We start from the raw sequence: 112,689 nt of genomic DNA on the forward strand, positions 1-112,689 counted from the left end.
CCGGCGGGACCATGCCCGGATAGACCGAGGGGAAGCCGCCGCCGACATCGACGATGTCTACGAACACACCGGCGCGGCTGATCGAGCGCCCGACCTGGGCCATGGCGGCCTGGTAGGCGCTGGGTCGCATGCATTGCGAGCCGACGTGGAAGCTGACGCCCATCAGACCGTCGGTGACCGCGCGACGCGTGGCCAGCAACAGGGCCGGGGCCTGGTCCGGCGTGACGCCGAACTTGCCCGACAGCGTATAGGCGGCCCCGTCGGTGGCGACGGCCATGCGCACGATCAGGTTCAGGTCCGTCGCAGCGCCGGTGGCGTCGAGGATCTTCAGCAGCTCATCGTGGCTGTCGAGCGCAAAGGTCCGCACACCCAGTTCGAAATAGGCGCGGGTGATGGCATTGCGGCTCTTGACCGGATGCATGAAGGCCAGACGCGCGTCGGGGCTGACCGAACGCACCAGTTCGATCTCGGCGAGCGAGGCGACGTCGAATGAATTAACGCCTTCCGCAACGAGGGTCTCGATGACCCACAGCGACGGATTCGCCTTCACTGCATAGAAGACGTCGGCTTTCAGATTGTCCTGGAACCAGCGCGCCGCTACGGAAACCGAACGCGGCCGCACAAGGGCGACTGGACGCTCGGGGGACCGCTCACGGACCAGGTCCAGGGGAAATGGATACGTGCGCAATTCACGTAAACCCCTGTAATTGTTAAACCCAGCCGGCGTTAGCAGCGCAAGATCAGACCACGGGGTCCGCCGGAAAGGGCGATGTAAGGTCGTGAGGCCGGAATGTAAAGCGGCGATTTTGTGTTGCCGCCCCGGACTCGGCCCGTCTGCCTGCTGATAGAACTCTCCGCCCACCGGGGCGTTCCCACTGACTGGGGGCGCCGGAAAGCGGGCGGCGGGACAGGGGATCGCGATGAATCGTTGGCTGTTTATCTGGAGGCGCACGACGCGTGAACTGTGGTTCCGCGCCGGTCTCTATGCGGTGTTCGGTGTGGTGGCCGCCCTGGCCGCCGTCGTGGCGGCCCCGCTGGTCCCGACCGCAATGGCCGACCGCTTCGGCGGCGAGTCGGTCGAACAGGTCCTGACCATCCTGGCGTCCAGCCTGCTGGCCGTGGCGACCTTCTCGCTCGGGGCGATGGTGACGGCCTATACGGCCGTGTCCAGTGCGGCCACGCCGCGGGTGGCGTCGCTGGTCACCGGGGATGAGGCGACGCAGAAGTCATTGGCCACCTTCGTCGGGGCCTTCCTCTACGCCATCGTCGGGGTCACGGCGATCAACGCCCACTACTATGCGGCAGCCGGTCGGGCGGTGCTGTTTCTGATCAGTCTGGCTGTCGTCGGCCTGGTCGCCTTCCGCCTGCTGGCCTGGATCAACCGGCTGTCCCGTCTGGCCCGGCTGGGTCATATGATCGAGCTGGTCGAGGATCGCGCCACCCGGGCGCTGGTCGAGGCCGCCGCCCGTCCGAACCTGGGGGGGCGGGCCGGGAGCCTGGGCCCCGGCGCGCTGGTCGTGACCAGTCCGCGGACCGGCTATGTCCAGAATGTGGACCCGGACCATCTGCAGCGGGCCGCCGGGGCCGCCGACACCCATGTCGAGGTCATCGCCGTGCCCGGTACCTTCGTGCGGCGAGGCGAGGCCCTGTGCCGTCTGGACCTGACCGCAGCGGATGGGGCGGTGCAGGACAGTTTCTGCGCCGCCTTCACCCTGGGGCGGTCACGCTCATTCGACCAGGACCCCCGGTTTGCCCTCACCGTGCTGGGGGAGATCGCCGGCAAGGCCCTGTCGCCGGGGGTCAATGACCCCGGAACCGCCGTCGAAATCGCGACCGCCGGGGTTCGCCTGCTGGATGCCTGGTGCCAGGCGCGGGACGAGGCCCCCGAGGCCCCGGAGGTGACACACGACCGTCTGCGCGCCGCGCCGCTTCCCGAGGCCGAGATGCTGGACGACGTTTTCGGTCCCCTGATCCGCTACGGGGCCGGCGATCTGCGAGTGGCTATCGTGCTGCAGCAGGCCCTGGGGTCGCTGGGAGCCGAGCGGGGGCCCCTGGGGCGCGCCGCCGCCCGGTTGGGCAAGGAGGCCCTGAAACGGTCGGTCGCGGCCATGGCCTCCGCGCCGGATCGGGCGCGGCTCAGGACTATCATTTCCTGACTTCGATGCGTCACACTGGACGAAATCGACGGCGGCGTGTCATTAAGACTTGCCGAAGCGCGTTCCGCGCGTCATGCGGCCCAGCCCTGCAACCGCCGTCAGCGAGTCCATGAGCTCATCCGCCGCCGCCGTCGCTTCCGTGCGCGATGTGTCAAAGACCTTCGGTTCTCGCAAGGCGCTCGACGGCGTGTCCGTTGAGGTCGCCGCCGGGGAAATGGTCGCCCTGATCGGTCCTTCAGGATCGGGCAAGTCGACGCTGCTGCGGTCGATCACCGGCCTTCAGAGCATCGATCCCGGCAAGGGCACGATCGAGGTGTTCGGCGAGACGGTCCAGAAGAACGGCCGCATCACCGGTCGCGTCCGCGCCGCGCGCGGCAAGCTGGGCATGATCTTCCAGCAGTTCAACCTGGTCGGCCGACTGTCCCTGTTCTCCAACGTCATGCTCGGTGCCCTTGGCCGGCTGCCGGTCTGGCGCGGCCTGTTCGGCCTGTGGCCGGCGCACGACAAGGACCGGGCCATGGCGGCCCTGCACCGCGTCGGGGTTTCCGACTATGCCGGACAGCGGGCCAATACCCTGTCGGGTGGCCAGCAGCAGCGCGGGGCCATCGCCCGGGCGATCGTCCAGGGGGCCCAGGCCATCCTCGCCGATGAGCCGGTCGCCTCCCTCGATCCGGTTTCCGCCCGCAAGGTCATGGAACTGCTGGTCGAGCTGAACAAGCGTGACGGGATGGGCGTGATCGTCACCCTGCACCAGGTCGACTATGCCATCCGCTATTGCGATCGGGTCATCGCCCTTCAGGCGGGCAAGATTGTCTACGATGGCCCGACGACCGGCCTCGACACCAACCGTCTTATCGACATCTACGGTCCCGAGTTCGAGGACGCGTTCTGGGAAGCCAAGGCATGACCCGCACCCTGTTCACCCGCCGTCTGGCCGCTGTCGCCGGTGTCGCTGTCCTTGCCCTGGGTCTCGGCTCATGCGGCAAGGGTGAGGACACGGCGGGCGGTACGCCGACGGAAATCACCTTCTCGATCCTGTCGGCCGAGGGCCAGGCTTCGTCGGGGCCGCTGTGGCAGCCGCTGCTCGACGATATGTCCAAGGCCATCGGCGTGCCGGTGAAGCCCTTCTTCGCCGGGAACTACAATGTGCTGATCGAGGCGATGCGCTTCAACCAGACCCAGGTGGCCTGGTTTTCGGCCAAACCGGCCCTGGAAGCGGTCGACCGGGCCCAGGGCGAGGTCATCGCCCGTATCGTTGATCCGGAAGGTCGTGACAGCTACCGCTCGACCCTGATCGTCAAAAAGGGCTCTGGCATTACGCTGGACAAGGTTCTGGCCTGCGGCAAGGTCTATGATTTCGGCATCGGTGACGCCCAGTCGACCTCGGGCACGCTTGCGCCGATGACCTTCCTGTTCAATCCGCGCGGCATCGCGCCCGGCCAGTGCTTCAAGACCATGCGGTCGGCCAGCCACCAGGCCAACGCCTTTGCCGTCGCCACCGGCGTCGTCGACGTCGCGACCTCGAACACGGTCAACACCGTCTTCATGATGCGGGAAAATCCGCATCTGGCCAGCCAGTTGGAAGACATCTGGACCTCGCCCCCGATCCCGGAGTCCGGGATCGTGATCCGCGAGGATCTGGACCCTGTACTGAAGGAGAAGATCCGCAGCTTCTTCCTGACCTATGGCCAGGGTGACGGTGCCGAGGCCGAGCGCCAGCGCCAGGTTCTTGCCAGCCTGAACTATTCGATGTTCCGCGCGGCCGACGACGGCTACCTCGACCCCGTCCGGGAAATGGTCGCCGACCAGCAGCTGTCCGAGGCCCGCGCCAAGGGCGACCAGGCGGCCGTGGCCGCCGCCGAGCGCGCCCTGGCCGCCCTGCGCGCCAAGCGTGAGGTCCAGCCTTGAGCGAGACACCGAAAACGGCCCTCGCGTCCGGAGCCCTGCCGACCGTGGTGGCGGGCGGAATTCCGCGGCCGCCGGCCAAGTCGCTGTCGGCCTGGCTGCTGGACCTGCTGCTGTGGGGCGGTATCGCCGTCGTGCTGATGATCAGTTTCGACAAGGTCGATATGGTCAATCTGCCGAAATTGATCACCAACCAGGAAAGCATCCGCACCTACGGCCGGGAGCTGTTGCGGCCTGACTTCACCAATTGGCGGCATCTGGTCGGCCTGATGTGGCTGACCGTGCAGATCGCCCTGTGGGGCACGTTCATCGCCGTGTTTATCGCCGTCCCCCTGGGGCTGGCCGCGGCACGCAACATCGCCCCGGCCTGGGTCGTCTGGCCGGTCCGGCGCGTGATGGACCTGTTGCGCTCCATCCCCGACCTGGTCATCGCCACCCTGTTCATCGTCGCCGTCGGCCTCGGTCCGCTTGCGGGTGTGCTGGCCCTGGCGCTCAATACGGGCGGTGTGCTGGCCAAGCTGTTTTCGGAGGCCGTGGAGTCGATCGACAAGGGTCCGGTCGAGGGCGTGCGCGCCACCGGGGCCACCCCGCTGCTCGAAATCGTCTGGGGGGTAATTCCCCAGGTCGCGCCGCTGTGGACCTCGTTTGCCCTCTACCGGTTCGAATCCAACAGCCGCGCGGCGACGGTTCTGGGCCTGATCGGGGCCGGGGGTATCGGCCAGCTGCTGTTCGAGGACATCCAGGGCTTCAACTATAATGAGGTCTCGGCGATCGCGATCGTGATCGTCGTGGCGGTGACCCTGATCGACACCCTGTCGCAGATCATGCGCAAACGCTTGCTCTGACTGTCACAAAGGCGCGCGCTGACCGTCATATATGTCTGATCTAAGCGGGTCAGAAACGCCGTGTTCGGAGAATAGATCATGACTTCCAAACTTCTTGCGGCCGTCTCGGCTGTCGCCCTGTTGGCCGTTGCCGGCTGTGGCAATGGTGGCGGTGGCGGCGACGGAGCCCGCGCCGGTATCTGGGCCGCCGGCTCATCGACCGTCTTCCCGTTCGCCACCCGCGTGGCCGAGAATTTCGCCCGGGCCTCGGGCGGGGCCGCTCCCCGTGTCGAGTCGCTGGGCACCGGCGGCGGCATCCAGGCCTTCTGTCAGGGCGTCGGCCCCAGCACGCCGGATATCGCCAATGCCTCGCGGCCGATGAAGGCCTCGGAATATGCGATGTGCCAGCAGAACGGTGTCACCGACATCGTCGAGCTGAAGATCGGCTTCGACGGCATCGTCATCGCCACCGCGCGCGACGGCAATGGCTTCAACTTCCAGCTCAAGGACCTGTACCAGGGCCTGGCCAAGGAAGTGCCCGGCGGTGACGGCTTCGTCGCCAACCCGGCCACGACCTGGAATATGGTCAACTCCAGCCTGCCCAACCAGCGCATCCAGGTCTATGGCCCGCCGCCGACCTCGGGCACGCGCGACGCCTTCCTGGAGCTGGGCATGGCCCCCGGCGCGGCCTTGATCCCGGCGCTCGCCGCGGTCAAGACCGCCGACAAGGACCGGTTCGAGACCCTGGCCCATACGCTGCGCGAGGACGGTGCCTGGATCGACGCCGGCGAGAACGACAATGCGATCGTCCAGACCCTGTCGCGCACCCCGGGTTCGCTGGGTGTGTTCGGCTTCTCCTTCCTGGAGCAGAACATGGACACGGTGAAGGCCGAGACCATCGACGGCATCGCCCCGAGCGCCGAGACCATCGCCGACGGCACCTATCCGCTGGCCCGCAGCCTCTACATCTACGTCAAGAAGGCCCATATCGGCGTGACCCCGGGCCTGCAGCAGTTCGTGCAGGAATTCATGTCCGAGGCGGCCGCCGGCCGTGGCGGCTATCTGCAGGACCGTGGCCTTGTGCCTCTGCCGGTCGAGCAACTGGTCGCACAACGGGCCGCCGCGACGGCCATGACGCCGATGACGGCACCGGCGAAATAGCGCCGCACGGGTTGGCTCTCCGTGGCCTTGCGGGCATGATCTCCGCCGTACCCAAGGTGGAATCATGCTCGCAGTCACCCTGTTCATCCTGAGTCTCGGCCAGACCTCCCCGGAGGCGGAGGCGGCGGCGCGGTCCGCGCCGCGCTGGAGCGTGCGGCCCCGGGTCGAGCCCTCGTCCAGGCTCGTCCGCAGCGGCCTCGAGACCGCGTCGGCCACCATCCGCTGCCGGGCCCTTCCGGACGGTCGCGTCGAGGACTGCCGGATCACCGCCGAGGCACCGTCGGGCTCGGGTCTCGGCCGGCAATTGATCGAGGCCGCGCGGGAGGCGCGCATCGATCCGGACAGCCTGGAGCCGGGGGACGGCGCCTGGGTGTCGTTCTCCGCCCGCTTCCTGCTGGACTAGGCCGCGACCTTGCGGCGGAGTCGGGCGATCCGCCTCAGGCGCCGCCAGAAGCGGCCGCGCTCGGGCTCCGGGTAGGGCTGCAGATTCTCGACGAACTGTTCGGCCGAGGCGCGCCAGCTGAATTTCTCGGCATAGGCCCGCACCGCGGCGCGATCACATTTCAGGGCTTCAAGGCAGGCGGTCCGCAGGTCGGCGTCGATCGCGCCGGCTCCGGACCCGGGAATGATGTCGATCGGGCCATGGGCCGGATAGGCGGCGACCGGGGTCCCGGTCGCCATGGCCTCGAGGATCACCAGGCCGAAGGTGTCGGTCCAGCTGGGGAAGACGAAGACGTCGGCGTCGCGGAAGCAGCGCGCGAGTTCCTCGCCGAACCGTGCCCCGAGGAATTTGGCCTCCGGATAGCGGGCGGCCAGATCGGCCCGGGCCGGCCCGTCGCCGACGACGATCTTGGTGCCGGGCAGGTCAGTCTCGAGGAAGGCCTCGATATTCTTCTCGACGGCCACCCGGCCGACATTGAGGAAGAAGGGGCGGGGCCAGTCCTTGCCGCCCATCTCGTCATAGATGCGCGGCAGGTCCGGATTGAACTGTTCGGTGTCGACGCCCCGTGACCAGGGCGAGACGTTCCGGAAGCCGTGTTCGACCAGCTCGTCGCGCAGGGTCGGGGTTGCCACCATCAGCCGTCCGGACGGCTTGTGGAACCATTTCATATAGGCGTAGCCGACCTGGACCGGGATCGGGAACCGGGCCGAGACATATTCCGGGAATTTGGTGTGATAGCTGGTGGTGAACGGCAGCTTCCACTCCACGCAGATGCGCCGCGTGGCGATGCCGATGGGGCCCTCGGTGGCGATGTGGACGGCCTCGGGCTCGAAGGCGCGCAGGCGCTCGCGAATCTCTTCTTCGGCACCGAGCGCCAGCCGGATTTCCGGATAGGTCGGGCAGGGAATGGTCTTGAACTGGTCAGGGCGAATGACCTCGACCTCATGACCCATGGCGCGGCACTCGGCCACGGTCCGGGTCAGGGTGCGGACGACGCCATTGACCTGGGGTTCCCAGGCGTCGGTTGCCAGAACAATGCGCATGGACGGACGGAGAGCTTTCACCATCATCGAGAAGCCAAGCCTTAGCCGCTCCTGATGACGAAGGCGAGACTTCAGAACCGGGATCGCGTCGATCAGGTCCGGCGCGGGAAGCCGCCGGCCCGGCTGAGCGCCGACGGCGCGGGCCTGCCGAGCCTGTCGCCCATCCAGCGGGCGGTCGTGATCAGGGCGTCCAGATCATAGCCGGTGGTGAATCCGGCCCGCTCCAGCATGTAGACGAGGTCTTCCGTGGCGATATTGCCGGTCGCCCCCGGCGCGAACGGGCAGCCGCCGATGCCGCCGGCCGAGGCGTCGAGCACATCGACGCCAGCCTCGACCCCGGCATAGGCATTGGCCAGGCCGGTGTTGCGGGTGTCATGGAAATGCAGTCGCAGCCGGGCCTCCGGTGCCGCCTTGCGGGCAGCCTCGACCACCCGGGTGACGGCCCAGGGATCGCCGGCCCCGATGGTGTCGGCCAGGGCGATTTCGCCGACCCCGAGGGCGGCGATCCGACCGACCAGGCTGGTGACCTGATCGACGGAAACCTCGCCGTCGAACGGGCAGCCCCAGACGCAGGAAATCGTCGCGGACAGGGCGGGGGCAGCGGCGGCCCGACCGGCCGCATTGTGGCGTCGACCGATGATCTCGCCGAGCATGGTCACCTGGTCGTCCACTGACAGGCCCTGGTTCTTCAGGCCGAATCCGTCGGTCGCGGACAGGGAGACATTGACCTCGTCCACGCGGGTTTCCAGCGCCCGGTCATAGCCGCGCCCGTTCAGCACCAGGCCGATGCGGCTATGGCCCGGGTTGGGCGTGAGCAGGGTCATGACCGCTTCGGCCCCCGCCATCTGCGGCACATATTTCGGATGAACGAAGGAGACGGCCTCGATCCGCCGGGCCCCGGCGGCTTCAAGTCTCTGCACGAACTCAGCCCGCACGGCAGGCTCGAATACGGTGGGCTCATTCTGCAGGCCGTCGCGGGGCCCGACCTCGACGATGGTGATATGGCGACGGCTCAACGGCGGCCTCCGTCGGTGTCCGCCGCGCCGGGCGGCGCATAGACGGTCAGGCTGACGTCGTCGCCGCTGGAATAATTGTGCCCCGTGACGATACCGACCGCCCGGCCGGTCACACCAAGCCGCGCGCTGGACTGGTGGAAGGCGTCGGCGTCATGCGCCTCGACGATGGCCGGACGACCCTCGGCCAGGGCCCGGGCCGCGCCTTCGGCATCGGTCAATTCGGTATTTCGGCCCGTCAGGAAGACGAAGCTGGGCTCATGGAAGCCGGTGATGGCGACCGGGCCGGCGATCCGGCCCTGGCGCGGGTGGAGATCGGCCTGTTCGAGGGTGGCCTCCAGTCGGGGCGCGATAGCCAGCGGCCGCAGCTGGCGCAGGGTTCCCGCCAGGGCCGCATGGGCGAACACACCGAGCAGGACCGAGGCGATAATCGCCGATGTCGTGGCGCGATTCAGCAGCAGGAAGGCCCCGATCGCCGCCGCCCCGGCGGTGAAGACGATGGTCAGGGTCGCCCAGGTCTGGGCGGTCGAGGTGCCAAACTCGGTCAGGCCGTACAGGGTGATGCCGATGATCAGGGTCCCGGCGAGGACCGTCAGCACCGCCCCCGTGCGCCGCGAGATCACGCCGATCGGCCGGGTCAGGGCCGCCGCGGCCAGCAGGGCGATGGCCCCGAAGGTGGGCAGGGTATAGTGCCAGAGCTTGGTCGGGGCTGCCTCGAAGATCAGCCAGGCCGGGACCAGCCAGCAGACCATGAAGCGCACGGCCGGTTCCGAGCGCCGCTGCCAGGCGGTCGACAGGGCCGCCGGCAGCATCAGGGTGGCGGGGAAGAACAGCAGGGGGGCGAGGAGCAGATACATGCCCGGGAAACCGCCGTGGCTCTCCTGGGCCCCGGTTAGTTTGGGGGCCAGGTCGCCGCCGATCGCCTCACGCCAGAAGCCTCCGTCGGTGGCGATGGTGATGGCGATGGCCCAGGGGCCGACGATCAGGGCCACCAGGGGCAGGCCCCAGCCCCAGCCGAGGCGGCGCATCCACGACAGGTCACGATCCCAGACGGACAGGGCGATCATCGCCGGAATGACCACGATCAGGCCGATCGGCCCCTTGATCAGGATCGACAGTCCCAGTCCCAGCCAGAACAGGAGTTTATGCAGTCTCAACGGGGGCTGATCGGCCCGCGCCGCCATATAGATCCGGGCCAGGGCCGCCATGGACAGGGTGATCGCGCCGCACAGCATGGCGTCGGTCTTGGCGATTCCCGCCTCGCTGGACAGCAGGAAGGTGGCGCCCAGCAGGATGCCGCCGAGGAAGCCGGCGCGTCGCCCGAACAGGGCCGCCCCGGCCCAGGCGCAGGCGGCTGCGGCCAGCATCGCCCCCAGGAGGGAGGGCAGGCGATAGGGGGCGATGTCGCGATTCTCGACGCGGGAGGTGGCCGCCACGGCCATGGCCTGCATCCAGTAGATGCCGACGGGCTTCTTCCAGCGCGATTCGTCCTGGAAGCGGATGTCGACATAGTCGCCGCTCTCCAGCATCTGCGACGTCGCCTGGGCGTAGCGGCTTTCGTCGCGGTCCAACGGAGGCAGCAGCAGCAGACCCGGCAGGCCGGCGACGAGGGTCAGCAGGGCGGCCAACAGGGGGCCGCGCCAGCCGGCGATATAGTGATCCAGGTTCGGGCGCGTCATGGGGTCATTCCTACCACGCCGTTTCGCGGGACGTCAGCCATCGTGACCCACCCGATCTGCGGTGACGCCTGTGTCCGCTTGTGGCTCCCGCCCGGCGGCAAACTCGGCTATTGAGCGACGATGACAAGCACGGATGCCCCTGAAATCTCCGTCGTCGTGCCGGTGCATGACGAAGCTGGTGCCGCCGGTCCGCTGGCGCGAGAAATCGCCGCCGCCTTCGCCGGTCGCGCCTATGAGATGATTTTCGTCGATGACGCCAGCCGCGACTCCACCCTGGCGGAGCTTCAGGGCCTGATGGCCGAACTGCCCGCCCTGCGGGTCCTCGGACATACCCGGAACGCGGGTCAGAGCCGGGCTGTGCGGACCGGTGTACTGGCGGCGCGGGGGGCGATCATCGTGACCCTCGACGGCGACGGCCAGAATCCCCCGGCAGACGCGCCGAGACTGGTCGACGCCCTGATCGCCGCCCCGGCCTCCGTGGGTCTGGTCGGCGGCCGACGCGCCAAACGTCAGGATTCCGCAGCCAAGCGCCAGGCCTCGCTCTGGGCCAACCGTATTCGCAAGAAGCTGCTTCAGGACGACGCCGACGACACCGGCTGCGGTCTGAAGGCCTTCCGGCGCGAGATCTTTCTGCGGCTTCCCTATTTCGATCACATCCATCGTTACCTGCCGGCGCTGATGATCCGTGAGGGTTTCGAGAACCGCTATCTGGACGTCGATCACCGGCACCGGGAGACCGGTCAGTCGAAATATACCAACTGGGGACGGCTGATGGCCTCGGTCTCGGACCTGATGGGCGTGATGTGGCTCAAGTCCCGCTCGCGGCAGCCCGGTGCGGTTCGTGAGGTTGGCGTCAGCTGAGTCGGTCACTCGCCTGCCGGGCGAAGTGACGTAGCCGTATGGAGCGAACGGGGGTATTCGTCGTTAACAAGCGCGACCGTTCCATCGGTCGCCTGTCGAGGATCGAACCATGCTGATCGCCCTGCCCCTGCTGCTGATACCCGTCGTCATCTATAATATCGTCGTCCTGTCCGGAATGATGGGGAGCAACGGCGCGCTTCAGGCGGACGCCGTTCTGCGCGACCCGATCTTCTCGATCCCGATGGCTTCGGGTGCGAACTGGGACGTCGGCGTCGGCGATCTGATCCTGTTTATGGCGCTGATCCTGCTGTTCTTCGAACTGCTGAAATCGACGTCGAGCCAGAAGGTGGCGATCGTCAATCACGCCCTGTCGATGATTCTGTTCGTCGCCTGCCTGGTCGAGTTCCTGCTGATGAAGGGGTTCGCGACCTCGACCTTCTTCCTGATCGTGGTGATGGTCATGCTGGACGTTCTGGCCGGGTTCATCGTCACCATCATCGCAGCCCGCAAGGACCTCGATTTCGGCGGCGGCTGAGGCCGGTGGTGCCGCCTAGCTGAAGGCGGTGAAGATCAGGGCGACGACCGTGACGTCGAACAGGCGGGCGGTGAAGCTGAGAACCGTGGACATGGCGGGCGATCCGGAAAGCGGGACAGGACCCCTTGCACAGCAAGGACCGTGCCGCCGGATATCGCCGCGTCAGACCTCGGTGCGCTTGCCCTTGCCGGCCCCGGGGCGCCGCTCGTTTGGTCCGGAATATTCGGTGCCCAGATAGGTGGAGCGGGCCGCGCCGAGCACCGGCGGGCCGCCTTTCAACCCCTTGCGCTGACCGGTCTGGCCGATCATCTGGGCCGCGAAGGCGGCCGCGCCGGGGTCAGCGGCCGGCCTGGGGGCAGGTCTTGCCGGGCTGTCGTCGGTGGTGGTGGCGTGATCGGCGGCCTCGCCCAGCGGCACCAGATCGCGCGAGGTCGAGCCGGCGCGGCGTTCGTTCGCGCGCCGGTCGCGATCGCGGCGATCCTGCCCCTCGACCGGGCCGACCGGGCGCACGCCGTCGGTCATTTTCCGGCCTTTTCGCCGGCCAGCCGGTCGATCTGGGCCTTCATCTCATCCATCTGCCGGCGCATTTCGGTGAGCGGATCCCGCGGCGACTGATCGGCGGCGGGCTCGGGGGTCTTGTCGGGCCGGGCGGCGGGATTGCCGGAGGCGAAACCGGGCCACATGGTCATGGCCTTTTCGAACAGGGCCATGTTGCGCTTGACCGCCTCGTCCATCAGTCCGGCCCCGGGGGCGGCCCCGAAGGTTCGGCTGAACTGGCTGCGCAGCTCCTCCTGCTGGCGGGAGAAGGAATCCAGCGACATTTCCAGATAGCTGGGCAGGACGCCCTGCATCTGGCCGCCATAGAAGCCGATCAGCTGGCGCAGGAACTGGACGGGCAACAGGGCCTCGCCGCGGCTCTCTTCCTCGAAGATGATCTGGGTCAGGATCTGACGGGTCAGATCGTCGTTGCTCTTGGCGTCATAGACGACGAAATCCGTGCCCTCGCGGACCATGACCGCCAGATCTTCAAGCGTGACATAGGCGCTGGTGGCGGTGTTGTAGAGCCGCCGGTTGGCGTACTTCTTGATGATGACGGTGTCGCCGTCCTTGCCTTTTTCGCTTCCCGACTTTTTCTCGACCACGCGTCGCACCCGCTCTTGTTGCAATGCCGCACTATCCCGCAGGGCGAAGGCGGACGCCAGCCCCCTTGCCGTGACCCGTCCGGGTCAGCCGGCAGGGGCCAGAACCACGCCCACCAGGACGGCAGACCAGTGGGCCGCGGCCCCGGCGACGACGAAACCGTGCCAGATGGCGCGGCGGAATTTCACCCGCGGGCTGATGAAGACGAAGACCCCGGCGGTGTAGATCAGACCGCCGATGACCAGCAGGGCCAGGGCTGCCGGATGGACAGTGTCCATCAAGGGCTTCAGCGCCAGCACGGCCAGCCAGCCGAACAGGGCGTAGACCACGCTCCAGAAGCCGTCAGACAGGCGCGGGGCGATGAGTTTGGCGAAGACCCCGGCGAAGGCGACCAGCCAGACCACGAGGGTGAAGCCCAGCGCCCAGGCCCCTTCGAACCTCTGGGTGGTGAAGGGCGTATAGCTGCCGGCGATCATCAGGAAGATGGCCGCCTCGTCCAGCCGTCGCAGCACCGGCCGGGCGGCACAGGGCCGGGCCTGGTTGTAGACGGTCGAGGCCGTCAGCATGGCGATCAGGCACAGGGCGTAGATGGCCGTGGAGACCGAGGTGCCGACGCCGGCATAGAGGGCGGCGAGGACGGCGAGAACGACGCCGCCGGCCGCGGCCAGGCCCAGACCGACGATGTGGACCCACAGGTCGGCGAGGCGTTCGCCCCGGGTCTGATAGTGTTCGATCATGTCGAGCGCGTCCGGGGTGCAGAGCCGGGTCGCGAGCTTTTTCAGTGTCATCCGCATGGTTTTCTAACCGGGTCGGTGTCCCTGTTGTTCCAGACCATCATGCGCAAACAGGATGACTATCCGCTGAACGGCGCTGACGCGACGTGACGAAGGGCGGCGAATGCGGCAGAAACGCCACGCAACATTTTCGTCCCGGAGTTCCCCATGTCTGACGCCCGCATCGATGTCGTGATCGTTTCCGCCGCCCGCACGCCGGTCGGCTCGTTTCTGGGGGCGCTGTCGAGCCTGCCGGCGTCGAAGCTGGGCGAGATCGCCATCCGCGGGGCGCTGGATCAGGCCGGGGTCGCCCCGGCCGATGTCGATGAGGTGATCCTGGGCCATGTCCTGCAGGCCGCCGCGGGACAGGGCCCGGCCCGTCAGGCCTCGATGGGGGCGGACATTCCGATGGAAACCCCGGCCTGGAGCCTGAACCAGATCTGCGGTTCCGGCCTGCGGGCGGTGGCCCTGGCCTATCAGCAGATCGCCCTGGGCGATGCGCGGATCGTGGTCGCCGGTGGCCAGGAGAGCATGAGCCAGGCCCCGCACGCGGCCAATCTGCGCAATGGTCAGAAGATGGGCGACCTGGCCTTTACCGACACGATGATCAAGGACGGGCTGTGGGACGCCTTCAACGGCTATCACATGGGTCAGACGGCCGAGAATGTCGCGACGCAAAACAACATTACCCGCGAGGCGCAGGACGCCTTTGCCGTCGGGTCGCAGAACAAGGCCGAGGCGGCCCAGAAGGCGGGGCGGTTCGCCGACGAGATCGTTCCGGTCACCATTGCCGGGCGCAAGGGTGACGTCGTCGTCGACCAGGACGAATATGTCCGCCACGGCGCGACCCTGGAGGCCATGGCCAAGCTGCGCCCGGCCTTTTCCCGGGAAGGGTCGGTCACCGCGGCCAACGCCTCGGGCCTGAACGACGGGGCCGCGGCCCTGGTGTTGATGAGCGCCGATGAGGCGAAGGCCCGGGGGCTGGAGCCCCTGGCGCGGATCGTGTCCTGGGCCACGGCCGGGGTCGATCCGGCGATCATGGGCACCGGGCCGATCCCGGCCTCGCGCAAGGCGCTGGAGAAGGCCGGCTGGACCGTCGCTGATCTGGATCTGATCGAATCCAACGAGGCGTTCGCGGCCCAGAGCCTGTGCGTCAAGCGCGAGCTGGGGTTCGATCCGGCCAAGGTCAACGTCAATGGCGGGGCCATCGCCATCGGCCATCCGATCGGTGCGTCCGGTGCGCGGATCCTGACCACCCTGTTGCACGAGATGAAGCGGCGTGACGCGAAGAAGGGTCTGGCGACCCTGTGCATCGGCGGCGGCATGGGCGTGGCCCTGTGCGTGGAGCGCAGCTGATCCTGTCCAGGGGGCGGCGCTGAAGGGAGCCCCAGTCCCGGTCCTGCAGCCGGCCCCGCTTCGCGAATTGGGCGGAAGGGGCTAAGGCGACGCGATGACGACAGACATTCTCTACGGCCGCCCCCCGCTGGTGTTCGATCCTCCCGGTACCGCGACCCAGGTCTCGCCGCTGATTCCCGGATCGACGGCGCTGGAAGACCTCGAACCCGGCTCGCTGGACACGGCTATGCTCTATGCCCCGCCGGGGGTGCTGGAGCGGCGCTATCTGCTGGCCCAAACCCTGCGGGCGCTGAAGGTCGGCGGGCGGCTGGACGTGATGGCGGCCAAGGACAAGGGCGGCTCGCGGCTGAACAAGGAGCTGAAGGCCTTCGGCGTCGCGGTGGCCGAGAGTTCCAAGGCGCATCACCGCCGCTGCGTGGTGACCCGGCCCGAAACCCTGACCGGAATCGACGCGGCCATCGCGGCGGGCGCGCCGCGTCAGGTCGAGGGACTGGAGGCCTGGTCACAGCCGGGCATCTTCGCCTGGGACCGGGTCGATGCGGGTACGGCCCTGCTGGCGGAACATCTGCCGCCGATGAAGGGTACGGGCGTGGACCTGGGCTGTGGTTACGGGGCCCTGGCGACGGTGGTGCTGCGCTCCGGGGCCGTGACGGCCCTGAGACTGGTCGATCTGGACCGCCGCGCGATCGCGGCGGCGCGGAAGAATGTCACCGATCCGCGCGTGACCTTCGACTGGATCGATGCCCGCAATCTCGAGGCGGCCGGAGATCTGGACTTCGTGGTCAGCAATCCGCCCTTCCATGACGGCGGCGCCGAGGACAAGCGGCTCGGCCAGGCCTTCATCCAGAAGGCCGCCGCCCTGCTGCACAAGGGCGGGGTGGCCTGGATCGTCGCCAACCGGCACCTGCCCTATGAGGCCGAGCTGAACACCGCCTTCAAACGGGTGACGATGGTCGCCGACCGGGGTGGCTACAAGCTGTTCGAGGCGGTGAAGTGAGCTCCATTCCGATGTCGTCATCCTTCGGCGAGCGCAGCGAGACCGGAGGACCCAGCGGTGCCGAAGGCGATTTGCTCACGCACGCTGGCCCTACCGATCACGTCCGCGACAGGTTCCCGCTCTCGCGGGCCGCTGGGTCCTCCGGTCTTCACCGCTTTGCGGCTCGCCGAAGGATGACGACGTGAGTGGGGGGGTGAAAACATCCCGCGTCGACAAGCTGCTGGGCGGGATGGGCTATGGCTCGCGCAGCGAGATGGCGCGGCTGGGCAAGGCCGGGGGCATCACCCTGGACGGGGTCGATCTGGTCGATGTGTCAAAACGCATTCCGGTGACCCGTGACCTGCCGCAGCGGATGATGATCGACGGACGTCCGGTCGATCCGCCGCCCGGAGTGGTGCTGCTGCTGAACAAGCCGCTGGGCATGACCTGCTCGCGCAAGGAGGAGGGGGCGCTGGTCTATGACGTGCTGCCGTCGCGCTGGCGACATCGTGACCCGGCCATCTCGACCATCGGACGGCTGGACAAACAGACCTCGGGTCTGCTGCTGCTGACCGACGACGGTGACCTGCTGCACCGGGTGATCTCGCCGCGTCGCCATGTGGCCAAGGTCTATCTCGCGACCCTGGCGCGGCCGCTGGCCGGGACCGAACAGGCCCTGTTCGCGGCCGGGGGGCTGGTGCTGGAGGGCGAGGACAAGCCGCTGGCCCCGGCCGAGCTGGAGGTGTTGTCGCCGACCGAGGCGCGGCTGACGGTGACCGAGGGCCGCTATCATATGGTGCGGCGCATGTTCGCCGCCGCCGGCAACCACGTCGAGGCCCTGCATCGCGAACGCCTGGGCGGCCTGACCCTGCCGGACGACCTGGCTCCCGGCGAGTGGCGGCTGCTGGACGAGGCGGAAGTCGAGCAGATCTTCGCCTGACTGGACGATAGCCATCTAGATGGCTATTCTGGCGACATGAGCACCTATACCGTTGCCCAGGCCCGGGACAATCTGTCCAAGCTGATCGCCGCTGCCGAGCGGGGCGAGGACGTGCGGATCGCGCGAAACGGTCAGCCCGCCGTGCGTCTGATCAGTGATGCCCCGAAAGGGGTCGTCATCGACGTGGCCGAGTTGAAGCGGCGGCGGGTGATGCCCAAGGCCGGACCGACCGATATCCTCGAAATTCTGGACGAAATGCGCCGGGACCGGCCGTGGTGAACGCCTATCTCGATGCCAGCGTCCTCTATTCCATCCTGATCGCTGACGCCCATTCCGATCGGGTGAGGGACTGGCTGGTCGAAGAGCCGGTCCTGACCGTCAGCCTGTGGACCCTGACCGAAACCTCATCGGCCCTGTCGTACGCCCAGAGGACCGGCCGGATTACACCGGGCGAACGCCGTCGCGCTGAGGTCGAAATGGACCGGCTATTCAGTCCGGCGCGGCCGGACGCGGTGATCGGTCCTGATGATTTCCTACAGGCGCGCCGCCTGCTTGAACGTCATGCTGCCCTGCGTGCGCCCGATGCCCTGCACCTGGCCATCGTCGAGCGGGAAGTCTGGGCCCTGGCTACCCTGGACCGCCGCCTGGCCGAGGCGGCGGTGGATCAGGGTGTCACGCTGGCTCTGCCATGACCCTCGTGAAGATCTGCGGCCTGATCACGCCCGAAACCCTCGACGCTGCGCTGGACGGCGGTGCGGCCTTTGTCGGGGCGGTGGTCTATCCGAAGAGTCCGCGCCATCTGGAGCCCCTGCACGCGGCGACCCTGTTCGGCCAGGCCCGGGGGCGGGCGAAGGTGGTGGCGGTGACGGTGGATGCCGATGACGCCCGGCTGACCGAGATCGCCCTGATCCTGAAGCCTGACCTGATCCAGCTGCACGGGCGCGAGACGCCGGAGCGGGCGGTGCGGGTGCGCGAACTGACCGGAGCCGGGATCATCCGCGCCCTGGCGGTGTCGACGGCCGCCGACATCGAAGCGGCGGCGGCTTGGGCACCGGTGGTCGATCACCTGATGTTTGACGCCCGGCCGCCGGCGGATGCGACCCTGCCCGGCGGGGTCGGGGCCAGTTTTGACTGGTCGCTGCTGGCCGGTCGGTCGTTCCCCAGGCCCTGGTTCCTGGCCGGCGGGCTGACCCCGGACAATGTGGCGCAGGCTGTAGCGGTAACCGGGGCCCCGATGGTCGATGTGTCCTCTGGTGTGGAAAGCGCGCCCGGTGTTAAGGACACCGTCCGGATCGCGGCCTTTCTCAGGGCGGTGTGACGCCCCATTTCCGACGCCTCCCCGCGAGAGAAACGCCTGTGAACGCCATCCTGCCCAACGCCTATGCCCTGCCTGACGCCGAGGGGCGGTTCGGTCCCTACGGGGGCCGGTTCGTCGCCGAGACCCTGATGCCCCTGGTCCATGAACTGACCGCGGCCTATGCGGCGGCCCAGGCCGACCCCAGCTTCCAGGCCGAGCTGGATGATTTCCTGACCCACTATGTGGGCCGGCCCAGTCCGCTGTATCTGGCTGAACGGCTGAGCGCCCACTACGGGGCGGCCGACATCTGGTTCAAGCGCGACGAGCTGAATCACACCGGTGCGCACAAGATCAACAACTGTATGGGCCAGATCCTGCTGGCCATGCGGATGGGCAAGACGCGGATCATCGCCGAGACCGGGGCCGGTCAGCACGGGGTGGCCACGGCCACTGTCTGTGCCCGCTTCGGCCTGAAATGCGTGGTCTATATGGGGGCGACCGACGTGCAGCGTCAGTCGCCGAACGTCTTCCGCATGAAGTTGCTGGGGGCCGAGGTGGTGCCGGTGACCAGTGGCCGGGCAACGCTGAAGGACGCGATGAACGAGGCGATGCGCGACTGGGTCACCAATGTCGACGACACCTACTATCTGATCGGCACGGCGGCGGGGCCGCACCCCTATCCGGCCATGGTGCGCGACTTCCAGTCGGTGATCGGCAAGGAGACCAAGGTCCAGATGCAGGCGCGGCGCGGCAAGCTGCCGGACGCCTGTGTCGCAGCCATTGGCGGCGGGTCGAACGCCATCGGCCTGTTCCACCCCTTCATCGACGACGCCTCCGTGCGGCTGATCGGGGTCGAGGCGGCCGGGCGCGGTCTGGACGGACCCGACCATGCGGCCTCGCTGCAGGGCGGCCGCCCGGGGGTGCTGCACGGTAACCGCACCTATCTGCTGCAGGACGCCGACGGCCAGATCCTGGAGGGCCATTCGATCTCGGCCGGGCTGGACTATCCAGGTATCGGGCCGGAACACGCCTGGCTGAAGGATATCGGCCGCGCCGAATATCGCGCCGCCACCGACGTCGAGGCGCTGGAAGCCTTCCAGCTGTGCTCGAAGCTGGAAGGAATCATTCCGGCGCTGGAGCCCAGCCACGCCCTGGCCCGGATCGGCGAGATCGCCGCCGAGGTCGGCAAGGGTGGCGATGTGGTGTTGAACATGTGCGGGCGCGGCGACAAGGACATCTTTGCAGTGGCCGAACATCTGGGCGTCGAGCTCTAGGGCTCCGGGAATCCGAACATGAAAACCCTCATCGCATTGACGGCCGTCGTCTCGCTCGGTCTGACCGGCCCGGTTCTGGCCCAGAGCCAGGGCGAACCGGCGGCGGAGACGCCGATCCTCGCCGGAGCCACGGCGGCTCCCGATTGCGGCAATCTGTACAGCCTGACCGGCAAGGCCTTCTGTGTCAGCGCTCCCCTGGCGAGTGTCGGCGCGCTGGCTGACGCCTATGTGGCCCATTTTGAAGGTCAGGGCTGGCTGGGCGCGGGCGGTGACAGCAATCGTGTGGTGCTGGTCAAGCGGCGCGAGAGCGGCGGCTGCGACGGGATCCAGATGATCGCCTTCTATGACACCACCCGTCCGGCCGGCCCCACGGCGACCGGCTATCTGGGCTTTGCCACCATCCCCGGGGATGTGTGCGCCGCCGCCGCCGTGCCGGCCTCGCAATGACCACGGCTCGTATCGACGCCCGTTTCGCGGCGCTGAAGGCCGAGGGCCGGGCCGGGTTCGTGGCCTATGTGATGGCCGGTGACCCCTCGCGCGGGGAGTCGCTGGAGATTCTGCGCGGCCTGCCCGCCGCCGGGGCCGACATCATCGAACTGGGCTTTCCGTTCAGTGATCCTATGGCCGAGGGGCCACCGATCCAGCGCGCGGCGATCCGCGGGCTGAAGGCCGGGCTGACCCTGAAGGGGACGCTGGACCTGGCCCGCGATTTCCGCGCCGGCGATGCCGACACGCCGCTGATCCTGATGGGCTATCTGAATCCGATCGAGAGCTACGGCTATGCGGCCTTCGCCCGCGACGCGGCGGCCAGCGGCGTCGACGGCCTGATCGTGGTCGACTGCCCGCCGGAAGAGGCCGATCCGCTGTCGGATGCGCTGGACGCCCATGCAGTGTCCCTGATCCGGCTGGCGACCCCGACCTCGGACGATGCGCGGTTGAAGCTTATCGCCCGGCGCACCTCGGGCTTTGTCTATTACGTGTCCGTGGCCGGGGTGACCGGGGTCAAGGAGGCCCAAACCCTGTCGGTGGCACCCGCCGTCGCGCGGGTGCGCAAGGCTTCGGGCCTGCCGGTGGCCGTGGGCTTCGGTGTGCGTACGCCCGAGCGGGCCGCCGAGATCGCCCGCGTCGCCGATGCGGTGGTGGTCGGCTCGGTGCTGGTCGACGAGGTGGCCGCGGCCCTGGAGTCCGGAGAGTCGCCCCGCGAGCGGGTTCTGGCGCGGGTCAAGGCGCTCGGCGATGCGGTCAGGGCTGCACGCGCGACGGAAACCGTCTAGAGACAGGTCCATGGCCGACAAGAACACTCCTCCGATCAAGACCCCGCCCGAACGCCGTGGCGGCTGGCTGTCGCGCTTCGCCCCCGGCGTGCGCAAGATCGTCAGCCGGCGCGACACGCCCGACGGCCTGTGGGTCAAGGACCCCGACACCGACGAGATGCTGTACCGCCCGGACCTGGAGACCGCCCTGTGGGTGACCCCGACCGGCCGCCATATGCGGATCGGTGCCTCCAAGCGGCTGGGCTACACCTTCGACGGGGGCGACTACGAGAAGATCGACAGCCCCGAGGTCGAGGAAGACCCGCTGAAATTCAGCGACGGCAAGCCGTATCGCGAACGGTTGGCCGCGGCGCGCAAGGCCGTCGGCACGCGCGACGTGATGTCGATCGGCTATGGCGAGATCGACGGCACCCCGGCCGTGGCCATCGTGCAGGATTTCGCCTTCATGGGCGGGTCGCTGGGCATGGCCGCCGGTGAGGGTTTCATCGCCGCCGCCCGGGCCGCCGTCGAGCGCAATGTGCCGATGGTCTGTTTCACCGCCGCCGGCGGGGCCCGGATGCAGGAGGGCGCGCTGAGCCTGATGCAGATGGCCCGGACCACCCTGGCGGTGCAGGAGTTGAAGACGGCGCAATTGCCGTTCGTCGTGGTCCTGACCGATCCGACCACGGGCGGGGTCACGGCCAGCTATGCGATGCTGGGTGACGTACATCTGGCCGAGCCGGGGGCCCTGATCGGCTTCGCCGGTCCGCGCGTGATCGAGGCCACCATCCGCGAGAAACTGCCGCCGGGCTTCCAGCGCGCCGAATATCTGCAGGAAAAGGGCATGGTCGACCGCGTGGTCACCCGCGCCGACCTGCCGAAGACCCTGGGCCAGGTCCTGTCGATGCTGATGGGCGGCAAGCGCCGGGCCGCCTAGGCCGGGCCCATGGATCCGATCTCGGCCCGTTTGCTGGCCCGACATCCCCAGAAGATCGACCTGTCTCTGGACCGGATGCGGGCCCTGTGCGCCGCCCTGGGCGACCCCCAGGATACCCTGCCGCCGGTGATCCATGTGGCCGGGACCAACGGCAAGGGCTCGACAGCCGCCTTCCTGCGGGCCATGGCCGAGGCGGCCGGGTTGCGTGTCCATGTCTACAGCTCGCCGCATCTGGTGCGGTTCAACGAACGCATCCGTCTGGCCGGGATCCTGATCGATGACGCGACGCTGAATGCGGCGCTGGATCGGGTCGAGGCGGTCGGAGACGCGCACGGTATCGGGGCCACGGTGTTCGAGGCGACCACGGCCGCGGCCTTTGTCGCCATGGCTGAAAGCCCCGCCGACCTGGCCATCATCGAGGTCGGCCTGGGCGGGTCGCTGGACGCCACCAATGTCATTGACCGGCCGCTGCTGAGTGTGATCACCCCGATCGCCCTCGACCATGCCGAATTCCTCGGCACCGACCTGGTGGGCATTGCCGGGGAGAAGGCCGGAATTCTGAAGCCCGGGGCGCGGGGGCTGGTGGCGCGCCAGTCGGAAGCGGTGATGGCTGTGATCGCGGCGCGGGCGGCGGCGGTGCATGCGCCGTTGACCGTGATGGGCAGTGATTTCGATGCCTGGGGCGATCGCGGCGGCCTGTCCTGGCAGGACGAGGAGCGGTTTATGGACCTGCCGGCCCCGGCCCTGGCCGGGCCGCACCAGTTCGATAATGCCGGACTGGCCGTGGCCGTAGCGCTGGAGCTGGACCTGCCCGAGGCGGCCATCGCCCGGGGCCTGGAGACCGTGACCTGGCCGGCGCGGATGCAGCGGGTGACGGCCGGACCCTATGGCGAGACGGCGCAGTCGGCCGACGCCGAACTGTGGCTGGACGGGGGGCACAATCCCCACGCGGCGCACGCCCTGGCCGAGACCCTGGAGGCGCGGCAGGCGCGGGCCCCGCGACCGCTGGCCCTGATCGTCGGCATGCTGGCCAACAAGGATTCGGGGGGCTTCTTCGAGGCGCTGAAGGGCAGTGGTGCGGCCGTGTTCACCGTCAGTTTCGACGGGGCGGCGGCCGATCCCGAGGCCCTGGCGGCGGTGGCCCGTGGCCATGGCCTGGGGGCCCAGCCGGCGGGCTCGGTCAGCGGGGCGCTGGACCTGGCGTTGCGACTGGGGGCCGGTCGGGTGGTGATCTGCGGCTCGCTGTACCTCGCGGGCGAGGTGCTGGGGGCAAGCCGCGAGACCTGGCCATTGTGAGTGGGCCTATCGCGCTTCGCGCTACTTGAGGCCTGACGTTGGGCCTACCGCCCTTCGGGCTACTTGAGGCCGTTGTAGTCTGTGCGCGGCACTTCAGGCCCGGCGGCCCCTCCGCGCGGGAGGGGCCCTGGGAAATCAGGCAGTGATGCCGGCTTCTGCCAGCCATTCGACGATCTTGCCCTTGGGCATGGCACCGACCTTCATTGAAGCCATCTGGCCGTCGCGGAACAGCATCAGGGTGGGGATGCCCTTCACGCCCAGCTTGGACGGGATCATCGGCGAGTCGTCGATATTGACCTTGGCGATCACGATCTTGCCGGACAGTTCGTCGGCGATCTGTTCCAGCGCCGGGCCGATCTGTTTGCAGGGACCGCACCATTCAGCCCAGAAATCGACCAGGACGGGGACCGACGACTTGAGAACGTCGGTGTCGAAACTGGCGTCGGTGACCTTGACGGTGGCCATGGTGTCTACTCCTGGGGCGCTGCCGGCATCGGGCCGGACGGGCGCGGGGGTTGGGGCGTGATCGAAACGATCGAGTGTTGCCGCAGATGTGGGGCGATTCCCGCCGAATTCAACGTCAACCGGCCAAAGCCCTGTCCATCAACGGTCCGGGCACAGGCATCAGCTGTGGTCCGTCGGTCCAGACCAGGGCCGCCTCGACGGCGCGGTCCGGGTACAGACGTTTCAGTACGGCGACATAGACGGCCAGCTGCAGCACATAGGCAGGGTCGGCGTTCTCGATCCGGTCAGGGGCCGGCCGGTTGGTCTTGTAGTCGACCACCAGCACCCGTTCGGGGGTGATGACCAGTCGGTCGATGCGGCCGGAGATGCTGACCCCCGGCGGCAGGCCGGGGGCCCAGCCGGTCAGGGCCGCCTCGGCCCGGGAGCCGGGCCCGAACACCGGGGCGAAACGGGTGTCGGTCAGCACGCTGAAGGCGGCGTCGATCATGTCCGCGCGTTGGACAGCGTCGAGGTCGGGCTCGCGGGCCAGCATGCGCACGGCGGCGTCGGGCCGGGCGGCGGCCTCGATCTCGGGCAGACGCTCCAGCAGCCGGTGGATCAGGTCGCCACGGCGGAAGCGGCCGAGCGCCGCGCCCGGACCGGCGGCGGTGGCCAGGGGCGAGGGGGCGGGGATGCGCACGCTCTCGTCCATGCGCGAAGGCGAGGCATAGCGGGCGGCGGCCTCGGCCGGGGGACGGGTCAGGGCCCAGGCGGGGACCGCGCCGACGGTGGCACCGGCCGCGGTCCGGGGCGGCAGGATTTGCGGATCGACACCGTAGCGCAGGGTGCCGTCGTCCAGTTCGCGCACCCGGCCGACCTCGGCCAGGCGATCGAAGGTCTCGGTGACGATCGCCCACCAGCTGCCGGCCTCGGGGCCGAGGGTGCCGGCGCGGCCCATGATCACCAGCCGGTCACGGGCCCGGGTCAGGGCCACATAGAGCAGGCGCAAGGTCTCGTCGTCGGCGCGTTTGGCCCGGGCATCGCGGGCGGCGGTCGAGGCCGGGCAGTCGTCGCCCGACTTGCCCGGACACATCAGCCAGGCCCCGGTCTCCTCGCCGTCGTCGTCGACCGCAGGCATCAGCGACGGGCCCTGGGGTTTGGCCTTTGCGGTGGTGTCGGGAAGGATGACGATCGGGGCCTCCAGCCCCTTGGCCCCGTGCACGGTCATGACCCGGACCTCGTCGCGGGCCCCTTCCAGCTCGCGCTTGACCTCGACGTCGGCGGCCTCGAGCAGGGCCACGGCGGTCTCGAGGTCGACACCGCCGCGGTCCTCGGCCGACAGGACCTGGGCCAGGGTCTCGTCGATGGCCTCCTCGGCCTCATGCCCCAGCCGGGCCAGGATGCGGGCGCGGCCCGACAGGCCGGTGTCGTCGACGCGGTTGAGCAGGGTCGAGAAGAAGGCGAAGGGATCGCGGTCGCGGGCGTCCAGCGCCGCCCGCAGCAGGTCGCGGGCCCGGGTCCATGACGGATGTTCGCCGGCGCGGGCGCACAGTTCGCGCCACAGGCCAGCGCGTTTCTCGCGCCCGGCCAGGGCGTAGAGGCTGTCATCCGGGCCGAAGTCCGGCACGTCGCAGAACGGACTGCGCAATATGCCGGCGAGGCTGAGATCGTCGTCCGGGAACAGGGCGAACCGGGCCAGGGCGATCAGGTCGTCGAAGACGATATGGCTGGACAGTTTCAGCCGGTCGGCTCCGGCCACGGGCACGCCTGCGGTCTTCAGGGCCCGGATGATCTCCTCGAAGGTGGCATCACGCCGCCGCACCAGCACGAGGAAGTCGCCGTAGCCGCAGGGCCGCAGGGCCCCGGTCTTGCGGTCGTGGACAGCGGACCCGGCCTGGACCTGGGCGCGGATGTCCCGGGCCAGGCGGGTGGCCAGTTGTTTGCGGCCACTGACGCCGCTCTCCTGATCGACCGGATCGTCCCACGCATCGCGCTCACCGGCCTTTTCGTCAGAAAACAGGGGGATCAGATCGACCGTGCCCTGATGATCGACGCGGGTGGCGACGTGGGGGGGGATGGCGGCGACATCCTCGCCGACCAGGGCGGCCTGGCGGTCGAAATCATCGAACAGCTGATCGACGAAGCTGAGGACTTCGGGGGTGGAGCGCCAGGATTTGGCCAGTTCGACAGCCTCGAATTCCCCGCCGCTGCCACGCACCAGGGCGTCATAGACCTGGGACTCGCGTCGCAGCCGTTCGGGCCGGGCCCCCTGGAAGGAATAGATCGATTGTTTCTCATCGCCGACGGCGAAGACGGTGCGGCCGCCGGGATCGCCGGCAAAGAACTCGCCGGTCAGGGCACGGACGATGGCCCACTGGTCGGGGGCCGTGTCCTGGGCCTCGTCGATCAGGACGTGGGCGATGCCGCCGTCCAGCTTGTACAGAACCCAGGCGGCGGTCGATCGTTCGGTCAGCAGGTCGACCGTGCGGGCCACCAGATCGGAGAAGTCGAGCGCGCCGCGGGCGGCCTTGGCGTTTTCGTAAAAGGCGGCGTGGGCCCGGGCCAGGGTCAGCAATTTGACCGTGTCGTCGGCGATCTTCGCTTTGCGCAGGCTGTCGCGGGCGGACAGGTATTTGAGCTGCAGGGTGGTCAGATAATCGGCTGCCGCGGGCGGGGCCGATCTGGTGGCCATCCTGGCGCGCGGTTCGCCCTTGTCGGTCAGGAAGACGTCGGCGATTCCGGTGAAGCTCCAGTGGGGCGGGGCCGCTGCCCGCATGGCATCGGCGCGCTTTTGATCGTTGGTCGAGCCCGTGGCCATGGCTTCAGCCATGCGTCGCCATCCGGCCGGGTCGAGCCCGGCGAGGAAGTCGGCCTCGATCCGGTCCGGGGAGGAGTCCGGGTCGGCCCCGGTCAGGGTGTGGGGCCCGGGCAGCTGCCCGGCCTCGACCCCGTCGACATAGGCCAGCAGCCTGGCCCGGTCGGACTCGATCATCGCCAACAGGGACTGGAACCCGTCCCAGTGCAGTTCGACGGCGAAATGGCTGTAGGCTTGACCCACCTGCCCGTCCGGATTGCCAAAGGCGTGCCGGGCCAGGTCCTCGCGGGCCTCGCGCGACAGGGCCAGGGCGGCCTCGTTTTCCAGCACGGTGAAACGGGGCGAGACCCCGGCCTCGAGCGGGAAGCGCCGCAGCAGTTTTTCGCAGAAGGCGTGGATGGTCTGGATCTTCAGCCCGCCGGGGGTTTCCAGGGCGCGGGCGAACATGCGCCGGGCCGAGGACAGGTCGGCCGCGGTCAGGCCGGACGGGTCACGCCCGTCCAGCTGGGACAGCGAGTCCGACAGGGCCGCGTCGTCCATTACCGCCCATCGGCCCAGGGTCTCGAACAGACGGGCCTGCATCTCGGCGGCGGCGGCCTTGGTATAGGTGACGCACAGGATTTCGCCGGGCGTGGCCCCGCCCAGCAGCAGCCGGGCCACGCGGTTGACCAGGGTGGTGGTCTTGCCCGATCCGGCATTGGCGGTGACGAAGACCGAGCGACCGGGGTCGGCGGCGCGGGCCTGATAGTCGATTCCGGCGGGGACCGTCATTCGCCGTCCTCCGCATCGTCGCCGATGACGTGCCATTCCCAGACCCGGGCCAGGTGGTCGTAGTTGCCGCCGAAATTGCCCATGAACTGGGGCGCGGCCCAGCTGACATAGGGGGTGGATTCCCGGTCGAACCGGGCCACGCGGCGCTGCAGCCCCTCAAGGGCGGCGCGGGCCATATCGGCGGCCTCCATTCCTGACGCGCGCACCGCGACCTCGCCGGGCTTGCGACGGCCGACGACGCGGACATAGGTCAGTTCCTCGGGATCGACCGGGCCGTTGGTGTCGGTGAAGCCGCCATCGGCCAGGATGGCGGCGGTCAGGGTCAGCTGGGGAGCGAAGCCGGTCTTGACCTGTTTGGCCGAGGGGGCGGCCCCGGTCTTGAAGTCGATCACAGCCGCGCCGGCGGAGCCCAGTTCGATCCGGTCGGCATAGGCCTTCAGCGTGAAACGGCCGCCGGGGGCGTCGAAGCCGGACTCGCCCTTCTGTTCGATCAGCAGGGTGATGCCCCGGGCGCGTCGGTCCTGTTCGAAGCTCGTCAGCCAGCGGGCGCTGTTGCGGGCAAGGGGGGCTTCGCGGGCCATGGCCGCGTCCTCGAAGCCGTGGTCCTTCAACTCCGCCATCAGCAGATCACAGAGCCGCTCTTCGGCATCGTCGGGCAGGGTGTCGGGGAAGGCCGCGGTCATCCGCTCGATCGCCTTGTGCACGGCATTGCCGCGCGCCATCGCCTCGGCCTCCGCCCCGGGGCGCTCCAGCTTGTCCAGCCCCAGCACCCAGCCGGCATAGACGGCATAGGGGTCGCGGACCCAGCGTTCGATCCGGGTGACATACAGACTGCGCGGACGGCGCTCGACCGGCGGGCGCGGTTCGGGGCGGCGGGCATAGCGCGGCGGGCCCGGCGGCGGGGCGTCCAGCGCCCGGGCCTGGGACAGGGCCAGCACCGGCCGTTCCAGCACCACGGGCGTGGCCGGGGCATTGGCCCCGCGGGTCAGCATCTCCAGCCGCCACAGCCAGCGCGACTTGACCGCCGGCTGGCCGCCGCGGCGGTCGGCATGGACCAGGACGGCCTCGTCGGCGCAGGCGGCCTGGACGAAGTCCTGGGCGGTCTGGCCGAGGCGGCGCTCGGGCGGGGGCAGGCCCAGGGTCTTGCGCATCGGCCGGGACAGGAAGGGATCGACCGGGGCGGCATTGGGCCAGACCCCTTCTTCCAGTCCGGCCAGGATCATGCGGTCGGCGCGCACCAGCCGGGCCTCGATGGCCCCGAGGATGCGCAGGGACGGATGGGTGGCCCCGCCGGTGCGCACGGTCTCGTCGCGCAACAGGCCGTGGACCAGATCGGCCAGGTCGGCGCGGCGGACCTCGCCCAGGGCGTCACCGCCCGCGATCAGGGCGGCCATCAGGGTCGCCGCCGCCTCGCCGTCGGGGCCGGCCCAGACCGCCTGGCCGGCCAGGGCCTCGACCAGACCGGTCAGGGCGCGGGCGGCGACGTCCAGCGGGGCCTCGGGCACGAACGGGGTCCGGGCCGTGCCGACCAGGGACTCGAGCCGGTCGGCCAGGGCGGCGGCCTCGCCCAGCCGGACCTGTTTCCAGTCGGGCGCGGGCTTGCCGCCGCGACGGGGCTGGGCCGCCTCCAGCAGCCGCTGGCGGATCATGGCCCAGTCGCGGGGGCGGGGCCCACGCAGGGCATGCAACTCCAGCGCCGTGGCGGCGTCGGCGTCGATACCGCACAGCGGATGTTTGACCAGGGCCAGCAGGGTCTGGGGTTTCAGCGGATCGGCCAGAAACCGGGCGCACAGGTCGATCAGCCCCCCGGCGGGCAGGCGCAGCAGGGGCGCGCCGGACGAGGAGTCGGCGACCACGCCCCAGCGTTCCAGCCGGGCGGCGACGCGACGGCCGAGGCCGAGGTCGGGGGTCACCAGGGCGCAGGTGCGGCCCGGGGTCTCCAGCGTCTCGCGCATCATCAGGGCGATGGTGGCGGCGGCGTCCTCCTCGGTGCGGACGGTGACCACCGACAGGCCCTGAAGCCCCTCGGCGATCGGGTCGGCGGCCTGTCCCGTGGCAGCAGCCGCGGCGCGGATGCGGGCGATCTCGCGCCGCCAGTCGTCGGTGGCCTCGGCCGGGCGCAGGGCCTCGTTGAGCAGGCGCTGGCGGGCCAGACCGCGTGACTCTCGTGCCGGGTCGAGCGGAGGCTGGAACCACGGGCGGACCGACTCGCGCGGGACTTCGGCCCGGTCCAGCAGCCGCCACAGGGCGTTCTGCGGATGCTGTTCCTCGGCCCCCAGGGCGGCCCAGACGGCGGCATCCAGATCGCGGTCCAGCCCGGGCAGGACGACGCAGCCCTGAGGGGCGGCGGCCACGGCGCGCAGCACATCGGCGGCGGCGGGGGCAGTACCGGTCGAGCCGGCGGCGATGACCGGGCCGGTCGGCGGACTGTCGGTCCAGCGCTCGGCCAGCAGACGCAACAGCCGGGCGCGTCGCCAGGCCGGATCGACCAGACCCAGCTCGGCCAGACGCTCGGGCCAGGCCTCGACGGCGAGGCCGAGAAAACGGGCCGAGTCCTGCCAGTGTTCGGCCAGATCACCCTCGACCAGATGGGCGACGCGACCGGGGTCCTCGACCTCCTCCAGCTGGCAGGAGTCGAGGAAGCCGCCCAGCGCATCGGCCATCTCCAGCGCGCGCAGGGGTTTCAGGCCCGGCTCGAACCGGTCGGTGATCATCCGCGCCATCTCGAAACGGCGCGTCAGGGGGGCGATCGCCGGGGGCAGGTCCAGACCCAGTTCGCCGGGGGCGAAGGGGGCCTCGTCCTCCTCCAGATCGCCTAGCGGCCGGACCTGGGGCAGCAGGACGGGCCGGTCGCCGCCGAGCCGGGACAGGGCGGCGGTGAAGGCGCGGGCGGCGCGGCGGTTGGGCAGAAGCAGGGTGGCGTCGGACAGGGTTTCGGGCGGCTGGTCGCCCAGCCAGGCCAGCACCCCGGCGGCGAGGTCGTCGAGAAAGGGCCGGTGCGCGGGGATGGCGTACCAGCGGGGGGGCGACCCGGAGAAGGGATCGAAAACAGGGGTCATTGTGCGCCTGCCGGTCGACGCGCGGCGTATCCCTGTTTGAGGCGCGCCGTCATCATGCTGATCCGGCCAGCTTGGCCTCGGCAGCATCCCGCGCCTGCGGGTCGCCGACATGCATCCAGTCGCCGTCCAGCACGCAGCCGTACAGGCGCCCGGCGGCGGCCGAGGCCCGCCACAGAGGGCTGAGCGAGAAGGGGCTCTCGGGGCCGCCGTCGGCATAGTCGGGCCGGGTAATGTGGACGCCCATATAGGCGAAGGGGGCTTCAGCCGCGTCACCGCGGAAGGTCAGGCGACCGTCGTCGGCGAGGCGGAAATCCCCCCCGCCCTCGAAGCCGATCGAGCCCTCGCGCCGCGCCAGCAGCAGGACGGCGTCCATCCGCGCCGGGTCCCACAGCCGGGCCAGGTCGCCCAGCGCGTCGCCCCGGTCGGTCCAGACACTGTCGATATTGGCCACGAACACAGGCTCGGGGCCGAGCAGGGGGGCGGCCTTCTTCAGACCACCGCCGGTCTCCAGCAGTTCGGCGCGCTCGTCGGAGATGACGATCGCCGGACCGCGCCCGCGCGCGGCGAGGTGGGTCTCCAGCCGGTCGGCGAACCAATGGACATTGACTACGGCCCGGGCGACGCCGGCCCCGGCCAGCCGGTCCAGCACGTGATCGATCAGGGAGCGTCCGGCCAGTTCGACGAGGGCCTTGGGCCGGTCGTCGGTCAGGGGGCGCATCCGGGTGCCGAGACCGGCGGCGAGGACCATGGCGGTGGTTGGGGCGGTCTTTGGAGCGGTCATCGGCGGCTGGCCTCCGGCACGTGGCGGTTGAACCAGGCGGCGACGCCTTCCAGTCCGGGCGCTTTCAGATTGGCGTTCAGATGGGCCCACATGCGCGGCATGAAGGCACGGTAGCGGGGTTTGCCGTCGCGGGCGATCAGCCGGGCAAAGACGCCGAGGATGCGCGCCTCGTTGAGGGCTGCCAGACCGGCGTAGGCCTGCAGGAAGGGGGTGCGGTCGAGGTCGGGGCGCAGGGCGAAATAGTGGTCCAGCGCGAGGCGTTCCAGCTCGGGCGAAACGTCGCGACGGGCGTCCTGCAGCAGGGAGTGCAGGTCCCAGGACGGATGGGCGCGGACAGCATCCTGGAAGTCGATCATCCCGGCCCGGGCCGGACCGGCGCGACCCGGCAGCCAGATCAGGTTCTCGGCGTGATAGTCGCGGTGGGCCATGACCGTGGCCCCGGCGGCTCCGGCGGCGACGACCGGAGCCCAGGCGGCGTGCCATTCGGCCACGGCGGCGCTGTCGAAATTCAGGGCCGGGTCGAGTTTCGGCAGCCAGTCGACGAACAGGTCGGCCCCGCCCTGCAGGGCGGTCTCGTCATAGGGCAGCAGCGGCCAGTCCCCGGCTGGGCCGGTCAGGACGGCGGGGGTCGGGGCCGCATGGATGCGGGCCAGGGTCTCGATCGCGGCCAGATACAGGGGGGCGGGGTCGGCTCCGTGTTCGATGACCCGGGCGAACAGGTCGTCGCCGTAGTCTTCAAGCACGGCCAGACCGGCGGGCGCGTCAATGGCCACGATCTCCGGGGCTGACAGACCCAGGGCGCGCAGATGGGCGGCGACGGCGGCGAAGGCCTCGATCCGTCCGGCCGACAGACGGGCCACGGCGTTCCAGCCCTCGGTCCGGCGGCGCTCGGGTGTCCACGTCGGATCGCAGGGCGCGCTCTCGGCGGCGGGGGGCTGATCCATCAGCATCAGGGAGGTGCCGGTCGGTGTGGTCAACCGCTCGTAACGGCGGGTCGAGGCGTCGCCGGGCAGGGGGGCGCGCACGGCGGCCGCGAGGCCGGACGCCTTGAGGAAGTCGAGACGCTGGTGTTCGCGGTCAGACATGGACATCGGTGAGTTTGGCTTCCCACGAGCCTACGCCGGAAACGGTCGCAAGGCGACCGTCGACACCGTCGAGGCTCTGTTCGGACAGGGTGATGGTCAGGCGGTCGGGGCCCAGCATGGCGGCGGGGTCCTCGCCGAGGCGTTCGGGCCATTCGATCACGGCGCAGCCCTCGTCCAGCGCCTCGTCGAGCCCGATCTCGAAGGCCTCTTCCGGGCGGGACAGGCGGTAGAGGTCGAAATGGGCCACCGGCGGGTCGCTGTCGTAGAACTGGACCAGGGTGAAGGTGGGCGAGGGCACATCCTCGTCCGGGGTGGTCAGGGCGCGGATCAGGCCGCGGGCCAGGGTCGACTTGCCCATGCCGAGGGGGCCGTACAGCAACACCGACTCGCCGGGACTCAACAGGGGGGCGATGGCCGCGCCCAGTCGGGCGGTGGCGTCGGCGTCGGACAGGGTGATCCTCATGCGAACTCCGCATCCGGGTCCTGCGACAGCGCCCGTTCGGTGAAGGTCTTCAGCGCCAGGGTCGCCTCGACCGCGTCGGCGGGCAGGCCGGCCGGATCGACCGGGCGGCCGACATGCAGACGGAAGGCCTTGCCCTGTTTGTTCAGCAGCTCGTGGAACAGGGTGATGTCGCGCAGCTCGTCGGAGATGCGGTGGAACAGGTGGAACAGGTGCGAGCGCGGTCCGGCGACGTGGATCGGCACCACCGGGGCCGCGTATTTGCGGGCCAGGGAGGCGGCGGTGGCGGCCCAGACCGGATCGGCCAGGGCCCGGTCCGGCCCGATGCGCGAGATGCGCCCGGCCGGGAACAGGACGACGCAGCGTTCGGCCTCGAACGCCTCCTTGGCCGCCAGCAGGGTCAGGCGGGTCTTTTCACGGGTGCGTTTGGCCACCACCCATTCGACTGGAATCACGGTCTCGGACAGGCGCGGGGCGACGCGCAGGGCGTCGGCATTGGCGAAGAAGATGGCGTCGGGCCGGCGGCGGCTGACCGCGTCATGGACGGCGATACCGTCGGCGATGCCGGTCGGATGGTTGCAGACCACAACGCAGCGGCCGGTGGCGGGGATGCGGTCGAGATTTTCGGCCGAGACCTGCAGCGCCAGGAGGTTGGACATATGGTCGAGCGCCTCCAGCCCCGACAGCGGGCCGACGGCATCAGCCATGATGCGGGCGTGGCGGTAACCGAGCAGCCGGTAGAAGGCGGGGCGCAGGACCGGCCAGAACACAGACCCGGTCAGCCGGGGCGCGCGCTCGGCGATCAGCACATCGCAGATGTGGGCGTCCGGTCTGGCGGGGGCGGTGTCGGTCATTCGATGCCGGTTGTCGCCGCTCCTGTCGCGCACGGCAAGCGACTTGGCTTGCGGCGGAGGAGTGTTAAGGCTGACGGGAACGACAGGGGAAAGCGCATGACGATCCGGGCCGGACTTGCAGGGGGTGCCGCGGCGCTCGCGTGGCTTGTGGGTGTGACCATGGCTCCGGCCCAGACACCACCGGCCAGCGCCGGGCAGTCCGGACCGGTGTTGAGTCCGACGGCTTCGGGGGGGCTGAGTCTTGACCAGCTGGCGATGATGGACCGGGTGGGCGACCCCCGGCTGTCGCCGGATGGGCGCCGGGTTCTCTATTCCGTGCGCACGACCGACTGGGCCGCCAACCGCGGCGCGGGGTCGGCCTGGGTGATCGAGGCCGACGGCGCGAGCCGACGCCTGCCGGCGTCCGAGGGCGGCGTCTCCAGCGCGCGCTGGAGCCCGGATGGCCAGGCCATCTATTTCCTGTCGTCGCGCGGCGGCTCCAGCCAGGTCTGGCGGACGGACCGCGACGGACAGGCGGCGACCCAGGTCACGACCCTGCCGATCGATGTGACCGCCTTTCGTCTGACCCCCGATGGCCGAACCCTGGTGGTGGCGATAGCGGTGTTTGCCGACTGCGACGACCTGGCCTGCAGTAACGACCGGTTGAAGGCCGAAGCGGCCGCGGTCTCAACCGTACGCGCCTTTGACCGGCTGCCGCTGAGGCCCTGGGACAGCTGGAACGACGGCCGTCGCAATCATCTTTTCGCCATGCCGCTGAACGCCTCGGGTCTGGCCGCCGGCGAGGCGCGCGACCTGATGGCCGGAGTCGATGGCGATACGCCGGGGCGGCCGCAGGGTGATGAGGGGGAATTCGCCATCTCGCCCGATGGTCGCCGCATCGTCTTCTCGACCCAGATGCAGGGCCGGACCGAGGCCTTCACCAATGACACCGATCTCTACAGCGCCTCGATCGAAGGTGGACCGCCGGTCAATCTGACGGACGGCAATCCGGCACCGGACAGCAATCCGGTCTTTTCGCCCGACGGTCACCAGCTGGCCTGGCTGGCCGGCCGCCGCGAGAATGTCTTCGGTGACCAGGCCGTCGTGATGGTCGGCAATGTCGACGGATCGGGCGCGCGGGCGCTGGCTCCCGGCTGGGACCGTGGCCCCGGCGGCCTGCGCTGGCGCTCCGACGGGCGCGCCCTGTATGTCGTCGCCGCTGAGAACGGCCAGCAGAAATTGTTCGAGATCGATGCCCGGACCGGAGCCGTGCGGACGGTCACCGGTGACGGCACGGTCTCGGGTTTCGATGAGGTCGGCGGGCGGCTGGTCGTCGCGCGGGACGGGTTCGGCGGGCCGGCCCAGATCGTCGACGCTTCGGGTCCGGCCGGGCGGCCCCTGACGCGGCACAATGCCGAACTGCTGGCCGGGGTCGACCTGCCCGCGGCCGAGCCCTTCACCTTCGCCGGCTGGAACGGCGAGCCGGTGCAGGGCTGGGTGTTCAAACCGGCCGGCTATGTCGAGGGGCGACGCTATCCGGCCGTCTATCTGATCCATGGCGGGCCGAAATCGCCCTGGACCGACGGCTGGAGCTATCGCTGGAACCCCCAGATCTACACCGGGGCCGGCTATGCGGTGGTGATGGTCAATTTCCACGGCTCGCCGGGGTTCGGTCAGGCCTTCACCGACGCTATCAATGATCACTGGGGTGACCGCCCGCTGGAGGATCTGCAGAAGGGCTGGCAGTCCGCCCTGGCCGGCAACCGCTTCATCGACGGTGACCGGGCCTGTGCGGTCGGGGCCTCCTACGGCGGCTATATGGTCAATCTGATCGCCGGCAAATGGAACGGGCCGTGGCAGTGTCTGGTCAACCACGCCGGTGTGTTCGATGTCGGCCAGCTGATGAATGCGATGGACATCGCCACCTTTGTCGCCGAGTTCGGCGGCCCCTCGTGGGAGCGGGCCGACCTGTATCGCGAATTCAGCCCCAATACCTGGGTCGACGACTGGTCCAAACCCATGCTGGTGTTGCACGGCTCGCGCGACTTCCGGGTGCCGATCGAACAGAGCCTGGGCACCTTCTCCGCCCTGCAACGGCGCGGCATCGAGAGCCGTTTCGTCCTGGCCACCGACGAGAACCACTGGGTGCTGAAGCCGCGCAACTGGATCGACTGGCAGCAGGAAATCCTCGACTGGACCTCCGCCCACACCCGGGAGGAGGCTCCGGCGGCCGAAGAGGTACCGGCGCGGCCCTGAACTTCCACCGGCGGTCGGGCGGTGCTAGGCCAGCGCCCAGCTGAAGCGTTTAAGCCATGAGGAACCTGTCCATGCGTCATCGCTCACTTCTCGCCTGTGCCTGCGCCGTTCTGGCGCTGGCCGCGGCCGTTCCAGCCCTGGCCGAGGCCCCGGCCGCCACGGCCGCGACGACCGCCGCCGCCCCCGAGGGCCATGCGGCCTTTACCTACAAGGAGCTGATCGGCCTGAACCGGCTGGGGGATCCGCGAGTGTCGCCGGACGGTCGCCGCGTCGTCTATTCGGTCACGGCCACCGACGTCGACGCCAACCGCCGCTCGGGCAGCCTGTATATCCGTGACGTCGCCGGAGACGCCGCACCGGTGCGGCTGGCGATCTCGGACGGCGGGGCCAATACGGCGCGCTGGGGCGCGGACGGCAATTTGTATTTCCTGTCCGGCCGATCGGGCTCCAGCCAGGTCTGGCGCGCCGGTGCCGACGGTGCCAACCCGGTGCAGGTCACCGACCTGCCGGTCGAGGTGAATGCCTATCGCCTGAGCCCTGCCGCCGACCGCGTGGTCGTGTCTCTGGCGGTTCATCCCGAGTGCGCCGACCTGGCCTGTAGCGTCAAGGAGGCCAGGGCCGAGGAAGAGCGTCAGTCGACGGGCCGGGTCTATGACCGGATGTTCGTGCGCCACTGGGACACCTGGAACGACGGCACCCAGAACCATCTGTTCGTCCAGGACATCGGGGCCGACGGCCATGCCGCCGGCGATGCCGTCTGGGTGACCCGCGGTTTCGACGGTGACAACCCGTCCAAGCCGTTCGGTGACGAGAGTGAATTCACCTTCGCCCCCGACGGCCAGTCGATCATCTTCTCGGCGCGCGAGGCCGGATCGTCGGAGCCGTGGAGCACCAATTTCGACCTCTACCAGACCAACGGGATCAGCGATGACGGGGCCTTCGTCAATCTGACCGAGGCCAATCACGCCTGGGACACCGGGCCGGTCTTCTCGCCCGACGGCCGCACCCTGGCCTATCGCGCCATGGCCCGGCCGGGTTTCGAGGCTGACAAATTCGCCATCTTCCTGCGCGATGTCGCCACCGGCCAGACCCGTCAGATCGCGGCCAACTGGGACCGGTCGGCCGACAGCCTGCAATGGTCGGCCGACGGCTCGACCCTGTACGCCACGGCCGGTGACGTGGGCCAGACCCGGATCTTCGCCGTCGACACCCGCAACGGGGCGGTGACCCCGGTCACCGGCGAAGGCCATGTCTCGGCCTTCGACCTGACGCCGACCGGGATCGTGTTCGCCCGGGACGCCCTGAACGCGCCGTCGGACCTGTACTTCAAGGGCTATCGCAGTCGCGACGCGGTGCGCCGCCTGACCGACGTCAATCCGTCGCTGGACGACCAGATCTTCGGCGAGGCCGAGCAGTTCACCTTTGACGGCTGGAACGGCGAGACGGTCCACGGCTATGTGATCAAGCCCGCCGGCTATGTCGAAGGCCAGAAATATCCGGTCGCCTTCCTGATCCACGGCGGCCCCCAGGGCTCGTTCGGCAACAGCTGGTCCTATCGCTGGAACCCCTCGACCTATGCCGGGGCCGGCTATGCGGTGGTGATGATCGATTTCCACGGCTCGACCGGTTACGGCCAGGCCTTCACCGACTCGATCAGCCAACACTGGGGCGACCGTCCGCTGGAAGACCTGCAGAAGGGCTGGGCCGCGGCCCAGTCGCAGTACAGCTTCCTCGACGGCGACAATGCCTGCGCCCTGGGGGCCTCCTACGGCGGCTATATGATCAACTGGATCGCCGGTAACTGGCCTGACGCGTTCAAATGCGCGGTCAACCATGACGGTGTCTTCGACACCTTCGGCATGGGCTATGCGACCGAGGAGTTGTGGTTCACCGAATGGGAATACGGCGGCACGCCGTGGGAAAACCCGCGCGGCTACCAGGAGTTCAACCCGGCCAACCACGTCGACCGGTGGCAGATGCCGATGCTGGTGGTCCAGGGCGAGCGCGACTACCGCATCCCCACGGCCCAGGGTTTGTCGACCTTCACCGCCCTGCAACGGCGCGGCATCGAGAGCCGTCTGATTGTCTTCCCCGATGAGAACCACTGGGTGCTGAAGCCGCAGAACAGCCTGCAATGGCATGATGAGGTGTTCGGCTGGCTGGCCGCGCATCTGAAACCCGCCGACTGATCCCGACGCCGGGACCGGACAGCAGAACGGGGCGCGGCTCACACCGCGCCCCGTTTGTCATTCTGCAGGTTCGCCCGCTGGTTCAGTCGAGGGCGGCGCGGGCCTGAAGCGTCTGGTTCAGGCGGGTGTGCTCACGCTCGGTCATGCAGCGCGGCGCGTCCCAGGTCTCGCCGGCGGCGCGGGCGGCCTCGGCCTCGCGCGCGGTGACGAAGACCGGCGGTGCGCCGAACTCACGTGTATAGGCCTGCCGCGTGGCCCGATCGGTGCCGCACAGCATGACGACGCGCTCCGCCTGCAGCGTCTGTCGCGCGTCAGCCCGGGCCGTTGGCTGGCCGGCGAGGGCCGGGGCGGCGGCCGACAGGGTCAGGCCCAGCACCACTCCGAGGCCGGCGAGGGTCCGTGAATTCATGCGCATCGTGTCTCTCCCTGGAACAGAATTAGATCAGCATCCGGATCGATAATGCGCTCACCAATCTCAATGTAAAGATTATACGACAGTTCAAAGTATGAAATTTGACAACCGGCGGTTTATGTTCGGGAATCGCGTCCGGGGCGTGAGCCGGGACGGTGTTTCGTGCGTATCTGTCAGAGCACTGGCGGGAGCGAAGGGACGGGATGACGCGTAGAGGCCTGATTGGACCGGCTGTGGGAGCCCTTGTGGCCGCCTGTTCGCCGCTGGGTATGTTGAACCGGTTCGGGCCTCGCGATGCCGGGGTGCGCCGTGTGGCGCAGGATCTTCCCTACGGCGACGACCCGCGCCAGCGATTCGACATCCACGCGCCGACGGCGATCGGCATCGACGGTCTGCCGACCCTGGTGTTCTTCTACGGTGGGGGTTGGGATTCGGGATCGCGCACGGTCTACGCCTGGGCGGCCCAGGCCCTGGCGGCGCGCGGCTTTGTCGTGGCGGTGCCGGACTACCGGCTGGTGCCCGAGGTGCGGTTCCCGGCCTTTGTCGAGGATGCGGCGGCGGCGACGGCGGCGGTCGCGGCGGTGTCTGGCGGTTATGGCGGCGACGCCGGCCGTCTGGGGGTGCTGGGCCATTCGGCCGGGGCCCACCTGGCGATGATGATCGCCCTCGACCGCCGCTATATGGCGGCAGTGGACCGGCCCGGTCTGATCCGGGCCGCGGCGGGTCTGGCGGGCCCCTATGAGTTTCTGCCGTTCGATGTGGCGGCCTCGGTCAATGCCTTCGGACGCGTCCCCGACCCGACCCTGACCCAGCCGGTCACCTTTGCCCGGGCCGACGCCCCGCCGTTGTGGCTGGGGCACGGCACCGCCGACACCGTGGTGCATGACGAGGACACGGTGATCCTCAATGACCGGATGCGCGCCCTGGGCGGGCGTTCGGAAGCGCATCTGTATCCGGGGCTGAACCACGCCGACCTGATCTCGACCTTCTCGCCCCTGTTCCGCAAGAAGGCTCCGGTGCTTAACGACGTCAGCGGCTTCTTCCGGCGCGAACTGGGCTGACGCGAGGCAAGCGTCGCCGTCTCGCCAAGGTCACGATCTTCCGCTAGTGGAGGTCATGAAAAAAGCAATGACAGCCCAGGCGGCTCTGGACCGCCTCGAATCCCACTATAATCAATCGGTCGCCAACCTGCGGGACGCGGTTCGCACCTTTATCGCCACCGGCGAGCGCACGACGCCCGAGGCCCGGGCCTCCGGCCTGTTCACCTATCCGCAGCTGCGCGTCAGCTGGTTCGGCGAGCGACTGGAAATCCAGCCGATCCGGGCCTACGCCCGGCTGTCTCGGCCCGGGGTCTATTCGACCACGGTGACGCGGCCAGACCTGTTCCGCACCTATCTGGAAGAACAGCTGACCCTGCTGGAAGAGGACTATGGCGCGACCTTCGAGGTCGGACCGTCGGACCAGGAAATTCCCTTCCCCTATGTGCTGGACGGTTCGGACGTGGTGCTGGACCGCAGCCAGACGGCAGCCATCGCCCGCTGGTTCCCGACCACGGACCTGGCCCATATCGGCGACGAGATTTCGGATGGCCTGTTCGACCTGGCCGAGGATTTCCCGCTGTCGCAGTTCGACGCCCTGCGCACCGACTTCTCGCTGGCCCGGCTGCGCCACTATACCGGCACCCCGGTCGAGGACGTGCAGTCCTATATCCTGTTCACCAACTACCATCGCTACGTCGACGAATTCGTCCGCTGGGCCTGTGTCCAGCTGGCCGATCCGGACAGTCCGTACGAGACCCTGTCCTGCGCCGGCGGTGTGGTGATCACGCGTGACAATCCCGACCCCGAACTGGCGGTGATGGACACGGCCTGGCGCAAGCACCAGATGCCCGCCTACCACCTGACCGCGCCGGGCTGGAAAGGCATCACCCTGGTCAATATCGGCGTCGGCCCGTCCAACGCCAAGACCATCTGCGACCACCTGGCCGTGACCCGCCCCCATGCCTGGCTGATGATCGGCCACTGTGGCGGCCTGCGTCCGAGCCAGACCATCGGCGACTATGTGCTGGCCCATGCCTATCTGCGCGACGACCATGTGCTGGACGCGGTCCTGCCGTCGGACATTCCGATCCCGTCGATCGCCGAGGTGCAGCGCGCCCTCTATGACGCGGCCAAGATGGTCTCGGGCGCGCCGGGCGAAGAGGTCAAACGCCGGCTGCGCACCGGGACGGTGGTGACCACCGACGACCGGAACTGGGAGCTGCGCTATTCGAAGTCGGCGCTGCGCTTCAACCAGAGCCGGGCCGTCGCCATCGACATGGAGAGCGCCACCATCGCCGCCCAGGGCTATCGCTTTCGCGTACCCTACGGGACCCTGCTGTGCGTGTCGGACAAGCCGCTGCACGGTGAGATCAAGCTGCCGGGCCAGGCCAACCGTTTCTATGAGGGGTCGATCTCGGAGCATCTGCAGATCGGCATCCAGGCGGTGGACCTGCTGCGGGCCGAGGGCGACAAACTGCATTCCCGCAAGCTGCGCGCCTTCGACGAGCCCCCGTTCCGCTAGGGCTCAGACCGGTGGGCGGCGCAGCAGATAGAGGCCGAAGTCCACATGGTCGCCGCCGAATTCGAACATCATCCTGACCCGGTCGGCCGAGGTGCGCACGGCGGCGGCCTCGGGCGCGTCCGGATGGTCGGCCAGCCAGGCGCGGGCGGCGCTGTCTGCGGTGCCGAGATAGTGGTCCATCGCCGCCTGCGGTGAAATTTCGGCGTGGACGACCTCGAATCCGGCAGCCCGGGCGTCGCTGCGCGTGCCGGCGTCGCTGGTGAAGCGGTTGGTCAGTTCGAAGATCTGGCGCACCGGTTCCGGCGGCTCCCCGGTCCAGATCAGGTCGCCCCACAACAGCCAGCCGCCCGGTTTCAGATGGTTCGACAGGGCGGTGAAGATGGCGGCGGGCTCCAGCCGGCCGTCCCCGGCGGGATCGGTGGTCCCGGTCGCCACGATCAGATCCTGCGGCTCGAGGTCCGCCAGCACGGTGCCGGAGCGGGCCTGATACAGTCTGATGCGGTCGGCGGCCGAAGAGGCGGCGATCCGGCCGCGTGCGATGTCGGCCATGGCCGGATCCAGTTCGACGGCGGTCACCGCCAGGCCGAAGGCCTCGGCCAGACGGACCGCGACGGCCCCGTTGCCGGTGCCGATGTCCAGGGCCCGGGCCCCGGGTTTCAGGCCGGTACGCAAGACGGCCGCGTCGATCGTCGCCATGTCCAGCGGGTTGCAGACATCCAGCTCAGCATAGGCGAGGCAGTGGTAGTTGACGGATGACGACATGGCCGCACGATACGACGGGCACCGGCGGCCCGCCCTGTGAAAAGTGCTTTACAATGCAAAGTGCCAATGTCACTGTCAGGGCGAACAAGAGGTGAAAATCATGACAGACAACCGCCATTCCACCGCCCACGACGATATCGCCTATATGCGCGCCATGGCCCAGGAGGGGCGGCAGGCACCGCTGTTGAACGGCCCCATCATGGTGGCTGCGGGCCTGATTTTCGGAGTCGCCAATCTGGCCCAGTGGGCGATCGTCAGCGGCCTTGTGGTCGTCGACCCCATTGTCATGCTCTGGGTCTGGCTGACCGCGGGGGTTGCTTTCTCGATCGCCCTGTTCTTCCTGATCCGTCGGGCCAGTCGCAAACCCGGCTTTGGCTCGACCGGAAACAGGGCCGTAGGGGCCGCCTGGTCCGCCCTCGGCTTTGGCATCTTCGTCATGTGGCTGAGTCTGATGGCCGTCGGTTTCACCAGCAGAAACTGGGAGCTGATGTGGGCCATGCCAAGCATCGTTGCGACCACCTATGGAACCGCCTGGATGGTTTCATCTGCCTTCTCATCACAGCGCTGGATGACGGTCGTGGGCTTGATATCCTATGCAGGAGCGATCGCCTGCGGTGCCTTGATCGGTAACCCGGCTATCTATCTGGTCTTCTCCGCCCTGATGGTTCTGACGGGCCTTGTTCCCGGGCTGGCGCTGATGCGTGAAGAACCCGCCGAGGTGATCTGATCATGGCCGCGTTCGATATCGGCCAGATTGACGACGTCATTCACGGCCGGGTGCGTCTGGGTATCATGGCCTATCTGGCCGGGGCGGACAGCGCGAATTTCAACGAGTTGAAGGATCGGCTGCAGACCACGGACGGCAATCTGTCGGTCCATCTGCGCAAGTTGGAGGACGCGGGGTTCGTGGCCGTGACCAAATCGTTCCAGGGCCGCAAGCCGATGACCCGGGCGAGCATGACCGAGGCGGGACGCAAGGCCTTCGTCGCCTATCTGGATGCCATGTCGGGACTGGTCGCCGACCAGACCTGATCGCAGATCGGCCGGTGGTTCCAAGTGGGCCACCGGCGGTCTATGCAGGGGGATGAGTAGCCGTATCCTGCGTTTCGACGCCCTCGACAATTTTCGTGACTACGGGGACTACGCCACGGCGGCCGGGTCCCGGATCCGGCCGGGACGACTGTTGCGCTCGGCCCATCATGCGCGGATGAGCCCGGACGACCTGGCGCGATTGGCAGTGCTGGACATCGGCACCGTCGTCGATCTGCGCCGGCCGGTGGAGCGGACGCACCAGCCGTCGCGACGACCCGAGGGTTTTACCGGTGCCGTGATCGAAAGCGATCTGGACGCCGTGGGCGAGGCTCCGCACATTACCTTTCTGAAGACCGCCGACCTGACGCCGGACTCCGGCCGACGCTTCATGACCGAGACCTACCGCAAACTGCCGTTCGCCGCGGCCCATCTGGACCTGTTCAGCCGCTATTTCCGGGCCCTTGCCGACAGTGACCGGCCGGTTCTCATCCATTGCGCAGCCGGCAAGGACCGGACCGGCATGCTGGCCGCCCTGACCCACCATCTGCTGGGGGTCGGCCACGACGACATGGTCGAGGACTATCTGCTGACCAATGTCGCGGTCGACCTGGAGGCGCGGGCCCCGACCATCGCCCGGCAGTTGGAAACCATGACCGGTCGCCCGGCCGCCCATGACGCGGTCGTGGCCTTCATGGGGGTGGAGCCCGCCTATCTGGAAGCCGCCTGGGCCGCGATCGACGCCCGCTACGGGTCGGCCGACGCCTATCTGGCCGAGGCCCTGGGCGTCGACGCGGCGCTGCGTGAGCGGATCGGCACGCGTCTGTCGGCATGACCGTGCCGCTCCGCGTCCTTCATGCGCGGGACCTGCCGTGGTGTGATCCGCTGGTCGTGGCCGCGGGGTTGAGGGATCGTGACGGGGCCCTGGCCCTGCTGTCCGATGGTGGCCCGCTGGGTCGCTGGTCATGGGTGGCCTGCGATCCGGACCGGATTCATATCGGCCCGGTCGAGCCCGCGCACCCGTTCGCCGCCCTGCGCCGACCCGAATTCGCGACCGCCACCGTCGGCCTGGTCAGCTATGACGCCGGGGCGCGACCGGCCACCGGCGCGCGCTCGGAGGTCTGGCCGGACCTGATGCTGGCCCGCTACCCGGCGATGCTGGGGTTTGATCATCAGGCCCGCCGGGTGCGGGTCATTGGCCGGGGTGTCGATGCCGCCGCGGCCGGTGCGGCCGCCGATGTCGCCGCGGGATGGCTGCAGACCACGCCCCGGCCACCCGTGCCGGACGCGCCGGCCCTGGCCTTCACGCCCGAGGCCCCTGATCAGGCCTATCGCGCGGCGGTGGCCGATGTGGTCGCCCGGATCGCGGCCGGGGAATTGTTCCAGGCCAATATCGCCCGGGCCTGGCGCGGAACGCTGGCCCCGGGTGGCGAGCCGTTCGATGTGATGCTGCGCCTGGCCCGGGGGCGGGCCGCCGCCTACGGGGCCTACTGGCGGCTGGGGTCGCGGGCACTGGTGTCGAACTCGCCGGAACTGTTCCTGGCCTTCGAGGCCCGGAACGGGCGGGTCGAGACGCGACCGATCAAGGGAACCCGCTCGCGGGATGCCGACGCCGTGCGTGACGCCGCCCTGGCGCGCGACCTGCAGGCCAGCGCCAAGGACCGGGCCGAGAACCTGATGATCGTCGACCTGATGCGCAACGACCTGTCGCGTGCGGCCCGCCCGGGCACCGTGCGGGTGGAGCGGCTGTTCGAGATCGAAACCCTGCCGACGGTCCATCATCTGGTGTCCACGGTGACCGGCGTGGTCCGTCCGGAGGTCAGCGCCGCCGACCTGCTGGAGGCGACCTTCCCTCCCGGTTCGATCACGGGGGCCCCCAAACACCAGGCGATGAAGGTGATCGCCGCCCATGAACCCCCGCGCGGCCCCTGGTGCGGGTCGTTGTTCCTGGTCGACGACGAGGGGGGACTGACGGCGTCGGTCCTGATCCGGACCGCGAGTTTCGAGCGGAAGGACGGGGTCTGGCGCTACCGAACCCTGGCCGGTGCGGGCATCGTCGCTGACAGCGAACCCGAGGCCGAACTGCAGGAGACCACGGCCAAGATCCGGGCCCTGCGCGAGGCCCTGATCGGGGATCAGGGCGTGTAGGCGACCATGTCGACCGTTCTCGGCCGCAGATAGTAGGTCTGGCTGAAACGGGTGATCGCCGGCATCAGATAGTCGACCGGCGAGTCATAGTCATAGGTCGCCTCGGTCATGATGACGCTCTCGCCGTTGGCGATCAGACCGTCGGGAATGACCACGGTGCTGCCGGGGGCCCGGGGGGACATGCCCGATCCCTGGCTCCAGTCGACCTTGACCACGCCGGAGGCATTGCGGGTCAGGCTGGAGGCCCGCTGATTCAATGGCGTGCTGGAAAAGGGTTTCATCACCAGGTCGCCGACCTTGAACATGTCGGTCATCTGGCTGGACCGGATCGAGTCGCTCTGGGCCACCAGGTCGGCGACCACGGCCGAGACGTGGCCCATGCGTTTCTGCGCCATATAGCCCTGGCAGAACTCCGCCAGACCGAAATAGAAGGCGATCATCACCGGGGCGATCAGGGCGAACTCGACCGCCGACACACCGCGAAGGTCGCCACGCAGGCGGGTGAACAGCGATTTGCGCGGCGTCGCCATCAGTTGAACGGCTCGTTGCGGAAGACGGCGGTCGCGGTGAGATAGGCGGAGCCGTCCCTCAGCCGCGACAGGCCTTCGTTCATGAACGGCGTGACCAGGGGCTGTTTGTACCAGACCCGGACCAGCATCGTGGTGCCGGCGGCCCCGTCGTCATAGCCGAGGCTGCCGGTCTGGAAGGTGCCCGAGGCCATGGGGTCGGGCGGGTTGGGTGTGGTGAAATTGGGAATGACCCGGACGTCGACGGTCGCCCGGGCGTTGCAGTCGGCCTGGAAGATGCTCATCCGGTCGCACAGGGAGGTCTTGAATTGCGCAGCGGTCATGGCCGAGCTCTCGGCCCGGCCGGTGCGGATCAACCGGGCGGTTTCAGCGGTCGCATTCTCGAGGACGGAGTCGATCACGAAGACCAGGCCCAGTTCGAGAATGGCGAAGATCATGAAGAAGAAGGGCAGGGCCACCATGGCGAATTCGACTGCGGTCGATCCGTCCCGGGCGCGCCAGAATCCGCTGCGCCGGCGGCGGGCGGATCGGGACGGGGCGGTCGGATTGATCATGGCGGCGGCGGGTCGGTCGCTCAGGGGGTCGGGGTCGAATGCACCGACGGCGAGCAGGACGCGGCACAGGCCATCTCGGTCGCCTGGCCGCCGCGCCAGATCCGGACCTGACCGTCACCGCTGCCGGCGGTCACGACGACCCGACTCTGGAACACGGTGCGGCCGATGGCGTCGACGGCGATGACCTCGGTCACGCCGTAGCCCTTGCCGGTGATGTAGAGGGTGTTGGCGTCCACCACGGTGACATCGGCGATCTGCGAATTGCCGACGATGACCGATCCGGCGGGGCCGCTCAGCTGAACGCGGGTCGACTGGTCGATGCCGACGTTCATCGGCTGGGCCTGGGCCAGGGCGATCCCCGGCAGGCCGAGGACGGCGACGGCCAGAACGGCCAGCCGGGCGAGGGGACGTATGGCGACGGATCGGGACATGGCGGCGGGGTTCCACTTTATCGAGGGCGCGCGCGAGGCGACGCGGACGAAGGTGCCTGCCAAACCTCAACAAAGTCTGAAACGCCCCTCGGTATAGTAAACGCAGTGTAACCAGAAATTTTTTGAATATCGACGTTGACTTTACTGGACTTTAATCAACGTCCGGCATTGTCGGCATGTAAGAAGGGGTCAAGCGGGCAAACCGATGACCCTCCTGGTGGAAATCGACTGCTCGCTCAAAGAAGGATACTGACCATGACCAAATTCGTTTCGCGCTTCATGAATGATGAGTCCGGTGCCACGGCCATTGAATATGGCCTGATCGCCGCCCTGATCGCCGTTGTCATCATCTCGGCTGTGACCGCCCTGGGCACGACCATCAAATCGAAATTCAATGCCGTCGTCACCGGCATGGGCGGAACCGCCGGCGCCTAACAGGCCCCGACCGTCGTCTTGAAACCGGGAGGGCCGGAGCGGAAACGCTCCGGCCCTTTTGGCATCCGGGGCGTTGTCGAATTACAATAAAGGTTCAGTAACTACGCCTGGCGACCCGTCCTTAACCTACATGGGCGATGGTGATCCTGCGTTTTGGGGGTCAGGCGGGCTACCGGCTCCCCCGCCAACTGCTCGCTTCACTTTCACATTGAGGAAATCCAGATGACCAATTTTGTTTCGCGTTTCATGAATGATGAGTCCGGTGCCACGGCCATCGAATATGGCCTGATCGCCGCCCTGATCGCCGTCGTGATCATTTCGGCCGTGACCGCACTCGGCTCGACGATCAAGGACAAGTTCAACGCCGTCGTCACCGGCATGGGCGGAACCGCCGGCGCCTAACGGGCCCCGACTGTCGTCTTGAAACCGGGAGGGCCGGAGCGGAAACGCTCCGGCCCTTTTGGCGTCCGGTGACCGGTGGATCGATCCCGGGCTGAAACCCCGTTTTAACCGGCGCTGATGCACAAGGGCCGGATGGACACCCTGACCCTGATCCTGCTCAGCATTCTTCCGGCCCTGGCCATCACGGCCGGGTTGAAGGACCTGATCAGCATGACCATCCCGAACTGGATTTCGGGCGCTCTGGTCGTCGGCTTCTTTCCCGCAGCCCTGGCGGTCGGCCTGGCCCCGCTGGCCGTGGCGGCTCATGTCGGGGTGGCGATCGCTGCCCTGTTCATCGGGGCCGGAATGTTCGCCCTGCGCTGGATCGGCGGTGGTGACGCCAAGCTGATCGCCGCGTCCTGTCTGTGGCTCGGGATCACCGGGTCGGGCATGTTCCTGCTGTGGACCGGCCTGGTCGGCGGCCTGTTCTGTCTGGTCCTGATCTTCGCCCGCTTCTATTCTCGCCCTTATCTGCTGGGCGCGCCCGGCTGGGTCGTCCATCTGATGGAGCCCCGGGGCGACATCCCCTACGGCGTCGCGATCGCGATCGGGGCCCTGATGGCCTATCCGTCCAGTGCGCTGCTGGAGAGCTTTTCCGCCGGTCTGTGACCTGCCGCCCGCCCAGGCGGGCGAAAGCCGGGCTTAGGGGCGCGTTAACCTGCGGGCTTCATGGTCATTAATGGCAGGGGCCGGAACCCGAATCCGCGTCCGGGCGCGCCTGCCGGAGACCTGCGATGAAGCCCGCCCGTATCGTCGTCATCTGTATCGCCGCCGTTTCGGCCATCGGCCTCGCCCTCGTGGTGCGGGCGATGGGGTCCGGCGCGCCGACGGCCGTGGCCACGGCCGCGCCGGTTGTCGCGGTTGTGCCGATGGCCAAGGTGCTGGTCGCCGCCCGTGATCTGGAGCCCGGCCGCCGGCTGGCTGATTCGGACATGGCCTGGAAAGACTGGCCCGCCGCTGACGTCAATCCGATGTTTATTACCGACGGCACGGTGCCGGTCCCGGGCACCGAGGCTACCGAGGCCAGGCCCGAAGGGGCTGTCGCCAGCGTCACCCGCGCTGCAAGCGACCTGGCCACCGGCGGAGCCAAGGGCGATTATGTCGGCTCGGTCGTGCGCGAACCCATTCTGGCCGGAGAGCCGATCGTGGGCCGCAAGATCGTCCGGGCCGGCGACAGCGGCTATATGGCCGCCTATCTGGAGCCCGGCATGCGGGCCATGGCGATCCGCGTGACGGTTGAAACCGCCGCCGGCGGCTTCATCCTGCCGGGCGACCGGGTCGACGTCCTGCTGACCCGCGAGACCAATCTGTCGAATGCCGGTACCAGCGAAGGGGATCGCTCGAAATTCACCTCCGCGACCGTGATGCAGAACGTCAAGGTCCTCGCCATCGACCAGTCGACCCGCGCCGGCGACGACGAACAGGCCGTTGTTGGTGCCACAGCCACCCTGGAACTGGGTCCGCGCGACGCCGAGTCCCTGGCCCTGGCCAAGTCCGAAGGCGAGCTGTCCCTGGTGCTTCGCTCCTATGCCGACACGGCCGGGCCGTCCGGCGGGGTCGGCGCGGCGGCGCGTCAATCCCAGGCTGTCCGCGTCTATCGCGGCGGTACTCCTGAAGTGGTGGTGGTCCAATGATACGCCTGACCCTGCCCCGTTTCGCCACTACCGCCTGTGCCGCCGTCCTGGCCCTGGGCGTGCTCGCCCCGGTGAGCGCCGCGGCCCAGACCCGGTCGACGGTGGCGATGGGCACAGCCCCGCAATTGATCAACCTGCCGCGCGGCTCGTCGATGGCCATCGACCTGCCCAGCGACGCCCGTGACGTGATCGTGCCCAATCCGCAGGTCGCCGAGGCCATGCTGCATTCGCCGCGGCGGATTACCATCATCGGCCTGCAGCCGGGCGAGACCGATGCGGTCATTCTCGACGCCGCCGGCCGGACCATCCTGTCGCTGCGTATCCGCGTCGACGCCGGGGTCTCGGCCCTGCAGGACACGCTGGACCGGGTCCTGCCCGGGTCGAACGTTCACGCCGAGGCGGTGAATGACAGCATTATCCTGACCGGTCTGGTCACCAGTCCCGGCGAGGCCGACCGGGTGACCCAGATCGCCCGCGCCTTTGTCTCGGCACCCGAGAAGGTGCTGAACATGATGACCATCGCCGGCTCCGACCAGGTCATGGTCAAGGCCCGGGTGGTCGAGGTGCAGCGCACCGCGGTCAAACAGCTGGGTCTCGACGTCAGCGCGGTGCTGAACAATATCGGCGACGGCCTGACCTTCGCCCAGTCCGCTACCTTCGGTGTCGCGGGCAGTCAGCTGGGCGGCGGCGTCGCCACCTATACGGACAATGCCGGCAACGGAAATTCCCTGGTCGGAACCCTGCGGGCCTTCGAACGCGCCGGTCTGGTGCGGATCCTGGCCGAGCCCAACCTGACCTCGGTCAATGGCGAGAATGCAGAATTCCTGGCCGGCGGCGAGTTTCCGGTGCCGGTCGGTCGCGATGATCGCGGCAATATCTTGATCGAGTTCAAACCTTTCGGCGTGCGCCTGGCCTTCCGGCCGATCGTCCTGTCGCAGGGGCGGATCTCGCTGCAGCTGTCGACCGAGGTTTCGGAACTGACGACCCAGGGGGCCTTCACCCTGGGCGGCACGGCCAACAACGCCCTGGTGGTGCCCGCGCTGAACGTGCGCCGTGCCTCCAGCACGGTGGAACTGCCCTCGGGCGGATCGCTGATGATTGCCGGCCTGCTGCGCGAGGACACCCGCCAGAACATCGACCAGCTGCCCGGTGCCGGCGATCTGCCCATCCTGGGGGCCCTGTTCCGGTCGCGCGACTATCTGTCGGGTGAGACCGAATTGGTCATCATCGTCGAGGCCTATATCGTCTCGCCGACCTCGCCGGGCCGTCTCCAGACCCCGGCTGACGGCCTGCAGACCGCCAGTGACGCCCAGACCATCCTGTTCGGCCAGCTGAACCAGCAGTACGGCCGCGCGGCCGATGCCGCCCCCGCCACGGCCCAGGCCGGCTGGCAGGGCCCCGTGGGCTATGTGATCGAATGAGGACGCCCGTGACCATCGCCAGATCCCCCGTGACCGTCGCGGCCACCCTAGCCGCCGTGCTCGCCGCCGGCCTGGTCGTGACCGGGTGTGGCGGCGTCGCCGCCGGTGGCGGCACCCTGCCGCTGACCCCGATCTCGCGCTATTCCCTGCAGGTCGAGCCTGGTCTGGACCGCATCGCCCTTGCGGTTCATGAGGGCGGCCTGTCGGGAACGCAGCGCGCGGCCCTGACCGCCCTGGCCGGGCGGTTCAACGCCGCCGGGGCCGACCATATCCGTATCGAGGCCCCATCGGGAGACGACCCGGTCTCCGGCGAAGCCGCCTGGGGAGCGCGCACCGCCCTGGAGCAGGCCGGCATCCCGGGTAACCGGATCGAGGTCGCGGCCTATGTCGCGCCCGACCCGCGCGCGCCGGTCCTGGCCGGGTTCGAGACCTTCAAGGCCCATGTGCCCGACTGTTCCGTCGAGCACGGCGACATGGCCGGACGGATGTCGAACCAGTCGTCGATCGGTCTCGGCTGCGCCATTACCGCCAATATGGCGGCCCAGATCGCTGATCCGCGCGACATCGTCGCGCCGCGGGCCATGACGCCGTCCGACTCGGGCCGTGCCGCGGTGATCTTCGACAACTATCGCAGTGGCCAGGCGACCTCGGCACCCCAGGACGCCCTGGTGTCCGGGCGTATCTCTCGAGCGGTGGAATAGCGGCCCGATGAGTAGCGCCTTCGCTCCCACCTCTTTCGACGTTTCGGACGACGAGTTCGATCTCGACATGGACTTCGCCGCTGACGCGGCCGGGGCCCCGGTCGGGGCCTTTCCCGATGAGTCCGTCGCTGACATCAATCCGCGCGAACCTCTGCAGTTCACCAGCCCGGCCGAGACGGCTGCGGCGACGCCGGCCCAGGCCGGTTTCAACCCGGTCGGCGCGCTGGTGGCCGGGGCCTCCGCGGCCTTCTCGGCCCCGGTCGTGTCCGGCCCGGGGAGCTCGCCCAGTATCGGCGAGGTGTCGGTGCCCCGCATCGCCATTCATGTCTTCGCCGAACGTCAGGACACCCTGGCGGCCGCCGAACGCGCCGGTCAGGACCGGCGTCTGTCACGCGCCACGACCCAGATCCGTATCGGCGGGGTTGCCGCCGCGGTCGAGGCCTATCAGCACGAGCCCACACCGCCGCTGATTATCGTCGAATGTCTGACCGATCCTGACCGCCTGCTGCACGAGGTCGATCTGCTGGCCCAGGTCTGCGACGCCGGCACCAAGGTGGTGGTGATCGGGGCGACCAACGACATCCTGCTGTTCCGCGAACTGATGCGGCGCGGGGTCAGCGAATATCTGGTGGCCCCGGTCCAGCCCCTGCAGCTGATCTCGGCCATCGGCGGGCTGTTCGCCGATCCGGCCCAGCCCTTCATCGGTCGCTCGATCGCCTTTGTCGGGGCCCGGGGCGGTACCGGTGCCTCTACCGTGGCCCACAACACCGCCTATGCGATGAGCGAGCGGATCGGGGCCAATACAGTCATCGTCGATTTCGACCTGCCGTTCGGGACCGCCGGTCTGGACTTCAACCAGGACCCGCTCAGCGGGGTGGCTGATGCCCTGAGCCAGCCCGACCGGCTGGATGCCGTCCTGCTGGACCGGATGATGGTCCGCTGCACCGACAAGCTGAGCCTGTTTGCCGCGCCGGCGACCCTGGACACGGACTGGGACATCACGCCCGAGGCCTTCGAGGAGGTCACGACGCGGATTCGCTCGACCGCCCCCTTCGTGGTTCTGGACCTGCCCCACCTGTGGTCGGGCTGGATGCGCCGCAGCCTGATCGCCGCCGATGAGGTGGTGGTGGTGGCGACGCCGGATCTGGCCTCGCTGCGCAATGCCAAGAACATGATCGACCTGATCCGCAGCGGTCGGCCCAATGACGCGCCGCCGCGACTGGTGCTGAACCAGGTCGGTGTCCCCGGACGCCCGGAGATTCCGGCCAAGGATTTCGGGGCCGCCCTCGGCGTCCACCCCAGCCTGATCATTCCGTTCGAACCGAAGGTGTTCGGGGCCGCGGCCAACAATGGCCAGATGATCCTGGACGCGGGCGGCAAGTCCAAGGCCGGCGAGGCCTTCCAGACCCTGGCCCAGATCGTTTCACGGCGTGAGCTTCCGCTCGTCGCCGGACCCAAGGGCAAGGCCGGAGCCGCAGGCTCCGGTTCGCTCTTCGGCAAGATGTTCAAGAAACGCTGACGGGATCACGGGTGTTCGGTAAACGCACAGCTCAGCCGGGCGGGATCGCCCCCGCACCGCCGCCGGCCCCGAAGCCGGCTGCGGCGGCGCAGCCGTCGGCCGGCATCCAGACCGCAGCCTTCGGCTTCGGCGGTGACGAACCGGCCCCCGCACAGCCGCCCGCGGGGTCACCCGCCGGGAACACGGCCGCCTCCTATGCCGCCAAGCCGGCCTCGCCGGCGGCGGATCGCCTCGATGCCCTGGCCGCCCGCCCCAAGGCCGCGGCCCAGCCCGCGCCCAGGGCCAACGGCCCCGGCCCCAAGGCCACGCCGGGCTTTGAACAGCTGAAGAAGGCCCAGGCGGTCGAGGTCGTCCGCGAGCAGTCCGACTATTATCACGCGACGAAGACGACGATCTTCAACGCCCTGATGAACACGATCGACCTGGCCCAGCTGGCGCAGCTCGACACCAAGGCCGCATCGGAAGAGATCCGCGACATCGTCGCCGAACTGGTGGCGATCAAGAACGTCTCCATGTCGGTGGCCGAGCAGGAGCACCTGGTTCAGGATATCGTCAACGACGTCCTCGGCTACGGGCCTCTGGAGCCGCTGCTGGCCCGCGACGACATCGCGGACATTATGGTGAACGGGGCCGGCCGGGTCTTCATCGAGGTCAACGGCAAGGTCCAGCTGACCAATGTCCGCTTCCGCGACAACACCCAGCTGATGAATATCTGCCAGCGGATCGTCAGCCAGGTCGGCCGCCGCGTCGACGAAAGCTCGCCGATCTGCGACGCCCGCCTGCCCGACGGCAGTCGCGTCAACGTCATCGCCCCGCCGCTGGCCATCGATGGCGCGACCCTGACGATCCGGAAATTCAAGAAAGACAAGCTGACGATGCGCAATCTGGTGGAGTTCAACTCCATCAGTCCCGAGGGGGCGCGCGTGCTCGGCGTCATCGGGGCCTCGCGCTGTAATCTGGTGATCTCGGGCGGTACCGGTTCCGGCAAGACGACGCTGCTCAACACCCTGACCGCCTTCATCGATCCGACCGAGCGGGTCATCACCTGCGAGGACGCGGCCGAACTGCAGCTGCAGCAGCCGCATGTGGTGCGTCTGGAGACGCGGCCGCCCAATCTCGAGGGCCAGGGCATGATCACCATGCGCGACCTGGTCAAGAACTGCCTGCGGATGCGTCCCGAGCGGATCATCGTCGGTGAGGTGCGTGGTCCCGAGGCCTTCGACCTGCTGCAGGCCATGAACACCGGCCACGACGGCTCGATGGGCACGCTGCACGCCAACAGTCCGCGCGAGGCCATCAGCCGGATGGAATCGATGATCACCATGGGTGGCTACGGCCTGCCGTCGAAGACCATCCGCGAGATGATCGTCGGCTCGGTCGACGTCATCATCCAGGCCGCCCGCCTGCGCGACGGCAGCCGCCGCATCACCCACATCACCGAGGTTGTCGGCCTTGAGGGTGATGTGATCGTGACCCAGGACCTGTTCGTCTACGAGATCACCGGCGAGGACGAGAACGGCAAGATCGTCGGCCGTCACCGCTCGACCGGTATCGCCCGTCCGCGCTTCTGGGACCGGGCGCGCTACTACGGTCTGGAACGCGAACTGGCCGAAGCTCTGGACGCGGCGGAGTAGGGCGATGTTGCCGATTCTCGCCGCCGTCCTGGCCTTCATCACCATCGGCGGACTCGGCTGGGTCTTCGTCGGCGGTGACGACTCCACCGGCGAGGCCGTGAAACGGGCCCAGGGGTTCGGTGCGCCCAAGACGGCCATGTCCCGGAAGGCGGCTTCGGCGGTCAGTACGCCCGAGGCCCGCCGCAAACAGATCATGAGTCAGTTGCAGGAGGTCGAGCGCAAGGAGCGCAAGGCCCGCATGACCATGGCGGCCAAGCTGAAACACGCCGGTCTGGCGATGAATATTCGTACCTTCTGGATCGTCAGCGGCGGCCTGGGGCTCAGCGCCCTGTTGCTGGTCCTGCTGTTCACCTCGAACCTGCTTCTGGCCCTCGGGGCCGGGATCGTTCTCGGCCTGGGCCTGCCGCGCTGGGTGGTCGGGTTCCTCGGCAAGCGCCGGATGAAGAAATTCTCGTCCGAGTTCGCCAATGCCGTCGACGTCATCGTTCGCGGCATCAAGTCCGGCCTGCCGGTCCACGACTGTTTCAAGATCATCGGCCGCGAGAGCCCGGCCCCGCTGGGTCCCGAGTTCCAGCATCTGGTCGAGGGCATGGCCGTCGGCCTGACCCTGCCCCAGGCCCTGGACAAGATGTATGAGCGGATGCCGACGCCGGAGCTGAAATTCTTCTCCATCGTCATTGCCATCCAGCAGAAGACCGGCGGTAACCTGGCCGAGGCCCTGACCAATCTGTCGACCGTGCTGCGGGCGCGCCGGATGATGGGCGAGAAGATCAAGGCCCTGTCGTCGGAGGCCACGGCCTCGGCCGGCATCATCGGTTCGCTGCCACCGGCGGTGATGATCCTGGTGACCATGACCACCCCCGCCTACATGATGGTCCTGTTCACCGACCCTCGCGGCCAGTTCATGCTGTTCGTGGCCGCCTCGATGATGGGCTTCGGCATCTTCGTGATGAAGAAGATGATCGCGTTCAAATTCTGATGGGCAGGTCGTCGACATGATCGCGTTTTTCACCGACCCGCGGAACCTGCTGAGTCTCGGCGTCGCGGTCGCCGTGTTCGCCACCCTGATCAGCCTGATGGGGTCGATGGGCGGCGGGGTAAAGCTGGAGAGCCGGATGAAGGCCGTCGCCCTGCGTCGCGACGAGCTGAAGCGGCGCTCGCGACAGGCCATGGCGGCCGGGCCGGGCGGGCTGCGCCACACCGACGAGGGGTTCAAGAAACGCGTCGTCGACCGGCTGAACCTGAGCAAATTGATCGAGGACCCCAAGGTCGCCGAACAGATGGCCCAGGCCGGCTACCGCGGTCCGCGGCCCCTGACGACCTTCTATTTCTTCCGCTTCTCCATGCCCTTCGCCTTCATGGCGTTCACGGCCTTCTATCTGTTCGTCTTCAATGATTTCGGCCTGCCGACGATGACGCGGGTGACGGCGGTCATGGCCTCGGCCCTGGCCGGCTTCTATGCGCCGAACATGTTCATCTCGAACCGAATCTCGCAGCGTCGCACCTCGATCATGCAGGCCTTCCCGGATGCGCTGGACCTGCTGCTGATCTGCGTCGAGGCCGGGATGTCGATCGAGGCGGCGATCCAGAAGGTCAGCCAGGAGATCGGCGGCTCGTCGATCGATCTGGCCGAGGAGCTGACCCTGCTGTCGGCCGAGCTGAGCTATCTGCCCGACCGGCGCATGGCCTATGAGGGTCTGGCCAAACGCACCAACCATCCGGGGGTCCGTTCGGTGGCCACGGCCATGACCCAGGCCGAGACCTATGGCACGCCGCTGGGCACGGCCCTGCGGACCATGGCCAAGGAAAACCGCGACCTGCGCCTGTCGGCGGCCGAGAAGAAGGCTGCGGCCCTGCCGGCCAAGCTGACCGTGCCGATGATCCTGTTCTTCCTGCCGGTGCTGTTCATCGTCATCCTGACCCCGGCGATCATCAACATCCAGGACACGATGGCCAAGGGCGGCTAGTCCGCCGGTCCGGCGTGACGCTCAGTCGTCCGCGAGGGCGGCTGTCCGCAGGCCTTCGGCCACGGCCTCGCAGGCGGCGCGCAGGGTCTTGCGGTGCTTGTCGTGAAACAGTTCGCCGCGCAGGCCGGAGAAGATGAAGCCGTTGGAAACGATGCAGTTTCCGGGGGCCAGCTCCTCGATCTCGAAATAGCGGATCACATTGAAGGCCCAGCCGCGTTTTTCGGCCCAGATCAGCTGGGCATAGGGCTGCCAGTCACCGATCCGAACCGTGGTCGGCCGGTCGGGGAGGCCGGGGATGGATTCGGTCAGGCTGATCTGGCCGCCGAAGGCGATGGCCCCCTGCAGCCCGGTCTCGACCGGATTCCAGCGGTCCCAGCCGCTCAGGTCGGCCAGGAGGTCCCACAGCCGCTCACTGCTGGCCTGGACCCCGACGCGCTTCTCGATCTTGGCAGTCTCCATGGGCGGGGTTTCGCACGGCTCCGTTGCGGAAGGAAGATGCTCAGCGGTTACCTTCGGGACCGGGCTGGGAGGCGGGCGGAGTCTCGGGCGAGGGCCCGTCGTCGCGTCCGGTCGGGGCCAGGGCCAGACTGCGCAGCTGCGGACTGGTGAAACAGACGATGAAGGCGATCGCCAGCAACAGGCCGTTGGCCAGGAAGGGGGCGGGGGTCGACAGCTGGTACAGGGCCACGCCGATCACCGGTGGGCCGAGGAAGCTGAGGCCGGCGACCGACATCATCAGGCCGGCGACCGATCCCTGTTCGTGATCGCTGACGGCGAGAGATGAGCCGGCGGTAAAGCCGGGACGGGCGAAACCGATCCCCATCGAGATCACCGCATAGCCGACCACCGCACCGAAATAGCCGGGCGCGACGACGCTCATCAGGTTTCCCAGCAGGGCGATGGCCGCCCCCCAGCGCATCAGGGCGCGCGGCTGCAGTTTCAGCAGCGGGATCAGGCCCCACTGGACCATCAGTGTGCCCAGGGCCCCGGCGAACATGGCCAGGCCGATGAAGGGCTGGGCCGCGCTGACGCTCGCCCCGGTCCGTCCCATCTCGTCGATAACATGGAAGCCCAGGACCGAGATGTTGACCGCCTGGGTGCCGGTGATGAGGACGCCGTAGATCAGGAAGTCGCGGACCCGGCGGTCCTTCCACAGGCCGCGTCCGACCGCATGGTCGGGCTTGCCGCTGGGTGAGGGGATACGCACGACCTCGCCACTGGGCAGGCGTCGCCAGACCAGGACCAGCACCACGGCCCCGAGGGCGGCGAACGCATACATGGGGCCCGCCAGGCCGATCAGGGGCAGGACGAAGAAGGGAGCCAGCACCGGCCCGGCCACCGTGCCCAGGCCCTGGGCCGAGGCCAGCAGCGACATGGCCTGGGTCCGGTCGGCCGGACCGGTGCGGTCGGCGACATAGGCCTGGGAGGCGATCGGGGCGGCCGAGCCGAACACGCCATAGATGGTCCGGGCCAGGGCCATCAGCACGAAGGCGACACCGACGCCGAGCCAGCCCTCGAGCCCCGAGGTCGCGGCCAGGCCGAAGCCGGCCATGGAGACGACGAAACCGCCGAGGCCGATCATGATTACCCGCTTGCGGCCCAGACTGTCCGACAGCCGGGCCCAGAAGGGCGAGGCCAGGGTCCACATCAGGGCCGAGATGGCGAAGGCGGCGGCGACCAGGGTATCGGCCAGGCCGAACTCGCGGCCGATGGCGGGCAGCACCGACTGCAGGCCCATATTGCCGGCCGCCGCGATCAGGCTGACGGCGAACAGGATCAGAAAGGCGGGGGAACGCGGCCCCATGCTCGCGGGCGAGGTCGGCATGTTCACCCGGCGTCGCTGTCGATGATCAGGACCGGTTTCAGTCGCCGGTCGTCCTCAAGACCCAGCCGGGCCTTGACCTCGAACAGGTCAGCCCCGGTCGGAACGATCAGCATTTCCTTGGGGCGGGCCGCATTGACGGCCACCACGGCATTCTTCGGGCAGATGTCAAAACAGGGCGTATGGACCACGGCCAGTGTCGCCTTCCTGCCCTTGCCGGCTTTCAGATATTTCCGAAGCGCCTTCTTGAGCGTGTGGTTCCCGTCGGGGCCGAAGCCGCCGTCCAGCTTCTTCGAGCATTTACGGCACACCAGCACCACATTGCGCAGCCGGGTTTTCGCGGAATCTATGGCCATGGCGTCAGGATCGGTGTTTCCCGCGCCTTGCACAAGGCGTCGCGCGCGGCCCATCATCCCCCTGAACCGGGGAGCTGCCGATGTCCATCCGCCAACTGATCACCGGGACCGCAATCGCGCTGGTCCTGTCCGCCGGGGCCGCCCAGGCCCAGACCGCCGATAGCGCCGCCGTGGCCACCGCGGTCGAGGCCGTCCTGCCCGAGGTCGTGGCCTGGCGTCGCGACTTCCACCGCCATCCGGAGCTGGGCTTTGCCGAGACCCGGACGGCCGCGATCATCGCCGCCCATCTGGAGTCGCTGGGCATGGAGGTGCGCACCGGGGTCGGACGCACCGGGGTGGTCGGCATCCTGCGCGGGGCGCGGCCGGGCCGGGTGGTGGCCCTGCGCTCGGACATGGACGCCCTGCCGGTGCTGGAGGCCACGGGCCTGCCGTTCGCCTCGACCGACACCGGTCAATATATGGGCCAGACCGTGCCCGTGGCCCATGCCTGCGGCCACGACGCCCATATGGCCATGCTGATGGGGGCGGCCGAGGTGCTGGCCGGGATGAAGGACCAGATCTCCGGCACGATCGTCTTCATCTTCCAGCCGGCCGAGGAGGGGGCCCCTCCGGGCGAGCCGATGGGCGGGGCCGCCCTGATGATCGCCGAGGGGGCGCTGGCGGATCCCCGGCCCGAGGCCATCTTCGGCCTGCATGTGGTGCCGGGTCTGCCGGGAACCCTGTTCTACCGGCCGGAGGGCTTCATGGCCGCCTCGGACCGGGTCGACATCACCCTGCACGGCAAACAGACTCACGGGGCCTGGCCGTGGCGCGGCGTCGACGTGATCGCCGTGGCCGGTCAGGTGGTCGAGACGATCAATACCCTGACCGCCCGCACCGTCGATCCGACCACCACCCCGACCGTCTTCACCATCGCCACCATCAATGCCGGGGTGCGTTACAACATCATTCCCGACGAGGCGGTGTTGTCCGGCACACTGCGGACCTTCAACATCGCCCAGCGCGACGCCCTGGTGGCCCGGGCCTCGGCGGCGGTCACCCATGTGGCCGAAGCCTATGGGGCGACGGCCGCGTTCGCGGTCAAACAGAATGCGGCCCTGGTCTACAACGACCCCGCCCTGTCGGCCTGGCTGGCCCCGGTCCTGACCGAGGCGGCGGGCGCGGGCCAGGTCAATCCGGCCACGCCCCCGACCACGGTGGCCGAGGATTTCAGCTATTTCCAGCACGAGATCCCGGGCGTGTTCTGGCATCTGGGATCCAGCCCCGACGGGGTCGACCCGGCCACCTCGGCCCCGAACCATTCGCCGCAGTTCGACGTCAACGAAAAGATCCTGGCCGTCGGCGTGCGGTCCGAGGTGCTGACGGCGTTGCGCTTTCTTGAGCGCTAGAGCGAAATCGGTTGAGTTGGACGCGGTCCAACTCGGCTCAGATTTCGCTCCAGCTTGATGCTGGACCATTTTTTGGATTCGGGTCGATCCGACCCGAAACAAAAATGGTCTAGGCCAGGCGTTCGAATACGGTGGCGATCACGCGCTGGTAGACCCCGGTCAGGGCCTCGATCTCGGCCACCGGCACCCGTTCGTCGATCTGGTGCATGGTCTGGCCGACCAGACCCAGTTCCAGCACCGGGCACATGGCGCGGATGAAGCGGGCGTCCGAGGTGCCGCCGGTGGTCGAGGCCACGGGGCGATGGCCGCAGACGGCCTCGACCGCGTCCTGAACCGCACTGACGAAGGGGCCGGGCTCGGTCAGGAAGGCATTGCCCGAGCACAGATGTTCCAGCTCGATCCTCTGGCCCGAGGCGGCCTGGGCCTCGCCCGCCTGCACATTCAGCCAGGCGATCAGCGCGTCGCCGGTATGGGTCGGGTTGAAGCGGATGTTGAGCCGCGCCTTCGCCTCGGCCGGGATGACGTTGCTGGCGTCATTGTCGATATTGATGGCGGTGATCTCGAGGTTCGACGGCGGGAATTCGGGATAGCCGTCGTCCAGCACGTGATCGTTCAGCGCCGTCAGCAGCCTGGCCAGCACCGGGGCCGGATTGGCGGCGCGGTCGGGATAGGCGACGTGGCCCTGTTTGCCGTGGACGGTGATCCAGCTGTTCAGCGAGCCGCGCCGGCCGATCTTGATCATGTCGCCCAGATGGGTCGAGGACGACGGTTCGCCGACGACGCAGGCGTCGATCGTCTCGCCCTCGGCCATCAGGGTCTGGACCACGCGCTTGGTGCCGTGCAGGGCCGGGCCTTCCTCGTCACCGGTGATCAGGAAGGACAGGGAGCCGGCCGGTTCCCCCTCGGCCAGCACGCGCGACACGGCGGCGATCCAGGCGGCGATGCCGCCCTTCATGTCGACCGCGCCGCGGCCGTACAGGATGCCGTCGCGGACCTCGGCCTCGAACGGAGCTGACGACCAGGCGGCGGCGGTGCCGGTCGGAACCACATCGGTATGGCCGGCGAAACACAGGTTGGGCGAGGCGGTGCCGCGTCGGGCGTACAGGTTCTCGATCCCCTCAAACGGCATGCGGCGGCAGTGGAAGCCGAGGCCGGTCAGCAGGGTCTCGATCATATCCATGGCCCCGGCGTCGACCGGGGTCACCGACGGTCGGCGGATCAGGTCACGGGTCAGTTCGACGGGATCGATCAGGGCAGGGGGTGCGTCGCTCATGGTCCTATGCTTTAGGGACATCGGACCAGCGCGAGAAGGGGTGACCCGACATGCCGAAGATCGAGATCGACACTGCCCCGACGGTGAACGGCACCACCTATCCCGAGGAATTCGCCGCGCCGTGCAAGCCGCGTCGGCGCTGGCGGCTGGGCGAGGCCGTCGGACTGGACCAGTTCGGGGTCAATCTGCTGCACCTGCCGGCCGGGGCCTGGTCCAGCCAGCGCCACTGGCACGAGACCGAGGACGAATTCGTCTGGGTGCTGGAAGGCGAGGTGGTTCTGGTCGAGGACGACGGCGAGACCGTGTTGAAGGCGGGCGACTGCGCCGGCTGGAAGGCCGGGGTGGCCAACGGTCATGTGCTGCAGAACCGGTCGGACGCCGAGGCGGTCCTGCTGGAGGTCGGCAGCCGCAACTTCGGCGGTGACGGGGTCGACTATTCCGACATCGACATGGTCCTGCCCCGCGGGGGTGACGGCTATCAACATCGCGACGGAACGCCGTACCCCAAACATGACCGACGCAGCTGAATCCACCCCGCCGGAGTCGTCCGGTACCGATCCTTGGAAGCTGCGCGATTTCCGCCTGTTGTGGGTCGGGCGGCTGGCCGCCGTGTTCGGCATCCAGGTCCAGTCCTCGGCCCTGTTGTGGCAGGTCTATGAGATCGCCCGGCGCGACCACCCGATCGAACAGGCCAGCCTGTATCTGGGGCTGGTCGGACTGGTGCAGTTCCTGCCGATGCTGGCCCTGACCCTGCCGGCGGGCGAGATGGCCGACCGGCGCGACCGGCGGATGACCGTGGTCGCCTCCATCAGCGTCGAGGCGGCCTGCGCCATCGCCTTCCTGGCCATGGCCATCCATGGGTCACCGCCGCTGTGGGGGCTGCTGACCGTGGCCTGTGTATTCGGGGCGGCGCGCGCCTTCCTGGCTCCGGCCAGCCAGGCCTTCCTGCCGATGGTGGTCGGGATGAAGGCCCTGCCCAAGGCCATCGTCGCCCAGTCCCTGGCCTTCCAGACCGGGGCCATCGCCGGCCCGGCCCTGGGCGGGGTCATCGTCGGTATCTCGACACCCCTGGCCTATGGCGTGTCGCTGGGCATGTTCGCGGTCGGCCTGTCGGCCATGCTGCTGATCCGTACCAGTGGTCGCCCGGTGCGGCTGAACGGCCTGATCCGGCGTTGGGCCGCGGTCAAGGAAGGGCTGCAATACGTCTGGTCGACGCGCATCGTGCTGGGGGCCATCTCGCTGGACCTGATCGTGGTGCTGCTGGCCGGGGTAGCGTTGCTGACCCCGGTGTTCGCCCGCGACATCCTGATGATCGGACCCGAGGGCTTCGGCCTGTTGCGGGCCTCGTTCGGGGTCGGGGCCCTGGTCATGGCCCTGTATCTGGGGCGGTTTCCGATCCTGCGGCGCGGGGGCGTGTGGATGTTCGGGGCCGTGGCCGTGTTCGGGATCTGCACCCTGATCTTCGGCCTGTCCAAGGTCGCCTGGCTCAGCGCCCTGGTGCTGTTCATCGGCGGGGCCGCCGACATGATCAGCGTCAACATCCGCCAGACCCTGATCCAGATCGCCACCCCCGATCACATGCGTGGCCGGGTGTCCTCGGTATCGATGTTGTTCATCGGGGCGTCCAACGAATTGGGCGAGGCCTATTCCGGGGTCATGGTCCGGCTGATGGGCCCGATCGGCGCGGCGGTGTTCGGCGGGGCCGCGGCCCTGGGCGCGACCGGCCTCTGGGCGAAACTGTTCCCGGGCCTGCGCAAGGCGGACAAGCTGGGCTAGGGCGGACGCTTGGGCCGGATGCCTAGGCGGGGGCACCCGGCCCGAGGGTCGGGACGCCCCGGGTGTCGGTCGTCAGGATCGCCCCGATCGAGGCCACCACGATACAGCCGATGGCCAGCCATTGCAGGCTGCCGAGCTGCTCATGCAGCAGGAACAGGCCGGCGATCGCGCCGATGGCCGGCTCGGCGGACAGCAGGACGCCGAAGGTTCGTTTGGGGATGTGGCGCAAGGCGATCATCTCCAGCGAATAGGGCAGGGCGCTGGACACCAGCGCCACGCCCAGTCCCAGCAGCAGGACCGACGGGGCCAGCAGGGCCGGACCCGCGCTGATGACGCCGAACGGCAGGATGACCATGGCGGCGGTGCTCATGCCCAGGGCCACCGACTGTCCGGCGTGCATGTGCGACAGCCGTTTGCCGAAGATGATGTACAGGGCCCAGAACAGGCCCGCCGCCGCCGCGAAGGCAACGCCGACCGGGTCCAGCGCATGGAGGCCGCCACGCAGGGGCAGCAGCAGGCCCAGACCGGTGACGGCGCAGGCGATCCAGACGAAATGGATCCAGCGCCGGGAATGAACCAGCGCCAGGGTCAGCGGTCCGGCGAACTCGATGGCGATGGCCGGCCCCAGCGGAATGGTCCGCAGCGACAGGTAGAAGGTCAGGTTCATCAGCCCCAGGACCAGGCCGTACATCAGTACCCGCCCGGCGTCGTCCCGGCTGAGCCGGAACCGCCACGGTCGCCAGATACAGACCAGCACCAGGGCCGACAGCCCGACCCGCAGGGTCGAGGTCCCTTCGGCCCCGACGACCGGGAACAACTGTTTGGCGAACGACGTCCCGACCGACAGCGACACCATCCCGCCCAGCAGGGCCAGATAGGGCAGGGCCGCCAGAACGGGCTGGGTCAGGACCGGGTTGGGGCGGGGCGTCGACATGGGCCCCGATATAGCGGGCCGGACGGGCGTTGCACGGTCGAAATCGGTACGGGGTTAACTGAGGCAGGACGCCCGCCCCCTACGCCCTCACCAGGGCCGGAAATGCTTGCTCAGCTTCAGGCCCTGGCTCTGGTAGTGGCTGCCGCCCTCGCCATACAGGCGGCTCGGCCGTTCGATCAGGGGCTCATAGACCAGACGGGCGACGATCTGGCCGTGTTCCAGCAGGAAGGGGGTGTCGTGGGTGCGCACCTCCAGCACGCCCTTGGAGCCCGCGCCGTGGGCCTCGTCCGTGCCGAAGCCGGGGTCGAAGAAGCCGGCGTAATGGACGCGGAACTCGCCGACCGACGGGTCAATCGGGGTCATTTCGGCGGCCTGGTCGACCGGGATCTCGACGTCGTCGCTGGAGGCCAGGATGTAGAATTCACCCGGATCCAGCAGCAGCTGGCCGGCGCGCAGGGTCAGGGGCTCCCAGAAGTCGCGCGGGTCGTGGCCGTCGATGTGATCCATATTGACCACCCCGGCGTGGCGGCGACCGCGGAAGCCGACCACACCGTCGGTCGTCCCATCCAGATCGACGCCGACGCTGCGGGTCTCCAGCTTGGGCGGTTCGCCGGCCTTCAGCCGCAGCTGGTTCAGCCGGGTGCCGGGCCGGACCAGGATGGAAAAGGTCTGGGGCGCGATCTCCAGATACAGGGGGCCGTCATAGCCCTCGGCGACATCGTCGAACCGGGCACCGGAATCGGTCAGCAGCCGCACGAAGACGTCGACCCGGCCGGTCGAGCTCTTGGGATTGGCGCGGGCGATCAGGCCTTTCGGCAGGCTCAGCCGTTCCTGCAGCCGGGCGATATAGACGCAGCCCTTTTCCAGAACGAAGCCGCCGGACAGGTCGACCGTATGCATCGAGACGTCGGCGATCCGGTCCTCGACCTTGCGGCTGCCGGGCAGGAAGGAGGCGCGCACGCGCCAGGCCTGGTCGGACAGGCGCAGGTCCAGACTGGCCGGCTGCACCTGGTCGGCGTCGAACGAGGTGTCCGAGGTGATCGCGCCACCGGCGATCAGGGCCTCGATGGACTGGCAGGGCAGGATGCCCGGGGCGGTGTTTTCAGAGAACTGCATGGGGTCTGATTACACGTTTTTGCAGCGCGTCTAACCCCCGGGGTGCTTGACGGCGGCGTCGGTTGCGGGACCATGGGCCCATGTATGACACCCACGCCTATGAAGCCGAGACCGACGGCATCGTCGTCAGGGTCCGGCCCTCCTATCTGGCGGGCCAGTCCGACCCCGAGTCCGGGCGCTGGGTCTGGGCCTATCAGGTCGAGATCGAGAACCGCGGCGCGGCGGCGGTGCAGCTGGTGGCGCGCCACTGGATCATCACCGACGCCCGCGGCCAGATCGAGGATGTGCGCGGCCCCGGCGTGGTCGGGGAACAGCCGACCATCCCGCCGGGCGACAGCTATTCCTATACCTCGGGCTGCCCGCTGGGCACGGCCTCGGGCTCGATGGTGGGCAGCTATTCGATGACGGATACCGAGGGGCGATCGTTCGAGGCCGTCATTCCGGCCTTCAGCCTGGACGTCCCGGGCGAGCGGCGGGTGCTGAACTAGGTCCGGCCTCAAGCCACCCGACAGGGCGGTAGACCAAATGCAAAACATCAAGCCCCGAAGGGGCGGGTGAGGGACTGCGTCAACCCGGATAACCGCAGTCCCGCCCCGTGTCCCGCCGACGCAAGGCCAGCGGGGCGGACGGCGGCTCAAATAGGAGCCATCTGTGTTGGTCGTTTGACCGAATTGCGAAGGGCGCACGAAATGAATCCGTGCGCCCCCGGCGCGTTCGCGCGCCCGCGCTCAAGCAGCGCGAAGCGCGATAGCGCCCTTTAAATATAGCGACGCAGGCTGCGGGCCAGTTCGGTGGCCCCGTCCTTGTTGCCGCGGCGAACCTGGGGCTGGTAGGCGACCCGGGCGTGCTCGATGCAATAGACGCCTTCCGAGGCGCGGCGGCCGCAGAAGCTGAACTCGCGCGACGACGGATCGCCGATCGGCCATTTGCACATGTGCGCGCCCAGGGTCATCACCGTGGCCGTGCCGGGCATTTCCGGCGGACGCTCGGGCGTCGGCGGAACGGGCGCGTTGGGGCGCAGCTGGGCCGTCTCGATACGGCGCGGAGCCGACGGCTGGGCCGGGGCTGCGGGCCGCGGACGGGCGGCGCGGAAGGTGGTGCGGGCCGGTTGCGACGGCGCGGCGCGGCCCGACAGGCCGAGACGGTGCACCTTGCCGATCACGGCGTTGCGGGTGACGCCGCCTCCCAGTTGTTTGGCGATCTGGCTGGCTGACTGGCCCTCAAGCCAGAGCTTCTTCAGCGCGCCTACGCGGTCTTCGGTCCAGCCTGCGGTCATGCCACCCTCCCCGGGGTAATCAGATCAATATCTAGGGGCACCGGCTCCGTTCGGGAGGCAGCGCCTACCACCACTTGTAAACGAGACGTTAACGGACGCAACATCTGCGAATCAGTGTGTCCACAGAAACCACATGTTGAATCGTCGGTATGTGAAACGCCTGTGGGCGGCCCCGCCTTGCGCCGGGGCCTTGCCGGGGGCATCTGGCGGACATGACTGATCTCGCTTCCACCCGCCCGTCCGGCCTGCCGTCGCCCCGTCGCTACAACGGCATCAACTGGATCGGGGTCCAGACCCTGTATCTGCGCGAGGTGCGGCGCTTCTGGAAGGTGGGGGCCCAGACCGTGGCCGCCCCGGTGGTGACGACCCTGCTCTATATGCTGGTCTTCGTCGTGGCTCTGAAGGATGCGCGGCCGCCGCTGCACGGCACGCCCTTCGCCGAGTTCGTCGCGCCCGGCCTGATCATGATGGCCATTCTCAACAATGCCTTCGCCAATGCCTCATCCAGCCTGATCCAGGCCAAGATCATGGGCACGGCCACCGACTTCCTGACCCCGCCGCTCAGCCCGCTGGAACTGACCATCGGCTTCTCGCTGGGCGCGGCGACGCGCGGCATGGTGGTCGGGCTGGTCACCGCCGTCTGCGTGCTGCCGTTCGCGAAGCTGGGGGTCACCAATCTGTTCGCCATCCTGTGGTTCGGCATCGTCGCCTCCCTGCTGATGGGGATGCTGGGGGTTCTGGCCGGGCTGTGGTCCGAGAAATTCGACCATCTGTCGGCGGTGCAGAATTTCGTGGTCATGCCGATGACCTTTCTCAGCGGCACCTTCTATCCGATCGAACGCCTGCCCGAGCCGTTCCGCTCGATCAGCCATTTCAACCCCTTCTTCTATCTGATCGACGGCTTCCGCTCCGGCTTCATCGGCCATGCCGACGGCAGTCTGATGATCGGTGTGGTGGTCAGCGCGGTCCTGACCCTGGCCCTGGCCGTGGCCTGCTGGCTGGTGTTCCGGTCCGGATGGCGGCTGAAGAGCTAGGCCGCAAACGTCGCCGGGCCGGTGTTGACTACGTCGCCCGCCCGTCCGACAAGATCGACCCCTGATCCAGCGGTCCCGGCGCATCCTGCGGCGGGGCCGTCTCGCTTTTGGAGGTTGCGTCCATGTCCGGTCATCTGATGGGTGTCTATAATCGTGCTCCGGTCGAGGTGGAGCGCGGCGAAGGGTCCCGACTGTATGCGGCGGACGGCACGGTCTATCTGGACTGCGTCATGGGCATCTCGACCAATGCGCTGGGCCATGCCCACCCCAAGCTGGTCCAGGCGGTCAAGGACCAGGCTGAGAAGCTCTGGCATGTCTCCAACATCTTCAAGATTCCGGGCCAGGAGGCGCTTGCCGACGCCCTGTGCGAAAAGTCCTTCGCCGACGTCGTCTTCTTCACCAACTCCGGCACCGAAGCCGTCGAGTGCGCCCTGAAGACGGCGCGCAAATATCATTCGGCCAACGGCCAGCCCGAGCGGATCGACATCTACGGCTTTGACGGCTCGTTCCACGGCCGCACCTATGGCGCCATCAACGCCGCCGCCAACCCCAGCTATACCGATGGCTTCGGTCCGCCGATGGCCGGCTTTCACCAGCTGAAATGGGGCGACCACGACGCCATCAAGGCGGCCATCGCCCAGCCGACCACCGCCGCCATCATCGTCGAGCCCGTGCAGGGCGAGGGCGGCTGCCGCGCCATGCCGGAACAGTGCCTGCGTGGCCTGCGCGAGCTGTGCGACGAACATGGCGTCCTGATCATCTTCGACGAGGTCCAGTGCGGCATGGGCCGGACCGGCAAGCTGTGGGCCCATGAATGGGCTGGCATGGCCCCGGACATCATGGCCATCGCCAAGGCCCTCGGCGGCGGCTTCCCGGTCGGGGCCTGCCTGGCCACGGCCGAGGCGGCCAAGGGCATGACCGTCGGGGCGCACGGCTCGACCTTCGGCGGCAATCCGCTGGCCATGGCGGTCGGTAACGCCGCCTTCGAGGAGATTTCGAAGCCGGAGACCCTGGCCAACGTCAACGAGATCGCCGGCTATCTGAAGCAGCAGCTGCACGGGCTGAAGGAACGCTTCCCGGACGTCATCGCCGATGTGCGCGGCAAGGGGTTGCTGATCGGCATCAAACTGATCCCGAACAACCGCGAATTCATGGGCTGGGCCCGCGACGAGAACCATCTGCTGGTGGCCGGGGGTGGCGACAATTGCGTGCGCATGCTGCCACCGCTGAACTTCACCCGCGACGATGCGGCCGAGGCGATCGCCCGCTTCGAGAAGACCTGCGAATTCGCGCGCGGCAAGATGGCGGGCTAGGCGGATGGTGCGGCATTTTCTCGATATCCATCGGCTGTCGGCCGAAGACCTGCGCGGCATTCTGGATGACGCCCATGCCCGCAAGGCCGCCCGCAAGGGCTGGCCCAGGGGGCGGGTCGACGCCGATGCGCCGGCCACGGATCATGTGCTGGCGATGATCTTCGAGAAGAATTCGACCCGCACCCGCTTCAGCTTCGACGCCGCCATCCGCCAGCTGGGCGGGGACTCGATCATCGCCAATGCCGGGGATATGCAGCTGGGTCGCGGTGAGCCGGTCGAGGATACGGCCCGCGTCCTGTCGCGCATGGTCGATGCGGTGATGATCCGCGCCAACAGCCATGACGACGTCGAACGGTTCGCCCGCGTCGCCACCGTGCCGGTGATCAACGGCCTGACCGACCGCAGCCATCCGTGCCAGATACTGGCCGACCTGCAGACCATCGAGGAACAGCGCGGCCCGATCGCCGGCAAGACCCTGGCCTGGGTCGGGGACGGCAACAACGTCTGTCACAGCTTCATGCATGCGGCCCCGAAATTCGGCTTTCGCTTCAACGTCGCCTGCCCGGCCGACTACCATCCCGACCTGCGCGACCTGGCCCGGGGCGGCGACCATGTCACCCTGACCAGCGATCCGCGCGAGGCGGTGGCCGGGGCCGATGTGGTGATCACCGACACCTGGGTGTCGATGGGCGACGGCGACTATGAGGACCGGCTGGCGGCGTTCGAGGCCTATACGGTCGACGAGTCTCTGATGGCCACGGCCGCGTCCGATGCCGTCTTCCTGCACTGTCTGCCGGCGCACCGCGGCGAGGAGGTCACCGATGCGGTGATCGACGGTCCGCAGTCGCTGGTCTGGGACGAGGCCGAGAACCGCATCCACGCCCAGAAGGCCGTTCTGGCCTGGTGTCTGGCGGGCGGCTGAACCCGGTCGGCGACCGGGTCGGTCAGTAGGGTCGCTGCGGCACGCCGAACAGGGTGCCGAGATGGATCGCCAGGATGAAGACCGACGCCGCCGACAGCAGCATGATGAAGCGCCACGGGACCATGCGTACGCCCCTGCGCGGATCCCACGGTCGCGCGCCGCGCCAGCCGGCGAAGGCGGTCAGGGCCACGGCCGCGGCCAGCAGGGTCAGGGTCAGGGGCAGGTCCACGCGTCAGCAGATGGCGGGTGCCGCGTCTCCGCGCAAGGCCGAATTCCTTGCCGGAAGGTTAATCTTCACGACTGGTTAACCATGATCAGGCGAGAAATCGGCGGGTCGGGAGCGCTGTCCACAGGAAGATCGGTCGCACCCTACATCTTGGGGTTAACCATGCGTTTACACCCCTGATCTGGGCGTCTAGCGTCCAGTCTGTAGGTCGGGAGGCGAATCAAGTGAGCGCAGCCGCGCCGTGGAGCGTGAAGGGTATCGAGCCCAAGGCGCGCGAGATCGCCAAGGATCTCGCGCGGCGCTCAGGCATGACGCTTGGCGAGTGGCTGAACACGATGATTCTCGAAGACGATGATGACGGGGTCGTGCCCCTGTCGCGTCGCGAGCACGCCGCAGAGTCCATTGATCGTCGCGGACGCTACCGCCGCGTCGATGACGCCTATTCGACCCCGGATGCCCCGTGGGACCGGCTGAGCGCGTCGGTCGACGCCATCGCCGCCCGGCTGGAAGCGTCGGAGCGCCGCTCGACGGTCGCCATCCAGGGGGTCGACCAGGCTGTGACCGGACTGGTCCGGCGGCTGGAAAACCAGGATCAAAAGACCGACGCCTCGGGTCGCCGTATCGACGATATCGCCGAGGAGCTGCGCGAGGGCCACAAACGGCTGCGCCGGTTTGAGCAGGAGGTCGGTCCGCGGACCGTCGAGACCTTCAGCAAGGTCGAGACCACCCTGGGGAGTCTGGCCGGGCGGCTGTATGACATCGAGGAGCGTCAGCGTTCGGGCGTGAACGAGCTGCGCCAACGTATGGACGCGGTCGAAAAGGTCGCCGGGCCCGGTGCCGGGACGGACATGATGGCCGCCGTGGCGGCGCGTCTGGACGCGGCCCAGGCCACGACCGGTGAGGCGCTGCGCGGCCTGGAGCGGGCCTTTGCCGGTCTCGATCAGCGGCTGCGGGCGGCCGAGACCCGGGGCGGGCCTGAGGCCTCCCAGGAGGCGGCCCGGTTCGAGAAGCTGGCCGAGACCCTGTCGCGTCAGGTCGAGACCAATCGCACCGAGATGATGCGCCGGCTGGACACGGCCGAGACCGAAAACCGCATGGCGCGGATCGAGCAGACCGTCCTGTCGATCGGTGAACAGGCCCGGACCGCCGAGCAGCGCTCGGCCCAGGCCGTCGAGGCCATGGGTCGTGAGGTTCTGCGCATTGCCCAGAACCTGAACGGTCGGGTCGCGGCGATCGAGACGGACGTACCGGCGCGGCTGGACCGCCTCGGCGCGACCCTGTCCCAGAAGGTCGAACAGGACATCGGCCGCTACACCCAGGCCGTGGATCACAAACTGGTCGCCGCCGAGGACCGTCACGTCCTGGCGCTGGAGAAGCTGGGTGGCGAGATCACCCGGATCTCCGACCGGCTCAGCGACCGCATCGCCCAGTCCGAGCGCCGCTCGTCCCAGGCGCTGGACGATATTGCCAAACGCCTGACCGACAGCACCGCCACCGTCGAGCAGCGGTTCGAGCGCACCTCGGGCGAGCTGGCCGAACGCGTTCGCCTGAGCGAGCAGCGCACCGCCCAGCTTCTGGCCGATGCCCGCGAAAGCTTGGAACAACGCAGTGCCGCCGCCGCCGTGACCGCCGGCAAGGCCACCGTGGTTCGACCGGACTGGCGCGCGACCGCCTTCCAGGACGACGATTTCAGCAACAGTTTTGAAGATGACGCGGCCTGGACCGACGTGGCCATCACCGGCGAGTCCGACCCTGCGCCGTTCCCGGCACCGTTCATGGAGGCCGCGGCCCCCGAGCCGGCCGCCCTTGTCGAACCCGCCCCGACGGCCGCCGCCATCGCCGCCGAGGTCGTGCGCGAGGCCGTGCTGCGCGCGCCGGAGCCTGAGCCGGTCGTCATCGCCGATCCCGAGCCGGTCAATGTGCCGTTCGGTCGCCCGTCCGCGGCCACTTCGCCGATGGCCGGCTTCGGCGGGGCCGATGTTTCGGATGCGCTGGAGGCAACCGCCGCCGTCGCCCCCACCGTCCCCGACGCGGAGACGGATGATTTCGCCGCCGAGACGGATTTCGTCGACCCCCGCGCCCTGCGCGCCGCCGCCGCCGCCGGCCGGGCCAGCACGACCCGCCAGGCGATCGAGGCGGCCCGCGCCGCCATGGCCCCCGCCGAGGTCGAGGCCCCGGCCCGTTCAGGCTTCGGTCTGAAGAGGGGCGGCAAGTCCCGGCTGCAGGAACGTCTCGACAAACAGGCCGCCCGCGACGGCGGCACGGTCCGCAAGGCGCTCGGGGCTTCGGCCGCAGCCGTGTGCCTCGTGGTTGGAGGCACCTATGCCTATGACCAGCTGACCGGCGAGGGCGGCCTCCCGCAGTTCTCGCTGGGTGGATTCGGTGGCGGGTTCGGTGCCGGTGCCAATGCCGCCGCGGGCCCCATGCTGGCCCTGGCCACCAGCCCGACGACCACCTTGCCTCCACCGCCCTCGACCGGGGCAGTATCCGAAGGCGAGGCCCTGTACGCCAGTGCGGTTGAGCAACTGGACGCCGGCGACGTGCTCGGGGTCGAGACCCTGACCCGTTCGGCCAGCCTCGGCAATACGACCGCCCAGACGCATCTGGCCGGCTTGTTCGAGACCGGCGACAACGGTGTGGCCATCAATCTCGAGGAAAGCCGTCGGTGGGTCCGGCGCGCGGCCGAGGGTGGCAATGCGCGCGGCATGCACAATTACGGCCTGTATCTGTTCGAAGGCGTCGGCGGTCCGCGTAATGGTGCCGAGGCCCTGGCGTGGCTGCTGAAGGCGGCCAGGACCGGTCTTGTCGACAGCCAGTACAATGTCGCCCGAATCTATGAGAACGGCGCGGAGGGCGTGGCCCCCAACGCCGGCGAAGCCTACAAATGGTACATGATTGCTGCCCGCGCCGGCGACGAGGATGCCCGTGCCGCGGCGGACCGCCTCGGCCCGTCAGTTCCGGCTTCAGCCCGCCGGGTGGCCAGGGCCGCCGCAGAAACGTTCGAGGCCGCGCCCCTGGCCTAGGTTTCGACCGAATATTGATCGATGACACCCGCCTGTCGCGTGCATCGGGTGGCGGCCTGCCTCCCGGACCGCTAAGAGGTTTTCACCGTCGCCTTCCCGGCGCCTAGCGTTCGTTCCAGCCGAAGGCGCGTCCTTTGGATATCTATCTTCCGATCGCCGAGGTTTCGGTGAACTGGCCGTTCCTGGTGATCCTGGGCGCGGTCGTTGGATTCGTGTCCGGTCTGTTCGGGATCGGGGGCGGGTTTCTGATGGCCCCGATCCTGGTGTTCATGGGCATCCCGCCGACCGTGGCGGTGGCCAGCCAGGCCAGCCACGTCGTGGCCTCCTCGACCTCCGGTGTGATCAGCTATTCCGGCCAGGGTCTGGTCGACTACCGCATCGGTGGAATCATGGCCGGGGGCGGGGCCCTGGGGGCGCTGCTCGGCGTCGAGATCTTCCGCTATCTGCGCCTGCTCGGACAGGCCGACCTGGCGGTGGCCGTGTCCTATCTGCTGTTCCTCGGTGTCATCGGTTCGCTGATGCTGAAGGAGAGCCTGACCGAAATCCTGCGCCGGCGGCGCGGCGAGACGGCTCCGCGCAAGGTGCGCCGTCGCCCGATGTGGCTGTATGGCCTGCCGTTCCGCATGCGGTTCCCGCGCTCGGGTCTCTACATCAGCGTCATCCCCCTGATCGCCCTGGGCGGGTTCGTCGGCATATTGTCGGCCATCATGGGCGTCGGTGGCGGCTTCATCCTTATCCCGGTGATGCTGTATGTGCTGCGGATGCGGGCCAGTGTCGTCGTCGGCACCAGCCTGTTCCAGATCATCATCACCACCGCCATTACGACCGTGCTCCAGGCCGGACGCAACCAGACGGTGGATATCGTCCTGTCCAGCCTTCTGCTGTTCGGCGGCGTGGTCGGGGCCCAGTTCGGGGCCCGGCTGTCCGGCCGGTTCCGGGCCGAGGAACTGCGCGCGGTGCTCGGCCTGATCGTCCTGCTGGTCGGTATCCAGATGGGGCTGGAGTTGTTCGTGCGGCCGGGGGATCTGTTCAGCCTGGCACCGGGGGTGGCAGGATGATGCTGCAACTGCAGCCACCGCCTCCGGCCTATGAGGCCCCGGCCCCGGAACGGTCCGTGGCGACCCAGGGTGACCTGCGGGTCGCCGCCGCCCTGACCGACGCCCGGGTGCGGGTCGACTCCGGGTTCCGCGGGGCCTCCATCGTCCTGTACGGGGCGGTGTTCAATCCGACCGATCGGCCCGCCGATGTCGTGGTGGTGGTTCGCGGGCCTGATGCGCCGGTGCGTCTGGTCAAGAAGTCGCGCACGCTCGGGGTCTGGCTCAACAGCCGGCCGGTGCTGTTCGAGGGGGCTCCGGGCTTCTACATGACGGCCTCGACCCGGCCACTGGGCGATATCGCCGATTTCGGCCAGTTGCGCCGTCTCGGCGTCGGGGTCGACCACCTGCGGATCGATGCGCCCGAGGAGTCCAGCACCGTGACCCGCTATGGGGTGCGCGACGTCGTCATCAGCCGGCTGGGCGAGGACTATCTGGACTGGCGCCGGGCCGTGATCCGGCTGCGTGAGGCCGCGGCCCTGTACAATACCGATCCCGAAGGGGTCCAGTTCGTCGACAAGGGGCTGTTCCGGGCCGAGGTCGACCTGCCGACGGTGGCCCCGACCGGTCAGTATTTTGCCGAGGTCTGGCTGTTCCAGGACGGGGCCCCGGCCTCGGTCTCCAACCTGACCCTGACGGTGGAAAAGGTCGGCATCGAGCGCGACGTCTATGAGTTCGCCCACCGCCAGCCCTGGATCTACGGGATTCTGTGCGTGCTGTTGGCCGCCTTCACCGGATGGGCCGCGAGCCGGATATTCCGACGCAACTGATCGCCGGCCGGTCAGTCGCCCCGCTTCAGCGCGCCCGTCAGTGTGGATGCCAGATCGCCGTGCTCGACCACCTCGACGCGGTCCAGACCCAGCCAGCGCGCGGCGAGGCGCAACTCTTCGGCCAGGGCCCCGGGTGTTTCGCCATCGGCGTCCGGCTCGCGCCAGGCGGCCTGGACACGCAGGACACCGGCCTTGCGGTCGGCCTTGAGGTCGATCCGGGCGGTGATGGCCTCGTCCTGCAGGAAGGGCAGGACATAGTAGCCATGCACCCGTTTGTGGGCCGGGGTGTAGATCTCCAGCCGGACCCGGACCCCGAACAGCCGCTCGGTCCGTTCGCGGAACCAGATCAGATTGTCGAACGGCGACAGCAGGGCCCGGGCGGCGATGCGCCGGGGTTTGCGACAGGCCGGGACCATGAACGCCGGTTTGTCCCAGCCCTCGACCGTCACCGGCACCAGTTCGCCCGCCTCGACCAGCTCGCCGATCCGGGCGCGGGCGTCGGCCAGCGGCAGGCGGAAATAGTCGCGCAGGTCCGCGGCGGTGGCCACGCCCATGGCCCGGGCGGAAATCCACACCAGCTGGCGCTGGGCCTCGGCCTCGGTCGGGGTCGGCCGGTCGAGGACGGCGGCGGGCAGGGTCCGGTGGGGCAGGTCATAGACGCGCTCAAATCCCCGGCGAGTGGCGGTGGTGATCTTGCCGGCCCAGAACAGCCATTCCAGCGCCCGTTTGCCATCGGACCACGACCACCAGCCGGGCGCGCCGCGCGGGCCGGCGGCGAAATCGCCGCCGGTGACCGGGCCGCGCTGTTCGATCTCGGCCAGGATGCCGTCGATATAGGCGCGCCGTTCGCGGCCGAACCGGGCGGTGCCGCTCCAAAGACCCTCGCCGGCCTCGGCCCGGGCCATGCGCCAGCGGAACAGCGGCTGGCTGTCCAGCGGCAGCAGTGAGGCCTCATGGCCCCAGTATTCGAAGAAACTGGGTGTCCGGCCCCAGGCCTCGGCCTCGAGGGTTTCGCGTGGATAATGACCCAGGCGGGAGAAGGCCGGCAGATAGTGGGTGCGGCTGACGACATTGACGCTGTCGATCTGGATCACGCCCAGATCACGGGCGGTCTGGCGTAGATGCCGCGCCGCTGCGGTGTCGGGCCGGGCGACGCCGAAACCCTGGGCGGCCAGGGCGATGCGCCGGGCCTGGGCCGCCGACAGGTGCACCGGCCCGGTCACACCGCGACCTAACGGGCCGCGAACTCGCTGAGCGCGTCGATCACCGCCCGGTTCTGGTCCTCGGTGCCGATGGTGATGCGCAGGCAGTCGGGCAGGCCATAGCCGCCGACGGCGCGGACGATGATGCCCTTGCCGTTCAGATAGTCGTTGGCGGCTGTGGCGTTGCGGGCCTCATCAGGGAAGCGGACCATGACGAAATTACCGGCGCTGGGCATGACCTCGAAGCCGAAGCCGCGGATGGCCTGGGTCAGGCGCGGCCGCCAGGTCTGGACCAGGTCGCGCGAGGCCTTCTGGTGGGCCTCGTCGCCGAGGGCGGCGGTGGCCGCTTCCAGCCCGGGCACCGAGACGTTGAACGGCAGGCGGATACGGTCGACCGCCTCGGCCACGGCCAGCGGGGCATAGCCGAAGCCGATGCGCAGACCGCCGAGGCCGTGGATCTTGGAGAAGGTGCGGGTGACGACGATGTTGGCGGCGTCGCGGGCCAGGGGGAAGGCAGTCTCCCAGTCGGGCTCGACCACGAATTCGGCATAGGCCTCGTCAACCACCAGCAGGATGTGGGCCGGCAGGGCCGCGTGCAGGCGACGGATCTCCTCGTCGCTGTTGTAGCTGCCGGTCGGGTTGGACGGGTTGGAGACATAGACGATGCGGGTGCGGGCATCGACCTGTTCGAGCAGGGCCTCGACCTCGGCCTTGTAGCCGGGCTCGGGGGCCAGTTTGACCTCGGCCTGGTTGGCCTTGGCCGAGATGCGATAGGCGAGGAAGCCGTACTGGCCGGTGACGATATTGTCGCCCGGGGTCAGATAGGTCTGGTTCAGCAGGGCGAAGACCTCGTCCGAGCCATTGCCGAAGATCAGCCGGTCAGGCTCCAGCCCGTGATGGTCGGCGACGGCGGTCCGCAGCCTGGCGGCGCGTCCGTCCGGATACAGATGAATGTCGCCGATGGCGGCGGCATAGGCCTCGCGCGCCTTCTCACCGGCCCCGAGGGCATTCTCGTTCGACGACAGCTTCATCGGCTCGGCGATACCGGCGATCGACGACTTGCCGCCGACATAGGGGGCGATGTCGAGGATTCCGGGCTTGGCGATCGGACCCTCGGCGGCGGAGGCAGTCGTGTCGTCGGTCATGCGGGGATCCCTGGTATCAGAAGACCGGGGCCGCACCGATAATGCCGGTGAGGCTGCCCGGAGCGCCGGTCAGGCGCGGGTCGTCGGCCTGCACATAGCCCGCCAGCATGAACAGCTTCAAGCCGCCCGTCGCGATCAGCGGTGAGGCGACCAGTCCGGCGGCCTCGAGGGCCGTGGTGATTTTCGCCTCGGGAGCCGGGCTGTCACTGACCCAGAAGGTGCGGTCGTCGCCGGTGGGGCCCGGGGCGCGGGTCTCGATCATCAGGGCCTGGGGCCGGCCGTGACGGTCGTCAGGCAGGGCACCGGTGACCTGCAGGGCCGGTCGTGCCAGCAGCATACCCCACCAGGGCCTGCCGCCGCCCAGGTCGATCAGGGCACGTCCGCTGCCCTGCACCGTCGCCAGCGCCGCCTCGGCGTCCGCTGCCGACTGGATCGTCAAGCCATAGCGGTCGACCGCCAGCAGCCGGGCCGCCGGCCCCCAGACCGTCAGCGGGCCGCCCGTGGCCACGTCCAGTCGACCCAGAAGGGCGCGCAATACGGCGACGTCGCCGGTGTCGGCCTCTTCGAGTCGCGCGCGAATGGCGAGGATATCGGCATCCACGGAGGTCCGTGATCCGGCCGCGATCCGGGCCCGGACGGCGGCCAGCAGAGCCTGATCCAGCGCGTCCAGGGCTGGATCGACCGGCGGCTCGACCAGCATCAGAACAGTTTCGGCGCGGGGGCCAGGGCGAAAGGGCCCAGCCAGGTACGGCCGTCACGGAAGACCAGGGGCAGGCTGACGGCCGAGGTGTCACCGGTCAGGGCCGTCGCCGTGGCGGCTCCGGCGGCTGCGGCCCGGTCGACGCCGGAGACGCCGGAACGGGCCAGGCCGGCGAGGGCGGGCAGGGGCTTGTCGGCGGTCAGGGCGACGCTGCCTCGCAGGCGGCCATCCGGTCCGGCGGTCAGGGTGTCGCTGGACAGGGTCGCGGTGCTGACTCCGGCCTTCAGTTCACCGCGCACGGCCGTGAAACGACCACCTGCGCCGGCCCAGGCCCTGAGGTCGCCGATCATGGTCCGGCCACGCTGATGGTCGGCCCCGTCGATCGTGGTCTCGATCCAGCCGCCGACCGGGCCCTGGACAGCGAGGCCGTCGAGAACGCCACCCGGTCTCGCCCGGGCCTCGGTCAGGCGGAACAGGACGTCGACAGCCCCGGTCGTTGCCGTCCCGGCGGTTCCGGCGGGGCCGTCGACCATATGCGGCCGGGCCACGATCTGCAGTTGATCGGCGCGCAGGATGGGGAAGGGGGCGGCCCCGGGATGCGGGGTGAAGACCGGCTGGTCCAGCTGGATGCGCAGGTCGGGGAAGTTGGCCCGGAGGTGGCTGAGGCTCATGCGCAGGGCGTCGCCGCGCACCGCCACCTTGCCCATGTTCGGCCGGGTCAGGACCAGACCGTCCGGGGCGACGATCACCCATTTGTCCGGATTGTAGGTATTGGCCTCGGCGACCAGGGCCGGGGCCGCGATCGCGTGGCCGTCGGGGGCGGTCACGGTGGGATAGGCAATGGCGATCCGGGTCCGGAACGGCCAGCCGGTGGTGGTGATCCGGCCGTGGCCGATATCCCAGCCCGCGGCCCGCATCTCGACCGTCCGGGCCTCGATCCCGGTCTCGATCCGATGCGTCAGATAGAACCACCAGCCGGTCCATCCCGCCAGAACGGCCAGGGCGATGAACAGCGGGACATAGAGGCCTGTACGGCTGTGGCGTCGGATCGGCGGGGTCACGGTCATGCCCGGTGAGTATCAGGCGACCACGGCCAAAAAAAGCTGGGAAATGGCTTCAACCCGGCGAGGGCGATCCCGGGACGGCCAGGAAGCCCGCGACCGTCTCGACCGCCTCGGCCAGACCCATGCGCAGCACCTCGGTGCCCGGCGGCAGGCCGGCGAACAGTCGCGTCGGGGTGGCGGCGTCCAGCATCACGAACACCCCCTTGTCATCGCCGCGCCGGATCAGGCGGCCGAAGGCCTGGGCGATGCGGGCCCGGGCCAGGGCGTCGTCATAGGCCCGGCCCTGGGCTCCCTGTCCGCCGAACCGTTCGCGCCGGGCCCGGTGCAGCAGGTCCGGCCGCGGCCACGGCACCCGGTCGAAGGCGAGGATGCGCAGGGACCGGCCCGGCACATCGACCCCGTCGCGCACGGCGTCGGTGCCCAGCAGGCAGGAATCCTGTTCGGCCCGGAACACATCGACCAGGGCCCCGACCTCCAGCGGATCGACGTGCTGGGCGTAGAGGGGGATGCCCTCGCGGGCCAGATCCGGCCCCAGACGCTCATAGACCGCCTTCAGCCGGCGGATGGCGGTGAACAGACCCAGGCCGCCGCCGCCGGCGGCCAGGAACAGTTCCCGCATCGCCGCCGCCGTCTGGCGCGCGTCGTCCTTGACCAGGTCGTTGACGACGATGACGCGGCTGTGGGCGGCATAGTCGAACGGGCTCTCGACCTTCAGGGTCCGGGCCGGTTCGATCAGCCGGGCCGAACCGGTGCGCATCCGGGCCATGTCGAACGGGTCGCCGCCCTCGCCCGTCGCCATCGGGTCGGACAGGGTGGCGCTGGTCACCAGCACCCCGTGGGCGGGCATGATCACCGCCGCCTCCAACGGCACCGTCGGGTCGATCCAGTGGCGGCGCAGGGCCACGTCATGGATGCGGCCGAAGGCGGCCTCGGCCGACAGCCAGTCGACGAAATCGGGATCCGCCTCGTCACTGCCCTCGTCCAGCGCCGCCAGCATCGACCGCCAGCCGGGCAGGGTCATGCGGGCGCGGCGGTCGAGGCCACGCAGGGCCCCCTCGATCCGGGCGCGCTGGGCCCCGTCCAGCTCGGTTGCCTCGTCGTCCAGCACATCTTCCAGATGGCGCGACAGGGCCAGTAGCGGGGCCTCGACGGCGGCCAGGGCCCGGGCGGCGGCGCGGGCGGCCTCCAGCACCGGTTCGTTGACCGGCCGCAGCGCGCATTCCATGCCGAATTCGATGCCGCCGGGTCCGCCGGTCTCGGAGGTCCGCGCCCGCAGCTGGTCCAGCGCCGCCAGCAGGAAGGTCTCGATCGGCCCGATCGGATTGACCTCGCCCGAAGCCGGGGCGATGCGGCCCGACACCCCCTCGCCGGGCAGTTGTGCGGCGGCGCGCACGGCGTCGTTCAGCGCCTTCTGGGCCGCCTCATTGTCCGCGCACAGATCACCCAGCCGCTGCTCCAGCCCGCGCCCGCGTCGACCGCGTCCTTCCGGCCCCCGGATCCAGCGCCGCAGCTCGGCCGCCTCCTGACCCGAAAGGCAGGCGGAGAAGGCACTGTCGGCGGCGTCGAACAGATGGTGGCCCTCGTCGAAGACGATGCGTTTCAGGGCCGCGGTCTCGCCGTCCTGTTTCAGCCCCCGGGCCGAGCGGGCTCCGTCGAAGGCCGCCTGGGTCATGACCAGCGCATGGTTGGCCACCACCAGATCGGCGCGGCGGCTTGCGCGGATGGTCTTTTCGACGAAACACAGCCGGTAGTGGGGGCAGGCCGCGTGGACGCATTCGCCGCGCCGGTCGACCAGGTTGGCGGCGCTGGCCTGCTGGCCCGATCCGACCGCGAACAGGCCGGGCAGCCAGCCCGGATAGTCGCCGCCGGTCATGTCGCCGTCGCGCGAATGTAGGGCCCAGCGCGCGGCCAGGGCCATGCCGATCAGGTCGCCATTGCCCAGTTGGGCCGCCTGGACCATGTCCTGCAGGTTCAGCAGGCACATATAGTTCTCGCGGCCCTTGCGGACCACGGCCTTGCGTTTGCGCTCGGCCGGGTCGGGCCACAGGGCGGCGCTTTCGCGGTCGATCTGCCGCTGCAGGGCCCGGGTATAGGTCGAGACCCAGGCCGCGCCCTGGTTGCGCTCGGCCCATAGTGAGGCGGGGGCCAGATAGCCCAGGGTCTTGCCGGTGCCGGTTCCGGCCTCGGCCAGCAGCATCCGCGGCCGCCCCTCCTCACTGCGCGGCGAGAAGGCATAGGCGGCCTCGGCGGCATAGTCGGACTGGGTCGGGCGGGTCTCGTCCAGACCCGAGACCTGCAGCAGCTTTTCCAGCCGGATGCGGGCGCTTTCGGAATCGACGGGGACGGACCCGGCCTCGCCGCGCGGGGCCTCATCCTCCCACTCCGCCATCCGGCTCCAGACATCGAGGCCCGAGCCGCGATACTGGCGCGCCCGCATCGGCTGGTGCTGCAGCGCCCCGGACACCCGCCAGCCCCAGCTCCAGCCCGCTTTCGACAGGGTTTCGGTCAGGGTCAGGGCGTCCTCGCGCCGCGGATAGGCCGGATCGGCCAGTTCGCGCAGCAGGGCGTCGGCGGCATGGCGCAGGGCCACGGCCTGGGCCTCGGCCCCCTTGGGTTCCACCATACCCAGGGCCAGGGCCAGGCCGCTGGGCGAGGGGGCGCAGAATTTGGCCGGGCGGACAAAGGCGAACAGCTCCAGCACATCCAGCAGGTCCGCCGAGCGCGGTGGCGGGGCCAGCCCCAGTCGCCGCGCCGTCAGACTGGCATGGGCGACCATGACCGGGGCGGTGGTAAAGGCCCCCTCGGCCGCGCCGCGCCCGATCCGCCGGGCTCCGGCCTCGTCGCAGATCGCCCCCGCCCCCGGCGGGATCGCCAGGGCGGGCGGCAGCACCAGCCACGGCTCCGCACCGGTGACGGCGGGACGGACGGCGGCGGCGAGGGCGGATTCGTCGGACACAGTCGATAGATAGCGGTTCGACGCGTGAAACGGAACGGGAACATGCTATAGACCGGTCGTGACGACCCCTGCCGCTCCCGCAACGCTGCCGCCGCTGTTCGCCGACTGGTTCGCGTCGCGTGGCTGGAGCCCGCGTCGGCACCAGCTGGAGATGGTCGCGGCGGCCGAGGCCGGGTCCCATGCCCTGCTGGTGGCCCCGACCGGGGGCGGCAAGACCCTGGCGGGCTTCCTGCCCAGCCTGATCGAACTGAGTGAACGCGGCCCGCGGCCCGCCTTCGGCCCGGGGTCGGGGGTGCATACCCTCTATATCTCGCCGCTGAAGGCCCTGACCGTCGACGTCGAGCGCAATCTGATGACCCCGATCCGCGAGATCGGGCTGAACATCCACGTCGAAAGCCGTACCGGCGACACCAAACAGTCGAAGAAGCAGCGCCAGCGCGAGTTTCCGCCGGACATATTGCTGACCACGCCCGAACAGCTGGCCCTGTTCTGCGCCTGGGACGGGGCGCGAAGCTATTTCGCCGATCTGAAATGCGTGGTGCTGGACGAGGTTCATGCCATCTGGAGCGGCAAGCGCGGCGACCTGCTCAGCCTCGCTCTGGGCCGGTTGCAGGCCTTCGCCCCCGACATGCGTCGCGTGGCCCTGTCCGCCACCGTCGACGATCCGGCCATGATCGCCGGGTGGCTGCGGCCGGGAGTGCCTGCTCCCACAGGGGGAGAAGGAAACGTACGGATCGTCCGCGGCGACCCCGGCTCTCCCCCGGTCATCGACGTGCTGGTGTCCCAGGGGCACGTCCCCTGGGCCGGCCATACGGGGCAGCACGCCATGCCCGAGGTCTATCAGGCCATCGCCGCCGCCCGGCTGACCCTGGTGTTCGTCAACACCCGCTGGCAGGCCGAATTCGTGTTCCAGCAGCTGTGGGCCATCAATGACGAGAACCTGCCGATCGCCCTGCACCACGGCTCGCTGGCGGCGGAACAGCGGCGCAAGGTGGAGGCGGCCATGGCGCGGGGCGAGCTGAGGGCGGTGGTCTGTACCTCGACGCTGGACCTCGGCATCGACTGGGGCGACGTCGATCTGGTGATCCAGCTGGCCGCGCCCAAGGGGGCGTCGCGCCTGGTGCAGCGCATCGGCCGGGCCAACCACCGGCTGGACGAGCCCAGTCGCGCCCTGATGGTCCCCGCCAGCCGGTTCGAGACCCTGGAATGCCAGGCCGCGCGCGAGGCGGTGGCCGAGAACGCCTTCGACTGGGAGCCGGTCCATGTCGGCACCCTCGATACCCTGGCCCAGCATGTGATGGGGGTGGCCTGTTCCGAACCGTTCCGGGTCGAGGCCCTGCATGCCGAGGTAACCGGCTGCGGCCCCTATCGCGACCTGTCCTATGAGGCGTTCGAGGAGGTGGTCGATTTCGTCGCCACCGGCGGCTATGCCCTGCGCACCTATGACAAATTCGCCCGGATCGTGCGGGATCGCGACGGCTTCTGGCGGGTGCGCACCCCCCAGATCGCCCAGCGCCACCGGATGAATGTCGGCACCATCGTCACCGCCGCCACCCTCAGTGTGCGGGTCGCCTCGGGCCGCGGCGGGGCCCTGCGCAACCGGATCGGCGGCCGCAAGATCGGCGAGGCCGAGGAGCATTATTTCGAACAGATGTCGCCCGGCGACACCTTCGTCTTCGCCGGACAGGTCTGGGCCTTCCAGGGCATTTCCGGCCTTGATGCCCTGGTCACCCACGCGACGGATCGCGACCCGAAAATCCCGTCCTACGGCGGGTCGAAATTTCCGCTGTCGACCTCACTGGCGGTCCGGGTGCGGGCGATGATCCAGGACCGCGACCACTGGCGGGTCCTGCCCGGCGATGTGCGGGAATGGCTGGAGCTGCAGGACCGCCGCTCGCTGATCCCGACCGCCGACTCCCTGTTGATCGAGACCTTTCAGCGCGGCGGGCGGAATTTCATGGTCTGCTATCCGTTCGAGGGGCGGCTGGCCCACACCACCCTGGCCATGCTGCTGACGCGGCGGCTGGACCGGGCCGGGGTCGGGCCGCTGGGCTTTGTCTGCACCGACTATGCCCTGGCCATCTGGGCCGTCCGGCCGCTGGACGGGCTGGTTTTCGACGACCTGTTCCAGCCCGACATGCTGGGCGACGATCTGGAAGCCTGGCTGGAGGAGAGTTTCATGATGAAGCGCAGCTTCCGCGACTGCGCCCTGATCGCCGGCCTGATCGAGCGCCGCCAGCCGGGGGCCGAGAAGAGCGGGCGGCAGGTAACCTTCTCGACCGACCTGATCTACGACGTCCTGCGCCGGCACCAGCCCGACCATTTGCTGCTCAGAACCGCCCGCGCCGATGCGGCGGCGGGCCTGCTGGACGTGGCGCGACTGGGTCAGCTGCTGGCCCGGATCGGCGGCCATATCCGTGCCGTGGCCCTCGACCGGCCCTCGCCGTTCAGCGTGCCCGTGCTGGTTCAGATCGGTCGCGAACGGGTCGGCGGTGGCGCGGCCGACATGATCCTCGAGGACTCGGCCGAGGCCCTGATCGCCGAGGTGATGGAGGAGTCGCCGTGAACGCCGCCCTGCGCGAAACCCTGTCCCCCAGCCGCCACCCGTGCGGCGGTCTGCGGGTGCGCATCGCGGGCGAGGCCTGTGTGCTGCGGGCCTCCGGGGCCTTGTGGGTCATTGCCCATCGCACCCTCATCGCCGCCGACCTGCATCTGGAGAAGGGCTCGGCCTATGCCGCCGGCGGCCAGATGCTGCCGCCCTATGACAGTGCCGCCACCCTGGAGCGGCTGGAGGTCGAGATCGCGGCCCTGGACCCCGACCGGGTCGTCCTTCTGGGCGACAGTTTCCACGACACCCGCGCCATCGGCCGCATGGCCCCGGACGACCGCGCCCGGCTGGACCGGCTGGCCGCCGCCCGCGACTGGATCTGGCTGGAGGGCAACCACGACCGGGTCGCGCTTGGCGAGGACCTGTCCGGCCTGACCGGCACGGTGGTCGAGACCCTGTCGCTGGGCCCGCTGCGTCTGGTGCATGAGCCGCAGCCCGGTGACCAGCCGGGCGAGGTCGCCGGCCACCTGCACCCGGCCGCCCGGGTCGCGGCCTACGGACGCGGCGTGCGGCGGCCCTGTTTCGTCACGGACGGATCGCGACTGATCCTGCCCGCTTTCGGGGCCTTCACCGGCGGGCTGAATGTGCGCGACCCGGCCATCGCGAGCCTGTTCGCCACCCCGCCGATGGCCGCCGCCCTGGGCCGGGACCAGGTGCATGCGCTGGCGTGGGGGACACTGCGGTAGGGACCGTCACCCCTCATTCCTGACTCGGTCGGCTTGTCATCCCGGACGCCGCGAAGCGGAGATCCGGGACGCTCATGTGCAGCAACGACAACCTCCCGGAAGCGGCGTCAGCCGCTATCCGGGAGAAGGGTCAGGCTCAGCGCGGCGGCACCCGGCTCCCGGACAATCGCGCCGCGATTTCCGGGAGGCCCCGCTCAGGAGTGTACAATCCGTCCCGGCTCGCCGCTTCGCGGCGTCCGGGATGACAATGGTGGTTCGCGCCCTACCCGGGACTGCAGGGGCCGCGACTTGGCGGTGTCTTCATTATTGCGTATTCTGAAGACGCAGCAGGAGGCGAGCCGTGTCCCGAACCACCACAATGACCGTCCGCCTCAGCGGCGCGCTGAGCGCGTTCGTTGCCTCGAACGTCGGCGAGGACGGAGCCTATGAGAACATCAGCGAATATGTGCGCGACCTCGTCCGGCGCGACATGGACCGTCGTGAGCAGGAGGCGTTCGACCGGCTGAAGGCGGAACTGACCCAGGCCTTCGCCGCGCCGGAGTCATCCTATGTCGCCCTGACCGCGGCCGAGGTCATCGCCCGCAACCGGAGCTGAGCGGGTGGCCGCCGTCCGCGTCCAGCAGGCGGCGTCGCACCGCATCGATGCCATCTACCGCCATACCCGCGACCGCTGGGGCGAGGCCCAGGCGGAGCGCTATATCACCGGCCTGTTCGACGCCTTTGCGCGGATCGAGACGCACGGCGTGGCGTCCCGGCCGATCCCGGCCGCCTTCGGGGTGGAAGGCTATGTCTTTCGCTATGAACGCCACCTCGTCTACTGGCGGCATCTGACGGACGGCGACATCGGCATCGTCACCGTGCTGCATGAGCGGATGCACCAGATCGGGCGGCTGCGGGAAGATTTGGGGCTTTAGACAGCGCCTTTGTGCCCTGCGCGCATGTGGTGAAGACGCAAGTCTAATTCCGGGTCACGTCTTCGCCGCATGAGGTGCAGATGCGGCCCGGAAACATTCCGTAGCCTGTGACCTTACGGTCGCCGACAATCATCTTTGGCTGGACCAGTGGATGATCGCAGTAGGGGCAGACGAACCATTGGCCGACGACCAGCGTCACCAAGGCACTCACCCCAAAAAGCAGGTACCAGAACGGGCCGATGACCGACATGATTTGGCCGACGAAGCCCATGATGATCGCCATCCAAATGAGAGCGATGGTCAGGAACGCATAATAGTTAGAGCGCACGTTCCGCGCCCTTTGACTGGCCTGGGCTCTTCGCCAGCAACGCATCCGACGCCGCCTCCAGCTCCCGCTCCAGCCGCGCCATGAACACATCCCGCTTCAGCCCCGCGGGGATCGGTGGCAGGAATTCATAGACGATCGTCCCCGGATAGCGCCGGAACCCGTGGGCGGGCCAGTGGACGCCGGAGTTGGTGGCCATCGGGGTGCAGGGGCAGTCCAGGTCGCGGTACAGGGCGGCGATGCCGGGCTTGTAGTCGGGCGCGGCCCCGACCGGGGTGCGGGTGCCTTCGGGGAAGATCAGCATCTGCCGGCCCTCGGCGAACCGGTCGCGGGCCTGACGCACCATGGCCTTCAGCGCCTTGGAATGGGCCGAGCGGTCCACGGCGATCATCCGGGTCTTGGTCGCGAACCAGCCGAAGAAGGGCAGGGGGGCCAGCTCCTGCTTCATGATGAAACAGTTGTCCGGCAGGATGGCGAACGGGGCGATCACGTCCAGCATGCTCTGGTGTTTGCCGGCGATCAGGGCTGCGCCGGCGGGCCGGTATTCGAGGCCGCGGAACTCGACCTTGACCCCCGCGATCCAGCGCAGGCCGAACAGGCAGAAGCGGGCCCAGTTGCGGATCACCCACATGGCCTGGCGGTAGGGCATCAGCAGGGCCGGAGATAGGCCGACGGCGAACAGGGCCATCGACAGATACAGCCAGACCACGAAGAGCAGGGAGCGGACGCTGGTCACGCGGGCGAGGCTTCGGTCGCGGCTGCATCGGAATCGGTCGCGGCGGCGTCGTCAGCGGTCAGGCGATGCACACCGGCCCGCGTCAGGGCGGCGAGGTATTTCATATATTCCAGCGTCATGCGCCGCGCCGTCACGGCAGCCCGCCACCAGCGCGAATCGTCGAGCGACGGGGTGGAGACCGCATAGGGGGTCAGGGTCACGCCGGGGGCGGCGGCGCGGATCTCCACCAGGCTGCGCGGCATATGGTAGTCGGAGGTGACCACGATCAGGCTGTCATAGCCCTTGGTCTCGGCCCAGGCGGCGATCTCGCGGGCATTGCCCGAGGTGTCCTCGGCCTCGAAGCCCAGATCGACGCAGCAGTTGAACAGACGGTTTGACCCGGGGGTCAGGGCGCGCAGCTCCTGGCGACGCACCTCGCGATTGACGCCCGAGATCAGCAGTCGGCGGCCCTTGCCCTGTTCCAGCAGGCGCACGGCGACATTGACCCGTTCGGCCGAGGGGCCGGTCAGGGCCACGATGGCGTCGGCCCGGCCCGGTTCGTCCGCCGGGGTCAGATTGCGTACCCGGTCGGCGAAGGCGAACAGGCCGACCAGCCAGACCAGGGCCACGATCGCGATGAGAGTCAGAAACTTCATAGCCCTTACCTAACGCCGCCGTCGCAGGCTCGCCAGCGCTGTGATACGCGCCGCGACAACCGCTACCGTAGCCGCCAGAAGCGGGCATGGCGAGAGCAGCCACAGGTCGCTCCAGGCCAGGGGCAGGGCCGGGCTGATGCCGTCGCTGCCGCCAAGGCCGCGCAGGCCCGCGACCAGCAGGGCGGCGGCGATGGCCCCGGTCGCCCCGGCCCCGGCGGCGAGCAGGCCGAACCGGGTCTGGTACAGGCGGGCGATGGTGCCGTCGGCGGCCCCGTTCAGGCTCAGGGTCTCGATCACCGACCGCTGGGCCGCCAGGGCGGCCCGGGTGGCATAGGCGATGGCCGCGCCCGCCGCGAGGGCGGTCAGCAGGAAGGCGGCCCCGGCCAGCAGGGTGATGATCATGGCCGCGCGCTCGACCTCGCCGCGCCACAGGCTGTGGTCGTCGACGCTGGCGTCCAGCCCCGCCTCGGCCAGGGCCCGACTCAGGGTGACGGCGCTGGCGGGGGCGGCCGGATCGAGCCGCACGGTGACCAGATGCGGCAGGGGCAGGTCGGGCAGGACCGCGTCGCCGATCCACGGACGCAGCAGGGCCTCGGCGGTCTCGCGATCCATGGCCTCGGCCTCGGCCACCCCGTCGACCCCGGCCAGGGTCTCGGCGGCGCGGGCGGCGGCCCCGGCCCCGCTCTCGCCGACGCGGGGCCGGACCTGGACGGTGGCCTCGGCCCGCAACTGGCCGGCCCAGCCGTGGGCGGCCCGGTCGGCCGAGGCGGCCCCGACGGCGGCCAGACAGGCGAGGAAACACAGGATGGCGATCACCGCCGCCAGCCAGGGCTCGCCGGCGCTGTCACGCGGCAGCAGGCCGGGGGGGCGGCGGGTCAGGGCGGCGATCATGACCGGTCTCCGACCAGGCGACCGCTCTCGAGACGCAGGATACGGGCCCCCGAACGGGCGGCCAGGGCCTGGTCGTGGCTGGCGATCAGCACGGTGGTGCCCAGCTGGTTCAGCGACTGGAACAGGCGCAGCAGCCGCTCGCCCATGGCCGCGTCGATACTGCCGGTCGGTTCATCGGCCAGAATCAGGTCGGGCCGGCTGATCACGGCCCGGGCGATGGCCAGCCGCTGCTTCTCCCCCCCGGACAGGGAGGGAGGCGCATCGGCCATACGGTCGCCGAGACCGACCCAGTCCAGCATTTCCGCGACATTGCCGACATAGTCGTCGCGTTTCAGCCCGGCCAGCCGCAGCGGCAGGGCGACATTGTCGAAGGCGCTGAGGTGATCCAGCAGGCGAAAGTCCTGGAACACCACCCCCATGCGCCGCCGCACGGCCGGAATGGCCCAGCGCGGCAGGGAGGTGACGTCGTCCCCGAACAGGCGCAGCCTGCCGGTGGTCGGTCGTTCGACCAGGGTCAGGAGCTTGAGCAGTGACGATTTTCCCGCCCCGGACGGACCGGTAAGGAAGTGGAAAGAGCCACGCGGCAGAATAAGGTCGATGTTCCGAAGCACGCCGGGCGCATCCGCATAGCCGAATCCCACGCCCTCAAGGCGGACGGGGGCGGCAGCGGAGTCGGGTTCGGCGATGCGGCGGGGCGATTCGGGCATAGGTTACTTATGGGATCGAGGCGGAATGTCGCCTCGACGGGAGGGGGCTCAACGCCTCGCAGTCAGACCACATGATACTGACCTGCCCGTCCTGCGCCACCAGCTATTTCACCCCCGACGATGCGATCGGTCCGGGCGGGCGCCGCGTGCGCTGCAAGAGCTGCAGCCATGTCTGGCACGCCAGCACCGACGAACCGCTGGAATTGAATGCCGCCGCGGTCCTGATCGCCGATTCGGAGCAGGCCGCCACCACGGCTGCGGATTCAGTTTCCGCCCCGACGGCGGCCACCGGATTCGGCAAGCGGGACGAGGCCACCGAAACCCTGGCCGAGACCCCGGCCCCTGAACTGCCCAAGGCCTTCCGGGCCCGGGCCGAGCAACAGCGCCGCCTGCGTCGGGCCGCCGCCCACGGGGCGGTCTGGGCCGGGATCGCCTCGGCCTTCGTCGCCCTGCTGACCGCCGGCTGGCTGTTCCGGGTCGAGGTGGTTGAACTGTATCCCCGCGCCGCCGCCGCCTATGCCGCGGTCGGGTCGCCCGTGAATCCGACCGGTCTCGAGTTCGAAGCGATCACCGCCCGCGCCGCTCCGGGCGCGCCGGACCGGGTGCTGGTCTCGGGGGCCCTGCGCAATGTTCGTTCGGACGAGGTCGTCGCCCCGCCGGTGCGTCTGGCCCTGCTGGACGCCCACGGAGCCGAGATCGGTCATGCCGTGGTGCGGATCGATGCCGCCCCGGTGCTGCCGGGCAAGGTCCAGGGCTTTGCCGTCCTGATCGCCGATCCGGGCAGCAAGGCCGCCGGGGTCGATGTGGTCTTCCTGTCGCCCGAGGCGGCCCGTCAGCCCGTCCGCCCGGCGCATGCGGCCCATGCTGAACCGGTCGCTCCGGCCCCCCGCCCCCTGCCCACGGCCGACGAGGGTGGGCTGCGACCGGCCCTGGCTCCGGTGCCGGAGCCGGGGGACCTGCATCCGCTGGACGCCGTGCCTGTGGCGGCCCCGACTCTCGACGCGACGGGCGATGAGGCGGTATCGGCCTCCCATCATGGCTGATGACCCCCAGGCCGCACCGGCCACCCCGACCGTCCTGCTGCCCGAGACCGAGATCCAGCGCATCGTCGCCGATCTGGCCGCGCGCATCGCGCCGGTGATCGACGACGAGACCGTGGCCGCCGTGCTGTTGACCGGGGGTCTGTGGTTTGCCGCCGACCTGACCCGGGCCCTGGCGCGGGTCGGCCGCAACGTCCGTTTCGACGCCCTGTGGCTGGCCTCCTACGGAGACTCCCGGTCCAGCCGCGGCAAGATCGACGTTTATGCCCCTTTCCAGCGACCGATCGCCGGCCGCCGGGTGCTGATCCTCGACGATGTGTTCGACACCGGTCTGTCGCTGGCCGAGGCGGTTCGCATCACCCGTGAGGCCGGGGCGGCCGAGGTGCTGACCTGTGTCTTCGCCAGAAAGCCCTGGCCGCTGCCGCGTGCGCCCGAGCCGGACTTCGTCGGCTGGGACGCGCCCAACCGGTTTCTGGTCGGCTATGGCCTTGACCACGCCGGGGCCCTGCGCGGCCTGCCCGACATCTGCGCCCTGGACTGAATCGCCCCGTCACGCGGGTGAAGGTGGTCGAGACGGGTGACGTGCCGCGGCGGCGGCGCTAAACCATCAGCAGGGAGATACGCACCATGACGACTCGCGCCAAAGCGCCCCACTACCAGTCCGGCTTCGGCAATCATTTCGTCACCGAGGCGGTGGCCGGGGCCCTGCCCGAGGGGCAGAATTCGCCGCAGAAGGCCCCGATGGGACTCTATGCCGAACAGTTGTCGGGCACGGCCTTCACCGCGCCGCGCGCCGAAAACCGGCGCAGCTGGCTGTACCGGCTGCGGCCGTCGGCCCAGCACCCGGCCTACAGCCCCTTCCCCCAGGGACGGCTGCGGTCGGCCCCCTTCACCGAGGCCGAGCCCAATCCCAACCGCATGCGTTGGGACGCCCTGCCGATGCCGGATACCCCGACCGACTGGGTCGAGGGGCTGATCACCTATGGCGGCACCGGCGACGCCGAGGCGTTGAACGGCATCGGCATCCATCTGTATGCGGCCAACCGGTCGATGGTCGACCGGGTGTTTTATGACGCCGACGGCGAGTTGCTGATCGTGGTGCAGTCGGGCGACCAGACCTTCGTCACCGAGATGGGACGGATTGCGGCCCGACCCGGCGAGATCGTCGTCATCCCGCGCGGCGTGCGGTTCCGCGTCGACTGCGACGGGCCGATCCGGGGCTATGTCTGCGAGAACTACGGTGCGCCCTTCCGCCTGCCTGACCTGGGGCCGATCGGTGCCAACGGTCTGGCCAATCCGCGCGACTTCCAGGCCCCGGTCGCGGCCTTTGAGGACCTCGACCGCCCGACCGAATGTATCCAGAAATACGCCGGGCGGCTTTGGACCACCACCTTCGACCACAGTCCGCTGGACGTGGTTGCCTGGCACGGCAATCTGGTGCCCTACAAATACGATACGGCCCGGTTCAATACGATCGGCACGGTCAGCTATGACCATCCGGATCCGTCGATCTTCACGGTCCTGACCGCGCCCAGCGACACGCCCGGCACGGCCAACTGCGATTTCGTCATCTTCCCGCCGCGCTGGATGGTGGCCGAACACACCTTCCGGCCGCCGTGGTTCCATCGCAATGTGATGAGCGAGTTCATGGGGCTGGTGACCGGTGAATACGACGCCAAGGAGGGCGGCTTTGCCCCCGGCGGGGCCAGTCTGCACAACTGTATGAGCGGCCACGGCCCCGACCAGGCCAGCTATGACAAGGCGATTTCGGCCGACCTCAAACCGGTCAAGATCGACAACACCCTGGCCTTCATGTTCGAGACCCGGCTGCCGATCCGCACCACGCGCTGGGCCCAGACCTCGCCGCTGATGCAGCTGGACTATGACGAGGTCTGGACCGGATTCGACAAGGGAGACGTGACATGAGCCTGCGCCTGTTGATGGCGGCCGCCGCCGCCCTGCTGCTGGCGGCCTGTGCGCCGGTTGTCCCGAGTCCCGACGGCCCGGTGATCACGGACCAGACCCCGACTGCCGCCGCCTGTGCTGCGCGCGGCGGCGAACTGCAACCGGTCGGCCGGATGCAGAGTCTGCAGTGCGTGATCAAATACGCCGACGCCGGCAAGCGTTGCACTGACGGCGACGACTGCCTGGGCGACTGCCGGATCGAGGACATGGCCGCCCGCCCGCAGGAGGGCGCGCCGGCCGTCGGCCAGTGTCAGGCCAGCAGCAACCGTTTCGGCTGTTTCACCACGGTCGAGAACGGTCGGGCCGAGGCCACACTCTGTATCGACTGAAGCGGTGCATCCAACCGCCATCGGGATCCGTTTCTGAACCATGACCCTGACTGAAATCGCCGTCCTTCTGTCCGTGAACCTGGCCCTGATTGTCGGGATGATGGTGGCCCTGTGGCTGGTGGCGATGAAGGTGCGGGACGTCAGTTTCATCGACGGTGTCTGGCCGCTGGCCATGCTGTTTCTGGCCCTGGTGACCTGGCCGCGGACCGACGGCGATCCGGGACGAAAATGGTTGCTGCTGGGGATCGTCACGCTCTGGGCCGTGCGGCTGGCCTGGCACCTGCTGCGGCGCTGGCGCGCGAACGGGGCCGACGCCCGCTATGTCGCCATCCTGAAGGAGCGTGCGAACAAGGGCTGGAGCTTCGGCAAGACCGCCCTGCTGATCGTCTTCCTGCCGCAGGCGGTTCTGGCCTGGCTGACCTCCCTGCCGGTGCAGCTGGGTCAGGTGACGGCGACGCCGCCGTTGGGGGCGATCGCCATCGTCGGGGCGGTCCTGGCCCTTACCGGGCTGGTGTTCGAGACGGTGGGTGACGCCCAGCTGAGCGCCTTCCGCAAGGACCCGGCCACCCGCGGAACGGTGCTGGACACGGGCCTGTGGCGTTATACCCGCCACCCCAACTATTTCGGCGACGCCTGCGTCTGGTGGGGTCTGTGGTTGATCGCGGCCGAGAGCGGGGCCGTGGGCCTGTGGTCGATCGCCGGGCCGCTGTTCCTGACCTTCACCCTGACGCGCTGGTCGGGCATCGGCATCACCGAAAAGGCCATCCACCAGTCGCGCCCCGGCTATGCCGCCTATGTGGCGCGCACCAGCGCCTTCATTCCCTGGCCGCCGAAACGGTCCTGAGCCGCCGGCGACGGCCCCGGCGTGATCAGCCCGGATCGGTGAAGGCGACGCGACCGGCCCCCAGCAGGGCTGCATACTGGTGCAGGATCACCTGGGTCGGGATGGCGGCCATATAGGGCTGAAACCGGCCCTTGCGCTCGAACCGTTCGCGGAAGGGACTGGCCTTGAGGAAGGGCAGGATGCGCGGGGCTATACCGCCGGCGATATAGACGCCGCCGCGTGCGCCGGTGGTCAGGGCGATGTCTCCCGCTACGGCCCCGAGGATGGCGCAGAACCGGGCCAGGGTGGCCCCGCAGGCGCTGTGGGGATCGGCCAGGGCGTCCCGGGTGATGGTCGCGGGGTCGTTGATGTGGCTTTCCCGCCCGTCGATCTCGGCCAGGGCCCTGTGCAGGTTCAGCAGGCCGGGGCCGCAGATGAGGCGCTCGATCGAAACGCGATCATAGCGACGCCTCAGGATGCGCAGAATCTCGTCCTCCACCGGATCCCCGGGGGCGAAACAGACGTGGCCGCCCTCGCTGGGCATGGCCATCTGCTGGCCGTGACTGTCGCGGATCAGGGCCGAGACGCCGAAGCCGGTGCCCGGGCCCAGCACCGCCAGGGTGGCGTGCGGATCGCCGTCCTCGGGTCCGCCCAGAGAGGCCAGCTGGTCCGACGGCACGATCGGCGCGCCCCAGGCGAGGGCCTCGAAATCATTGATCAGCCGGATCGGGTTCAGACCCAGGTCGGCCAGCTCGCGTTCGGACACCCGCCATGGCGAATTGGTCAGGTCGATCTCGCCGTCGGTGACCGGTCCGGCCACGGCGATGACGCCGCCGGTCGGCCGGACCGTGCAGTCATCGAGGAAGGCGGCGACCCCGGCGAGGAAGGTCGGAAAACGATGCGCCGGATAGCTCTCGACCCGGTCCAGCACCGGCCGGCCATCGATCAGATGCACGGTGGCGAAGCGGGCGTTGGTGCCGCCGACATCGCCGACCAGAAGGGTGGAGGGACTCATGCATCCACTGCCGCATTGACCCAGTTGGGATCGGACACGTCCCGAATCTCGGGCTTGCCGCCGCCGTGCAGGCCGGAGAAACAGACCGAGGCCCCCTGTTCGGCCGGGCTGACCCCGGCGCGGAAGGCTCCGAACAGTTCGCGACCATAGCCCCAGTCCTGGGACTCGGTCGGGCGGGCGCGCTTGCGGGCCATCAGCTCGTGCATCTCGACCCGTACATGCAGTTCGCCGGTCTCGGCGTCGACGCGGATCACATCGCCGTCGCGGACATAGGCGAGCGGCCCGCCGTCGAGGGCTTCGGGGGTGACGTGGATGGCGGCAGGGGTCTTGCCCGAGGCCCCTGACATCCGGCCATCGGTGACCAGGGCCACCTTGAAACCGCGATCCTGCAGCACGCCCAGACCCGGAGACAGGCTGTGCAGTTCGGGCATGCCGTTGGCGCGCGGGCCCTGGAAGCGGACCACGGCAATGCCGTCATGGTCCAGCTCGCCGGCCTTGAAGGCGGCGAGGAAGCCTTCCTGGCTGTCGAACACCCGGGCCGGGGCCTCGACGATGCGGTGCTGCGGCTTGACCGCCGAGACCTTGATCACGGCCCGGCCCAGATTGCCCTGCAACAGGCGCAGCCCACCCTCGTGGTCGAACGGGTCCGAGGCGGGGCGCAGGATGGTGGTGTCGAGGCTCTCGGCCACGCCGTCGCGCCAGACCAGCTTGCCGTCCAGCAGGACGGGCTCCTGGAAATAGGCGGCGATCCCCTTGCCCATCACGGTGGTGACGTCGGAATGGATATGGCCGGATTTGGCCAGTTCGCGGGTGACGAAGGCCACGCCGCCGGCGGCCTGGAAGGCGTTCACATCGGCGGTGCCGTTCGGATAGATCCGTGTCAGCAGCGGGGTGACCGAGGACAGCTGGTCCATGTCGGTCCAGTCGATGATGATCCCGGCCGCCCGGGCCATGGCCACCAGATGGATGGCGTGGTTGGTCGAGCCGCCGGTGGCCAGCAGGGCGACGATGCCGTTGACGATGGCTTTCTCGTCGATGACGTCGGCCATCCGGCTCTTGCCTGTGCGGGCCAGTTCGACCGCGCGCTGCGCCGCCGCCGCCGTCAGGGCGTCGCGCAGGCCGGTGTCGGGGTGGACAAAGGCCGTCGAGGGCAGATGCAGCCCCATCAGCTCCATCATCATCTGGTTGGAGTTGGCGGTGCCGTAGAAGGTGCAGGTGCCCGGCGAGTGGTAGGAGGCGATCTCGGTTTCCAGCAGGGTGGCGCGGTCGACCTTGCCCTGGGCGTATTCGGCGCGGACCAGGGCCTTTTCGGCATTGGGAATGCCCGAGGGCATCGGACCGGCCGGGGCAAAAATCACCGGCAGGTGGCCAAAGGCCAGCGCCCCCATGAACAGGCCCGGTACGATCTTGTCGCACACGCCCAGGCACATGACGGCGTCGAAGGCGTCGTGGGTCAGGCCGATGCCGGTCGACATGGCGATGACGTCGCGGCTGAACAGCGACAGCTCCATGCCGGGACGCCCCTGGGTGACGCCGTCGCACATGGCGGGGGTCCCGCCCGCCACCTGGGCCGTGGCCTCGACCTCGCGCACGGCGTCGCGGATCACCTGGGGGAAGCGTTCGAACGGCTGATGGGCCGAGAGCATGTCGTTGTAGGCGGTGATCACCCCGAGGTTCGGCTGGGCACCGGACATGGCGGTCAGCTTGTCCTTGATCGGGGCCCCGGCGAAGGCATGGGCCCAGTTGGCGCAACTGAGCTTGGCCCGGCCCACGCCTGAGCTGCCGGCGGCGTCCATTCGGCGCAGATAGTCGGTGCGGGTGGCGCGGCTGCGATCGACGATCCGCGCGGTAACCGCAGCGACAACGGGATGAAGTTTGGTCTTGGCAGCGGCCATCAGGCAGTCTCCGTCCACAGGACCTGAAGCGGGACCCCGGCTTCAATCAGGGCAGCGATGGGTCGGGTCGCCGGATCGCCGACGGCCTCGCTCTCGAACACCGCCCGTTTGGCGGTGCCGGTGAGGGCCAGGATGACCCGTTCGGCCCTGACCAGATAAGGCAGGTTGATGGACAGGCGTTCCATCGACGGGGCCGCGCCGTCGCGCCCGGCGGGCACGCCCAGCACCGTCGGTTGCAGGTGCGGGCTCAGCAGGCTTTCCAGCGTCGGGCTGCCGGGGAACATCGAGCAGATGTGTCCGTCCTCGCCCATACCCAGCAACACCACATCGATGCCGCCGACCTCGGCCGCCAGGTCCCGGGCGGCGATCAGGGCCGAGCGGTCGACCGTGATCGACGGGTGGAACAGGGGCACGAAACGGGCCGCCGCGGCCGGGCCCTTCAGCAAGGTCCGGCTCAGCAGACGGGCATTGGAGTCCGGTGAGGTTTCCGGGACGTAGCGTTCGTCGATCAGGGTGACCGCGATCTTCGACCAGTCGAGGGCCGTCTCGGCCATGACCTGGTAGATCGGCTTGGGAGTCGAGCCGCCCGACCCGGCAAACACGGCCCGGCCCCGGGCCTTGAGCGAGGCGGTGAGGCCGTCGGTCAGCCGGGTAGCGCAGGCCCTGGCCCAGGCGTTGGCGGTGGCAAAGGTCTCAATGGCAGGGATCACAGGCGTCGTCCGAATCGGGCAGAGGGCAGGCGGTCGTCAAACATCATTCTTGTTCCAGGCCCGACCGGTGTCGGTCAGCAGCTTGCGGGCCGAGGCCGGGCCCCAGGTGCCGGCGGCATAGGGTTCCAGCCGGACGGCGGCCCCCGCCCAGGCGCGCGACACGTCATCGACCCACTCCCAGGCCTTCTCGGCCTCGTCGCGCCGCACGAACAGGGTCGAGTCGCCGGCCATGGCGTCGAGCAGCAGCCGCTCATAGGCGATGCGACGGCGCGGCGCGGCCTCGCCCTTGCCGTCAACGCCCCACGACAGGGACATGCGGATCGGCTGCAGCTGCATGCGCAGATCGAGGCCCGGTCGCTTGTTCATCACCGTCAGGGAGATGTCCTCGTCCGGCTGGAGTTCGATGACCAGACGGTTGTCGCTGACATCGCCGCGGGTGTCGTCGCGTCCGAAGATCGAGTGCGGGACGGCCTTGAACTGGATGACGATCTCGGTGCGCTTTTCCTTCAGCCGCTTGCCGGTCCGCATGAAGAAGGGCACCCCGGCCCAGCGCCAATTGTCGATATTGGCGCGGATGGCGACGAAGGTTTCGGTGTCGGACGGCTGGCCGCGATCCTCGCTGTAGCTGGCCGCCGGACCACCGTCGACGGTCCCGGCGATATACTGGCCGCGCACGGTGACGGTCTCGGCGTCCTCGGGTGTGATCGGGCGCAGCGAGCGCAGCACCTTGACCTTCTCGTTGCGCACCGAGTCCGGGTCCAGATCCGATGGCGGCTCCATCGCCACCAGGCAGAGAAGCTGCAGCATGTGGTTCTGCACCATGTCCCGCAGCGCGCCGTACTCGTCGTAGTACGGCCAGCGGTCACCGACCCCGACGGTCTCGCCGATGGTGATCTGCACGTGGTCGATGGTCAGGTTGTTCCACAGTGGTTCGAAGATGGTGTTGCCGAACCGCAGGGCGATCAGATTCTGGACCGTCTCCTTGCCGAGGTAGTGGTCGATGCGGAACACGCGGTCCTCGGTGAAGGCGCGGCGCACGGCCTCGTCGATCTCGAGGAAGGATTCCAGGTCGCGGCCGACCGGCTTCTCGATGACGATGCGCGACTTTGGTCCGGCCAGTCCGGCCTCGGCCATCGCATCAACGATATGGCCGAACAGCGACGGGGACACGGCGAGGAAGGAGGTCAGGTCCTCATCGTCGCCCACCCGGGCCTTCAGGGTCTTCAGGCTCTCGGCTTTCGTGGCGTCGACAGCCAGATAGTCCAGGCGGAGGGCCAGCCGGTCCCAGCTGGCCGGGTCCCAGCCGCCGTCGGCCCTGGCCCGGGCCTCGACCGCTTCACGGGTGCGGGCGATATAGGCGGGAACCGTTTCTTCGCTCCGGGCTGCGGCGATGATTTTCAGACCGTCCGGAAGCAGGCCGTCGCGCTCAAGGAAATAGAGCGAGGGCAGCAGCATCCGCATGGCCAGGTCGCCGCCGCCGCCGAAGAGAACCAGTGCCGCCATAAAAGGTGTCGCTTCCCGTTAAATCCGCCTCGGTCAGTGTTTGGCCGCTTCGGCCCTTTGAGCCAACACGTTGAGGACGTCCTGAAACACCAAGTTACGCGCGCGGAGCAGGACCAGCAGATGATAGATCAGGTCGGCGGCTTCTGAACACACTTCCTCGTCCGGACCGGCGGCACCGGCGAGGGCGGTCTCGACGCCCTCCTCACCGACCTTCTGGGCGACCCGCTTGGGTCCCTCGGCCAGCAGGCGAGCGGTCCAGCTGGTGGCCGGGTCGGCGGCGGCGCGTTCGGCGATGGTCGCCTCCAGTCGGGCGATCCGGCCCAGACCGGGGGCGTCGGCGTCACCGAAACAACTGGTGGTGCCCAGATGGCAGGCGGGACCCATCGGTCGCACCGCCAGCACCAGGGCGTCGCGATCACAGTCGGGGGTGATCGTCACGACGGTCTGCCGGTTGCCCGAGGTCTCGCCCTTGCGCCAGCGTCCACCGCGCGAGCGCGAAAAGAAGGTGGCCTCGCCGGAGACGATCGTCTCGTCGAGGGCGGCGCGATCCATATAGGCCAGGGTCAGGACCTGCAGGGTGTCGGCGTCCTGGACCACCACCGGGATCAGGCCGTTGCCCTTGGCGAAATCCAGCGTGTCGGGGTCGAGGGTCACAGGCGCATCTCCTGGCCGGCGTCAGAGAGGAAGGTCTTCAGATCGGGAATGGTCAGGGCCCCGGTGTGGAACACACTGGCGGCCAGGGCTCCGGACACATCGGCGTCACGGAACACATCGAGGAAATGGCTGGCCGCGCCGGCCCCGCCCGAGGCGATCAGCGGGATGGTCAGCCGCGACCGGGCCTCGGCCAGCTGGGCGATGTCATAGCCATGGCGCACGCCGTCCTGATCGATGCAGTTCAGCACGATCTCGCCGGCCCCGAGGGTCTGGGCCTCGACGATCCAGTCCATCGTGCGCCGGCCGGCGGCGCGGCGGGCGTCGGGATCGCCGGTGTATTTGTGCACGACCCAGTCCCCGTCCTCCAGCCGGCTGTCGACGCCGACGACGACGCACTGGCTGCCCAGCCGGGCGGCCATGTCGCCGATCAGGTCCGGCCGTTCGAGGGCGGGGGAGTTGATCGAGACCTTGTCGGCCCCGTTGTCGAGGCAGCGGGCGGCCTGGTCGACGGTACGGATGCCGCCGGCGACGCAGAAGGGGATGTCCAGCAGCCGGGCGATGTCGCGCACCCAGCCGTAGTCGAGCGTGCGCCCCTCGGGCGAGGCGGTGATGTCATAGAAGACCAGCTCGTCGGCCCCCTGGTCGCGATACCGCGCGGCCAGGTCGGCGGCGTCCCCCATGTCGACGTGGTTCTCGAACCGGACGCCCTTGACCACCCGGCCGTCGCGGACGTCGAGGCAGGGGATGATGCGGCGCGCCGTCATGTGACGATTCCGACGGCCTGATCGACGGTGAACCGGCCTTCGTAGAGGGCGCGGCCGACGATGGCTCCGGCGCAGCCGATGGCGGCGGCTTCGGTCAGGTCGGAGAGGACAGCAACGCCGCCCGAGGCCTGGACCTGCAGGTCGGGGCGGCGACGGACGATCTGGCCCAGCAGGTCGAGGTTGGGCCCGGTCAGGGCCCCGTCGCGCCCGACGTCTGTGACCAGCAGGTGCCGGGCCAGATCGGGCGGATAGCGGTCCAGTGCCGCCCACAGATCGACATCGGCGGCCTGGGTCCAACCCTTCAGGGCCGGGACATAGCGGTCGCCGTCGGCCCTGACGTCGATGGCCAGGGTGAGGCGGTTCGGACCGAAGCGGCGCAGCCAGTCGGCCACGGTCTCGGGCTGGGACACGGCCAGCGACCCGACCACGACCCGGGCAACCCCGGCGTCGATCAGGGCGGCGACATCCTCGGCTGTGCGCACGCCGCCGCCGGACTGGATGCGGATGTCGACCGAATTGGCCAGTTCGCCGATCAGGGTGTGCTGGACCGCGCGCCCGGCCTCGGCCCCGTCCAGATCGACGATATGGGCCCAGGTTGCGCCCGAGGCGGCGAAGGCGGCCAGCCGGGCGGCGGGGTGGTCGTCATAGCGTGTGACCTGGTCGAACCGGCCATGCATCAGACGCACGCAGACGCCGGCACGCAGGTCGATGGCGGGATAGACGATCATAGGGGGAGGCCCAGGAAATTCTGCAGGATACGCGCGCCGGTCGCGGCCGAGCGCTCGGGGTGAAACTGGCAACCCCAGCGGTTGCCGCTGCGCACCACGGCAGGCACGGCGGTGCCGTAGTCGGCGGTGGCCAGGGTGGCGTCGGTGACCGGGCAGACGAAACTATGGACGAAATAGGCATAGTCGCCGTCGCTGACCCCGCCCAACAGCGGGTCGGGTTTCACCCCCTCCAGCCGGGTCCAGCCCATGTGCGGCACCGGCAGGGCGGGGCCACCTTCCAGTTTCCGCACCGTGCCGGGGATCAGGCCCAGCAGGTCGACGCCGCCGCCCTCGTCGCTGCGCTCGAACAGCAGTTGCTGGCCCAGACAGACGCCCAGAAGCGGGCGGCCAAAGGCGCGGATCGGCGCGCTCAGGCCCAGGGTCTCCAGTCTTTCCATCGCATAGGCGGCCGCGCCGACACCGGGCAGGATCAGCCGTTCGGCGGCGGCGATCACCTGCGGGTCGTCGGTGATCTCGACCGAGGCCCCCAGACGTTCGAGCGCAAACTGGACCGAGGCGGTATTGCCCGCGCCGTAGCCGACGACGGTGACCGTGCTCACAGCACCCCCTTGGTCGAGGGGATGGCGTCACCCTCGACGCGGATGGCCTGGCGCAGGGCGCGGCCGAAGGCCTTGTAGACGGCCTCGGTCTTGTGGTGGTCGTCGTCGCCGGTCACCGTGACATGGATCGCGGCCCCGAGGTGTTCGGCCAGGGAGCGGAACACATGGGCGGTCATGTCGGTACGATAGTCACCGATGAAGGGCGTGGCGAACGTCCCCTCGAACACCGGGTAGGGCCGGCCCGACAGGTCGATCGACACCGAAGCATTGGCCTCGTCCATCGGCAGGACGAAGCCGTAGCGGGCGATGCCGCGCCGCTCGCCAAGGGCCTGCTTCAGCGCCTGGCCCAGGGCAATGGCACTGTCCTCGATCGTGTGGTGCGGATCCGTGTGCAGGTCCCCCTCACACGACAGCCGGATGGAGAAGCCGCCGTGGGCGGCAACCTGTTCCAGCATGTGGTCGAAGAAGCCGACGCCCGTGTGGATGGCCACCGGACCGGCGGCATCGAGGTCGACCACACAGACGATCCGGGTCTCCTTTGTATCGCGCACGGCCTCGCCGGTGCGGGCCGCCCGGCGCGGGGCCGGACCGATGCCGAGGGCGGTCAGCAGCCGGTCATTGTCCTCAGGCCGGATGGAGACGGGCAGGCGCAGCCGGTCGCCGGACCGGTCGACCGCAACCCCGAATTTCTCCAGCGCCGCCAGGGTGGCCTCCGGATCGGCCGGCCGGACCATTACGATCGGGCCGACGCCCGGCTCGATGGCCATCACCCGACCCAGCGCCGCCGCGACCCGGTCACGCTCGCACCGCACGGTGGCAATCCGCCCGGACGTCTCGACCATGCGCGACGGATCCAGCGCCTGCAGGGCCAGCCGCATCGACGGTTCGGGCAGGGCATAGGGCTCCAGCATGGTGCCCAGCCGGGCGAGGGTCGCAGCATGGGCCAGGGCCGCGCCGATCCGGGCCCCGGCCAGGCCGTAGGCCAGCGACAGGCTGCGCAGGACGATCAGATTGGCATGGTCGCCGATGGCTTCGGCCGCCGACGGGGCGTCTGAAAATTCGATCAGACCCTCGTCGATCACCAGCAGGGCCGGGGCGACGCGTTCGGCCATTTCAGCCACGGCCTCGGGCGAGCCGAGGGCGCGGATGACGACGGCCCCGGTCTCGCCGGTGATGCCGGGGCGCGCATAGATCGCCGCCAGTCCGGCATAGGGCTGGGCCTCCGGTGCGGTGACGGACAGGCCGTCCCGCGCGCACAGGCGCCAGACCAGCTCCAGCCCGTGCGACAGGCCGCGCACCGGCAGGACCTGCTCGACCGGCACGGCGTAGATCCGGGCCATCCGGGCGGCGAGGGCGGACGGGTCGGCCGGATAGCGGTCCAGACCACTGCCGTCGGAGACCAGCGGGGCAAAGGGGGCGGGCAGGTTGATCATGATGCGCACCTCAGGTCGGCGGCGCGGGCGTGGGCCTCCAGACCCTCCAGCCGCGCCAGTCGGGCGGCGACCGGAGCCAGGGCGGCGGCTCCGGCGACGGTGACTCGTTGTACCGACATGGTGGTCATGAAGCTGGCCGTGGTGATTCCGCCCAGGGTGCGGGCCCCGCCGTCAGTCGGCAGGACGTGGCTGGGTCCGGCGGCATAGTCGCCCAGGGTCTCGGCGGCGCAGTTGCCGACGAAGACGGCCCCGGCGGCGGAAATCTGCGCCACAAGCGCCTCGGGGGTTTCGGTCTGCAGCGACAGGTGTTCGGGGCCGTAGAGGTTGGAGACGGCGCAGGCCTCGGCCAGGTCACGCACCTTGATAGCCCGCCCCTCGGACAGGGATGTCCGGGCGATGGCGGCGCGGGGCAGGGACGGCAGCTGGGCCTCGACCTCTTCGAGGATCGCATTAATCGCGGCCCTGCTGTCGGAAACCAGCACCACCTGGGCGTCGGCGTCGTGCTCGGCCTGGCTCAGCAGGTCGGCGGCGACGATGACCGGATCGGCCGCGAGGTCGGCGATGACCAGCAGTTCGGACGGGCCGGCGGGCATGTCGACGGCGGGGCCACCGGGCAGGGCCGCGGCCTGACGCTTGGCCTCGGCCACCCAGGCATTGCCGGGGCCGAACAGCTTGTCACAGGGGGCGATCTCGCCGTCGTCGAGGGTGACGCCGAAGGTCAGGGCGGCGATGGCCTGGGCCCCGCCGATGAACCACAGATCGTCCAGCCCGCCCTCGGCCGCGGCCAGGATCATGGCCGGGTGGGGCTCGCCGTCCTTCGTTGGCGGGGTCACGGCGACGCGGCGCTCGACTCCCGCGGCCGTGGCCGGGATGGCCAGCATCAGCAGGGACGAAAACAGCGGGGCCGACCCACCGGGCACGTAGAGACCGGCCGAGGCGATCGGCCGCCACACCAGCTGCGAGCGCACGCCCGGCGTGGTCTCGATGATCGCCGTATCGACCGGAACCGTCAGCTGGTGGAAGACGCGCACATTGGCGGCGGCCATGGTGATGGCGCGGGTGTCGGCGGGCGACAGCCGGTCACGGGCGGCGGCCACGCTGTCCGGGGTGATGGCGATGCGGCGCGGGGCCGCCCCGTCCAGCTTCAGGCTCCAGTCGGTGACGGCGGCACCGCCGCGGGCCTGAACGTCGTCGAAGATGGCGCGCACGCCGTCGGCCACGCGCGTCTCGGTACGGCGTTGTGGTCGGGCGAGGGCGGCGCGGCGGCCGTCGGCATCGAGGGAAGACCAGTCGATCAGTCGCATCACATCATCTTCTCGATCGGCAGGACCAGGATGGCCGAGGCCCCGGCGGCCTTCAGCTTCTCCAGCGTCTCCCAGAACACAGCCTCCTGACAGACGGCGTGGACGGCGACCGCATCGTCGCGCCCCGACAGGGGCATGACCGTCGGTGAGCCGGCTCCGGGCAGGATGGCGGTGATGGCGTCCAGAGCTGAGCGCGGCGCGTTCAGCATCACATATTTGGCCCCTTGGGAGGACACCACGCCGCTCATCCGCTCGATGATGCTGTCCAGCAGGTGCTGCAGGCCGGGCTCGGGCGGCTGCGGTGCGCGGATCAGCACGGCCTCGCTCTGCAGCACGGTCTCGCGGGCCATCAGCCCATTGGCCTCCAGCGTGGCCCCGGTCGAGACCAGGTCACAGATCGCCGCCGCCAGCTTCAGTCGGGGCGCGACCTCGACCGCGCCGCGCATGACCACGATGTCGGCGTTGACGCCCTGGGCCTCGAGATAGCGCCGCAGGATTTTGGGATAGGAGGTGGCGATTCGCAGCCCCTCCAGCGAGGCCGGTCCGGCATAGTCCAGCGTCGGCGGCACGGCCAGTTTCAGCGTGCAGCGCCCGAAGCCCAGCGGCATGATCACCTCGGCCGTCGGCCCGCCGTTGCGGGCCTCCTCCAGGACGTTCTCGCCGACGATGCCCAGGTCGCAGACGCCGTCGGCGACAAAGGTCGGGATGTCGTCGTCGCGCACCCGAAGCAGGTCGATCGGATAGTTCTCGACCCGGTAGAGCAGGTCGTTGTTGCCCTTGACCACGCGCAGGCCCGCGTCGCGGACGAGGTCGAGGCTACGGTCGGCCAGGCGGCCGGATTTCTGGACGGCGATGCGAAGTCGCCCCTGGACGGTACTCATGATCGGCTACTCAGGCTTTCTTTTTCAGGCGGTCGAGCACGAGGCGGTAGCCCTGGTGCGGCATGTCTTTCAGGGACCGGGCGACCCGCACGACCGTGGTGGGGCTGGCCCCGGCGGCGAGGGCGATCTCGCGGTACGTCTGCGCCTGTTCGTCGAGCAGGCGCGCGACGGCCCAACGTTCCGCGAAAGCCCGCAGTTCCGACGGGGTGCACAGGTCGGACAGGAAGGCGTCCACCTCCTCACGCGTTCGCAGGGACAGCAGGGCGTCGTAGAGCGCGATACGGTCGTCGGCGGCCTTTTTCAGGGCCTTGGGTGAGGGGGCGTCGGTCATGGCTTGTTCCACTATGCTGTAACGATGGAACGGTCAAGCGGTTCTGGCCATGGGCTGGGAGAAGGGCCAGGAAGTCGCTATTCCCGGTCCCATGACCAAGATCCTGATTATCGGTGCCGGCCATGCCGGGGGCTCTGTCGCGGCGCTGCTGCGCCAGTACGGCCATGAGGGGCCGATCATTCTGGCCGGGACCGAGGCTTCACCGCCCTATCAGCGGCCGCCCCTGTCCAAGGCCTGGCTGAAGGGCGAGGCGACGGGCGACGACCTGCTGCTGCGTCCGCTCCGCTTCTACGACGAACAGGGGATCATCCTGCGCACGGGAACCACAGCGACGGCGATCGACCGGGGTGAGAAGCGGGTGCGGTTCGCTGACGGCAGCGTGGAGGGCTATGACGTCCTGGTGCTGGCGACCGGGTCGACGGCGCGCAAACTGGCCATCCCCGGCGCGGACCGCCCCGACCTGCTGGAGCTGCGAACGCTGGAGGATGCCGAACGGCTGAAGGCCGCGCTGCGTCCCGGCGTCCGGCTGGCCGTGGTCGGCGGTGGCTATGTCGGGCTGGAGGCGGCGGCCTCGGCGCGGGCCCTCGGGGCCGAGGTCGTCGTGCTTGAACGGATGGACCGGGTGCTGGCGCGGGTGGCGTCCGAGACCCTGTCGACCTTTTTCACCGCCCTGCACCGGACCCATGGCGTCGATATCCGCACCGGGGTCGAGGTCACGGCCTTCGAGGACGGCGGCGTGCGGCTGGTCGACGGCTCAAAGGTGGCGGCGGACGTGATGCTGGTCGGGGTCGGGGGGCTGGCCTGCGACGGCCTGGCGCGCGCGGCGGGCCTGGTCTGCGACAATGGGTTGGTGGTCGACGAGACGGCGCGGACCTCGGACCCGGCGATCTATGCCGTCGGCGACATGACCTTCCGGCCCCTGCCGGTGCACGGGGGGCGGATGCAGCGGCTGGAAAGCGTGCCCAATGCGCTGGAGCAGGCCAAACAGGTCGCCGCCGCCATAACCGGCCGCGCCGCACCTGTGCCCGAGGTGCCGTGGTTCTGGTCAGACCAGTATGAGGTCAAATTGCAGATCGCCGGCCTGCCCCATGATGCCGACCGTCAGCTTGTGAGAGGCGATCCGGCGGGCGGACGGTTCGCGGTCTTCCATCTGAATGGCGACCGGATCGTTTGCGTTGAGGCGGTCAATGCCCCGGCCGAGTTCATGGGCGGACGTCAGTTGATCGGGCGGGCCACACCGGTCGATCCGGTCAAGCTGGCCGATCCGGAAGTGTCGATGAAGACGGTGGGGCTCTAGAGCGAGAGCGGCCTAGGCTGTCCGGACCGCGACCTCGGCGACGACCGGCCCGTCGAGCCGCTGGATCAGGGCGGCCAGGGGCATGGGCCGACCGATCAGATAGCCCTGGGCCATGTCGCAGCCCATGCCGCGCAGCAGGGCGAGAGCGGTCGGGGTCTCGACCCCCTCGGCCGTGACCCGCAGGCCGAGGCCGTGGGCCAGATCGATCGTCGATTTCACCAGCAGGCCGTCCCGGGCCGACTGGTCGAGAGTCAGGATGAAGCTCTTGTCGATCTTCAGCTCGTCGGCGCGGATCTGCTTCAGATAGGCCAGGGAAGACAGGCCCGAGCCATAGTCGTCGATCGAGACGGCAACCCCGGCCGCGGCGAAACGGTCGATGATGGCCAGGGCCACCTCGGGATTGTCCATCACGGCGGTCTCGGTGATCTCGAAACAGAGGCGGGCGTCGGACGCCGCGATCTCGGCCAGGGCAAAATCGGCGAAGCTGTTGTCGGCCAGCAACCGGCCCGAAATATTGATCGAGAGGGTCAGGTCGTGGCCGGCGGTGCGCAGGGCCGCGTGATCACGGATCGCCTGGCGGATGACCCATTCGGTCAGCGGGCGGATGTGGCCGGTTTCCTCGGCCATGGTGACGAACAGGTCGGGCGAGACCACGCCACGGCGCGGGTGGGTCCAGCGGGCCAGGGCTTCGACGGCGGTTACGGCCTCGGCGCGGAAATCATATTTGGGCTGGTAGTTGAGCGAGAACTCGCCATTGCGCAGCGCCTCCATCAGCTCGCTGATCAACGACAGATTGCCGCCCGGATCGCCATAGGCGCGGCTGTCGAAAATCGCCGTCGGACGGCGGACGGCGCGGGCCTGGTCGACGGCGACGGCGGCGCGGTCGACGGCCGAAGCGATGTTCGGATCATTGCGGCCGGTACAGGACAGACCGGCCGTCAGGGCGATGTCTACCGGAGCCCCGTTCAGCAGGATCGGGGTGTCAGCCGCTTCACAGAGGGCTTCAGCCAGGGCCTCTGCGGCCTCGTCGTCGGCGGCCTCGATGATCAGACCCAGGGCCCCGGCTCCGACGCGGGCCATGGCGGCACCTTCACTGAGGGCGGACAGCCTCTGGCCCAGCACACCCAGCAGGCGGGCCATGGAATCATAGCCGATGGCGTTGCGGACCACCTCGAAGCGATCGACGCTGAACAGAATGACCCAATCCCCGTCCTTCGCCGCCGCGCGGCGTTCGAGCGCCAGGCGGTTGGGCAGGCCGGTTTCCTGATCATGCAGGGCCATATGGGTGAGGCGGGCCTCGCGGTCGCGGATATCACCGGCCATCACGTTGAAATTGGCCGCCAGCCGTCCGATTTCGTCGCTGGAGGTAACCGGCACCTCGGCGTGTTCACCCTGTTGAAGGCGATGCACGGCCTTGTCGAGCGCCGAAATCGGCCGGGTCAGGCCCAGGGCCAGGGTCCAGGTGCCGATCAGCAGAACTGCCAGGCCGGCACTACCGATCGCCGACAGCCAGTATAGCAGGGCGCTGTAGGGCCGCATCGCCAGCTTCATCGGATAGGTCAGAAGCAGGGCTGCAGGCGCGGCGGGATCGAAACTGGGCAGGGGGCGCACAAGGGTCATCGCCTCCCCCTCGGCCGTGCGGATCGTGCCGGCCCGACCATCGTCGCGGACCATGATGTCGGCGATTGGCACAGCCCCCGAGGGGGCCGCGGCGGCGTCGTGCCAGCCGTCGGTGCCATGGCTCAGGATTCGGGCCGTCAGGGGAATGGCCGACAGACCCTCGAGCTGCTGCAGCTGACCGGCGTCGAGCCTCCGGGCGAAGACCACCCAGCCGATCAGCATCGGTGCCATTACCGGGGTCGCGACCGCCTGATAGGGCTGGCCGTTGATAGTCAGGACGCCCGCGTCGATGCCGCGGGAGCCGAGCCCGGAAAAGAGGGCGTCGCGCGAGGCCTCGTCGAGGGTCAGGCCGGTGGCCGTGGCACGACCGTCGATGCCGATTATCAGGGCTCCGTCGACATTCTGGCGAGCGCGAAGATTGTCGAGGGCGGAACGGATGCGGGGCTCGTCGCCGGTGGTGAAGGCCCGGCGGAAGCCGTCATCGTGGGCCAGAACAGCCGCGCCCTGACGCAGTTGGGCCGACCCGGACTCCCAGACCTGGGCGTACACGGCACCGGAGGCGGTCATTTCGCTCAGCACGACCTGGCGGGCGCTGGCGGTGACGGCCGTGACCACGGCGAGGGCAACCAGCAACAGGGCCGCCGCGAACAGGCCGGTGTAGAGCACAGCCAGTCGGGTGCGCAGGTGTCGGAAACTCATCACCCGGGGCATCAGAACGAACCGGCCGGAGCGCAACAGCCGTTGGGCACGGTGCGATGACCGGCCGGACCACGGCGACCCATAATCAGGTCAACAGCCTGCGTCAGCGTCATGATCGACGCGTGAACGGCAGGGGCGAGCGCGATACGCATGCCATCCGCTGTAAACCGACTTGATGAAGTCGGGGTGAATCCCGCCGGACTATTGAGCCCGGGGCCACAGCGCCGGCCCCGCCGGTCTACCGCGTCAGCCGCAGGCCCAGACCCAGGCTTCGCGGCGGGCCGAAGCCGGTGACGCCGGTTGCCGTCTGCGACACCTCGATATCGGCGTCGAACAGGTTTTCGGCCGCCAGCCACAGGCTGGTGCCGGGTGCCACGGTCCAGTCGACCCGCAGGTCCAGCGTCGTCGCCGGGGCCAGGGTGCGGCTGTTCAGATCATCATCGAAACGGCGGCTTTCGAAATGAACCGTGCCGCCCACGATCAGCCGCGGGGAGGCCAGCCAGTCCAGTCCGGCGGTCGCACTCCAGATCGGGGCCTGGGCCGGGCGCAGGCCGGTCAGTTGCGGAGCCTGCCCCCCCCCGTCGAGACGGGCGTCCGTCACCGAAAGGGCCGACCGTAGACGCAGGCCGGTCGACAGTTGTCGCTCGGCCGTCAGTTCCAGCCCGGTCGCGGTGACGGTCCCGGCGTTCTGACGCTGGCGCAGAACCCCGCCGGCGGGGACGAACCCGGCGCGGGGGAAGGTCGCCGGCCCGGCCCCGATCGTGACATTGACGACCGCGTCCTCGATCACATTGCGGAACAGGGTCACGGTCCAGCCACCATCCTCGCCGGCGCGCGACAGACCTGCCTCGATGCCGGTCAACCGTTCGGGAACCAGGTCGGCATTGGCCTCGGTCAGGTCATTCCCGACCCGGAACGGACGATAGAGTTCGTTCAGGGTCGCGGGCCGGAAGCTGGAATAGGCCGCGGCCCGGACGGCATAGTCTCGCCCGAGGTCGCGACGGGCGGCGAAGCGGGCGCTGGTCACGGTGCCGGAGCGGTCGGGGTCGGTCTCGTCGAGCGTGGGCAGACCGGTGGTCAGGTCGCGTTCCAGCCGGCGGCCGTTTTCGCTGGCCCAGTGATCGAGCCTGAGCCCCCCGGCCAGCAGCCAGTCGCGGCCGCGCCAGGCCCCCTCGCCATAGGCTCCGGCCACGGTGGTCTCGCCGCCGGCGCTACGACTGCGGGTAAAGCCGGCCCCGAGGTTGCGGGAGCGTTCATTGGTCTCGCCCTCGGCACTGCGGGCATCGAGGCCCAGTTCCCACTCCAGCCGGCCGCCCGCGACGGCCACGCCGGTGCGACGCAGGGCGGCATTCATACCCCGGCCGGTGGCCGGGGTATGAAACTGGTCATTGGCGGCCGTGGTCGCGCTGCGGTCGACGGTGACCGCCACGGAACCGTTGGTCAGATTGCTGCGCGTCTGCCACGCCTGCAGCCGCCAGCCGGGATGGCCGGCGGCGGGCTGGCGCGCGAGGGTGGCGCTGAGGCTGGAGCCGGAGGCATTGGCGCGGGCACCCGCCAGGCCCGATCCGCGATCCTCCTCCCAGGACGAGGCCCGCAGCGACAGGGCGGCCTCCCCCAGCGGCACATCGGCCCGCAAAGCGGCGCTGCGGGCATCGAGATCGAGGGGCGTGTCGGCGGCCCCGGCCTGATCGCCGCGGACCGGGATATAGCCGTCGCTGCTGTCATACAGGCCCGAGGCGACCAGCCGGATCGGGCCCAGATCCATGGTCGCCGATCCTGCGAGGCGTTCACCGTCGTGGCTCGAGACGCTGGTGTCCAGAACCCCGCCCGCGCCGTCGCGTTCACGCAGGACGATGACCCCGGTCAGGGCACCGGCCCCATAGGGTCCGGCCCCGGCACCGCGCACGATGTCGAGGCTGTCGAGACTTTCCGGCGCGACCCTCGACCAGATGACCCAACCGCCGAACGGATCATTCAGCGGCACGCCGTCGAGGGTGACCAGGGTGCGGCCGGCCCCCGACGGCGCGATGGCGCGCAACGAGATGCCCTGGGTTGTCGGATTGGCTGACAGGCTGGACGTCCGGCGGAAAAGGGACACCGCAGGCACCGACGCCACGGCCTCGTCGAGGCGCAGGGCGCTGCCCAGGGTCTCGTCGTCCAGCCGCACCACCGAAAAGGCGGCCTCACCGGCGGCGGGCGGCAGGCGCGCGGCGGTGATGATGACTTCGGGAAGCGGAGCGGGTGGAAGCTGAATCATGAGCAGCATCCTAGGGCAGGTGCCGCCGGATTGCGCGGGGGATCAGGCCGCGGCAGCCTCAACCGGTCCGGTCATCACCCGGCGGATGGCATTGAGCAGGACGTCGGGCTGGATCGGCTTTTGCGCCACCCCGTCCATACCCGCCGCCCGATAGTCGACCTCGTCGCGCGGATCGGCATTGGCCGTCAGGGCCAGGATCGGAATCCCGGACACGGACCGGTCGAGGGCGCGGATCGCCCGGGTTGCCTCCATGCCGTTCATGCCCGGCATCTTGATGTCCATCAGGATCAGGTCGAGCCCGCCCTCGGCCGCGCGCCGCACGGCTGCCGCGCCGCTGTCGACGGCCTCATGGGTGCAGCCGAACAGCTCCAGCACCTTGCCGGCGACAAACCGGTTGGTGGCATTGTCGTCGACTACCAGCACATGGAGCGTTTCATGCGGTGTCGGCTCAAGCGCCGCCTCGGCGGCCACAGCGAGGTCGGGACTGGCTCCGGGCAGATGCAGCGAGAAGCGGAAGCGGGCACCGCCGAGGCGCGAGGGCTCCAGTTCGAGGACGCCGTCCATCCGGCTGACGATCTGGCGACAGATGGACAGACCCAGACCGGCCCCGGCACCCAGGGTGCCGGCCGCCCCGGTGTTGAAGGGATCGAAGATGCTGCTCGCGACGGCCTCGCTGATGCCCGTTCCGCTATCGTCCACCGACCCCGTGATGCAGATCCGGCCGTTCTCCAGCCGGCTGGCCAGATGCACGGCGACGGCCCCCGAGGGGGTGAATTTCATCGCATTGCCGATCAGATTGTTCAGCAGCTGTTTCAGCCGGACATGGTCGCCCACGACCCAGTCATGATCGTCGGTTTCGCAGGTGACGGTCAGCGCCAGCCCCTGTTCCTCGGCGCGTGGCGACCACAGGGCCGTCAGGTCGTCGCCGATGGCTGTGAGCCGGACCGGGGCGGCCTCCAGGGTCAACATGCCGGCCTCGGCCCTGGACATGTCGAGCGCGTCGGTCAGCAGGCGAAGCAGGATCTGGCCGGAGTCGAGAATGGTACGGACGTGGGGGCGCAGGGCTTCCTGCTCCAGTTCGCGCTCCATCAGGGCAGCGACGCCGAGGACCCCGTTCAGCGGCGTACGGATTTCATGGCTCATGACCGCCAGGAATTCGGATTTCGCGCGGCTGGAGGCGCGGGCCTCGGCCTCGGCGCGCGACAGGTCCTGGGCCAGGGTGCCCATCTCCTCGGCACGACGGCGATAGACCACACTTCCGGCCTGGAGCACGTCCAGCGCCGTGCCGATCCCGAGATAGCGACCTTCCGAGGTGACGACGAAGCCTTTCAGCAGGGTACCGAGTTCGGCGACGTCGACGCTGCGAAACAGGATCTCTGCATCTGCCTCAGCATCCACGATCAGGGGGGCGGGATCCATCAGGGCCGCGGCCGGGCGGCGGGCGAACAGGGCGCGGCCGAACTCCGCCGCCATCTTGAGGCAGAAGGCATTGCGTTCGATCAGACCAAGGGGCTGATCGTCGTCACCGACCACGGCGATGGCCATGGTGTTGGATTCGACCTGGAACCGCTCGAACAGGTCCGCGCCGGGCGTATCCGGGGCCGCGGGAGCGACCGGATTCACGAAATCACCGATTCTGGCCATGCACGCCCTCTACTGACGGAGGACGGTCTAACGCGGTGATCTTAACGACCGATTTTCCGAAAGTGAATGTTTTACAATGCTTTTTCGTATAATTGTCAGCGATCGGACGGTGTTTTCAGCTCCGTAGGCGTGCCAGCAGGCCGGCGGCGAAGGTCGACAGGGTGTCGTCGCGCGCGCCCATGATGATGATGCGGTCGCCGGGCCGCGCCAGGGCGATCAGCCGGTCCCCGCAGGCGTCGCGGGTCGGCAGGGCCTCGGCGCTGGCTCCCGCGGCGCGGATCCCGGCGGCGATGTCCTCACTGCCGACGCTGCGGTCGGTGGTGCCGCCGTAATAGACCGGCTCGGGCATCAGCAGGATGTCGTCGGCCTGCATGCGGGCGGCGAAGACCTGGATGAACTCACGCCTCATCAGTTTCAGTGGCCCGAAGCCATGCGGCTGGAACAGGATCAGCAGACGGCCGGGAAAGGCGTGCAGGGCGTCAAGGGTGGCGGCGATCTTGTCGGGGTTATGGGCGAAATCGTCGAGGATGGTGACGCTGGCGGCCGTGCCGACCACCTCCATGCGACGGCGGATG

110 protein-coding genes and 1 pseudogene (1 of these 111 only partly in view) are annotated in these 112,689 nt (G+C 69.0%); 57 read left to right on the top strand and 54 right to left on the bottom strand.

Going from position 1 to position 112,689, the window contains the following annotated elements:
* Positions 1-688 (bottom strand): annotated as a pseudogene (locus PSV00_RS06550) (type III PLP-dependent enzyme); the annotation flags it as partial.
* A gap of 232 nt (positions 689-920) precedes the next feature.
* Between PSV00_RS06550 and PSV00_RS06555 the strand changes: the two are divergent.
* The 6 genes from PSV00_RS06555 (at position 921) to PSV00_RS06580 (ending at position 6,449) form a co-directional block, all read left to right on the top strand.
* Positions 921-2,156: a DUF2254 domain-containing protein gene (locus tag PSV00_RS06555; RefSeq protein ID WP_300445713.1), complete on the top strand. Its 1,236-nt coding sequence runs from the start codon at positions 921-923 to the stop codon at positions 2,154-2,156.
* 109 nt (positions 2,157-2,265) lie between these two features.
* Entirely contained in the window at positions 2,266-3,063 is a 798-nt protein-coding gene (phnC, locus tag PSV00_RS06560; RefSeq protein WP_300445714.1) for a phosphonate ABC transporter ATP-binding protein, read from the top strand.
* Entirely contained in the window at positions 3,060-4,064 is a 1,005-nt protein-coding gene (gene phnD, locus PSV00_RS06565; RefSeq protein ID WP_300445715.1) for a phosphate/phosphite/phosphonate ABC transporter substrate-binding protein, read from the top strand. The genes phnC and phnD overlap by 4 nt, the downstream gene beginning before the upstream one ends.
* 47 nt (positions 4,065-4,111) lie before the next feature.
* Positions 4,112-4,906 carry a phosphonate ABC transporter, permease protein PhnE gene (phnE, locus tag PSV00_RS06570; RefSeq protein WP_300445936.1) on the top strand — a complete coding sequence of 265 codons (795 nt, stop codon included), beginning with the start codon at positions 4,112-4,114 and terminating at the stop codon, positions 4,904-4,906.
* Positions 4,907-4,984: 78 nt separating this feature from the next.
* Positions 4,985-6,046, top strand: coding sequence for a substrate-binding domain-containing protein (locus PSV00_RS06575; RefSeq protein WP_300445716.1), 1,062 nt, complete (start codon positions 4,985-4,987; stop codon positions 6,044-6,046).
* Between the two features lie 64 nt (positions 6,047-6,110).
* Positions 6,111-6,449, top strand: coding sequence for a hypothetical protein (locus tag PSV00_RS06580; protein WP_300445717.1), 339 nt, complete (start codon positions 6,111-6,113; stop codon positions 6,447-6,449).
* Here PSV00_RS06580 and PSV00_RS06585 read toward each other — a convergent pair.
* The 3 genes from PSV00_RS06585 to PSV00_RS06595 all read right to left on the bottom strand — a co-directional run bounded on the left by PSV00_RS06585 (position 6,446) and on the right by PSV00_RS06595 (position 10,223).
* Positions 6,446-7,531, bottom strand: coding sequence for a glycosyltransferase family 1 protein (locus PSV00_RS06585; protein WP_300445718.1), 1,086 nt, complete (start codon positions 7,529-7,531; stop codon positions 6,446-6,448). The two genes, PSV00_RS06580 and PSV00_RS06585, sit on opposite strands and share 4 nt — an antisense overlap.
* A 92-nt stretch (positions 7,532-7,623) precedes the next feature.
* Entirely contained in the window at positions 7,624-8,547 is a 924-nt protein-coding gene (locus PSV00_RS06590; protein WP_300445719.1) for a hydroxymethylglutaryl-CoA lyase, read from the bottom strand.
* Positions 8,544-10,223, bottom strand: coding sequence for a glycosyltransferase family 39 protein (locus PSV00_RS06595; protein ID WP_300445720.1), 1,680 nt, complete (start codon positions 10,221-10,223; stop codon positions 8,544-8,546). Before PSV00_RS06595 ends, PSV00_RS06590 begins: the two co-directional genes overlap by 4 nt.
* Before the next feature lie 120 nt (positions 10,224-10,343).
* Between PSV00_RS06595 and PSV00_RS06600 the strand changes: the two genes are divergently transcribed.
* Positions 10,344-11,084, top strand: coding sequence for a glycosyltransferase family 2 protein (locus PSV00_RS06600; RefSeq protein ID WP_300445721.1), 741 nt, complete (start codon positions 10,344-10,346; stop codon positions 11,082-11,084).
* Positions 11,085-11,193: 109 nt separating this feature from the next.
* Positions 11,194-11,619, top strand: coding sequence for a hypothetical protein (locus PSV00_RS06605; protein ID WP_300445722.1), 426 nt, complete (start codon positions 11,194-11,196; stop codon positions 11,617-11,619).
* 162 nt (positions 11,620-11,781) lie between these two features.
* Here the strand turns inward: PSV00_RS06605 and PSV00_RS06610 are convergent, their stop codons facing one another.
* The 3 genes from PSV00_RS06610 to PSV00_RS06620 all read right to left on the bottom strand — a co-directional run bounded on the left by PSV00_RS06610 (position 11,782) and on the right by PSV00_RS06620 (position 13,553).
* Positions 11,782-12,141 (bottom strand): hypothetical protein, encoded by a 360-nt coding sequence (locus PSV00_RS06610; RefSeq protein WP_300445723.1) that lies wholly within the window; start codon positions 12,139-12,141, stop codon positions 11,782-11,784.
* Positions 12,138-12,761, bottom strand: a complete 624-nt coding sequence (phaR, locus tag PSV00_RS06615) for a polyhydroxyalkanoate synthesis repressor PhaR (RefSeq protein WP_300445937.1) — start codon at positions 12,759-12,761, stop codon at positions 12,138-12,140. Before phaR ends, PSV00_RS06610 begins: the two co-directional genes overlap by 4 nt.
* A gap of 84 nt (positions 12,762-12,845) precedes the next feature.
* The gene (locus PSV00_RS06620) at positions 12,846-13,553 is read right to left on the bottom strand and encodes a hemolysin III family protein (RefSeq protein WP_300445724.1); all 708 of its coding nucleotides are present in this window, start codon (positions 13,551-13,553) and stop codon (positions 12,846-12,848) included.
* Positions 13,554-13,700: 147 nt separating this feature from the next.
* On the opposite strand from PSV00_RS06620, the gene PSV00_RS06625 reads away from it, so the two are divergent.
* The 11 genes from PSV00_RS06625 to PSV00_RS06675 all read left to right on the top strand — a co-directional run bounded on the left by PSV00_RS06625 (position 13,701) and on the right by PSV00_RS06675 (position 22,861).
* Entirely contained in the window at positions 13,701-14,888 is a 1,188-nt protein-coding gene (locus PSV00_RS06625; RefSeq protein WP_300445725.1) for an acetyl-CoA C-acetyltransferase, read from the top strand.
* A gap of 94 nt (positions 14,889-14,982) precedes the next feature.
* The gene (locus PSV00_RS06630) at positions 14,983-15,885 is read left to right on the top strand and encodes a class I SAM-dependent methyltransferase (RefSeq protein ID WP_300445726.1); all 903 of its coding nucleotides are present in this window, start codon (positions 14,983-14,985) and stop codon (positions 15,883-15,885) included.
* Positions 15,886-16,114: 229 nt separating this feature from the next.
* On the top strand, positions 16,115-16,804 hold the full coding sequence (locus PSV00_RS06635) for a pseudouridine synthase (RefSeq protein WP_300445938.1): 690 nt from the start codon (positions 16,115-16,117) through the stop codon (positions 16,802-16,804).
* A 36-nt stretch (positions 16,805-16,840) separates the two neighbouring features.
* Entirely contained in the window at positions 16,841-17,083 is a 243-nt protein-coding gene (locus PSV00_RS06640; protein ID WP_300445727.1) for a type II toxin-antitoxin system prevent-host-death family antitoxin, read from the top strand.
* Positions 17,080-17,496 (top strand): type II toxin-antitoxin system VapC family toxin, encoded by a 417-nt coding sequence (locus tag PSV00_RS06645; RefSeq protein WP_300445728.1) that lies wholly within the window; start codon positions 17,080-17,082, stop codon positions 17,494-17,496. Before PSV00_RS06640 ends, PSV00_RS06645 begins: the two co-directional genes overlap by 4 nt.
* A complete protein-coding gene (locus PSV00_RS06650; protein ID WP_300445729.1) occupies positions 17,493-18,122 on the top strand; it encodes a phosphoribosylanthranilate isomerase in 630 nt (209 codons plus the stop codon). Before PSV00_RS06645 ends, PSV00_RS06650 begins: the two co-directional genes overlap by 4 nt.
* A gap of 38 nt (positions 18,123-18,160) precedes the next feature.
* Entirely contained in the window at positions 18,161-19,375 is a 1,215-nt protein-coding gene (trpB, locus tag PSV00_RS06655) for a tryptophan synthase subunit beta (protein ID WP_300445730.1), read from the top strand.
* Positions 19,376-19,393: 18 nt separating this feature from the next.
* Positions 19,394-19,822: a hypothetical protein gene (locus tag PSV00_RS06660; RefSeq protein ID WP_300445731.1), complete on the top strand. Its 429-nt coding sequence runs from the start codon at positions 19,394-19,396 to the stop codon at positions 19,820-19,822.
* On the top strand, positions 19,819-20,649 hold the full coding sequence (gene trpA / locus PSV00_RS06665; RefSeq protein WP_300445732.1) for a tryptophan synthase subunit alpha: 831 nt from the start codon (positions 19,819-19,821) through the stop codon (positions 20,647-20,649). Before PSV00_RS06660 ends, trpA begins: the two co-directional genes overlap by 4 nt.
* Positions 20,650-20,659: 10 nt before the next feature.
* The gene (locus PSV00_RS06670) at positions 20,660-21,565 is read left to right on the top strand and encodes an acetyl-CoA carboxylase carboxyltransferase subunit beta (protein ID WP_300445733.1); all 906 of its coding nucleotides are present in this window, start codon (positions 20,660-20,662) and stop codon (positions 21,563-21,565) included.
* A gap of 9 nt (positions 21,566-21,574) precedes the next feature.
* Positions 21,575-22,861 (top strand): folylpolyglutamate synthase/dihydrofolate synthase family protein, encoded by a 1,287-nt coding sequence (locus PSV00_RS06675; RefSeq protein ID WP_300445734.1) that lies wholly within the window; start codon positions 21,575-21,577, stop codon positions 22,859-22,861.
* A 135-nt stretch (positions 22,862-22,996) separates the two neighbouring features.
* Here the strand turns inward: PSV00_RS06675 and trxA are convergent, their stop codons facing one another.
* The 7 genes from trxA to PSV00_RS06710 all read right to left on the bottom strand — a co-directional run bounded on the left by trxA (position 22,997) and on the right by PSV00_RS06710 (position 33,130).
* Positions 22,997-23,326 carry a thioredoxin gene (gene trxA, locus PSV00_RS06680; protein ID WP_300445735.1) on the bottom strand — a complete coding sequence of 110 codons (330 nt, stop codon included), beginning with the start codon at positions 23,324-23,326 and terminating at the stop codon, positions 22,997-22,999.
* 115 nt (positions 23,327-23,441) lie between these two features.
* A complete protein-coding gene (addA, locus tag PSV00_RS06685; protein WP_300445736.1) occupies positions 23,442-26,891 on the bottom strand; it encodes a double-strand break repair helicase AddA in 3,450 nt (1,149 codons plus the stop codon).
* Positions 26,888-29,950, bottom strand: a complete 3,063-nt coding sequence (gene addB, locus PSV00_RS06690; protein ID WP_300445737.1) for a double-strand break repair protein AddB — start codon at positions 29,948-29,950, stop codon at positions 26,888-26,890. The genes addA and addB overlap by 4 nt, the downstream gene beginning before the upstream one ends.
* A gap of 52 nt (positions 29,951-30,002) precedes the next feature.
* A complete protein-coding gene (murU, locus tag PSV00_RS06695) occupies positions 30,003-30,698 on the bottom strand; it encodes an N-acetylmuramate alpha-1-phosphate uridylyltransferase MurU (protein WP_300445939.1) in 696 nt (231 codons plus the stop codon).
* Between the two features lie 29 nt (positions 30,699-30,727).
* Positions 30,728-31,816, bottom strand: a complete 1,089-nt coding sequence (amgK, locus tag PSV00_RS06700; protein WP_300445940.1) for an N-acetylmuramate/N-acetylglucosamine kinase AmgK — start codon at positions 31,814-31,816, stop codon at positions 30,728-30,730.
* A complete protein-coding gene (gene tsaE / locus PSV00_RS06705) occupies positions 31,809-32,279 on the bottom strand; it encodes a tRNA (adenosine(37)-N6)-threonylcarbamoyltransferase complex ATPase subunit type 1 TsaE (RefSeq protein WP_300445738.1) in 471 nt (156 codons plus the stop codon). Before tsaE ends, amgK begins: the two co-directional genes overlap by 8 nt.
* Positions 32,276-33,130 carry a 1-acyl-sn-glycerol-3-phosphate acyltransferase gene (locus PSV00_RS06710; RefSeq protein WP_300445739.1) on the bottom strand — a complete coding sequence of 285 codons (855 nt, stop codon included), beginning with the start codon at positions 33,128-33,130 and terminating at the stop codon, positions 32,276-32,278. The genes tsaE and PSV00_RS06710 overlap by 4 nt, the downstream gene beginning before the upstream one ends.
* A gap of 96 nt (positions 33,131-33,226) precedes the next feature.
* Between PSV00_RS06710 and PSV00_RS06715 the strand changes: the two genes are divergently transcribed.
* Together PSV00_RS06715 and PSV00_RS06720 are read left to right on the top strand one after the other, a co-directional pair.
* On the top strand, positions 33,227-35,365 hold the full coding sequence (locus PSV00_RS06715) for a S9 family peptidase (protein ID WP_300445740.1): 2,139 nt from the start codon (positions 33,227-33,229) through the stop codon (positions 35,363-35,365).
* Between the two features lie 71 nt (positions 35,366-35,436).
* Complete coding sequence (locus PSV00_RS06720; protein WP_300445741.1) at positions 35,437-37,554, top strand: S9 family peptidase; 2,118 nt, start codon at positions 35,437-35,439, stop codon at positions 37,552-37,554.
* A gap of 82 nt (positions 37,555-37,636) precedes the next feature.
* Here PSV00_RS06720 and PSV00_RS06725 read toward each other — a convergent pair whose 3' ends face one another.
* The gene (locus tag PSV00_RS06725; RefSeq protein WP_300445742.1) at positions 37,637-37,969 is read right to left on the bottom strand and encodes a hypothetical protein; all 333 of its coding nucleotides are present in this window, start codon (positions 37,967-37,969) and stop codon (positions 37,637-37,639) included.
* A gap of 200 nt (positions 37,970-38,169) precedes the next feature.
* Between PSV00_RS06725 and PSV00_RS06730 the strand changes: the two genes are divergently transcribed.
* Together PSV00_RS06730 and PSV00_RS06735 are read left to right on the top strand one after the other, a co-directional pair.
* Positions 38,170-39,027, top strand: coding sequence for an alpha/beta hydrolase (locus PSV00_RS06730; RefSeq protein WP_300445743.1), 858 nt, complete (start codon positions 38,170-38,172; stop codon positions 39,025-39,027).
* Between the two features lie 55 nt (positions 39,028-39,082).
* Entirely contained in the window at positions 39,083-40,528 is a 1,446-nt protein-coding gene (locus PSV00_RS06735) for an AMP nucleosidase (RefSeq protein ID WP_300445744.1), read from the top strand.
* Positions 40,529-40,531: 3 nt separating this feature from the next.
* On the opposite strand, the gene PSV00_RS06740 is transcribed toward PSV00_RS06735, so the two are convergent.
* Positions 40,532-41,290: a methyltransferase domain-containing protein gene (locus tag PSV00_RS06740; protein WP_300445745.1), complete on the bottom strand. Its 759-nt coding sequence runs from the start codon at positions 41,288-41,290 to the stop codon at positions 40,532-40,534.
* A 100-nt stretch (positions 41,291-41,390) separates the two neighbouring features.
* Between PSV00_RS06740 and PSV00_RS06745 the strand changes: the two genes are divergently transcribed.
* Genes PSV00_RS06745 through PSV00_RS06760 form a run of 4 tightly spaced genes read left to right on the top strand, consistent with a single transcriptional unit; the run spans position 41,391 to position 44,467 of the window.
* Positions 41,391-42,017, top strand: coding sequence for a hypothetical protein (locus PSV00_RS06745; RefSeq protein WP_300445746.1), 627 nt, complete (start codon positions 41,391-41,393; stop codon positions 42,015-42,017).
* A gap of 2 nt (positions 42,018-42,019) precedes the next feature.
* The gene (locus PSV00_RS06750; protein WP_300445747.1) at positions 42,020-42,322 is read left to right on the top strand and encodes a transcriptional regulator; all 303 of its coding nucleotides are present in this window, start codon (positions 42,020-42,022) and stop codon (positions 42,320-42,322) included.
* A 52-nt stretch (positions 42,323-42,374) separates the two neighbouring features.
* The gene (locus PSV00_RS06755) at positions 42,375-43,154 is read left to right on the top strand and encodes a tyrosine-protein phosphatase (protein WP_300445748.1); all 780 of its coding nucleotides are present in this window, start codon (positions 42,375-42,377) and stop codon (positions 43,152-43,154) included.
* On the top strand, positions 43,151-44,467 hold the full coding sequence (locus PSV00_RS06760) for an anthranilate synthase component I family protein (RefSeq protein ID WP_300445749.1): 1,317 nt from the start codon (positions 43,151-43,153) through the stop codon (positions 44,465-44,467). The genes PSV00_RS06755 and PSV00_RS06760 overlap by 4 nt, the downstream gene beginning before the upstream one ends.
* Here the strand turns inward: PSV00_RS06760 and PSV00_RS06765 are convergent.
* Genes PSV00_RS06765 through PSV00_RS06775 form a run of 3 tightly spaced genes read right to left on the bottom strand, consistent with a single transcriptional unit; the run spans position 44,455 to position 45,979 of the window.
* Positions 44,455-44,997 (bottom strand): pilus assembly protein, encoded by a 543-nt coding sequence (locus tag PSV00_RS06765; protein ID WP_300445750.1) that lies wholly within the window; start codon positions 44,995-44,997, stop codon positions 44,455-44,457. The genes PSV00_RS06760 and PSV00_RS06765 overlap by 13 nt on opposite strands.
* Positions 44,997-45,548 carry a pilus assembly protein gene (locus tag PSV00_RS06770; protein WP_300445751.1) on the bottom strand — a complete coding sequence of 184 codons (552 nt, stop codon included), beginning with the start codon at positions 45,546-45,548 and terminating at the stop codon, positions 44,997-44,999. The genes PSV00_RS06765 and PSV00_RS06770 overlap by 1 nt, the downstream gene beginning before the upstream one ends.
* Positions 45,549-45,568: 20 nt before the next feature.
* On the bottom strand, positions 45,569-45,979 hold the full coding sequence (locus tag PSV00_RS06775) for a pilus assembly protein N-terminal domain-containing protein (protein WP_300445752.1): 411 nt from the start codon (positions 45,977-45,979) through the stop codon (positions 45,569-45,571).
* Positions 45,980-46,234: 255 nt separating this feature from the next.
* Here PSV00_RS06775 and PSV00_RS06780 point away from each other — a divergent pair, with 255 nt between their 5' ends.
* The 10 genes from PSV00_RS06780 to PSV00_RS06825 all read left to right on the top strand — a co-directional run bounded on the left by PSV00_RS06780 (position 46,235) and on the right by PSV00_RS06825 (position 55,731).
* Entirely contained in the window at positions 46,235-46,414 is a 180-nt protein-coding gene (locus PSV00_RS06780) for a Flp family type IVb pilin (protein ID WP_300445753.1), read from the top strand.
* Between the two features lie 222 nt (positions 46,415-46,636).
* Entirely contained in the window at positions 46,637-46,816 is a 180-nt protein-coding gene (locus tag PSV00_RS06785; RefSeq protein WP_300445754.1) for a Flp family type IVb pilin, read from the top strand.
* A 132-nt stretch (positions 46,817-46,948) separates the two neighbouring features.
* The gene (locus PSV00_RS06790) at positions 46,949-47,464 is read left to right on the top strand and encodes a prepilin peptidase (protein WP_300445755.1); all 516 of its coding nucleotides are present in this window, start codon (positions 46,949-46,951) and stop codon (positions 47,462-47,464) included.
* A 125-nt stretch (positions 47,465-47,589) separates the two neighbouring features.
* The gene (gene cpaB, locus PSV00_RS06795; RefSeq protein ID WP_300445756.1) at positions 47,590-48,489 is read left to right on the top strand and encodes a Flp pilus assembly protein CpaB; all 900 of its coding nucleotides are present in this window, start codon (positions 47,590-47,592) and stop codon (positions 48,487-48,489) included.
* Positions 48,486-49,910, top strand: coding sequence for a type II and III secretion system protein family protein (locus PSV00_RS06800; RefSeq protein WP_300445757.1), 1,425 nt, complete (start codon positions 48,486-48,488; stop codon positions 49,908-49,910). Before cpaB ends, PSV00_RS06800 begins: the two co-directional genes overlap by 4 nt.
* Before the next feature lie 8 nt (positions 49,911-49,918).
* The gene (locus tag PSV00_RS06805) at positions 49,919-50,611 is read left to right on the top strand and encodes a CpaD family pilus assembly protein (protein WP_300445758.1); all 693 of its coding nucleotides are present in this window, start codon (positions 49,919-49,921) and stop codon (positions 50,609-50,611) included.
* Between the two features lie 7 nt (positions 50,612-50,618).
* Complete coding sequence (locus PSV00_RS06810) at positions 50,619-52,130, top strand: CpaE family protein (protein ID WP_300445759.1); 1,512 nt, start codon at positions 50,619-50,621, stop codon at positions 52,128-52,130.
* A gap of 104 nt (positions 52,131-52,234) precedes the next feature.
* Complete coding sequence (locus tag PSV00_RS06815; RefSeq protein WP_300445941.1) at positions 52,235-53,764, top strand: CpaF family protein; 1,530 nt, start codon at positions 52,235-52,237, stop codon at positions 53,762-53,764.
* A 4-nt stretch (positions 53,765-53,768) separates the two neighbouring features.
* A complete protein-coding gene (locus PSV00_RS06820; protein ID WP_300445760.1) occupies positions 53,769-54,743 on the top strand; it encodes a type II secretion system F family protein in 975 nt (324 codons plus the stop codon).
* A gap of 16 nt (positions 54,744-54,759) precedes the next feature.
* Positions 54,760-55,731: a type II secretion system F family protein gene (locus tag PSV00_RS06825; protein ID WP_300445761.1), complete on the top strand. Its 972-nt coding sequence runs from the start codon at positions 54,760-54,762 to the stop codon at positions 55,729-55,731.
* Positions 55,732-55,752: 21 nt separating this feature from the next.
* Here the strand turns inward: PSV00_RS06825 and PSV00_RS06830 are convergent, their stop codons facing one another.
* Genes PSV00_RS06830 through PSV00_RS06840 form a run of 3 tightly spaced genes read right to left on the bottom strand, consistent with a single transcriptional unit; the run spans position 55,753 to position 57,909 of the window.
* Positions 55,753-56,190, bottom strand: a complete 438-nt coding sequence (locus tag PSV00_RS06830) for an SRPBCC domain-containing protein (protein ID WP_300445762.1) — start codon at positions 56,188-56,190, stop codon at positions 55,753-55,755.
* A gap of 40 nt (positions 56,191-56,230) precedes the next feature.
* Complete coding sequence (locus PSV00_RS06835) at positions 56,231-57,556, bottom strand: MFS transporter (protein ID WP_300445763.1); 1,326 nt, start codon at positions 57,554-57,556, stop codon at positions 56,231-56,233.
* Positions 57,557-57,558: 2 nt separating this feature from the next.
* Positions 57,559-57,909, bottom strand: coding sequence for a hypothetical protein (locus PSV00_RS06840; protein ID WP_300445764.1), 351 nt, complete (start codon positions 57,907-57,909; stop codon positions 57,559-57,561).
* Positions 57,910-57,989: 80 nt separating this feature from the next.
* Here PSV00_RS06840 and PSV00_RS06845 point away from each other — a divergent pair, with 80 nt between their 5' ends.
* Positions 57,990-59,297 (top strand): amidohydrolase, encoded by a 1,308-nt coding sequence (locus PSV00_RS06845; protein ID WP_300445765.1) that lies wholly within the window; start codon positions 57,990-57,992, stop codon positions 59,295-59,297.
* 109 nt (positions 59,298-59,406) lie between these two features.
* Here PSV00_RS06845 and dapE read toward each other — a convergent pair whose 3' ends face one another.
* Positions 59,407-60,570 carry a succinyl-diaminopimelate desuccinylase gene (gene dapE / locus PSV00_RS06850; protein ID WP_300445766.1) on the bottom strand — a complete coding sequence of 388 codons (1,164 nt, stop codon included), beginning with the start codon at positions 60,568-60,570 and terminating at the stop codon, positions 59,407-59,409.
* 50 nt (positions 60,571-60,620) lie between these two features.
* Between dapE and PSV00_RS06855 the strand changes: the two genes are divergently transcribed.
* The gene (locus tag PSV00_RS06855; protein WP_300445767.1) at positions 60,621-61,097 is read left to right on the top strand and encodes a cupin domain-containing protein; all 477 of its coding nucleotides are present in this window, start codon (positions 60,621-60,623) and stop codon (positions 61,095-61,097) included.
* On the top strand, positions 61,081-62,346 hold the full coding sequence (locus PSV00_RS06860) for an MFS transporter (RefSeq protein WP_300445768.1): 1,266 nt from the start codon (positions 61,081-61,083) through the stop codon (positions 62,344-62,346). Before PSV00_RS06855 ends, PSV00_RS06860 begins: the two co-directional genes overlap by 17 nt.
* Before the next feature lie 22 nt (positions 62,347-62,368).
* On the opposite strand, the gene PSV00_RS06865 is transcribed toward PSV00_RS06860, so the two are convergent.
* Together PSV00_RS06865 and PSV00_RS06870 are read right to left on the bottom strand one after the other, a co-directional pair.
* The gene (locus PSV00_RS06865) at positions 62,369-63,280 is read right to left on the bottom strand and encodes a DMT family transporter (RefSeq protein WP_300445769.1); all 912 of its coding nucleotides are present in this window, start codon (positions 63,278-63,280) and stop codon (positions 62,369-62,371) included.
* 87 nt (positions 63,281-63,367) lie between these two features.
* Complete coding sequence (locus PSV00_RS06870; protein WP_300445770.1) at positions 63,368-64,396, bottom strand: 2'-deoxycytidine 5'-triphosphate deaminase; 1,029 nt, start codon at positions 64,394-64,396, stop codon at positions 63,368-63,370.
* Between the two features lie 80 nt (positions 64,397-64,476).
* On the opposite strand from PSV00_RS06870, the gene apaG reads away from it, so the two are divergent.
* Positions 64,477-64,884 (top strand): Co2+/Mg2+ efflux protein ApaG, encoded by a 408-nt coding sequence (apaG, locus tag PSV00_RS06875; protein ID WP_300445771.1) that lies wholly within the window; start codon positions 64,477-64,479, stop codon positions 64,882-64,884.
* A 269-nt stretch (positions 64,885-65,153) separates the two neighbouring features.
* Here the strand turns inward: apaG and PSV00_RS06880 are convergent, their stop codons facing one another.
* Positions 65,154-65,672 carry a GcrA family cell cycle regulator gene (locus PSV00_RS06880; protein ID WP_300445772.1) on the bottom strand — a complete coding sequence of 173 codons (519 nt, stop codon included), beginning with the start codon at positions 65,670-65,672 and terminating at the stop codon, positions 65,154-65,156.
* Between the two features lie 212 nt (positions 65,673-65,884).
* Between PSV00_RS06880 and PSV00_RS06885 the strand changes: the two genes are divergently transcribed.
* The 3 genes from PSV00_RS06885 (at position 65,885) to argF (ending at position 68,941) form a co-directional block, all read left to right on the top strand.
* The gene (locus PSV00_RS06885) at positions 65,885-66,706 is read left to right on the top strand and encodes an ABC transporter permease (protein WP_300445773.1); all 822 of its coding nucleotides are present in this window, start codon (positions 65,885-65,887) and stop codon (positions 66,704-66,706) included.
* 122 nt (positions 66,707-66,828) lie between these two features.
* Positions 66,829-68,019 (top strand): aspartate aminotransferase family protein, encoded by a 1,191-nt coding sequence (locus PSV00_RS06890; RefSeq protein WP_300445774.1) that lies wholly within the window; start codon positions 66,829-66,831, stop codon positions 68,017-68,019.
* A 4-nt stretch (positions 68,020-68,023) separates the two neighbouring features.
* Positions 68,024-68,941 carry an ornithine carbamoyltransferase gene (argF, locus tag PSV00_RS06895; RefSeq protein ID WP_300445775.1) on the top strand — a complete coding sequence of 306 codons (918 nt, stop codon included), beginning with the start codon at positions 68,024-68,026 and terminating at the stop codon, positions 68,939-68,941.
* A gap of 22 nt (positions 68,942-68,963) precedes the next feature.
* Here argF and PSV00_RS06900 read toward each other — a convergent pair whose 3' ends face one another.
* Positions 68,964-69,170, bottom strand: coding sequence for a hypothetical protein (locus PSV00_RS06900; RefSeq protein WP_300445776.1), 207 nt, complete (start codon positions 69,168-69,170; stop codon positions 68,964-68,966).
* Positions 69,171-69,391: 221 nt separating this feature from the next.
* On the opposite strand from PSV00_RS06900, the gene PSV00_RS06905 reads away from it, so the two are divergent.
* From PSV00_RS06905 to PSV00_RS06915, 3 genes are all read left to right on the top strand, one after another.
* Positions 69,392-72,190, top strand: a complete 2,799-nt coding sequence (locus PSV00_RS06905) for a hypothetical protein (RefSeq protein ID WP_300445777.1) — start codon at positions 69,392-69,394, stop codon at positions 72,188-72,190.
* 134 nt (positions 72,191-72,324) lie between these two features.
* Complete coding sequence (locus PSV00_RS06910) at positions 72,325-73,248, top strand: sulfite exporter TauE/SafE family protein (RefSeq protein ID WP_300445778.1); 924 nt, start codon at positions 72,325-72,327, stop codon at positions 73,246-73,248.
* Positions 73,245-74,054, top strand: a complete 810-nt coding sequence (locus PSV00_RS06915) for a TIGR02186 family protein (protein ID WP_300445779.1) — start codon at positions 73,245-73,247, stop codon at positions 74,052-74,054. Before PSV00_RS06910 ends, PSV00_RS06915 begins: the two co-directional genes overlap by 4 nt.
* Positions 74,055-74,065: 11 nt before the next feature.
* Here the strand turns inward: PSV00_RS06915 and PSV00_RS06920 are convergent, their stop codons facing one another.
* The 5 genes from PSV00_RS06920 to PSV00_RS06940 are packed head-to-tail and all read right to left on the bottom strand — an operon-like array spanning position 74,066 to position 81,121.
* A complete protein-coding gene (locus PSV00_RS06920; RefSeq protein ID WP_300445780.1) occupies positions 74,066-75,277 on the bottom strand; it encodes a winged helix-turn-helix domain-containing protein in 1,212 nt (403 codons plus the stop codon).
* A gap of 8 nt (positions 75,278-75,285) precedes the next feature.
* Positions 75,286-76,401, bottom strand: a complete 1,116-nt coding sequence (hisC, locus tag PSV00_RS06925; protein ID WP_300445781.1) for a histidinol-phosphate transaminase — start codon at positions 76,399-76,401, stop codon at positions 75,286-75,288.
* 16 nt (positions 76,402-76,417) lie between these two features.
* A complete protein-coding gene (locus tag PSV00_RS06930; RefSeq protein ID WP_300445782.1) occupies positions 76,418-77,101 on the bottom strand; it encodes a hypothetical protein in 684 nt (227 codons plus the stop codon).
* Positions 77,101-78,168, bottom strand: coding sequence for a DUF2125 domain-containing protein (locus PSV00_RS06935; RefSeq protein ID WP_300445783.1), 1,068 nt, complete (start codon positions 78,166-78,168; stop codon positions 77,101-77,103). The genes PSV00_RS06930 and PSV00_RS06935 overlap by 1 nt, the downstream gene beginning before the upstream one ends.
* 49 nt (positions 78,169-78,217) lie before the next feature.
* Positions 78,218-81,121 (bottom strand): ATP-dependent DNA helicase, encoded by a 2,904-nt coding sequence (locus PSV00_RS06940; protein ID WP_300445784.1) that lies wholly within the window; start codon positions 81,119-81,121, stop codon positions 78,218-78,220.
* 58 nt (positions 81,122-81,179) lie between these two features.
* Here PSV00_RS06940 and PSV00_RS06945 point away from each other — a divergent pair, with 58 nt between their 5' ends.
* The 4 genes from PSV00_RS06945 (at position 81,180) to PSV00_RS06960 (ending at position 85,329) form a co-directional block, all read left to right on the top strand.
* Positions 81,180-83,687, top strand: a complete 2,508-nt coding sequence (locus tag PSV00_RS06945) for a ligase-associated DNA damage response DEXH box helicase (RefSeq protein WP_300445785.1) — start codon at positions 81,180-81,182, stop codon at positions 83,685-83,687.
* Positions 83,684-84,415, top strand: a complete 732-nt coding sequence (gene pdeM, locus PSV00_RS06950; protein ID WP_300445786.1) for a ligase-associated DNA damage response endonuclease PdeM — start codon at positions 83,684-83,686, stop codon at positions 84,413-84,415. The genes PSV00_RS06945 and pdeM overlap by 4 nt, the downstream gene beginning before the upstream one ends.
* 340 nt (positions 84,416-84,755) lie before the next feature.
* Positions 84,756-85,010, top strand: coding sequence for an addiction module antitoxin (locus tag PSV00_RS06955; RefSeq protein ID WP_300445787.1), 255 nt, complete (start codon positions 84,756-84,758; stop codon positions 85,008-85,010).
* Between the two features lie 4 nt (positions 85,011-85,014).
* Positions 85,015-85,329 carry a type II toxin-antitoxin system RelE/ParE family toxin gene (locus PSV00_RS06960; RefSeq protein ID WP_300445788.1) on the top strand — a complete coding sequence of 105 codons (315 nt, stop codon included), beginning with the start codon at positions 85,015-85,017 and terminating at the stop codon, positions 85,327-85,329.
* 43 nt (positions 85,330-85,372) lie between these two features.
* On the opposite strand, the gene PSV00_RS06965 is transcribed toward PSV00_RS06960, so the two are convergent.
* The 5 genes from PSV00_RS06965 to PSV00_RS06985 are packed head-to-tail and all read right to left on the bottom strand — an operon-like array spanning position 85,373 to position 88,623.
* The gene (locus PSV00_RS06965; RefSeq protein WP_300445789.1) at positions 85,373-85,657 is read right to left on the bottom strand and encodes a hypothetical protein; all 285 of its coding nucleotides are present in this window, start codon (positions 85,655-85,657) and stop codon (positions 85,373-85,375) included.
* Positions 85,647-86,390 (bottom strand): 1-acyl-sn-glycerol-3-phosphate acyltransferase, encoded by a 744-nt coding sequence (locus PSV00_RS06970; protein ID WP_300445790.1) that lies wholly within the window; start codon positions 86,388-86,390, stop codon positions 85,647-85,649. The genes PSV00_RS06965 and PSV00_RS06970 overlap by 11 nt, the downstream gene beginning before the upstream one ends.
* Entirely contained in the window at positions 86,387-87,025 is a 639-nt protein-coding gene (locus PSV00_RS06975) for a YdcF family protein (protein WP_300445791.1), read from the bottom strand. The genes PSV00_RS06970 and PSV00_RS06975 overlap by 4 nt, the downstream gene beginning before the upstream one ends.
* Before the next feature lie 9 nt (positions 87,026-87,034).
* Positions 87,035-87,916 (bottom strand): ABC transporter permease, encoded by an 882-nt coding sequence (locus PSV00_RS06980; protein ID WP_300445792.1) that lies wholly within the window; start codon positions 87,914-87,916, stop codon positions 87,035-87,037.
* Positions 87,913-88,623 carry an ATP-binding cassette domain-containing protein gene (locus PSV00_RS06985; protein WP_300445793.1) on the bottom strand — a complete coding sequence of 237 codons (711 nt, stop codon included), beginning with the start codon at positions 88,621-88,623 and terminating at the stop codon, positions 87,913-87,915. The genes PSV00_RS06980 and PSV00_RS06985 overlap by 4 nt, the downstream gene beginning before the upstream one ends.
* Before the next feature lie 71 nt (positions 88,624-88,694).
* Here PSV00_RS06985 and PSV00_RS06990 point away from each other — a divergent pair, with 71 nt between their 5' ends.
* The 5 genes from PSV00_RS06990 (at position 88,695) to PSV00_RS07010 (ending at position 92,801) form a co-directional block, all read left to right on the top strand.
* Positions 88,695-89,666: an MJ0042-type zinc finger domain-containing protein gene (locus PSV00_RS06990; RefSeq protein WP_300445794.1), complete on the top strand. Its 972-nt coding sequence runs from the start codon at positions 88,695-88,697 to the stop codon at positions 89,664-89,666.
* Positions 89,659-90,204, top strand: coding sequence for a phosphoribosyltransferase (locus PSV00_RS06995; protein ID WP_300445795.1), 546 nt, complete (start codon positions 89,659-89,661; stop codon positions 90,202-90,204). Before PSV00_RS06990 ends, PSV00_RS06995 begins: the two co-directional genes overlap by 8 nt.
* An 86-nt stretch (positions 90,205-90,290) precedes the next feature.
* Positions 90,291-91,589, top strand: coding sequence for a homogentisate 1,2-dioxygenase (hmgA, locus tag PSV00_RS07000; protein WP_300445796.1), 1,299 nt, complete (start codon positions 90,291-90,293; stop codon positions 91,587-91,589).
* A complete protein-coding gene (locus tag PSV00_RS07005) occupies positions 91,586-91,957 on the top strand; it encodes a hypothetical protein (protein ID WP_300445797.1) in 372 nt (123 codons plus the stop codon). Before hmgA ends, PSV00_RS07005 begins: the two co-directional genes overlap by 4 nt.
* 40 nt (positions 91,958-91,997) lie before the next feature.
* A complete protein-coding gene (locus PSV00_RS07010) occupies positions 91,998-92,801 on the top strand; it encodes a DUF1295 domain-containing protein (RefSeq protein ID WP_300445798.1) in 804 nt (267 codons plus the stop codon).
* Positions 92,802-92,826: 25 nt separating this feature from the next.
* Here PSV00_RS07010 and glk read toward each other — a convergent pair whose 3' ends face one another.
* The 12 genes from glk to PSV00_RS07070 are packed head-to-tail and all read right to left on the bottom strand — an operon-like array spanning position 92,827 to position 104,597.
* The gene (gene glk, locus PSV00_RS07015) at positions 92,827-93,795 is read right to left on the bottom strand and encodes a glucokinase (RefSeq protein ID WP_300445799.1); all 969 of its coding nucleotides are present in this window, start codon (positions 93,793-93,795) and stop codon (positions 92,827-92,829) included.
* A complete protein-coding gene (gene edd, locus PSV00_RS07020) occupies positions 93,792-95,690 on the bottom strand; it encodes a phosphogluconate dehydratase (protein WP_300445800.1) in 1,899 nt (632 codons plus the stop codon). The genes glk and edd overlap by 4 nt, the downstream gene beginning before the upstream one ends.
* Positions 95,690-96,400 (bottom strand): 6-phosphogluconolactonase, encoded by a 711-nt coding sequence (pgl, locus tag PSV00_RS07025; protein ID WP_300445801.1) that lies wholly within the window; start codon positions 96,398-96,400, stop codon positions 95,690-95,692. The genes edd and pgl overlap by 1 nt, the downstream gene beginning before the upstream one ends.
* 36 nt (positions 96,401-96,436) lie before the next feature.
* The gene (zwf, locus tag PSV00_RS07030) at positions 96,437-97,903 is read right to left on the bottom strand and encodes a glucose-6-phosphate dehydrogenase (RefSeq protein WP_300445802.1); all 1,467 of its coding nucleotides are present in this window, start codon (positions 97,901-97,903) and stop codon (positions 96,437-96,439) included.
* Between the two features lie 33 nt (positions 97,904-97,936).
* Positions 97,937-98,557, bottom strand: a complete 621-nt coding sequence (gene hisIE, locus PSV00_RS07035; RefSeq protein ID WP_300445803.1) for a bifunctional phosphoribosyl-AMP cyclohydrolase/phosphoribosyl-ATP diphosphatase HisIE — start codon at positions 98,555-98,557, stop codon at positions 97,937-97,939.
* Positions 98,554-99,321, bottom strand: coding sequence for an imidazole glycerol phosphate synthase subunit HisF (gene hisF / locus PSV00_RS07040; protein WP_300445804.1), 768 nt, complete (start codon positions 99,319-99,321; stop codon positions 98,554-98,556). The genes hisIE and hisF overlap by 4 nt, the downstream gene beginning before the upstream one ends.
* Complete coding sequence (hisA, locus tag PSV00_RS07045) at positions 99,318-100,049, bottom strand: 1-(5-phosphoribosyl)-5-[(5-phosphoribosylamino)methylideneamino]imidazole-4-carboxamide isomerase (protein WP_300445805.1); 732 nt, start codon at positions 100,047-100,049, stop codon at positions 99,318-99,320. Before hisA ends, hisF begins: the two co-directional genes overlap by 4 nt.
* Complete coding sequence (hisH, locus tag PSV00_RS07050) at positions 100,046-100,648, bottom strand: imidazole glycerol phosphate synthase subunit HisH (protein ID WP_300445806.1); 603 nt, start codon at positions 100,646-100,648, stop codon at positions 100,046-100,048. Before hisH ends, hisA begins: the two co-directional genes overlap by 4 nt.
* Positions 100,645-102,081 carry an imidazoleglycerol-phosphate dehydratase HisB gene (hisB, locus tag PSV00_RS07055; RefSeq protein ID WP_300445807.1) on the bottom strand — a complete coding sequence of 479 codons (1,437 nt, stop codon included), beginning with the start codon at positions 102,079-102,081 and terminating at the stop codon, positions 100,645-100,647. The genes hisH and hisB overlap by 4 nt, the downstream gene beginning before the upstream one ends.
* Positions 102,078-103,385 carry a histidinol dehydrogenase gene (hisD, locus tag PSV00_RS07060; RefSeq protein ID WP_300445808.1) on the bottom strand — a complete coding sequence of 436 codons (1,308 nt, stop codon included), beginning with the start codon at positions 103,383-103,385 and terminating at the stop codon, positions 102,078-102,080. Before hisD ends, hisB begins: the two co-directional genes overlap by 4 nt.
* Positions 103,385-104,266 carry an ATP phosphoribosyltransferase gene (hisG, locus tag PSV00_RS07065; RefSeq protein WP_300445809.1) on the bottom strand — a complete coding sequence of 294 codons (882 nt, stop codon included), beginning with the start codon at positions 104,264-104,266 and terminating at the stop codon, positions 103,385-103,387. Before hisG ends, hisD begins: the two co-directional genes overlap by 1 nt.
* A 10-nt stretch (positions 104,267-104,276) precedes the next feature.
* Positions 104,277-104,597 carry a YerC/YecD family TrpR-related protein gene (locus tag PSV00_RS07070; protein ID WP_300445810.1) on the bottom strand — a complete coding sequence of 107 codons (321 nt, stop codon included), beginning with the start codon at positions 104,595-104,597 and terminating at the stop codon, positions 104,277-104,279.
* Positions 104,598-104,688: 91 nt separating this feature from the next.
* Between PSV00_RS07070 and PSV00_RS07075 the strand changes: the two genes are divergently transcribed.
* A complete protein-coding gene (locus PSV00_RS07075) occupies positions 104,689-105,894 on the top strand; it encodes an FAD-dependent oxidoreductase (protein WP_300445811.1) in 1,206 nt (401 codons plus the stop codon).
* A gap of 12 nt (positions 105,895-105,906) precedes the next feature.
* Here the strand turns inward: PSV00_RS07075 and PSV00_RS07080 are convergent, their stop codons facing one another.
* The 5 genes from PSV00_RS07080 to PSV00_RS07100 form a co-directional block, all read right to left on the bottom strand.
* Positions 105,907-108,213 (bottom strand): EAL domain-containing protein, encoded by a 2,307-nt coding sequence (locus tag PSV00_RS07080; protein WP_300445812.1) that lies wholly within the window; start codon positions 108,211-108,213, stop codon positions 105,907-105,909.
* An 11-nt stretch (positions 108,214-108,224) separates the two neighbouring features.
* On the bottom strand, positions 108,225-108,365 hold the full coding sequence (locus PSV00_RS07085; protein WP_300445813.1) for a hypothetical protein: 141 nt from the start codon (positions 108,363-108,365) through the stop codon (positions 108,225-108,227).
* A gap of 86 nt (positions 108,366-108,451) precedes the next feature.
* Positions 108,452-110,470 carry a TonB-dependent receptor gene (locus PSV00_RS07090; protein ID WP_300445814.1) on the bottom strand — a complete coding sequence of 673 codons (2,019 nt, stop codon included), beginning with the start codon at positions 110,468-110,470 and terminating at the stop codon, positions 108,452-108,454.
* A gap of 42 nt (positions 110,471-110,512) precedes the next feature.
* A complete protein-coding gene (locus PSV00_RS07095) occupies positions 110,513-112,114 on the bottom strand; it encodes a response regulator (RefSeq protein WP_300445815.1) in 1,602 nt (533 codons plus the stop codon).
* Between the two features lie 115 nt (positions 112,115-112,229).
* A protein-coding gene (locus tag PSV00_RS07100) for a Mur ligase family protein (protein WP_300445816.1) crosses the window boundary here: on the bottom strand, positions 112,230-112,689 show its final stretch. The gene runs 938 nt beyond the window's last position; 460 of the gene's 1,398 nt are visible here — the last part of the coding sequence; the start codon falls outside the window, past its right edge; its stop codon occupies positions 112,230-112,232.

The organism is Brevundimonas sp., from assembly GCF_029945885.1.
GTDB lineage: Bacteria > Pseudomonadota > Alphaproteobacteria > Caulobacterales > Caulobacteraceae > Brevundimonas.

Coding starts and splice junctions, on each gene's coding strand:
- PSV00_RS06575 (WP_300445716.1), top strand. CDS start 4,985: ATGACTTCCAAACTTCTTGCGGCCGTCTCGGCTGTCGCCCTGTTGGCC.
- argF (WP_300445775.1), top strand. CDS start 68,024: ATGGTGCGGCATTTTCTCGATATCCATCGGCTGTCGGCCGAAGACCTG.
- PSV00_RS06750 (WP_300445747.1), top strand. CDS start 42,020: ATGGCCGCGTTCGATATCGGCCAGATTGACGACGTCATTCACGGCCGG.
- PSV00_RS06555 (WP_300445713.1), top strand. CDS start 921: ATGAATCGTTGGCTGTTTATCTGGAGGCGCACGACGCGTGAACTGTGG.
- PSV00_RS06855 (WP_300445767.1), top strand. CDS start 60,621: ATGCCGAAGATCGAGATCGACACTGCCCCGACGGTGAACGGCACCACC.
- phnD (WP_300445715.1), top strand. CDS start 3,060: ATGACCCGCACCCTGTTCACCCGCCGTCTGGCCGCTGTCGCCGGTGTC.
- trpA (WP_300445732.1), top strand. CDS start 19,819: ATGACCACGGCTCGTATCGACGCCCGTTTCGCGGCGCTGAAGGCCGAG.
- PSV00_RS06975 (WP_300445791.1), bottom strand. CDS start 87,025: ATGAAGTTTCTGACTCTCATCGCGATCGTGGCCCTGGTCTGGCTGGTC.
- PSV00_RS06845 (WP_300445765.1), top strand. CDS start 57,990: ATGTCCATCCGCCAACTGATCACCGGGACCGCAATCGCGCTGGTCCTG.
- PSV00_RS06890 (WP_300445774.1), top strand. CDS start 66,829: ATGTCCGGTCATCTGATGGGTGTCTATAATCGTGCTCCGGTCGAGGTG.
- cpaB (WP_300445756.1), top strand. CDS start 47,590: ATGAAGCCCGCCCGTATCGTCGTCATCTGTATCGCCGCCGTTTCGGCC.
- PSV00_RS06650 (WP_300445729.1), top strand. CDS start 17,493: ATGACCCTCGTGAAGATCTGCGGCCTGATCACGCCCGAAACCCTCGAC.
- PSV00_RS06600 (WP_300445721.1), top strand. CDS start 10,344: ATGACAAGCACGGATGCCCCTGAAATCTCCGTCGTCGTGCCGGTGCAT.
- murU (WP_300445939.1), bottom strand. CDS start 30,698: ATGGTCCTCGCCGCCGGTCTCGGCACCCGGATGCGCCCCCTGACCGAC.
- PSV00_RS06985 (WP_300445793.1), bottom strand. CDS start 88,623: ATGCCCGAATCGCCCCGCCGCATCGCCGAACCCGACTCCGCTGCCGCC.
- PSV00_RS06740 (WP_300445745.1), bottom strand. CDS start 41,290: ATGTCGTCATCCGTCAACTACCACTGCCTCGCCTATGCTGAGCTGGAT.
- PSV00_RS06885 (WP_300445773.1), top strand. CDS start 65,885: ATGACTGATCTCGCTTCCACCCGCCCGTCCGGCCTGCCGTCGCCCCGT.
- PSV00_RS06585 (WP_300445718.1), bottom strand. CDS start 7,531: ATGCGCATTGTTCTGGCAACCGACGCCTGGGAACCCCAGGTCAATGGC.
- phnC (WP_300445714.1), top strand. CDS start 2,266: ATGAGCTCATCCGCCGCCGCCGTCGCTTCCGTGCGCGATGTGTCAAAG.
- PSV00_RS06765 (WP_300445750.1), bottom strand. CDS start 44,997: ATGGCGACGCCGCGCAAATCGCTGTTCACCCGCCTGCGTGGCGACCTT.
- PSV00_RS06710 (WP_300445739.1), bottom strand. CDS start 33,130: ATGACCGACACCGCCCCCGCCAGACCGGACGCCCACATCTGCGATGTG.
- PSV00_RS06745 (WP_300445746.1), top strand. CDS start 41,391: ATGACAGACAACCGCCATTCCACCGCCCACGACGATATCGCCTATATG.
- PSV00_RS07005 (WP_300445797.1), top strand. CDS start 91,586: ATGAGCCTGCGCCTGTTGATGGCGGCCGCCGCCGCCCTGCTGCTGGCG.
- PSV00_RS06610 (WP_300445723.1), bottom strand. CDS start 12,141: ATGACCGACGGCGTGCGCCCGGTCGGCCCGGTCGAGGGGCAGGATCGC.
- PSV00_RS06840 (WP_300445764.1), bottom strand. CDS start 57,909: ATGGCCATAGATTCCGCGAAAACCCGGCTGCGCAATGTGGTGCTGGTG.
- PSV00_RS06980 (WP_300445792.1), bottom strand. CDS start 87,916: ATGATCGCCGCCCTGACCCGCCGCCCCCCCGGCCTGCTGCCGCGTGAC.
- hisF (WP_300445804.1), bottom strand. CDS start 99,321: ATGACGGCGCGCCGCATCATCCCCTGCCTCGACGTCCGCGACGGCCGG.
- PSV00_RS06790 (WP_300445755.1), top strand. CDS start 46,949: ATGGACACCCTGACCCTGATCCTGCTCAGCATTCTTCCGGCCCTGGCC.
- edd (WP_300445800.1), bottom strand. CDS start 95,690: ATGGCCGCTGCCAAGACCAAACTTCATCCCGTTGTCGCTGCGGTTACC.
- PSV00_RS06605 (WP_300445722.1), top strand. CDS start 11,194: ATGCTGATCGCCCTGCCCCTGCTGCTGATACCCGTCGTCATCTATAAT.
- PSV00_RS06675 (WP_300445734.1), top strand. CDS start 21,575: ATGGATCCGATCTCGGCCCGTTTGCTGGCCCGACATCCCCAGAAGATC.
- PSV00_RS06775 (WP_300445752.1), bottom strand. CDS start 45,979: ATGTCCCGATCCGTCGCCATACGTCCCCTCGCCCGGCTGGCCGTTCTG.
- addB (WP_300445737.1), bottom strand. CDS start 29,950: ATGACCCCTGTTTTCGATCCCTTCTCCGGGTCGCCCCCCCGCTGGTAC.
- PSV00_RS06660 (WP_300445731.1), top strand. CDS start 19,394: ATGAAAACCCTCATCGCATTGACGGCCGTCGTCTCGCTCGGTCTGACC.
- PSV00_RS06990 (WP_300445794.1), top strand. CDS start 88,695: ATGATACTGACCTGCCCGTCCTGCGCCACCAGCTATTTCACCCCCGAC.
- zwf (WP_300445802.1), bottom strand. CDS start 97,903: ATGGCGGCACTGGTTCTCTTCGGCGGCGGCGGCGACCTGGCCATGCGG.
- PSV00_RS06670 (WP_300445733.1), top strand. CDS start 20,660: ATGGCCGACAAGAACACTCCTCCGATCAAGACCCCGCCCGAACGCCGT.
- PSV00_RS07090 (WP_300445814.1), bottom strand. CDS start 110,470: ATGATTCAGCTTCCACCCGCTCCGCTTCCCGAAGTCATCATCACCGCC.
- PSV00_RS06735 (WP_300445744.1), top strand. CDS start 39,083: ATGAAAAAAGCAATGACAGCCCAGGCGGCTCTGGACCGCCTCGAATCC.
- PSV00_RS06635 (WP_300445938.1), top strand. CDS start 16,115: ATGGGCTATGGCTCGCGCAGCGAGATGGCGCGGCTGGGCAAGGCCGGG.
- PSV00_RS06730 (WP_300445743.1), top strand. CDS start 38,170: ATGACGCGTAGAGGCCTGATTGGACCGGCTGTGGGAGCCCTTGTGGCC.
- PSV00_RS06800 (WP_300445757.1), top strand. CDS start 48,486: ATGATACGCCTGACCCTGCCCCGTTTCGCCACTACCGCCTGTGCCGCC.
- PSV00_RS06640 (WP_300445727.1), top strand. CDS start 16,841: ATGAGCACCTATACCGTTGCCCAGGCCCGGGACAATCTGTCCAAGCTG.
- PSV00_RS06870 (WP_300445770.1), bottom strand. CDS start 64,396: ATGCAGTTCTCTGAAAACACCGCCCCGGGCATCCTGCCCTGCCAGTCC.
- PSV00_RS07075 (WP_300445811.1), top strand. CDS start 104,689: ATGACCAAGATCCTGATTATCGGTGCCGGCCATGCCGGGGGCTCTGTC.
- PSV00_RS06935 (WP_300445783.1), bottom strand. CDS start 78,168: ATGACCGTGACCCCGCCGATCCGACGCCACAGCCGTACAGGCCTCTAT.
- PSV00_RS06865 (WP_300445769.1), bottom strand. CDS start 63,280: ATGTCGACGCCCCGCCCCAACCCGGTCCTGACCCAGCCCGTTCTGGCG.
- PSV00_RS06580 (WP_300445717.1), top strand. CDS start 6,111: ATGCTCGCAGTCACCCTGTTCATCCTGAGTCTCGGCCAGACCTCCCCG.
- PSV00_RS06780 (WP_300445753.1), top strand. CDS start 46,235: ATGACCAAATTCGTTTCGCGCTTCATGAATGATGAGTCCGGTGCCACG.
- amgK (WP_300445940.1), bottom strand. CDS start 31,816: ATGTCTGACCGCGAACACCAGCGTCTCGACTTCCTCAAGGCGTCCGGC.
- PSV00_RS06630 (WP_300445726.1), top strand. CDS start 14,983: ATGACGACAGACATTCTCTACGGCCGCCCCCCGCTGGTGTTCGATCCT.
- PSV00_RS07080 (WP_300445812.1), bottom strand. CDS start 108,213: ATGAGTTTCCGACACCTGCGCACCCGACTGGCTGTGCTCTACACCGGC.
- addA (WP_300445736.1), bottom strand. CDS start 26,891: ATGACGGTCCCCGCCGGAATCGACTATCAGGCCCGCGCCGCCGACCCC.
- PSV00_RS07070 (WP_300445810.1), bottom strand. CDS start 104,597: ATGACCGACGCCCCCTCACCCAAGGCCCTGAAAAAGGCCGCCGACGAC.
- hisG (WP_300445809.1), bottom strand. CDS start 104,266: ATGAGTACCGTCCAGGGGCGACTTCGCATCGCCGTCCAGAAATCCGGC.
- PSV00_RS06595 (WP_300445720.1), bottom strand. CDS start 10,223: ATGACGCGCCCGAACCTGGATCACTATATCGCCGGCTGGCGCGGCCCC.
- PSV00_RS06880 (WP_300445772.1), bottom strand. CDS start 65,672: ATGACCGCAGGCTGGACCGAAGACCGCGTAGGCGCGCTGAAGAAGCTC.
- hisA (WP_300445805.1), bottom strand. CDS start 100,049: ATGATCGTCTATCCCGCCATCGACCTGCGTGCCGGCGTCTGCGTGCGT.
- PSV00_RS06825 (WP_300445761.1), top strand. CDS start 54,760: ATGATCGCGTTTTTCACCGACCCGCGGAACCTGCTGAGTCTCGGCGTC.
- PSV00_RS06760 (WP_300445749.1), top strand. CDS start 43,151: ATGACCGTGCCGCTCCGCGTCCTTCATGCGCGGGACCTGCCGTGGTGT.
- hisD (WP_300445808.1), bottom strand. CDS start 103,385: ATGCGACTGATCGACTGGTCTTCCCTCGATGCCGACGGCCGCCGCGCC.
- PSV00_RS07085 (WP_300445813.1), bottom strand. CDS start 108,365: ATGCGTATCGCGCTCGCCCCTGCCGTTCACGCGTCGATCATGACGCTG.
- glk (WP_300445799.1), bottom strand. CDS start 93,795: ATGAGTCCCTCCACCCTTCTGGTCGGCGATGTCGGCGGCACCAACGCC.
- PSV00_RS07095 (WP_300445815.1), bottom strand. CDS start 112,114: ATGGCCAGAATCGGTGATTTCGTGAATCCGGTCGCTCCCGCGGCCCCG.
- PSV00_RS07010 (WP_300445798.1), top strand. CDS start 91,998: ATGACCCTGACTGAAATCGCCGTCCTTCTGTCCGTGAACCTGGCCCTG.
- PSV00_RS06625 (WP_300445725.1), top strand. CDS start 13,701: ATGTCTGACGCCCGCATCGATGTCGTGATCGTTTCCGCCGCCCGCACG.
- hisC (WP_300445781.1), bottom strand. CDS start 76,401: ATGACCGACGACACGACTGCCTCCGCCGCCGAGGGTCCGATCGCCAAG.
- PSV00_RS06725 (WP_300445742.1), bottom strand. CDS start 37,969: ATGCGCATGAATTCACGGACCCTCGCCGGCCTCGGAGTGGTGCTGGGC.
- apaG (WP_300445771.1), top strand. CDS start 64,477: ATGTATGACACCCACGCCTATGAAGCCGAGACCGACGGCATCGTCGTC.
- PSV00_RS06785 (WP_300445754.1), top strand. CDS start 46,637: ATGACCAATTTTGTTTCGCGTTTCATGAATGATGAGTCCGGTGCCACG.
- PSV00_RS06820 (WP_300445760.1), top strand. CDS start 53,769: ATGTTGCCGATTCTCGCCGCCGTCCTGGCCTTCATCACCATCGGCGGA.
- PSV00_RS06915 (WP_300445779.1), top strand. CDS start 73,245: ATGATGCTGCAACTGCAGCCACCGCCTCCGGCCTATGAGGCCCCGGCC.
- PSV00_RS06620 (WP_300445724.1), bottom strand. CDS start 13,553: ATGCGGATGACACTGAAAAAGCTCGCGACCCGGCTCTGCACCCCGGAC.
- PSV00_RS06860 (WP_300445768.1), top strand. CDS start 61,081: ATGACCGACGCAGCTGAATCCACCCCGCCGGAGTCGTCCGGTACCGAT.
- PSV00_RS06720 (WP_300445741.1), top strand. CDS start 35,437: ATGCGTCATCGCTCACTTCTCGCCTGTGCCTGCGCCGTTCTGGCGCTG.
- PSV00_RS06835 (WP_300445763.1), bottom strand. CDS start 57,556: ATGCCGACCTCGCCCGCGAGCATGGGGCCGCGTTCCCCCGCCTTTCTG.
- PSV00_RS06715 (WP_300445740.1), top strand. CDS start 33,227: ATGACGATCCGGGCCGGACTTGCAGGGGGTGCCGCGGCGCTCGCGTGG.
- PSV00_RS06810 (WP_300445759.1), top strand. CDS start 50,619: ATGAGTAGCGCCTTCGCTCCCACCTCTTTCGACGTTTCGGACGACGAG.
- dapE (WP_300445766.1), bottom strand. CDS start 60,570: ATGAGCGACGCACCCCCTGCCCTGATCGATCCCGTCGAACTGACCCGT.
- PSV00_RS06930 (WP_300445782.1), bottom strand. CDS start 77,101: ATGCTGGTCGAGCCGCCGGTCGATCCAGCCCTGGACGCGCTGGATCAG.
- hisB (WP_300445807.1), bottom strand. CDS start 102,081: ATGATCAACCTGCCCGCCCCCTTTGCCCCGCTGGTCTCCGACGGCAGT.
- tsaE (WP_300445738.1), bottom strand. CDS start 32,279: ATGAGGATCACCCTGTCCGACGCCGACGCCACCGCCCGACTGGGCGCG.
- hmgA (WP_300445796.1), top strand. CDS start 90,291: ATGACGACTCGCGCCAAAGCGCCCCACTACCAGTCCGGCTTCGGCAAT.
- PSV00_RS06770 (WP_300445751.1), bottom strand. CDS start 45,548: ATGATCAATCCGACCGCCCCGTCCCGATCCGCCCGCCGCCGGCGCAGC.
- PSV00_RS06995 (WP_300445795.1), top strand. CDS start 89,659: ATGGCTGATGACCCCCAGGCCGCACCGGCCACCCCGACCGTCCTGCTG.
- PSV00_RS06755 (WP_300445748.1), top strand. CDS start 42,375: ATGAGTAGCCGTATCCTGCGTTTCGACGCCCTCGACAATTTTCGTGAC.
- PSV00_RS06830 (WP_300445762.1), bottom strand. CDS start 56,190: ATGGAGACTGCCAAGATCGAGAAGCGCGTCGGGGTCCAGGCCAGCAGT.
- trxA (WP_300445735.1), bottom strand. CDS start 23,326: ATGGCCACCGTCAAGGTCACCGACGCCAGTTTCGACACCGACGTTCTC.